Source organism: Bacillus cereus group sp. RP37, from assembly GCF_040459695.1.
Classification (GTDB): domain Bacteria; phylum Bacillota; class Bacilli; order Bacillales; family Bacillaceae_G; genus Bacillus_A.
In genome coordinates, this window is sequence record NZ_JARVHP010000002.1 from 115,344 (window position 1) to 230,686 (window position 115,343).

Consider the following 115,343-nt stretch of genomic DNA (forward strand, 5'->3'; position numbering starts at 1 on the left):
ATAAAGAGATAAAGAAAACGAAGTGTGGAATTCTAGAGGGAGTTTTATATAACATTTTTAATTTTTTATTAAAAGAAGGTTATACTTATGGTATATACTTATAGCATTAGTTTTGGAATGTGTAATTTCAAATTCGCGTATTTTAAAGTTATGGAAAATGATTGATTAATTCAATTGATTTAACTAGGAATCAAGTCAATAATATACCAATCTTATTTATATTCTACTATAATAGAGGGATAAGAATTAATTAGCGTTCTTTCAGTCTGAAATAGAATAAATTATTGGGGAGGTGAGGATTTTTTGGCAAAAGATAATGTCCGTAGTATTCTTTTATTATTAAAACAATTTGGTTTTACTGATAAGACATTAAAAATAATTTATCAAAATGAAGAGGCTATTTTAGAAGTTATATTTAATAAAAATCATCCTTTTCATAACAAATATTTTAATATTTATACAAAAAAGGAGAAAGAAATTTCGCAAGATTTCAATTCTTTAGTTAAGTTTTCCGATGAGTTTACCGAGAAGATGAAAGAATACAAAAGAAAAGGCATTAAGATTTATTGTAGCTTTATTGAAGGCTATCCTAAGCATTTATTCGTTGAAGAAAATGAACCATTATTTATCTACTGTTACGGGAACTTGGAACTTCTAAATAAGAAGATAAATAAGGTATCTATTATTGGAACAAGAAAAGCAACAAATAAAGCTAAAGTTAGAACGGCGCAATACGTTAAAAATTATATTAGTAAAGGTTGGATAACCGTTAGTGGGTTAGCAAAAGGTATAGATACTGTAGTACATAAAGAAACGTTGATTAATAATGGAAGAACCATAGCAGTATTACCAACATCATTTGAAAAAATTTATCCTTCCGAAAACAAAGGGTTATTTGAAGAAATTATTAATAATGATAGTTTAGCAATTTCAATTACAGGTCCGTTTGAAAATACTTATAAATCTAACTTTTTGGAAAGAAACTCAATAGTTGCCAAAATATGTAATGAAATTTTTGTGATTGAAGCATCTATAAAAAGCGGTACATTAAACACTGTTCGGCAAGGCTTCGAATTTAATAAAAAAATATACTACGATTCAACTTTATTAGATGATGACGTAATTGACTACATAAAAAGATTTCAAGCAATTGACTTAAATATTGGAGGGGGAAGTTAATGTTTTATCTGTTGATTTCAAGAAATGCCTTTTTTGATGAAGATGATGAAATTAGAGAAGAAATCTTTGAATTAATGGAATCGATTGAAGGAAAGGAAATTCAAGTTGTACTGGTGTCACGAAGTAAACAAAAGTATAAAGATATAATTGATGATACTCTTCCTAACCCGGACAAAATAAAATATGGATCTCGTGGAAAATTATCGGGAAAAGTTCTCCCAAGTAATAAAGACATTATGTTGGTTGGTGCAGTGGAAGAAGATATTCGTATAGCCGCAAATAATAAAATATTGTTGATAAATCCTGGTTGGGTGGAAAATGTTGATGAGAAAATCCAAAAATATGGATTTAAACTTAAAAACTTTAATCAAATAATTCAATGTATCGATATTTTAAATCTTGATACAGAGCTTTTTTATGATTTTGAAGTAGATGAAAAAACAAGGTTAATTGCAGTATCTAATGCTAATAAGTATTACGCTGTCAAAAATGAAGCAGAGATGATTGAGAATTATAAAAGAACTTTAAAATATGGATATGAAACTTATCGATATGCGGTTTACTTTCACTATTTAACTATGATTATCGGAATGGAAGAGTTTAAAGATGTTGATTATTGGATGAGTGTACCATCATCTACTGGATCAACTGAAAATAATATATATGATATTGTAAAAAGAACAAGATATTTGCTTAACAACAGGAGAAGTCAAGAATTATTTGTACGTTATAAACCTGGAAAAAAATCAACATCTATGTCTTCAAAAGATAGGATAGAAGAAGGCTGTAAAAGGCATTTCGAGACTTTGCATTTGAATCCAAAATATAAAGGTAAACTAAAAGGGAAGAAAATTTGTGTTCTTGATGATTACTTTACGTACGGTGCCTCCTTTGAGAGTGTAAGAAATTTATTGATTAAGGAAGAGGTTGGAGAAATCATCTTAGTCGCAATTGGAACCTTCAAAAAACCTTATTATAAAGAAGATTTCAAGATTAAGGGAAATGTATATGAGCATGGATATAATTATACATTCATAGACAAAGAGCTGGTTTATGGTGAAGCGAATGAAAAATCGTCAAAAATTATAAATAAAATATATGACATAATTAAAAGTGAAAATTAAGTTTATATTATGCACTTGAAATCACCCCAATTTTACATTGATGTGATTTTTTGTTAGCAAACGAAATTCTTTATAATAAAATATCAATTTTATTCTTAATAGAAGAAAGGGAAACCGTATCAGTGTATTTTTACAGATATGATTTCCCTTTTTATTTAGGTTATTAAAAAAATGGTTATAAGATTGGTTTGTATGAACCTTTAGAAGTTGAGTTAATGTGATTGTATGTGACCTTCATAAAATTCGACAATGAGTATTAGGGGGATCTTGATAGATTTTGAGATTATGAAAGTTACTTTTCACATCAATAGCCTACAAGAATTCCCTTTTTATCTGATGGATTTTAGTATTCATCAGATAAAATATCCAATAACTTCCATCCCTCATATTAATTGCTCCTTAATCTGAATGATAAGAACTTATCCCTTTCGTTATATTGATTATTCCGGAAATTAAAAGTGTTAATTTCATTTTACATTTGTCGTCTCTTGGATATAAGTAATATTAGGTATCACATTAACTGATAGTATCTATATCTTGAATGAAAGTGAGCAAAGAGCGAATTTGTTCAATGAGATTGAAGGTCAAAAGAAGTTAATTCGGGTAGATGACATTATAGAAAAATTACACAACGTGAAAAATTTTGTTCTTATTAGTTGTGGAGGTGGATCTCCATATAGTAGAAGTGTTGAAAATTCGACTGGTACATTGGCAACTATGTTTGAAAGTTTTAATGGAAATATTATTTCATGTCAATGGGATGTTCCAACTAAATCTACTATATATATTGTTAATGATATGATAGAGCAGATTAAACATAATAGTCTAGGGGTTGATGAAGCATTAATAGTTGCTCAAAGGAAGGTGCGGGAAGAGTATGGGAATCCAATGTACTGGGCTGGTATTGAATTCTGGAAGAATTGAAAATTGAAGGGTTTAAAAACGAGGCTAATCCAATGTGATTAGCTTCTTCTGTTATCTTTGATACGTAACAGTCGATTAGTCTGAAATGCTCTTCTTAAATCTTGAGATATAGAAAAAAACGCCATCAAAAGATGACGCTTAACGTAATATTTTTTTTTCCTTATTCAACTTTCCAATTACAGCATTCAACGGCGAAAACATATTATGTTGATTAATTAATGCCTGTTGCGATAAATGTGTTTATCGCATAACCATACGCAGGTCAGCGTGACCAAGTAACATCTGTAAATGACGTATATCTTCATCTGCTTCTAAAAACATCGTAGCACCTGTGTGTCGGAATAAGTGGGAATGCACGTTCTTCGTAATATCTGCTGCCTCAGCGTACTTCTTCAGTCGTTTACGAAAGTGATTCTGATTCATCGGTTCACCGTAGTTCGTCACAAAGACATAATCCGTTTCAAACTCTTCATTCTCTTTTATTAAATCTTTCAGCAAGTTCGCAGTCGTATTTTTAATCGGGACAATGGGCGCTTTACGACTCTTAGCGACTGTTGCCCGAACTGTAATCTGTAATCACTTTAGCTGAGAAATCAATATTGTTAACTGTAAGTGATAGTGCCTCGTTGATGCGCAAAAATGTATCTAATAGAAGATTCATAATAACGTAATCTCGAAAATCACTGTAGCTTCGTTTATTTGGTGCATCTAGTAATCGTTGTAATTCATCGACTATAAGGCAATCGCCTCTTGCGGTTCGTTTACATCTTTTACTTGCTTCATTGGATTACTTTCAATCAATTCCTCATCAACAAGGAAACGGAACATTACCCGTAATGTTTTTAAGCGTGTATTAATAGTAGAAGGGGAGAGGCCAACCGTTTTACAGTCGTCAAGCTTATAATTATGATCTTCAAACTGTATCTTCTCGTTTTTCATAAATACTACGTAATTCTGGATCACATCCGTTGTAATTGTATCTATATTTCTGCTGAGACCTTTGGAGTCGAGAAAATGCGTAAAGTATCGAAAGTTTTCCTTATATTGATGCAAAGTACGTTCAGCTCGACCTTCAGCAACTTTAGCGTGATAGAACGTCTCGAATAAATCGTCAATCGTTTGTGTCGTAAATGTTCTTAACTCTTTCTTCACACGTTTCCCTTTACGTTTTGAAACTGTTTCTTCATTACTAGATGTCATAAAAAACGCCTCCAATTTCGTTATTGAAAACGAGACGAGAGACGTATAACTACTAGCCTTAGCCGACCGCCACCCTGTCAAAGTTAATAATCTTTTAGAATTGCAACAGATGATAAATGATAAACATTGTTGTATCAGTGTTTTATCAAATCTATGTAGGATTTAAAATGTTTGAGTTTAATACAAAATTACGGCGCTATGCCCCATTTCTTCCCAAAAATAAAAATCAGTTGAGATTAGTTATATCAATGCTACGGGGGTGTACTTAACCTGAAAATGTACTAAGAATCCTCTCTGTTAAATGGATCTATAATCGTTGTTTTTTCTGTAACAATCTTATTTATGGAAGAAAGTGTAGAAGTTATATTATTAGTTTTGTCTTTTAATACAGGAATATCATCACCATTCTTTTCAAAAACAAACTGTTTGCGTATTTTACTGCCGCTTTCAAATTTTGTTTCGGAATAAGAGCACATTTCGAAATAACTTTTCTCTAAAAAACTAAATGCAAAAACATTAGAAATCCCTTTTCTTTCATATATTAAAGGATCATTCAAATTTGTAATATAATTTGATATGGACTCTGCGAAAAGGTTTGCAACTAAGTAGGCGTCCTTTAGGTGTGAGGGCGTTTTGGGATTTGAAGTATAGTTTAATAAAATATTATTTACATGTTCTTTAAGTCCTTCGATGTCAGCGCCGCTTCCAATTAAATATACTTTATGATTTTCTAATTCATTTATAATAGCTCCGCCGCCCTGAATGTAATCGATATGAAAAGCTTTATTTGAATTACTGGCCTCGTCAATCATAAAACCTAAAGCACTAAGTTTTTTTCCATTATCAAGAATCGGTGTGGAAGATAGGGCATAGTCACGCAAAATATTAAGGAATTCTTCAATGAAGTTTTCATGTTCTATTTCATTTAAACGAGCTTCTTCTCTTTCAAAAATTAGATTCCATCCATTAACATTGCCAGCTAAAAATAACTCTACGGAACTGTCTAAATGCTTAAGTTTAAAGGCATTATCTGCTTGTAGAGATCTTGACTGGTTAGTCGTACGAAAATCGTTAACAAATACTGTTCTGTTAGGCTCATATGAATATGCTGCAATTAAAGTCATGTGCTTTCTCCCTTTCGTAAATTATACTTTGCAATTTAATAATAACAGTTACAACTAAAGTTGTCCCTGTAGTCTACTTTGGGAATTAAAAGATTGCAGGGACATTTTTATAGTAGAGTATTTTTTGAAATGATTTTAACAATCAGGTAGCAGCAATTTAGTTGTTTAATTTATTTTCTCTATAGAGTTAATTAATAGTTCTAGCTTGTTTTGAAGCTCCCTTATCTGCCGATTGTAGCGAGTGGATATAAATATCAATCGTGGTATTAATTCTGGAATGGCCCAAACGGATGGAAATAACTTTCATATTTTCTCCTGCTTCTAATAGAAGGGTAGGAGATGTATGAAGTAAACCATGAAAGTTAACATGTCTTAGTTCGTGTTTCTTAGTGAACTTATTCCACTTCTTTGTAATATGACTTGGATATAAAATTTTACCGTGACAAGAAGAAAATACAAAGAAATATTCTGCCGCTTCCCATAGATCACCACAGGATAAACGTTTTTCATTACAAGTATTTTTATAACTTTTTAGTTTTTCAATGAGAGATGCAGGTATAGAGATTGTACGTTTTGAAGTTCTCGTTTTTGGCTCTTTTATATAGTATTGACTATTTGCATATGATACAGCTTGTCGAACTGTTACAGTACCATCCTCAAGGTTAATATCTTTCCATTCCAAGCCTAATAATTCACCACGTCTAAAACCTGCCATAATAGCTAATTGAAATAGAATTTGATACATTGTTTCTTCTTGTTCTAAAAGGCTCATAATTTGCCTTGTTTCTTCTAAGTCATAAGGTTCTTTTATTTGATATTCATCTTTTAGTTTTGTAAGTTTTTTAGCAGGGTTTTTTCTTATCAATTGCCACTCATGAGCACGTTTAAGAGTGTTTTTTATGACACGTATCACATAGTTAATAGTAGCAGGGGATAAAGTACCTTCTTTACCATCCTTACGAGTATCGTTTTTAAGTTGATCTGCAAGAGTGATTAAGTGCATGGGCCTTTATATCTTCTAATTTCATATTCCCAAGAGAAGGTAAGATACGTAGCTTTAAATGACTGCAATACGTATCATATGTTTGAGGAGATAGGTTATCGATAGCATATTTCTTTTTCCATTCCTCAACAAAGTCTTTAAACAACACTTTTTGTGGTTTTATATACTCACCCGCTTTTATTTCAGCAATAAACAAAGCGAGTTCTTTTTCTGCTTCACGTTTATTATTTGCGGCAGCCATTCTCGAACGTCTAATAGGATTCCCTTTTTCGTTGTAGCCAACAGTTACACGCATACGCCAGTTAGTGCCGTGTTTTTCGAGAGAACCTTTCATCCTACATTTCCCTTTTTTCTTTTCTTAATCTGTAAGCTTCTTGTTTGCAGGCGTCACAGCAATATTTTTGACGCTTAACCTTCATAAATGGCAATTGACATTTTGGATTTTCACAAATGCGAATAGATACATTGGCATTCATTTGTTGCCACAAGTCGTAGTATATTGCGGTAATTAAGTATTTTGTTTCCCTTCTTTCCGTAATATAAAATCCCATCTGACTTTTCTCGGTATCTATAACTTCAGCAGCCCTGATTTCAATGCCTGGATTAATATAGTTCTCGACTGATTGTATTAATACTTTTCGACCAATATCTATGAAAGAAAGAGTATCTAATTCTCTATTTTCGAAAGAGAACCCAGTAGGTTGTCCATCATACCATTGAACATAATGACGATCTTCAAAATGGGTACTAGCTTCAAGGGTTAGTAGGTTATCTTCAATTTTTTCGGCAGCTTTTTCTCCGATGGCTAATGCTTTATATAATTTTAATACTCGTACAAAGTTCTGTATGGTTTTTTTCCATATTTCGAAAGGTTCAAAATAACTGCTACCAACAGATTGTAATCCTTCATCATCAAATTTTATACCTAACATTCCACACTTTTGAGCAAAGTTAACAATATCTGCTTCGGTTTTTAATTTGGCAAATTCATAAGAAATATTATCAATTTTAATTTCTTGAATTTTCCCAGTCATAAGGTAGTACTTGTCACATATATCTGTTTCTAAACCTCTGGAGTTCATAGGTGTGTCATAATTGTATACATTCTTCCAATAAAAATAATCGTCTACAAAGGTATCTCCTCCTCTATAGTTATTTATTCGTTGTACAAGAGTTTCGTTGTCTACAAAATCAATTTTTTCATATACATATCTGATTTTTTTATCTAAGTCATATACATCAAACATATCATTTCACCTCTTATTTAATTTGTTACGAAATGGATGGGGTTTTTATGTTTAATTTAGTAACATTTATATTTTTGTTACGTAATAATGATAAAAATCATTTATATTAAGTAACAATTTTATTTTATAATATAACTATCAACATCACAACCACTATTCAAAAGTTAGGAGGAATTTAGATAATGTCTAATAGAAATCAGGATATTAAAAATTTGAAGGATAAAATCCCCAACTGGATGATTGCTTAAAAATTAGAAATACATGAAAACACCGTAATCCTTTGGTTAAGGAGTGATTTATCTGTGGAACGTAGACAAAAAATTATTATAGCGATTGAAGGGATTAAGAAGGAGGTGAGTTAATGGAGCGCGATTTACACTTACGGCAAAGGAAGCTGCTACATATTTAGTAGTATCCTTAGACTTAGTTTATAAAGAAAGTATCTATGGTTCGCTACCGTGTATTCGCATAGGTAGAAGAAAACTATTTCGAAAAGAGACACTTAATCGGTGGATGACAAAGAAAGAATTGCAATGTTTAGATGGACAAGCTACAAATTAATGAAAGGGAGAATTAGTATGAATAACAAACTAAATATATTAACAGAACGCGAGCATAAAGTCTTATCGCTTATTGGTTATGGGAAGGGAAATGCAATTACTGTTAAGGGTATTATTGCAGTGATTGGAGGAACTGATGAAGAGATTAGGGCTATTGTAAGGAGATTAATAGAAAAGCATGGCTACCTAATAGGTTCAAGTAATTGTATTGGAAAGCATGGATATTATCGCCCAGAGACAGAGGAAGAGAAGAATGAAGCTGTAAGCAAATTGGAGAAAAGGGCAGCTGAAATATTAAAGCGTGCTAATATTATGCGTAAGTTACCGCTGCTTAATAAATGAGTATGAAAATGGTGATAGAAATAAAAAAATCCATACGAAAGCGCCAACTTTCATATGGACAATCAAAAAAATATTCAAATCAAATAGATTCTATCACACTTCTTTTATAAATAGTACAGAAGGACAGCTAAAAAAGAACGCGTAAGATACGGAATATTATCTTAATAGCGGCGGTTAACTCATGAAATTGAGCATAACCGCTATTTTTTAACCGTTATTTTGGCTTGATTCGTCTGGTATATATTCAATGAGATCAGACGGCTGGCAATTGAAGTAGCGAGAAAGAGCCTTGGTACTGAAAGGATAAATAGTATTTTAGGAAATAATCTTCCAAATGTGACAATAGATAAAATCATGCCGGCAGAACAGCAACAAAATAATGGCCCAACAAGAGTGGGGAGAGATTATTACTTTTGATGAATATGAGGTACCCCTGTTTCCAGTTGAAGTGTTCCCGAAATGGTTAAGGGAATATATAGAAGGTGTAGCAGAACAGACACAAACACCTGTCGATATGGCTTGTATGATGGCCTTATCTGTCTTATCAGTCGCTTTTTTGGCTAAAAGGTGCAGATTCAACCAAGTAAAGGCTGGTATGAGCCGTTAAATACATATTTGATTACCTTTATGCCACCAAGTAATCGAAAGTTGAGTGTGTTTAAGGCATTCATGTTTCCGTTGCTGGAACATGAAAATGAAGAGAATACTAAAAGACGAATTGCAATAGAACAAAGTAGACATGAAAAGGATGTATTAGAGCGGCTTATAGAGGATTTAAAGAAAGACTTGGTTAAAGCTAAACAAAACCAATCAGAAGAGGATGCAGCTGCTATACAGGGGGAATTAAATGCCAAGGTTGAAGAAATGGAAAAGGCAGAGTTTGTTCATCCTATACGGTACTTTACGGACGATGTTACACCAGAACAGCTTATAACACTTATGTTAAATAATGCTGGTCGTATGGCAGTGTTATCGGTAGAAGGGGGATTTTTTAATCTTATTAAAGGCAGATATTCCAGTAATACTAACATAGATGTGTATCTGAAAGGATTTAGTCAAGATCAGATAACAGTAGATCGTAGAGGAAGAACGGAAAAGGTAGATGATCCACATTTAACAGTGGGATTGTTTGCACAGTTAGATTTTATCAAGCGTTTACCGGAGTATTTCTATAATCGTGGTTTAATGGCCCGCTTTTTATATGCAGTTCCTAAAAGTTTTATAGGGTATCGAAAAATAGAAACAGCAGAGATAAGGGAAGAGGCGCAAATGCTTTTTAATAAGTATCGCATTCACATGGAAACACTCATGAGAGAAGGCAATGAGTTATCTTATGGCCACTTTCAATCCTGGGGAGGTAAGTTAGTCGGACAAGTAGCGAGAATCATTGCACTTATTCATATAGCACATCATGCTCACTGTGGAAGTATTCCGGCTGAAATTAGTATTGAAAGAAACGTTATGATTCGCTATCTTTGTAAAACAAATTCAATTAAAATTATATTGTTTTAAGATTTAATATAAAGGAATTAACAAAATTTTATATTATGCTGTATAAGAGGTAAAGGGGATTTTATTTGTATAATATGTAAAACTTTTCTGTTATCCTTTCAAAACTCTGATACAATATCTATATATAAAAATATGAAGAAGGAGACGGCAATGAATAATGTCAGATTGGAGAAATAGACCTACCCTTATTGAAAATTGGAATAAAGATATTGATACCTTTATGGCAATTGATGAAAATGGGACCACAGATTTTAAAGGTATACAAAAAAAGGTTAAAGAAGATTTCTTTTCTACATTTGGAGATCAGAGTGATATAGTGTTACCTCATGACCGATGGTTCACCATAACAGGCGTTGTGATGGAACGGAATAACTTTGTTAGTTTTAAAGATACAATGAATAGTATTAAATATGGTTACTGGAATGAAGGGAAATATCAATATAAAAAGGGTCTACAAAGAGTGGTTTTACATTCCAGAGAAATCAGAAAAAAAGAAGGGCCGTTCAATCCTAAAGCTATTAACTATGGAGAACTAATGGGTGACATTTCATCTTTGGTAGAAAAAACAAACTTTAAAATTTTTAGTTCTTCAATTGATAAACTTATGCATATATTAAGCTATTCGAAGCCTTTTCCAGTTTATAATTTATGCTTAGAGTTTATTGTAGAAAGGTATTGTAGATACTTAAGGGGTTCTGGAAAAACTGGTATGCTTTTATTAGAATCCAGGGGGAAAAAAGAAGATAAAATCATATTAGAACACTTAGTTGACTTGCTTGAAAATGGTAATAGATACTGGGGAGCGGAAGATTTTCAATGCATTAAGGGAGTATACTTTAATCCTAAATGGTGCTTTAAACAGGAAAATCAAACATCCTTTATATTATTAGAATTAGCGGATTTGGTTTCTTATCCTATATTCAAATATGTATCAGTAGATAAGAAAGATAGAGCTTTTGAAGTAATTGAAGAGAAAATTCATAATTACCCACTATATAGTGGGTATGGGTTGAAGAAGTTTCCATAAAATAAAAAACCACCTAAAAGGTGGCTCGTCCAGGCTATCCCTGAACCCTATAATTATTATATGTTTTTTTGAAAAATATTGCAAGAAAACCATCATTTATTGTAGAGTTGCTTTAATTCTATATAAAACCAAGTAGCTTGTTTAAAATAGGGGTATATACAATGAAAATAGGAAGGGGTATTTAAAGAACGAAATATGTGTATAAATATAAAAACACCCTGAATTTCGCTAAGTCTTAGCGGGGTGTTTTTTTACGACCGTGCTCTTTCGTTATGAAATCCTTCTTTTTAGTCAGTGCACATAAAAAAATCCCTCAAATAAAAAAACTTAGTTAATTTTATTATTTGTATAAAAAGATGTAAATGGAGTTGAAAAACTATGGGGAAAAGAAAAGATAGAATTTTCAAGGATAATTTTGAAATAAAAAAACTGAAAAAAATAAGAGAAACATTTAAGTATATGGAGGAAAGAGAAAAAACATTTTATACTCCAGATTTAATTTTTAAAGGTATTGATAATATTGTAGTCTTAGAACACTCTTCAACAGGTGATAGAAAAGTTCATATTGGAGAACTGACGCAATTTATAGAATATAGCGTTAATAGTGATAGCGGTAGTAAAAAAAGTTTGATTATATTTTTAGATGGAAAAAGTAAGAATGCACCTAAAAAAGAAATAGAACTAAAAAGATTGAAGTTTTATGTGGATAATGTATTTTCGCTAAACCCCTCTTATTTAGAAAATATATTTTTTATAGGAGTTACAAAGTATATGAAGAAGCTTAATAATCTTTCTTTTGATGAGTTAAGAAAGGAATGTGAAATAATTTATTGTAGTGAATAAAAGTATTATAAGAAGTTGTTAAATTTTGATATTATCCAGATGTAGTAAATCTATAAATGAAACTTTCTGACCCATTTCTGCCCCGAAAGTGCTGTTTCATCCTTTTGGTAAAACTGTTATACATAAGAAAACCCCTTGAACATCAAGGGGTTTCAGTATAATCCCAAACTGCCTCGAACCAGCGACCTCCACCCTGTCAATGTGGAGGTCTTTTTGAAGTATTAATCTTTTTTCTGTATTATAAATTCCCAAAACTTCTTTAATTCCCCTCTCTTTTGGGGAGAGGCACTTTTAATAGCTTTAAACCATTTTTCTAATTCTGTATCAGGTACTTCGGTACTATCATTTGCAATGAATCCTATTTCTTCTAATAAGGATTTAGTACTTATATTCATGGCGTTTGATATCTTTTCTATTACTAAGAGTGTTGGCTCTACAGGTTTTCCAGTTCTAGAATCTACGCCTTTTTCAAGTTTGTCTATATAAGTATGACTAACATCACATTTTTGAGCAAAGTCGCGTAAGGATAGTTTATTTGCTAAACGATAATTTTTAATAATTTCACCAAGAGTTTTCTTCATGTGTAATCCTCCTAGTACAATTGTAAACAATAATTTACAAAAAGAAACTAAAATAGAGAAAAAATATGTAAAACATTGTTGACGATTAAGTAAACTATGGTTTACAATAGTTTTGTAATCGAATGAATACAAAAATGAAGGAGATTGGAGAAATGAATAAGATAGCTGAGTTGAGGAAAGAAAATCTAATGTCGCAAGAAACGTTGGCAGTGCTTGTGGGTTTATCTCGTACTTATATTTCCGAAATAGAAAATAATAAAAAACAACCCAATGTTAAGTTAGCTATAAAAATAGCAAAGGTGTTGGGTACAAGCGTTGAATCTATTTTCGGGCCCGCTTGTAAACTATAGTTTACAAGCGGGCGAGTGAGAATTCAATTACTTTACATAGCAGCTATATCATAAACTAAACAATTTAATTAACGGTAAAAAATACGGAGAAGGAAGTGTTTAAACATGAACATGAAGACATTTGAAATGCGTGAAAAACGATTAGCAGAACTACTAGATGCAAAAGTACTATGGGAGTTTATAAGTGCCGTCACAGAGGAAATTGAAAAGCAAGAATTAGAGTCTACACCAGGTTTATTAGAAGATCTATTCATACATGTAAAAGAAACTATTCAAATTCAAAATATGAATCAACGCATAACAAAAGCCCCTGTAAAAACAGAGGCTGATGATATAAATAAAGATACATTATTTATGGAAGCGTATGTAGAATTAATTAATCATAAGTTTATTATTTCTGAATTAGCTGTAGAGCTTTCATCTGTTCTAAAAGAATTAAATTGTTTTGTTCAATCATCTTTGCCACAGCTTCAAAGTGAGCTTGATTCTCAAGAACCTCAATCTGCTTCTCTTTAGGGAGTGATTGGAGTATTTCTTTTATCTCTTTACACTCGTATATGTTATTCTCCGAGTCTTCAATTAATTTATTGCGACGATTGGTGTATTCAAGCGCACCTAAAGTCGCTAATGCACGAGGATCTAATCCTAGAATGTCCATGTATTCCTCTCCTTTCCTCTACAAATAATTCGATAGGGGAAAGGAGATTCCTTTAGTAATTTGGTAGAGTCTTTATACAGTGACATAAATTGTTAATGATTAGTGGAGATGTTATTTAACAGGAGTACAATAGAATTAGACTTAAAAGAGCTTCTTAAAAGAAAGAGAAGAAAGGGGAATCCAGTAATTCTCACTCTTTTTTCTTAAATGCTAAATATGACACGTTTGTTTCCTTTTATCATGAATTTTACATTAGATTCTTTAAGGAAGATTAGATAGCTATAGGGTATGTAATATGAATAGATAGAAGAAATGAAAGAGAATGGGAATCGTCAGTATTATAGGTATATTAAGGGGTTATCCGGTAATATGTTTTAAAGCGTTTAAGAGTGGGAACCTATGTATCACTCGCTACTTAAAAAGTAAAAGATTAGGCATCAAAATAGGGAAAAGTATTTAAGTTACTGGTGTAGATGAAATAATCGAGCATATGAAAATAAAACATGATGAAACATGTTGAAATAAATAGAAGGGGATCTTGAGGTAGGCTAAGCAGAGAAATAAGGCACGCTGAGAAAGGGGTTATTGAATTCGAAGCAGTTAAAGTGTGAAAGGTGTCACTTATGTAAGAATATCTATTGCTAATTTACCCTATATAAAAAAGCAGCTGCACAAAAGTACAGCTAGTCTACTACACAAATTTATATGGCCTTGATCACGAATTGGGATTGAGGTATATATAGTAATTGAGCTGCTAAGGAAGTTGTTGTATTAGCAAATGGGTATGTTTCCTTATAAGGAAAACTACTATACACTATTTCATTCATTTCCAAGGTCGTAAACTGTTTTTTTAGGATGTTTTGAGAAATTTTATTTGTACAAGCAGCAATAAAATCAAAATCTTTTTTACTTATTTCTTGAATTGCATGTGAAAGAAGGCTGGTGACTATCCCACTTCCCATCCAATCTGGATGACAAGCGCCCATATCTAGATAGACCAATTTTTCTTTATCTAAATGAGAAAACTCAATAGATTCTGTCTCTAATGTATCTAAAAGTTGAAAAATAGGTTCCATTTGCGGGCATAGTTCAATCGCTTTCTCTGTATCTATTAGTGGCTGGGTTACTTTTTTTGTTAAAAGAACACCGACAATTTGAAAATTTTCTATTGCTACAAATGACATAGCTTGAGATACAGCTTGTTTCATCATTTCTTCGCACATTTTGTGAAAAGGAGCAAAGGGAATTTGTAAACTGCTTACAAGAGGTTCGTTATTCACAAAAGAATGTGCAAGTAAATGTGCTGCATCTTTCACGTGGTGTGTATCTAGTAGCTCTATATTCATATGTTTTTCCTCTTTTCCTGATATAGTTAATAGTAATTATAAGAATAAAGATTTTTATTTAACTTAGTTAAATTTAACTATTAAAGCGCTAACAAATATGATTATTAAACATATGAATAAATCTGTTTAGTAGAAATCGAAATATTTTTATAAAGAAATTCTACGATATCATCTAAACATTCAACAGTTGTATATGGAGAGATAGAAAAGAATTTTAATGTGGAAATCGGATTTCTATCGCTACTGTTTAATGCATCTACTACACAAGAACGAGTTGTATCACCAAAAAATACTTGATCGCGATTTTTTCCTAGATAATTAAATAGTTCTATATTTAATCGGTTTGTATCCTCAATCTCTTCTTTTGTTGCAAGACCTATTCGTTCTTTTTCCCAATTTTCTTGGCCATCTCCATTCATATAGAAACGGAAGGTTGTAATTGGTCCATATGTAAAATCATTAGTGATTGCGACTTGAGGTAGAGCCTCACGCAACTTCTCTCTAAATAATAGATTTACACGGACATAATTTGCTAATAATTTTTGATATCCTTCAATTCCGAAGGCTAATAAATTGATATACATGGGAATAGCGCTACCAGCCCGAGAACATTCTAAGGTATAGCCTGTATGATAACTACCATATGATCTATTACCAAGATAAGGTGTATCATCTTGTTCAATGTCCATCAGTTGTAAATCAGTATGATTTTTTACGATTAAAATACTTGAAGCATAAGGTGTTTGTCCTAATTTATGAAAATCAAAACATACACTGTCTGCAAGGGACATATATTGCATTTTATCTTGTACGTATTGTAAGGCATTTTTCACATTAGGTTCAAATGAGAGTAAATTTTCTTCAAAACTATAATTATTAAAGAAACTATAGAATCCGCCCATTGCAGAATCAGCGTGGATATAAATAGGTTTTAATTTATATTTGTTTTGTATTGCTTCAGCGCTCTCTTTAATCTTTTTTATATCATCAATGGTAAATGTATCTGTTGACCCCATAGTAGCTAGAATATAAAGGGGGATACCTCCATTTTTAATAACTTGTATCATTTTAGCCTCTAAATCATCTATATCCATAGAACTTGTATAGGGATCAGTTTTCACTTTTATTAAGTGATTCGATCCTATGCCAGTTGCTTCAGCTGACTTTAATAAACTATAATGTGCATTTTCAGAAGCAAAGCAATAAACATTTTGTGGAGCACCATGTTCTTTTGCTAATGGGAATTGTTTAGAAATTGCTAAACGTAAGCTCGAAAATACACAACCTTGTCCACCCCATGTTGTATAACCACCGCTATTATGTGGATTATAACCAATCAGTTTTGAAAGCATGGATACAACTTTTACCTCTGCTTCAGCTGCCCCTGGGCCATAGACATCCCAAACACCATTACCATTTAAAAGGGCCATGGTTAGTAAACCTAATAGTGAAGGTATACTTGGTAGTGGTACAGCGTTAGACAAATAATATTTATTTGGATAAGGATGTCCATTCATAAATTGGTTTAGCTCTTCTATAACCTCAGACATAGTGATTCCATCTAGTGGAATATGACTTTGTTGAATTAAGCTATTGTAGTATCCTTCTGATTTTTCCTCACATTTACCTAAAGTAGCTCGCTCTTCATTTTTTAATTGGTCAAGATTTTTAATTATTTTCTGCATAGATTCTAATAAAAGTTTTTGTTTTTCTTCATTTCCGTCAACGCTTGGAAATAATTTTAAAATATCTTGCATGCAGTCACTTCTCCTTGTGAAAAACTGGATTTTTATTTTACTTGGTTAAACATAAGGGAATAATAATTTGTAATTGCCCTTTTGAATACTTAGAAATGAGGAGCTATTTAGAAAAAAATGTAATTTCATAGAAAATTATATGAACTATGGAATTTAAAGTAAAGAAAAATTTTTTGATTTATTTTTAAAAAAGTAATTGTGAAATAATGAAGTTTCTAAAAATATATCTGAATTAATTGTTTATTTAATTTATATGTTGTCCTAACATGTATTTAACTAGTGTAGTAGATATTTTAATATAATGTAGAACTATTATAAGGTAGTTGAATATAAGGGCTCAACTACCTTATAGACTGTAGATATTGTTAGGAAAAGATAAAAAAATAAGGTGGAAGTGTTAAAGATATGTTCTAGTGGAGAAGAAGTAGTAGTATGGATTTGATAGTAAAATTAGCATGAATTTTTATGGAAGAATAATTAATGGATCAAAGTTTTTTAATGAATTCAATTTCATTATTTAATAATAATGGACGAGTTAAGTGTAAAGAATTTTCTTTAACCTGAGTAGAATTTTTTGCACCAGGAATCGCAACTGAAACGGCTGGGTGGCTTAAAACATAACGTAAGGCGATTTGCGCTAGACTTCGATTTGATCGTACAAGTGAACCTAATTTCTCTACTTTGTTTAAGCTATCTTTAAACCACTTTTCTTTTGGCCAATCTTTTCTTAAATCATCGTCTGGAAATTGAGTTCCATGATTAAATTTCCCAGTTAAAATGCCCATCTTAAGTGGACCTCTTATCACAGCACCTAAATTATGTTTTTCAATATAGGGAAGGATGTCTTTTTCAGGTTCTTTATTTAAGATACTATAATCGAATTGTACAACATCTAAATCATCATTCTGATTAAAATGTTTAATATAATCTAAATCATTAGTAGAAACGCCAACTGCTCTCACTTTGCCAGATTTTTTTAAGGTTTGGAAAGCTTGTAGAAAGGCTTCTGTTTCTTCAGGTTTATCCCACCAAATATGACAAAAGTACACATCTATATAATCCGTTTTAAGCCGCTGTAAACTAGCATCAAACGCATCAATGATCTTTTGAGGGTCTCCATAAACCGCTGGTTGATTTGGATCATAATGATGACCAATTAATCCACCTTTTGTAGAAAGAATGATATCCTGCCTACGTTTATGTATAGCTTTTGCAACGAGTGTTTCACTATGACCTAATCCATAAACGTCAGCAGTGTCAATAAAATTAACCCCTAGGTCAATTGCTTTATTAATTGCATCAATGGATTCATTATCTTTTACTACTCCCCATTCATCGCCACCAATCGCCCAAGAACCAAATCCTATCTCTGAAACTATTAATCCCGTGTTACCTAATAATCTATATTCCATTATGAACGAACTCCTCCTATTCAAATTATGTTATTAGAAATATATATAGTGATCAGTTGGAATATTCTTGAATTTGTTTTCGGGATATAAATTAGGCTATTTACCTTAATAAATATATGTAAGATTACTGTATAAAAATAAATTAGAATTATTAGTTAAATGGTTTTTTATGCTTAAATTGAATAAAAGTATGAACTATTACAGCATAATTATGAGTTTTATTCATGATTTTAATAACTATGCAATAAGTGAAATAAATGTTGAATTAAGTCGGAAAATATACATTTACAAATTGTAGAATATGTACATATAGTTGTAACTGTAAATATTATCCGTTTTGAAATATTTATAAAAGGAGAAATTCATATGAAGGAAATACAAAAGCAATATGAAATTGTAGAAGAATTGGATGCAACAGTAGGGCAAGAAGCATTATGGATAGCTCATCAAATGGAATTAGAAAATGGAATGAACAATGAAGCTACCATAATAAAGCTAAAAGGAAATCTTCAAATAGACACCATTAAGAAAGCGCTTACTTTAATGGTGCAATCTCACCCGGCGCTACGTACACTATTTATTAAGAGGGGTGAAAAAATTAAACAATTAGTTCAAAAGAGTATAGATTTTGATATACCAATTAAGGATTTAACTGCTTTTAAAAACACAGAACAAAAATTTATTTTAAAAAAATTCTTAGACTCTATAGTTAACGAGAAATTTAATTTAGAAGAAGGGCCTTTGTTTAAATTCCACATCATTAAATTGTGTGAAGATGAATTTATTTTACATATGATTTTTCATCACATTATTTATGATGGATGTAGTTTAGGAGTTTTTATCCAACAATTGTCTCATACGTATTGTGAATTACTTCAAGAAAATGCGGGTTTAGTATTAGAATCTCCTTATAAGAGCCTTGTAGAATTTGAGGAAGGTTTTATTGACAGTGCAATATATAGAGAAGGATCATCCTATTGGAAAGATTATTTACAAGGTGAATTACCTTCTACAGAGTTTCCTGCTACTATTAATAAAATGAATGAACCGATATATACGAACAAAAATATAAGCAAGAATATTGATGCCGATCTATTTTATCAAATACATTGTTTTGCTAAAAGAAATAACATAAGTGTTTATCGGGTTATGTTAAGTACTTATTGTGCCTTGCTTCATCAAATGACAAATGCTGAAGAAATTATTGTAGGTATTCCAATTAATACTAGACCACAAACGGAAGAAGGGAATGCTTTTGGTTATTTTGTTAATACATTACCTATACGTATAACAATAGAAAAAGGTGATACATTTAAGGGAATACTTAACAAGGTGAATAAATCTGTTCATTTGGCTATTAAGTATAAACATAATCCATATTCACATATAGTAAGAGATTTAAATCTAAATAATAATACACATCATAATATGATTTATTCAACAGCATTTAATACGGTAAGGATACCTCAATTGAAAATTCCCGATATTGAGTCCACAGTTTTAACAGATTGTAAAAGAGTAAATCCTTTTAACATGACCTGGAGAATAATGAGATATGAAGGGGAAACAGAGAATAAAATTGAGATTGACTATAATTCAGCATTATATAAACCAGATAGTATGAATGATTTAGTTGAAAGATATATATATTTGTTGCAAAAACTTATGAAGAATGTGAACGAACCTATCCATTCATTGGATTTACTTTTAAAAAAGGATCATCTTTTATACAAAGATATAAACTCAAATACTCTTGCATATCCTAATTCAAAAACATTAGATCAATTAATTGATCTACAAGCATTAAAATCGCCAAATCAAATAGCGATTTCAATGGGGGATAAATCGATTACCTATTATGACTTGCAGCAAAGGTCAAATCAAATTGCGAATTACTTACGTGAAAATGATATAAAAAAGGGACAGCGTGTAAGTATTACTATGGTGAGAGAGATTGATACAATTATATGCATTCTAGGTATACTAAAATCAGGTGGAGTTTATGTACCAATCGATCCAAAGTTTCCTGAAAAAAGAATAGAATTTATATTAAAAGATAGTGAAAGTCAAATGATTATTACAAAGAAAGAATTCAGGGGATTAATTGAAGGTTTTGCGATTCATACAATTTTTCTAGAGGATTTTCATTACACTAATTCTATAGAAAATATTGCGTCTACACATAACATAGAAGATGCTGCGTATATTATCTACACGTCAGGTTCAACCGGTTTACCAAAAGGAGTAGTTGTACCACATAGAGGAGTAATTAATTTATCATATTCATTAATGAATCAATTTAATTTAGACAAAAATGATGTATTTTTACAATTTGCAACGATGATTTTTGATGCCTCTATTATGGAAATGTTTCCGATTTTGTTATGCGGAGGAAGAATGCATGTAATTTCTGAAATGAAAAAACGTTCTGCAGAGGATTTTATTAATGTCATTAACAAGAATGGTATTACATATGTTCTTTTACCAACTGCATTTTTTAAATTAATAGCTGATATGTCAAAAGAAATATTGCTGAAATTAAATTCTTTAAAATGTGTATTTGTAGGAGGGGAAACATTACCTGCCGAATCAGTTCGTAAATGGCAAAGTAAAGTAGGGTTAAAGATTCCGGTTCTTAACGCATATGGTCCTACTGAAGCCACTGTATGTACAACCCTTTATGAAGTAAATCATGAGATAAAAGAAGAAAGTTCTAATATCCCAATAGGTAAACCAATTGCTAATAGTAAAGTTTTCGTGGTCAATCCGTTTAACACGCTATGTCCGCCAGGAGTAGTAGGTGAGTTATTCATTGGTGGTGATGGGGTTGCCAAAGGATATATAAATCAAAAGAAAAAAACAGAAGAGGCATTCATTTCTTTCGAAAAATCCTATAATCTAAATGAAAAGATATACCGTACTGGGGATTTAGTACGTCTTTTACCAAATGGAAACTTAGAATTTATCGGAAGAAAAGATAATCAAGTAAAATTACGTGGGTATCGAATTGAGCTTGATGAAATTGAAAGAGCATTATTTAAACACCCAGAAGTAAAAGATGCAGTAGTAGTAACTTATCAAAATGACAAAATTGCTAGCTTTTATGTATCAAAAGACAATACAGAGATAAAGCAAGAGGACTTAAATACATTCTTAAGTGAAAGTTTACCAGGTTTTATGAAGCCAAATTATATATTTCATCTTAAAACATTTCCATTATCACCAAGTGGTAAGGTTGATAGAAAAAAATTAGAATTACAAATCCCATCTTTACTTGAAAATATGCAAAATCAATATGTACCGCCAATTGGTAGCACAGAAAAAAAGTTGGCAAAAACATGGTCAGAGATTTTAAATTTAGGGAAATATAGAATTAGTAGAGATGACGACTTTTTTAAACTTGGGGGACATTCATTAATTGCTGTGCAAGTATTAAATCAAATTCAAAAAGAGTTTCATTTGAAAATAGAAATTAGAGATATTTTTGAGCATACAACAATTGCTAGTCTATCTGCTTACATAGATAAATTAATGGAAGCAAATCATGATAGGGAAGAACAGAAGATGCAAATATTAAAAGTTCCAGATAAGGAAAGTTATCAGTTATCAAGTGCTCAAAAAAGAATCTGGTTTTTAAATAAATCAAACGCTATTAATAGAGTATACGATACACCACTACACATATATATTGAGCCGAGTTTGAAAAAAGATATTTTACAGGACGCAATAAGGTTTTTAGTTGAACGACACGAGATGCTCCGCACAGTGTTTATTGAAAAAAGTGGGGAGCCTAGACAAGTCATATTAAAATCAATAGCGATTGACCTGATACACCATGAGATTGAACACATGGCTAAAAAGGAACAACAAGAATATATACGTAGAACAATAAATCAAACGGATTATACACCATTTGATTTGGAAAATGGACCGCTTTTCCGGATGAGAATTTTTAATTTTGATAAGAAAAAATCCTATTTATATATCAATTTACATCACATTATTACTGACGAGTGGAGTATAAGGAATTTATTAGATGAATTAGTTAAGGTATATAGTGCCTTTGCTAAACGAAGAAATCCTGAGTTGCCAACTATTTCTAATCGATATGTAGATTATGTTGAGTGGGAACAGGAACAGTTAAAATTAGGTCGGTGGGATACCGAAAAATCTTATTGGATAGCCGAACTTGCAGCACCTCTTCCTATATTAAATCTTCCTTTAGATTTTAGTAGGAATCGTCAAAGTACAAATAGAGGTACAGTATTTGAAATGAAGTTAGATAATAAAATGAAAGAGTCTTTGAAACAAGTATGTGAACAAGAGAATGTTTCGATGTATATGCTATTTTTGGCAGCATATATTCGATTGTTACATTATCTAACGGATCAAAAAGACATTATTGTAGGTACACCGGTTGTTGGAAGGAATTATCAAGAATTTGAACAAATACAAGGATTTTTTGTAAATACTTTAGCGATTAGAACACAATTAAATGATGTAAAAAATTTAAAACAGCTATTACATGTAGTCAGAGAAAAATGTTTGAATTCTTTCCAAAACCAATCATACCCATTTGATAAAGTAATTGAGCAAATAAATCCGGATAGAAGCTTTGGAAATAACCCAATCTTTTCTACTATGTTTAGTTATCAGAAAGATATTCTGCAACAACATGATGCGTACAAGCTTCAATTGTTACCTAATAAACAAGATGTTAGTAAGTTTGACATTTCTTTAGCTGTTGAAGAAGGATTGGATTATCTAGGGATTTCATTTGAGTATGATCTTACCCTTTTCAAGGAAAAGTCAATTAATAGATTTACTCAAAATTTACTTAATATACTGGACGCATTTATTCATCAACGAACAGTAGCATATGAAAATCTTTCATTCCTATCACAGGAAGAAGAATCTCTATATAAAAAGGTAAATCAGACAGAAAGACCATATCCTTATTTTCAAAATATACAGGAGCAATTCTATAAGCAAGTAGAAAGACAATCAAATCGGATTGCTATAGCGACTGAAACGGAATCTTTAACATATAGACAATTAAATATAAGCTCTAATCAAGTAGCTCAACATTTAATCGGAAAAGGTATAAAAAGAGGTGATAAGGTAGCCATATTTTTAGATAGAAGTATGAATAGTATCGTTTCTATGCTTGGAATATTAAAAGCCGGTGCTGCCTATATACCAATCGATGTAAAATACCCTGAGGATAGAATAAATTATATAGTTAGTGATAGCGAGGCATGTAGAATTATAACGAGTAACAAATACAAAAGTCATTTGAATGTAAGCAATTATAAGGTTTCAATAATAGAGGATATATATCGTACGACTATAAATGATAATGTGAAAATTTTAAATAAACCAGATGACTTGGCATATGTAATTTATACTTCAGGATCAACAGGAAAACCAAAAGGTACATTATTAACGCATAAAGGAGTATTAAATTTAGTTGAATGGAGAAATGAAGTATTTCAGATTTCTTCAAATGATAAAGTAACACAGTTTTATTCTCATAGTTTTGATTCTTCTGTATCGGAAATTTTTTCTACTTTGTTAAATGGAGCGGAACTGTATGTATTAAGTGATGAACAGCGCTATTCAACTGTTGAATATGCCCAAGCAGTCCAAAAAATACAAGCAACTATTTCTGATTTACCAACAGTATTTTTTAATGAATTATCGACCTCATTAACTAAACCGGATAGCGAGAAGATACGTTCTTTAAGATTTATGATAATGGGAGGGGAAGCTGCATCAACAAATGCTATTAGGAGTTGGCAAAATACTTTTAAAAACCAAGTGCAACTGGTAAATGAGTATGGTCCTACTGAAGCAACTGTTTCAGCGATGTACTATTTCATACCAGAATTAGAATGCGAAAATAACATTTTAGGTAGCATACCGATTGGTATTCCAATTTCTAATACAAAGGTTCATATATTGAACTCATATATGCAACATTGTCCGGTAGGTTGCATGGGTGAATTATATATTGAGAGTTTAGGATTGGCCCAAGGGTATTGGAAGCAGGAAGAAAAAACAAAACAGGCATTTATTGCAAATCCATATTCAGAAGATAACAGTAAAAGGTTATACCGAACAGGTGATTTAGCAAAGTGGTTACCAAATGGAAATATAGAATTTATGGGAAGAAAAGATAAGCAAGTTAAAATTAGAGGGCACAGAATTGAACTAGGGGAGATAGAAGATGCAATATTACAATTTGAGGGCATAAATCAGGCTGTGGTAACACAAACGAAAGATGGAATGCTATTGCAAGCTTATTATAAAACAGTGGACGGTTTAGAAATAGAGAAAAATAAGTTAGCTTTGCATTTATCAAAAGTATTGCCAGAATATATGATCCCTAAATATTACTCTCATGTGTTAGAAATACCAATAACGGCTAATGGGAAAATTGATTTTGAAAAACTGCCTGCAATAGAGCTTGACCATGAGCAAAAGGATGAGTGTATACTTAAGCCTCAAACTAAAGTGCAAAAAAACATTGCAAAGGTATGGTCTGAAGTTCTAAACATAAAATCTATAGGTTTAAAAGATGACTTCTTTAATTTGGGTGGACATTCTTTAAAAGTTATGCCGGCATTAGTTAAATTAAAACCGTTATATCCTAACTTGAGAATTCAAGACTTCTTTAAGTATAGAACAATAGAAAATTTAGCCTCTCATATTGAAGAAATGGAAAAGATGTCGTTAAGGACAGAGAAAAATATGAATGTAGCATGTATGGAAAATGAAACGATAACGTCTCCTGCTTGTAAAAGAAATAAAATAGAAGAATGTGAGATAGATAGGGTGAATTATCCAAGAGCAGTTTTCCTTACAGGGGCTACAGGATATTTAGGAGCACACATTTTAGAACGCTTATTACAGTTGCCATCTACGACTATTTACTGTCTAGTAAGAAATAATGAGGATCAAGTAATTGGTTCAAAGTTAAAAGAAAGAGTGATGTTTTATTTCGGTAAAGAAATTCTCCAAAAGTTGGAGGAGAGAGTAGAATTAATTGAAGGAGATTTATCTTTGATAAATCTAGGTCTAGATTCAAAGCAATTGGACCATTTAAATAATAAGGTAGAGTCAATCATACATTGTGGTGGAGAAGTTAGACACTATGGAGAACGTGAGCATTTTCAAAAGGTAAATGTTCAGTCTACAAAATATTTATTGGAATTAGCTAAGAATACAAATGCACGTTTTCATTATATATCGACTTTAAGTGTAGCTGGACAGGCTGAAAGCGATCCAAAAGAATTTGAATTCCTTGAGTCTAATTTTGATAGAGGTCAAAATTTAGATAATGTCTACTTAGAAAGTAAGTTTCAAGGCGAGAAAATGGTCAGAGAGGCAATGGAAAAAGGGATTCGTGCTACGATATACCGTGTGGGGAATTTAGTGGGTAACTCTAAAACGGGTAAATTTCAATTCAATATTAATGAAAACGCTTTTTATAGATTGTTGAAAGGGATATGCATATCTAACATAGCACCTGAAATCAATACGTATGTAGATTTAACGCCTGTAGACTATGGAAGTTTAGCTATTACTGAATTATCCTATAAGGTCAATACAATAAATAAAACCATGCATATTTGTAATCCAACTCAGCTTAAATGGGACCAATTTATTAATAGTTTACAAGCTTTTGGATACGATATTATGTTAATGAAACAAGAAAAGTATATAGAGAAGTTTTTTAATACGAATTTAACTACTGATGAACAGAAAGCTTTAGAGCTCATAATGCCTTTATTAGAATCTGTAGAAGAGCTATCAGTAGCTATACCATCCTGTTTATACACGCAAGGATATTTGAAGAATGTACATTGTTTAGAGCCAAATCAAGAATATATCAATTTGTTATTACATTACGCTATGAGTATCGAGTTTTTACCAGCCATTAAAGAACCAATATTGCTATAGAATATACCATCGATTTTGAACAGATTGGTTTATAAATATGAAGTTTTGAATATTTGTTTACTTTCTCTTATTATTTGGAAAAGTAAAAAGAACTTGTAGTTTTATCTACAAGTTCTTTTCGATTAAAGGTTTATACATTTAGTTGGTTGGATAATATTTCAATTCTTCATATTACTAACAGAAGAAATTAACCAAGACAAATAATTCTTTTCAATAAGAGAAAAAATACAATTTTATTAAGACCAAATCCATCGATCATCAGTTAATGCTTGAGAATCATTAACTTTTTCAATCTCATCTGTTATCGACCACTCATTACTTCTTTCAGCGTTCGCCATATGCACTTTAACTTTTTCACCTACATTAAATTTCTGCCCTTGTGTCAAATAAACCGTAACATTACGTTTACTTCCGTCATTTCCAGTATATTGAACAATTACATAATTATATTCTTCTATTCCAGATTTAAACTTATCTACTTTTGTAACATGTCCTATTTCATATTCATATGCAAAAACATGTTTTAAATAACTTCCCTGGTGTAATGTATCAGTACCTTGAACCTTTTCAATTGACTCTGCAATCATATAGTCCGTAAAATTACGCATCATTGCACCAGTAGCTTTTATTTGATCACCAACTTTTACATTAGGTGTAGAGTTTAAATAAATACTGATAGGCTCTGAATACTTTGTTGATTCAACAGAGATAACATTATCAGTAACCTCAACTACACGCCCTTCAATTGTTGATAAATTTGACTCGATAGAAGCTGCACTTGCCTTTGTTACTTCTAATCCTGGTAGATTTGTGCCTGCAAGAGCTGCAATTCCTAATGCACCAGCTAAAATGATTTTTTTCATACCTTATAACATCTCCATTCCGGTTGTAGTTAAATGCGCAGTTAGGTTTAATTCGTAAATAACTTTCGTATATCACCTAACATGTAATCATTATAGTTACAATAAGAATGATTATCAACTACAATTGGAATGTAATTTTGCATAATAATAAATCTTGATTTAATAATTTATCATTCGTATTGGGTATTACACCAAGAATTGGTACAGGAAAAGAAATTGGACAACTTATCAATGGTGAAGACTTAGTAACAGGTCAAAAATATGGTCCAGACGATTATGTATGGGGCACATTGGCCGTTGTATCTGGTGGTACAACACGAGTTGTTGGTAAGGTTGTAGGGAAGATTGGCGACCTTGAAAAGAAAGGAAAGGCACTAGAAGCAGCTGCTAAAGGTGGTCGTTCAGGAGAGATTGTTCTTGATAAGGTTCTAATATATGAACAAGCAAGAAATAAAGCAATGAGCTTATTGGGGGATTTTGGAGCAGATTCACAACCATTTATAGGAACAATGGAAAAAAGCGCTGGTTATGGTAAAATTGTTGGCAGAGAGACAGCTAATCATAAAGCAAGATGGCGATTAGATTATGGTCCTAGTAAAGGGATGCATATAAATGTTGAAGATTTTAGAAATGGAAAAAAAGATAAAGCAATTAAATATGCGATTCCTTTTGAAGGAGACGAAGAAACCTTTAAATCGTTATTAAAATATCTAAATAAAATGAGGTAATAAAATGGCAACACTGTTGGAAGAGTGTATTGAAGCATTAGGTGAAGACATTGAAATTTTAGAAAATACTCAAGGGAAAATGATAGTAAATAGTTTTGAAAATGCATTTCCTATTACACAATGGGGAGAGTAGATTGGTCCAATATTGAAAACTATGGTGATTTATATAATGAGGATGAAATAAAATTTTATCTACAGAACTGTTTTGGAACATATTCTCAGACAGTATATATTTTTTGGGATAATGCTAGAGTACCAGTAATTAAAACAAATTTACATCAAGTTTTAAAAGTAATATATGATGTTACAGCTGTTAGTTTTGATACCTGGATATATTCACCGGATATGGGGTTTGTTATTGAGTATCATCATGATGGTGATATACGTATTGGAGACGTAAAAAATATTATTAAATAAATAGATTTTACTAAACAAACGTAGGATCATTGATTCCTACGTTTGTTTAGTGTTAAGTAAAAATTTAACCACCGGAGAGTATCAGGAAATAAGGGTAACTATGACAGATCCTAGATGGCCTAATGAAGATGGATAGGTCAAAATGGCCCATAGTGTAAATGGTGTGGAAATACATTATGTTAAAAATACAAAAACTGATGAATTTGATGATTTTAAATTTAGAGATAAAAAATAAATAAGGGGCGTTTATTGTGAAAGTAACTTGTTTGTACAACATTGAAGATTATCTAACAAAGGCAACCGAGGAAATATTTAACTTAGTTATTAAGAAGGAGTATATTGTTTATGGCATATGTAAGTTACAAAGTGGTGAATTAACATACTTAATCTTAGGAGAACGTGAAAATATGCCATCATGGTATCCAGCAGAATTATTTAAAATATCTGATGCGTTACAACCTATAGAATGGTATTGTGCAGAACACAGACATGTCAAAGATAAAACTATAGATTATATATGGGGATATAAAGAGTTAGCCTTGGATGATACACATGCTCTTGGTTTAATAGAAAGAGAGAGTAAAGATATGGAACTATTTTTAAAGCGTAAAGCTGAAATTGATGAATTTGAGGCATTGTAATAGTAAGTGAATGAATTGATTAGCCTATAAAAAGCGTAGAAATTAAATATTTTTACGCTTTTTTGTACATAACATTTAAATAAACAGCTTATTTTTTGAAAAAGTTGAAAGATGTCATTTATGTTTGCGCAAATATCTAATACAATGTACTTTATATAAAAAAAGTAGCTGCAAGTGCAACTACTTTTTCATAAAAACATTATGATTCAAATAACACCTTTAGCGTAAACTTGCGCTTAATGGTACTTGAGAATAAACTGTGAAATTGTTACCATAAGTACCGTGTCTTGAAAATGAGGAAGAAATTGAACTGTTCCAACTTTTGTAGGTAGCCCCAGATGTATCTGTTCTTAGAAGTACATTTGAAAAGCTAGCTTGGCTAAAGGAGTTACGTCCAGTATCTTCAACCCCCTGAACCATTTTTACTGGTTCATATTGAGAAAATGAGCCATATACAGGCTGATTTGCATATCTAGGGTTTCCATTTACATACATAGTAACCGTACCATTTCCGTTATTAACTATTTTAAGATTTACTCGATCACCATCTTTAATTGACGCATCAAACTGTGTGTTCCAATACTTACTGTTTTGACCTGATTCATTATATCCTGAATTTAGAAATACTTTATATCCACTTGGTGTTTTGGAAATACCACCCTCAACTTTAGATGCTCCAATACCTAAATACCAATTCACATATCCATCTTTAACAACAACTGATTTTGGTAGATTTATATCAGCTGCAATTCCGGTATAGGTACTATTTGTAACACTTTTTACAGCACCTTCTGTAGCTGCAAAACTAGTAGTTGAAAACATTGATAGAGAAATTAGAAGTGAACCAACTAGATACATCATTTTTTTCTTACTTTTTCTTAATACTTGATTCATTTTAGATCCCCCATATTTTAAATTATTAAATTGTATGGAAAGTTGGCCAACTAACTACAACTTACAAATTAAAGATATATCAGGTTTTATTTAATGTATATATTTTCCTGTCAGAAGTCATCGAAATGTCAAATAAATTTGTTTTTTCGTATTTATCAATATAGGTGAAGTTGACAGATTAAAGTGGTATGTCTATTTAAATATAAGAAGATTTTGTAAAAATACTATTAAAACCTATAAATATGTTGTAGATAATATGTACTACGGTTCATTTAGGAGAGAAAAATATGGAATGAATATAGTGGGATTTATCAAAGAGTATATCTGAAATGTTTAGAAATAGATTAAATACAAAGGAAATAAATGAATCGTTTTTCTTAAGGAATTCATTGAAATAGTCCGTAGATGAAGGGGAATATATGATTTATAAGACATGGATTTCCTATATAAAAGAAGAAAGGGGATCCAGCTATGGGAATTACAAATATAAGATCGAAGTTAGATAATGCAGCTATTGAAGAGGCTATAGAGGCATTAAAAGATGAAAATGAATGTTTACGTATGGAAATCGATTACTTAAAAAAGTTAAAGGCCTTCGTTCAAAAAGAGATGGAATTACAGATCAAGACAAAGCAAGAGTAATTTATCTTACAAAATTCGAAAGTATAGATCATATTAAGATAGTATTAGATAATTATAGAGGTCATTACAATCGCAAAAAAATCAAAGTACAGTTAAAAGGAATGAGTCCAGTACAATACCGGACTCACATTCAAACAGCCGCTTAATTTTTTGTTTAATTCTTCAGGTCCAGTTCATCATAGGCGATCGATTGTTGGTATGCTACGCGCAGTGATTGTTATTTTTTAACTCATCTCATATTACGTTAGTTTAAGTATTGAGAGTAAAAGAATAGGAATAGAAAAATTAATGTTTTGCTAAATAATCTATTAAAGAAACTTAAAGGAATAACAAGTTCTCCTATTGTAAGGATTTTAAGTTTATCCTTATTTAGTCCTTTTATTAATTCTTTTAATGTTTGGAAGTTTATTTTATTAACGAAAGACCAACTTGGCACAGCTTTTGTATCTGAACCTATTTTGAAAATGATATGAATACTATGTGCATGAAAACCGCTTATTATTAAAATAAGCATAAATCCTAAAATAATGAACCAAGTCATTTTTCAACATCTCCTTTCAGTATTTAATATTAAGATATTAAACCTGTTGAGAAAGTGTGCTGTTGTCCATGAAAAATATTGAGAAATTGTTGAGGAAACGTTGAAAATGTTGCAATGCGATTGATTGTAGCGGAGTTAATAATGCTTGTTCTCTATTATATGTGTGAAAAAAGGAAATAGGAAAGAGAACAGTTGCGTAGACTGTTCTCTTAAGGAGCGGAAGTGCTGAACATTTTCAATGACAATGATTCAAGCCTTCCGTTAATAGTATGTGTAAAAATTTATAATTCATACAAGAAAGGCAGCTATAAAAAATAGCCGCCTTGCCTCAGGGAGAATTCAAGAAAATTAGAGATTCATTATGGATACAGATTGGCTGTTACCAATTTATTTATATTATTAGTAAGTATTAAATAAAATATTCAAAAGTTAAAATCTCAATTCATCGTAGGATTGTTCACAGTTAAAAAAGTGGTATTAATTGGAATTTAAACTCTTTATCCTGTATGATAAAAATATGGATATTATAATATCTTTATAGTTAATAAAGGGAGAATACAGGAGGAGTTGGCATGAAAAATATAAAAACGGCTATGACATTGGTACAATCACATCTTAATGAAAATGAGATTATTGAAAATAGCCTATATGGAATGTTTCAATATCAAGTATTTGGTATGGGTAGTCAAAGAAAAGGGATATTGGTCGCTACAAATGAACGTATGTGTTTTTATACAAAATATTTAGGGAGTGAAACGTTTAAAGTATTTAATTATGCCAAAATTAATTCAATAGATGTAGAAAAAGGATTATTAACAGGAAAGAAAATCATTTTTTTTCATGATGGCGAACGTGAAGTGATGAATTTAATTGAGGAAGGTGACCTAGAGAGGTTTGCAGTATTTGTAAAAGAAAAAATTATGATCTTGAAATAAAGAAGTTTGTTTTTAAAATTTGCTTCTCAAATTAAACAATAGTATCATTTGCTAAAATGGAAAACATTAAAACATTAAAACATTAAAACATTAAAACAAAAAACAAATTTCAAATGACTTTAATAACCTCCTATCATACTGTTTTATGGGAGGTTATTGCCTTTCTAAAGATAAAATTAAAGAGTATTATTATCCTTATACAAGGATGAGTGACATGCAAAGTAAAAAGAGCACTTTTTAAAAGTGCTCTTTTAAGGTGTGTATTAGGACTTGAAAGAGGCATCAATGATAATTTAGAAGGAGATATCTCTATACAACATATGGAGGTACTATGGAAGGGTTACAATAAAAAATAAAAAGAGCAGTTAGAATGAACTAACTGCTCAGCTCCAGGGGAATTGGAGACTTGGTTTTTCTAGTGTTAACAAACTTTCAGTGTATTATTCGAAAGTAGATATAGATGGCTAATTATAAATATTGTATTAGTGCATTTTATCCTTTAAATAGTGTTCCACCATTAGTAACATGAGACTCTCCAATTTCTCCAACTTCTTCAACAGGTATAAGTGGTAAATTATTATTATCGGGTTCATTATTCCTGTTCATAGCATTAAAGATAAATTGTGCGTACTGCTCTCTAGATACCTTCATATATGGACTATAGTTATTGTTACCTGTGCCTTCCGCGATATGGTTGGAATGAATAGCATGAATTGCATTTTTTGCCCAAAATTCATTCGGTATATCTTTAAAAGTAAATGCTCCCGTTGCTTTTAGCTGGAATGCCTTCGTTAATACAGAAGCCATTTCAGCACGTGTTAAAGTATCCTTAGGGCGGAAGTTACCATGTTCATCTCCAGTGAAGATTCCTAAGTTTGTGAGAGATAAAATCTCTTTTGAGTAATGGGTTGTGAGAGAATTGATATCTGAATAAGGGTTAGTATATGTTTCTTTATTTTCTGGTTTGAGGTAATTGTACATAAGAATAGCAACTTGTTCTCGTGTTACATCATCTCCAAAGCCAAATATCCCATTTCCGTATCCAGATAGGATTTGTTTTTCTTTTAAGTCATGTATCGCTGTATATGACCAGTGGTTTTGTGGTACATCAGCAAAGAGTTCTTCAGCATGAGCGGTATAATGTCCAACTCCAAGTATTGTTAAGGTACTAATAGATAGTGCAGAGCATAATTCAACTAATTTTCTTTTCAAAACATTTCCTCCCTAAAAACGATATATTATCTTAATAAGTATATTGAAACCTATTATAATTATATATAAATATAATGTATTTGATAGATGTATTTATTGTTTAATGAGACTTAATTATTTCCCCATCTTTCTGTATTCAAATCTGTTATTTACAACCATGTACCCGTAGATGGATTATATATTTAGACAGTTTTTACCAGTCCACCTTCCACGCCTGATTCACCTATAGCTTATACATTGCTTTACTAAAAATATTTGATACATTGAAATATTCTTACATGGTATAATTTTCTATATGATTTTATGAAATGAGTGGGTGTAAATAATGGAGAACTTTCAAAGTAATTTTCAAACGGCTAAACAAATCGCTACATCGATGAAAAATAATTCGGATACAATCCAAAGTACGAAAAATCTTTCTATAAAAAAGGCGAGTCGTACTACACTATCTGTTAATGCTCAAGCACAAAAAACGAATCAACAAATGCTGGATTTGACTAGACAATTTTGTGGGACCTTTCAACAAGCAGTTGATAATATTCATTCAACAGCTAAGGAGTTTGAAAGAATGGATAACGAACTACAAAAGACATTTCACTAATGTGATAATCTACAGTAAAGAGAGAAGGAGAGGGAGAAAAAGATGGGTCAAAACATTGAAAAGCAAATAAATCAATTAAATTAAGAATTTCGGATAATATTTGAAAAACAGGGTCGAAATCAAGCTGCGATTCAAATCCAGAGACAAGCGGTAATAGGATTTCACGAATTGAGAAATCGAAATAATCGTTTATTTAATAGGACTTAAAAAAACATGGCATGGTGATAGATAAATTTCTAATTTTTTTATAAATAAGCTTCAAGAATCGGAACATCTCGAGAGTGAATCATTACTTGAATTGGAAAATCACAAAGAAATATTGCTTAAAGAAAGATGCGATCTTATTGATTTAGAAACCAACCTTATTTATAGGCAACAGCAATTAAAAGGGGAGGACAAAGCATGAGTTTAAATATGTATTTAGGGGAAGTACAAAATCAGACTCAAAGCATGAATGCTGTATGTACCGCTACGATTCAAGGCATGGAACAAGTCATTCAGTCGATTGATGCTTTTGCAACTGATACGGTTCTGCAAGGACGAACATATAGTAGTGCAAAAATATTTTTTGTCCAAACCTTTCGTCCTTTAGCACAGGGTATTATTTATTTATGTGAAGAATTAATTCGTCAAAATGATGCTTTTCCAAGAGATTTTCAATCACAAGTTGCTTCCACGGATGTAATCGAACAAGAAGTAAGAGAGCAAATTCAAGAAATCAATCAAATGATTGCAAGTATAGAAGTGATAGATGAAGCTACACCAATGCCTGGTATAGACGCAATTGTAGCTGTTTTAGTTGAGATGAGAAAAAAACTTGAAGAAAAATTAGAGCATTTATATGAATTCAATTATACATCCAGTAATAACTACAGCACGGCCCTTCAATTAGCAGCTAGTATTGCTACTGGTCTTGCCGAAGTTCAAAGTGGGAAAGGATTTAGTCCTGTTAGTGGTACGTTTAGTACACAGGGCTTGAATATGGAATGGACGACTTCTATCCAAGCGATTACAGAAGAGAAAAAACATCATTCTGAAGAAATCAGTATTATAGAAGAATCGTTGTTTGATAAATTTAAAGATACTGTTGGAAATAACGTTGAAGCGATGGATCAGTTGTACGAAAAGTTTATTCACCAGATAGAAAACACTCCCCTTATTGGGCAATATTACAACTACAAAAAAGGGCAAAATGAAGCGGTGTTAGATGAACTTAAAGGAATATTAAACACAATTTTACATCCAATAGATAGTGTTGAGGGTGCTGTGTATGCTCTTTCTCACATCGACGAAACATTTGCTGCTGTAGAACAAGCTATTTCTGATTCGTGGAATCAAGATGTTGTAAATGGAGATTGGAATAGCAGGGCTAAATGGTATGGAAATGTAGAGATGCAAGTTAAATTAGCAATCGCTGAATTATTTGTAGGAACAAAAGGTGTAGATAAAGTTTCAACGTTAGGCAAAACCTCAAAACTTAGTGAAAGTGTAAATTTTATACAAGGCACTAAAAACGTAATAACTTTAGATAAGTTTAAGCAAAGCGTTGACATGTTGAATAATATTCTAATGCCAAAAAATCAATTTGCCTATGCAGGTGCAAATAATATACGCTCTAAATTTGATACACCTGATTTTCATCGAGTTGAAGAAAAGCTATCAACCCATCAGTTTGCTAAAGGCGAGGGCAGTTCTAGTGGAAATAAGGGTACGGGTAAAACTGGTGTTGGTAAAACGGGTGAGGGAATACCTTTAGAAAAAGTAAAGCCCGATGTACTTAAACAGATACATGCTGATGATAATGGAGCATATGGATATTTACCAAAAGAGGGTACTGCATATAATAAACCAGAATATGACTTTACAAATGTTGAATGGACAAAAGAAATGCAAAATGTAAGAAAAGATTATCTTGAAGCATCTAAACAATTAGAAAGTGATATCGAAAAAATGATATCTGAAGGATTTTCTAAAGAAAAAATAGCTGAACATGTTGTAGAAGCACGTAATCAGCAAAAAAATGCAGCGAGGGAAAATATGACTGCTGAGGAGAGAGCCGGTTTAGAGGAAAGAAATATAAAAAAATATGGTAATCCAATAGGACCGACGGCTGAGAGTATGTTTAATAAGATAAGAGATTCGTACATTGATAAAGGAATTTATGAATCAGATGAACAAGTATGGAAAATTATAATTCAAAAATCAATGCAAAAAGATGATGTAATAAACACACTATTAGGATTAGAGCATTAGGAGGGACAGGATAACTTATGATAATTATGAATAATTACTCTAAGACAGGAACGTATATTATATTAGAACCTAACGGATATTCAGTAGTTGAAAAAAATAAAGTAAAGTTGGTTAGACAAGGCGTCGGAGGATTTAGTGAAGATGGACAGGTAGTTGGTATTTATGTTAAAGATAACAAACTATTTTTTTTCTATAATGGAAAATCATTTGAAACATCTATAGAAAATCTAATTTGTACAAATAGTTATGTTTCAAAATTGAAAAGATGTTTTAGTGTAACAATAGGAGGACAAAATATCTGTAATATAGTTTATGAGCCTTTTATTGATCCAGGAATGATTTATTATGATGCAGACCCTGAGGAGTTTGATGTATTGTTATACTTAAGTGAATTATTGAAGAATGAGGATTCTATTAAGAGATTTATGAATGGGATGGAAATGATTAAAAAGCAGAATAAAGGTTAGTGTTTTAGGGAAAGAAATAAGTGTTTGAAATTACGTACTTCATGATGGTTGACCCATCATTGGGTACTGTGTCCAATGATAGAATAGAAAAAAAGTACGAGTTTAGGTAAGGTGGCATTTTACAAACATATGAACTTAAAGCACTTGATTGTCTATGGAAGGCAATAAGTGCTTTTTTCATCTCAGTATAGAAATAAGATATAATAAATAAAAAATTAATATTTTGTTAGATTGAGAAAATAAAAAGATCTACTAAAAGGCAGCTGTCGATGGCATAAAAACAGCCAGCCGCAAAGTAAAAGAGGGAGTAAACTTTGTAGCCTCCACAGCAAAAGGATTTGCCGACAAAATCGGAAGCCTATGGAACAAAGGTGCTACAACCGTAAAAACAACCTTTTTGTAGGGGAATGAAAAAATCCAGCACGCAATAAAAATATTACTGGAGTACAAATGGATCCTAGGTGAGGGAAACGGCTTCGTCATAGCTGGAGTAGGAAATGTCACAGAGGGAGGGGGAGCATTCTCCGAAAGTGGATTATCAGTATATGACAAGTAGGGGTGTTAAGGGTACGGGTGATACTGGATTTGCTTATAAGAATAACCCTATGGATAATCCAAAGGCAGTAAAAGATATACTTGAAAATCCAGATGCAGTTTATGGGTTTTCTCCAAGTCAAAAATTGAAGAGTATAGAGGATTTGCAAGTATTGAATATGTGAAAGAATCATAAGTTAGCAAAAGTAATTAGTGAAGTATCATGGTTACAGTTTCGAGCCATGTTAGAATACAAAGCAAAATGGTATGACAAACAAGTCGTTGTCGCATCGAAAACATTTGCTTCCAGCCAATTATGTTCTTGCTGTGGATATCAAAATAAAGAGGTTAAAAATCTAAACCAACGTAAATGGGACTGTCCTTCTTGTCGTACACACCATGATAGGGATATTAACGCAAGTATCAATTTAAAGAATGAAGCAATAAGGCTTCTAACCGCAAGGACTGCGGGGTTAGCCTAATCAATTAGAGTTCGATAGAACTCTTTACTTAGGAATCCCTCACTTCTAAACAAAGTGAAAGTGGGGGTAGTTCAATAAGTACAATACCTAATAATGATATGGAAGAAGAAAGGTAAAAAGTCTCGTTCTTTCTGTTCATTTCCATTCTTTTCGTCTATACTGAAGTAATATGTCGAAAGGATGTTCGTGAAATATGATAAATGTTATAGAACTATTTGCAGGAGTGGGTGGATTTAGAATCGGATTAGAGAAAATCGGCCACTTTCAAATAGTATGGGGAAACCAGTGGGAACCTTCAAAAAAGGCACAGGATGCTTTTCATTGTTATGCCCAACGATTTCAGGATAAGGGGATTCATTGTAACCAAGATATTGCTACCGTAACCGATGAAGAGATTCAAAAAATAGAAGCAGAAATGATTGTAGGTGGTTTTCCATGCCAAGATTATTCAGTTGCACGTAGCTTATCTGGAGAAAAGGGTATACAAGGAAAAAAAGGCGTATTATTTTGGGAAATCAAGAGATTAGTAAATATAAAACGCCCTAAGTATGTGTTGCTTGAGAATGTAGACAGGTTATTAAAGTCACCATCTAAACAAAGAGGTAGAGATTTTTCTGTAATGTTAGCTACGTTTAGAGATTTGGGTTATCATGTAGAATGGCGTGTCATTAATGCAGCTGAGTATGGACAAGCACAAAGAAGGCGTCGCATTTTTATTTTTGCATATCGAAATGATATCCCTTATACGATTACGCATAAGGATGAGACAGATTATAGTTTATTACATCATAAAGGCTTCTTCGCCATTTCATTTCCTGTACAGGCTGAATCCTCACCGAAACACCCAGCTAAAGAGTTTGAGTTACCGCTTGATATTGTTGATGTATCTGATAATTTTTCAGCAGGTTACTGGAATGCAGGGATTATGAGGGATGGGCGAATTTATACAGCCCAGCTTATAGCGATAGAAGAAAGTCCTATTCCATTAAGATCTATATTAGAAAAAAATGTAGATGATAAATATTACCTAAGTGAGACGGCTATTGAAAAATTTGAGTATCTAAAAGGTCCTAAAAAAATTGAAAGAACCGCAGCAACTGGTCATAAATATATTTTTTCTGAGGGTGGAATGGCATTCCCGGAACTGTTAGATAAACCAGGCAGAACAATGCTAACAAGTGAAGCAACTATAAATAGAAGTACGCATGTAGTAAAAGATGAAAAAGGATTTCGATTTTTAACACCGATTGAGTGTGAAAGATTAAATGGCTTCCCAGATGATTGGACGAATACTGGTATGTCTAATCGAATGCGGTATTTCTGTATGGGAAATGCGCTAGTTGTAGGGTTAATTGAGCGTATGGCTGAAAGGATATATGAGATAGACAATATAAATGTAGAAAAACTAAAGGTTGAATTTGAGAAGGAGATGGTATGAGCCATCTCCTTTATTATTGCATTAATAAGAACTATATTAGGCAGTTTTCATGTGTTTTTATAATAATTAAATTCAACGCATCATTAAAAATCAGAATATAACTACTTAAAAAAATGAAAAAATAATTCGTAGGCAGTATAATTCAAATTAGTGGAATTGATAAAAATTAAAATAAAAGTAATTATTAGTAAGATGATGTCTAAAAGAAGTATTATAAGGAGATTTATGGGAAAAATATGCTGTGGAAATTTTAGATATCAGCGAGGAAATGTTAAAAAATTATGTTTGTTAATTAATTCAGAGAAAAGATAGAAGAGTAAAAAGCTTATTAATGAAAAAGATAAATGAAATTTATAATATTGAACTTAATGAAGCTTTGATAATCGGTTTAGTACTTACAATTAATAGATTAACTAATAAAAATGAAGTAATAGTTGAACTTGAAAGACACGGAAGAGAGTTGATAGATGGTCAAATTGACATATCTAGAACTGTTGGATGGTTTACAAGTATGTACCCTGCATATTTTAAGGTGGATTATGAGGAGAAAGAGGATAATATTAAATCATTAAAGGAACAACTTTGAAACTAATTTTAGATAAGTGCATAGAAAAGGATTTCAAGGAATTCACCCCATCGAATTTTGATGCTTTAGAAATTTCGCAAGAAGATTTAGATGCATTGTTTAATTAGAAGTTACGCAAGGGGTATAATATTATGAAAAAATTAAGAAAATTGTTAGTTATACTTAGTGTTTTTCTCAGTATAGTTGTATTACCACTTAAGGGAAATGCATTAGACAATGAGGTTGAGCAGATAAATTTATTAACAAATGATACAAAACTAAAAATAGAAAAGTTTATAGAAGAAAATATGGATAAAGGTAAGGTTCCAGGACTAGCAGTTACCTTAGTTAAAGGTGATAAGACTGTTTATCAAAAAGGATTTGGATATTCAGATATAGATGCTAAAAAGTCAGTTACTTCTAAATCCTTGTTTGAAATAGGATCTAATAGTAAAGCAGTTACTGCTTTAGGAATTTTTAATTTAGAAAAAAGTGGACAAATTAAACTTGAAGATGAAGTAACTAAATATATACCATGGTTAAAAGTTAAATATAAAGGTAAGGAAGCTTCAATAACTATAGAACAATTATTACATCAAACAAGTGGTATACCTTTTAAAACGATAGATAAGATACCAGTTTCTAATGAAGATAATGCACTTGAAGAAACAGTTAAAACCTTAATTAATATAGAATTAGATAGTGAACCAGGTAGGGATTTCCAGTATGCAACTATAAATTATGATGTTTTAGGGTTGGTTATTGAAAAAGTGACAGGGAAATCTTATGAAGGCTATATTGAAGAAAATGTCTTAAAGCCATTGGGTTTACATAATACTTATCTTTATAAAAATGAGATTGTTAATGAATATATCGCTAAAGGGTATAAACTCGAATTCTTAAAAAATGTTGTATATGATGCGCCTGTGTATAGAGGGAATAAGCCGGCTGGGTATATTATCTCCAGTGCTGAAGATATGGCTAAGTGGCTTAAGATTCAGCTGGGCACCTTAAATGATTTGAAATTTGATAAAGACATAGTTGGAAAATCTCAAGAGGCCAATCGTACAGTTAGACCATTAAGTGATGGATCATTCTATGCTAGTGGTTGGTTCATTTATCCAAAGGGTGAAAATCAAATTTCACATGCCGGGAATAATCCTAACTATTCTTCATTTATAGTATTTAATCCTAGGGATAAAGTCGGGGTTGCAGTACTAAGTAATACGAACTCACAATATGTAGAACTTATAGGTCAAGGTATTAATAAGATTTTAGAAGAGGGCACTTACAATAAAAATATAATAGATTTAAATAAAGGCGCAGATACAATAGCTAGTGTAATTATATGCATTTCAATTTTAATAGTTTTAAGCATATTATTTTTTACATTAAAAGCATTAAAAGCAATATTAAATAAACAAAGGTATTTAAATACAAATGGAAAAAAGAGTTTATTAAAGCTTGTTTTTTCTTTTCTGTTCATGCTGGGAATAAGTTACTGTATATATTTAATTCCATATATCCTGTATAGAGGAGTATCATGGGAATTTGTTTTTGTATGGCTTCCTAATAGTATTGAAGTTGCACTTTATTTTATATTTACCAGTGTATGGTTAGTGTATATATACTTAGTATTTATAAGCTTTTTCAAAAAAGAAAACGATAAGGGAATATTTTTGTTATCTATAAAGCGTTATTAGTGGTTTTGGTAATGCGCTTATAATTTTCACTATTAATCTGGCTGTAACAAGTAATAATGCGTTAAAGATTAAGCTGTTAATGTATTTCGTTTTAGGAATTATTCTTTATCATTTTAGCCAAGAAGACTCCTTCCTCAAGGAGCGTGAAGGGTCACAGTCCAGTGAGTAGGTGGGAGATGAATTGGCTTCGAACAAGGGATGGCAGGAAGCCATCTTAATTGTTCGACATACAGAAAGTGTTACTTCACTATCTATCGAATGTACGTTCGGTGTATAATAGTTATATACCGAAATGGAGGTGAATGAAATGATGATCAATAAAGCCTATAAGTTTCGTATCTATCCAAATCAAGCACAAGCAATTCTAATCAACAAAACGATTGGTTGTTCCCGCTTTGTATTCAATCATTTCCTATCCTTATGGGATCACGCATACAAAGAGACAGGAAAAGGCTTGACCTATGGTACATGCTCTGCCAAACTCCCTGCCATGAAGAAAGAGTTTGTTTGGCTAAAAGAAGTGGATAGTATTGCGATTCAGTCGTCTGTTCGCAACCTTGCCGATGCTTATACTCGCTTTTTTAAAAAACAAAACAGCGCACCGCGCTTTAAATCTAAGAAGAATAACGTACAATCTTACACCACAAAACAAACAAATGAAAACATTGCCGTTGTAGGGAACAAAATAAAGTTGCCGAAACTAGGCCTTGTTCGATTTGCCAAAAGCCGTGAAGTAAAGGGACGTATTGTAAATGCGACTGTTAGACGAAACCCTTCTGGCAGATATTTTGTGTCACTATTAGTTGAAACAGAAGTACAAGAACTTCCGAAAACACATTCTTACATTGGAATAGATGTAGGACTAAAAGATTTCGCTATTTTGTCAGATGGTAAACCCTATAAAAATCCGAAGTTTTTCCGATTATTAGAAGATAAGTTGGCGAAAGCACAGCGTGTTCTTTCTAGAAGAATGAAAGGATCTTCTCGCTGGAATAAACAACGAGTAAAGGTAGCTAGAATTCATGAATACATATCAAATGCTAGGAAAGATTACTTGCACAAAATCTCAACTGAAATCATCAAAAACCACGATGTTATCGGTATAGAGGATTTGCAAGTATCGAATATGTTAAAAAATCGTAAGTTAGCAAAAGCAATTAGTGAAGTATCTTGGTCACAGTTTCGAACCATGTTGGAATATAAAGCAAAATGGTATGGCAAACAAGTCATTGTCGTATCGAAAACATTTGCTTCCAGCCAATTATGTTCTTGTTGTGGATATCAAAACAAAGACGTTAAAAATCTAAACCTACGTAAATGGGACTGTCCTTCTTGTCGTACACACCATGATAGGGATATTAACGCAAGTATCAATATAAAGAATGAAGCGATAAGGCTTCTAACCGCAAGGACTGCGGGGTTAGCCTAATCAATTAGAGTTCGATAGAACTCTTTACTTAGGAATCCCTCACTTCTAAACGAAGTGAAAGTGGGGGTAGTTCAAGTCTATGGGCAAAAGGTTATGAGGGGGAAATTAATAGAGTTAACCAATGAAATAGTATATTCAAAAAGAATGGGAATTGTAAAAAAATTACTGGAATCTTCTTATAGCAAGTTTGAAGAAATTGAAAAGGGAAGAATTCAGTTCATTATATGAAAGATTATAAAGAACTAGAAGAAATAAGAAAATTAATTGATGTTGGAGGGCCTACTATGTGCCATAGTGCCAGAAAAGCATTTTTAAGTACGGCTTTAATAACATCGCCATCTGACTATAAAGAAGTAATTAATGAGCTTATCGATTATGGAGGTAGAGTATCTCTTAAATTAAGATTAGAACTTGCTAAAAAAGTTTCATCAGTTATTACCTCATATATGATTTCCGTAGATGAAACTATGAATAATATTGAACTTGAAGGCCTGTTTAAAGCCTATGACATAATGGAGTAATTAGGGAATTTTAAAAAATGGATGTGTGATTAAACATTCAGGACTGACACATAAAAAATAAATTAAATCCGTTAAATAGTCTATCTCTTTAGTTGATAGACTATTTGAAATTTATTTTAAAAGAATATGATAAAAAAAGAATTATCGAGTCCAGATATGGAATACCGCTTTTAGGAAATGTACCTTAAGAGATACTAAAAAAGTTATATATTAAATGGGTATTATTTTTTGTGCGAGAAAGGTCAAAAAATTTAGAAAATCCAAAATTGATAAGTTATTAACTAGAAAATAGGGGGGAGTTTAATGAGAAAAGTAGTATTATACAGTGATCAAGTAGAAGAAGATAGAAAATTGGATTATGAACTATTAAGGTTGTTAAATAAAGAAAATCCTTCAATAGCATATCTTCGAGCATCTTCAGATGTAACAGGAAAATATTTTAATTATGTAGTTAAATACTATAGATATTTAGGAATTAATAATGTGAAATATTTTGATTTAGACAAAGAATACGATGAAAGAAAGGTTAATGACATATTTAATTATGATGGAATACATCTTTCTGGTGGAAATACATTTCGTTTTTTATATTCCTTAAGAAAAAGAAATTTATTGCATTCATTAAAATCATATTTGCAAAATGGTGGGGTTTTAATTGGTGTTAGTGCTGGTAGTATAATAACAACTAAAAGTATTGATACAGCCCAATTTTTAGACGAGGATATTATAGGACTAGAGGATAGAAGTTCCCTAGGTATTGTAGATTTTGATTTTATGCCTCATTGGAGCGAGGAACAAAGTGAAAAATATTTAGATTTATTAAAGGATTATTCTAAGTTGAAAAATAAGGAGATTTATGCTTGTAAAGATGGTGATGGGATAGTTATTGAGGGAGAAGAGATTAAATTGATTGGTGATATTTTGAAAATCTAATTTAGTTTCAATTTATATTAACAAATAAGAAATTTTTTTCGGTTTCCCCTAAGTAATCATGTATAAAACCATCTCCTTTATGTTTATAAATTGAGGAACAATTATGTTGAAACTATAGAAAAAGAGTCCTGTTAATACAGGACTCTTCTTTATTTTTATTAATCTAATGATTAGAGACATTAGTGAACTACTCGCCACTTAGCAAAGCTTGAAGTGGGAGCTTCTCAGTTCCACGACGAAAGAAACCTTTCGACGCCCTGAGCGTTACTTCTAGATGTCCAACGCTTGGACGCTCTCTGTGTACGGTTGATATTTTACGCAGGAACCGAATGGCTTGGTTTTCGCACTCTATTTTCTTCCTACAACCTCCTATATCAAGCTATCAAAGAACTTCAGATAGCTAGTTTATCAAAAGTTTTTGGCTATGCCAAACTGAAATTCATCTCCCACCTACCGTTTGGCTATCGCCCTTCACATGCTTGAGGAAGGAGAATTCTTCCGGTAAATTCATTAAAAAATTCCTTTTGTGTACCAAGAAGCAAAATATTTTTATGATAAAATATAGAAAAAGATGATTAAGAAGGGATAATTAAAGTGAAACCAACAATTTATGATGTTGCGGAAAAAGCAGGTGTATCAATAGCAACTGTATCCAAGGTAATTAATCAAACTGGGCGTATTAGTGAAAAAACAATAAACAAAGTAAATCAGGTAATGGATGAATTAGATTACCAGCCAAGTAGTGTAGCGGCAGCGTTAACAGGTAAAAAAACATATACGATTGGGGTACTTGTCCCAGATATCTCAAACCCATTTTTTGCTGAAGTAGCAAGAGCGTTTGAAAATAGTGCAAGAGAATCAGGGTATACACTCATTTTATGTAGTACAGACCATCAAACAAAACGTGAGCATGAATACATTGATTTATTATTTAAAAAGCAAGTAGATGGCATTATTATCGCGACGGAGCTAAATGATTATAAACTTGTTAAAAAAATCGTGAATCGAGATTTGCCACTTGTACTATTCACTGTAGATCATCCTTCCATCACGACTCATGTTGTGACAACTGATGATATGAGGGGAGGCTACCTAGCTGGAAGTTATCTAACGCAAAAAGGCCATACATCTTTAACGATTATGATGGAGAAGGATAGAAAAAGTAGCTTAGGCAGATTGAATGGTTTCAAACAAGCGCTTACGGATTCAGGGATCTCGTTAGATGATGAGGCTATCATTAGCTGCTATTCGACAGTGGAAGATAGTAAACGTGCAAGTAAGGAATTACTTCATTTGCCTAACAGGCCTACAGCCGTTTTTGCTTGTACAGATTTGATTGCTATATGCCTTATGAATGAAGCAAGAAAACAAAGGCTTTCAATTCCGGAAGATTTATCAATTATCGGATTTGATAATACAATCTATGCTGAGATTGCAGATCCAGGGTTAACAACAATTGAACAGCCAATCAAACAAATGGCAACCTGTACGTTTGAACAACTGCTAAAAACGATGGAAATGAAGGAGCATGCTAAGCAAAAAATTACAATTATTCCTCAGTTAGTAGAGCGATCCTCAGTAAAGGATATTACATGATAGCATTTTTACAAGTCTATTTGAATGTAACAAAAGAAGGTCATCGTAACTACGTATAGTTAGGATGACCTTCTTTTATATCTAGGATTTATACAGAGAATTGCTCTCCGTTTTTTGTATTTAAATCCTGCTGTATTTCATTTTCCTTTGGAATAGTAAGGAAATGAGTTAAAAATGCACCAAAGAAATACAAACCAGCAAAGATCCACATTACGCCGCCAACACCTAAAGGACCGATGAAGGCAGTTACTACTAATGGTCCAACGAATGCTGATAATCCTGAACCTAAATTTAAGACAGACATTGCAGCTCCTTTATTTTCAGGAGATAAAGATGGGACTAATGCTGTAAGAGGTACATAACCGGCAAGTGTTGCTCCGTAGCAACAGGCAACAAATAATATTGCCCAATAATTATGTCCTACCATTTGTGGTACATAATAGAGTGCAAGAGTTACAATTCCGCAACCGACTCCTCCGAACCATTTAATTGTATTTACCCAACCAAACTTGTCTCCAACGATACCAAAAATAATATTAAACACCATATTTACAAAGAATAGAGTACCCCAAATTTGAAGCCATTCAGTCATCGTAAAATTATATTTCATCATATAGGTAGGTAAGAAAACAACAAATCCAAACTGAGCGGCCGAGTTTATAATTTTTACAATACCGCCTATACCAACTTTAGGATTTTCAAATGCGATGGTAATGCCTTTTAGTAATTCGCTTGATTTGTTAGCGCTTACGGTTTGTGCTTTAAATTTATCCTTATTTACAACGATTGAGAATAATCCCCCTACGACAACAAAAATTAAAGCGCTCCATAAAGTAGCAATTTCTCCGATTTTCGGAACCATATAACTAGAATAAAAGGCCCCTATAACACTAAGCCCTAGCTGAAATACGAACCAGAACCAGCCAACTGCTCTTGAAAGCATTTGTTGAGGCGTACTGTAAGATACCCAAACTAGGAAAGAATAAGCAAATAAGGGATAACCAAACCCGCGTAGGGCATAGCAAATTAATATTACGGGATAATTCATATGCTGAATTCCTATACCGATGAACCCAATTGATCCTAAAATAAATGATACTAAACCAAATGTCATGACTTTTCTTGGTCCCCACATTTGTACAAATACCCCTGAAAACCAAGAAGAAGCAGATACAGTAATTCCGTAAATAGTAAACAGGAAAGCAGCGTGTTCTAGCGTTAATCCTTTTTCAACGAGATAAGGGGATAACCATCCCTGTTCTAACCCGTCCCCAATCATAAAAACGATAATTCCTATGTATCCCCAAGTTAAATTAGAAGGGATCCCAATCCTGTCCATAAATGTTTTGTTTGAACTAATAGCGTTCATTCTCCCACCACCGATAAGTTATTTTTGGTTAAGCGCTTAATTCTTTTTGATAAAAAAAGTATACGCTTACATTATGAGGTCGTCAATTAAATTTTTTGACAATTTACAACTTTCTTTTATAGAACATTCTATTTACTTATTGGAGAATAAAATAATGGTCAGTATGAAAAGAAAGAAATACCTTATAGATGTGGGATTACTATTTAAAGGCTTGGTTTTCTTTGTTATATCAGTATTTTAAAAGAGTATATTTGTAGCTTTTTAGAGTGTTTATTTCTAATTATTAATTTTTATTTTTATGTAATACGTATATTGAGGGAATGTAAAATTCGAATGAAAAGAGGAGTATTCGAAAAAATAAAAATGTTTTCAATTTAGAATCAAGTGTGTATAATGAAGAAAAATAGGGAAAGCGCTTAACTTAATTTAATACGCTAAACCCTATAGACTTTCATTTCGTTTCTTAAATTTTAATATAGAGGGAGAAATCATATGAACGTTTTAACAATTGGGATTATTGGTGCTGGACGAATTGGGAAACTACATGTTGATAATTTGCAGCTTATGCCACAAGTAAAAATTAAAGCGGTTTCAGATGTAGTAATTAGTCATCTAGAAAAGTGGGCTCAAGATAAAGGGATTTCCACTCTGACTACAAACTATCAGGATTTATTAGCAGATTCAGAAATTGACGCTGTCTGTATTTGTTCACCAACAAATACACATGCGCAAATTATTAAAGAAGCGGCTCTTGCGAAAAAACATATTTTCTGCGAAAAGCCTGTTAGTTTCTCGGTAGAAGAAACATTAGAAGCATTAGAAGTGGTGAAAGAACAGGGGGTATCACTTCAAGTAGGTTTTAATCGTCGTTTTGATCCGAACTTCAGGAAAGTGTATGATCTTATTCAACAAGGAGAAGTGGGACAGCCACATATTTTAAAAATTACGTCACGCGATCCACAACCGCCAAGTATAGAATATGTTCGCTCTTCAGGCGGATTGTTTATGGATATGATGATTCATGATTTTGATATGGCTCGTTATGTGATGAATAGTGAAGTCGTTGAAGTATTTGCATATGGAACAACATTAATTGATCCATCCATTCAGGAAGTAAATGATGTTGATACAGCAATTGTCACATTAAAGTTTGCGAATGGAGCTTTAGGGGTAATTGATAATAGCCGCCAAGCTGTTTATGGATATGACCAGCGTGTGGAAGTGTTTGGTGAAAAAGGCGCGGTTGCTGCGGATAATTGCTGCCCGACAACAGTTCAAGTGTCAAAAACAGAAGGTATTGTAAAAGATAAGCCGCTTTATTTCTTCTTAGAGCGCTACACGCAAGCTTACATTGAGGAAGTAACACAATTTACAAAGTCAATTATAGAAGGACAAGCTGTTATTTGCAGTGGTAATGATGGGTTACAAGCGGAGCGAATTGCGAAGGCTGCGAAGGAATCCTTACTAACAGGAAAACCTGTACAAATTGAACATAAACAGCCTGCATTAAATCAATAAAGAGAGCGCTTACTTCTAGATAGATAAAGAGTAATGAATAGTAGGTTTATAAAAATATGAACCATATCATTCATTCTTTCATAAAGCATGGGAGGTAGTAACAATGAATCCACTTATTTTTAAAGAAGATTGTCCATTAGACCTTATTGCGGTTGGACGTTTATGCGTTGATTTAAATGCTAATGAAACACAACGTCCTATGGAAGAAACAAGAACGTTTACTAAATATGTAGGAGGTTCTCCTGCAAATATTGCAATTGGTGCTGCACGTCTTGGCTTACAAACAGGATTTATTGGTAAAGTATCTGATGACCAAATGGGCCGCTTTATTACGGGGTACCTAAAGGACAACAATATTAATACAGATCAGATATGTATAGATCGTACAGGTGCAGTGACAGGTTTAGCATTTACAGAAATTAAAAGCCCTGAAGATTGCAGTATTTTAATGTACCGCGACAATGTCGCAGACTTAAATCTTGATCCAACAGAGGTATCTGAGGACTATATTAAACAATCAAAAGCACTCTTAATTTCAGGAACAGCTTTAGCGAAAAGTCCTTCTCGCGAGGCAGTATTTTTAGCGCTAGAATATGCAAGTAAGCATGATGTAGTTGTATTTTTTGATGTGGATTACCGCCCTTATACATGGCAGTCAGAAGCTGAAACGGCTGTGTATTACAATCTAGCGGCTGAAAAATCTGATGTCATTATTGGAACGCGTGAAGAATTCGATATGATGGAAAAACTATTAAACTATGAACAGTCTAATGACCAAGTTACGGCTGAAAGATGGTTTTCTCATCATGCGAAAATCGTTGTAATTAAACATGGCGGGGATGGTTCAATCGCATATACGAGAGACGGTCATTCTCACCGAGGCGGTATCTTTAAAACAAAGGTGTTAAAGACGTTTGGCGCTGGCGACTCGTATGCATCCGCGTTTATTTATGGATTAATGCAAGGGCTTGAGATTCCTCAAGCGATGCGATTAGGAGGCGCTTCTGCTTCGATCGTTATTTCTAAACATAGCTGTTCTGATGCAATGCCAACAAGGGCAGAGATTTCTGCATTCATGGAAACGGCTGAGGAATTGGTATAGAAACGTCATGAATCAATAAGCAAGTAAGGGCGTATCCTATTGGACGCTTCAACATTACATAAAAGGGAGAGAATGAATATGACAGTACAAACAGCACAAATTGTAAAAAACTACATTGGCGGCGAATGGGTAGAATCCATTTCAACTAAGATGGAAGCTGTATATAATCCTGCAACAGGAGAAGTAATCGCTCAAGTACCACTTTCAACAAAAGAAGATGTTGAACAAGCTGTATTAGCAGCAAATGAAGCGTTCAAATCATGGTCTAAAACTGCTGTACCAAAACGCGCCCGTATTCTATTTAAATATCAACAATTACTAGTAGATAACTGGGAAGAGTTAGCGAAACTAATTACGATTGAAAACGGAAAAAGCTATAACGAGGCTTACGGTGAAGTTCTTCGTGGTATTGAGTGCGTGGAGTTTGCAGCGGGTGCTCCTACATTAATGATGGGAAAACAGCTACCTGATATTGCAACAGGTATTGAGTCTGGTATGTATCGTTACCCAATTGGTGTTATAGGCGGCATTACACCTTTTAACTTCCCAATGATGGTTCCATGCTGGATGTTCCCACTTGCAATTGCTTGTGGTAATACATTTGTATTAAAACCTTCAGAGCGTACACCACTTCTAGCAGCAAGATTAGCAGAATTAGCTGAAGAAGCAGGTTTACCAAAAGGTGTATTAAATATCGTGAATGGTGCTCACGACGTAGTAAACGGTCTATTGGAACATAAATTAGTGAAGGCAATTTCATTTGTAGGTTCTCAGCCTGTCGCAGAATATGTATACAAAAAAGGAACAGAAAACTTAAAACGCGTGCAAGCATTAGCGGGTGCGAAGAACCATTCGATTGTATTAAATGATGCGAATCTTGAATTAGCAACAAAGCAAATTATTAGTGCTGCATTCGGTTCAGCTGGTGAGCGTTGTATGGCTGCTTCTGTTGTAACAGTAGAAGAAGAAATTGCAGATCAATTAGTTGGAAGACTAGTAGAAGAAGCAAATAAAATTGTCATCGGCAATGGTCTTGATGAAGATGTATTTTTAGGACCGGTTATTCGTGATAACCATAAAGAGCGCACAATTGGTTACATCGATTCAGGTGTAGAACAGGGCGCTACGTTAGTTCGTGATGGACGCGAAGATACAGCTGTAAAAGGAGCTGGTTACTTCGTTGGGCCAACAATTTTTGACCATGTTACAAAAGAAATGAAAATCTGGCAAGATGAGATTTTTGCTCCTGTTTTATCTATTGTTCGTGTGAAATCATTGGATGAAGCGATTGAAATTGCCAATGAGTCTCGTTTTGCAAATGGAGCTTGCATTTATACAGATAGCGGGGCAAGTGTACGTCAATTCCGTGAAACAATTGAATCAGGTATGTTAGGTGTGAATGTTGGGGTTCCGGCGCCAATGGCATTCTTCCCGTTCTCTGGCTGGAAAGACTCTTTCTATGGTGATCTCCATGCGAATGGTACTGACGGCGTTGAGTTTTATACAAGAAAGAAAATGCTTACATCTCGTTGGGAAAAGTAATCATTAAGAGAGAAGTAGAATCTGTCTAGTTGCTTGGAAGCGAAAGTAACGCAAGTAGTAAAACATAAGAAGGAAGTATTAGGAGTCTATTAAATTCCTAATACTCCTTTTTCATATACAGAATGACTGATAGAGATAGAAAGGAGCAAATCACATGCAAACTGTTAGAATGACGATGGCGCAAGCATTGGTGAAATTTTTGAATCAGCAATACGTAGAGTTTGATGGAACGCAACAAAAGTTTATTAAGGGAATCTTTACGATTTTTGGTCATGGAAATGTAGTAGGCCTAGGTCAAGCTTTAGAAGAAGACGCAGGGGAATTAGAGGTATATCAAGGGAGAAATGAACAAGGAATGGCAAATGCTGCGATGGCTTTTGCGAAACAAAAACATAGAAAACAAATTATGGCATGTACTTCTTCAGTTGGTCCTGGATCAGCAAACATGATTACCTCTGCAGCAACAGCTTCTGCAAATAATATTCCCGTTTTATTACTTCCAGGAGATGTATTTGCAACGAGACAACCTGATCCTGTTCTTCAACAAATTGAACAAACACATGACTTATCTATTTCTACAAATGATGCTTTTCGTGCAGTAAGTAAGTACTGGGACCGGATAAATCGTCCTGAACAATTGATGACCGCTATGATTCAAGCGATGCGTGTTTTAACGAATCCGGCAGATACAGGAGCTGTAACAATTTGTTTACCACAAGATGTCCAAGGAGAAGCATGGGATTTTCCAAGTTACTTCTTCCAAAAGCGTGTTCACCGTATTGAACGCCGTCTACCTACAAAAGCCAGCTTAGCGGATGCAGTGGAAATGATTAAGAGAAAGAAAAAGCCAGTTATGATTTGCGGTGGTGGTGTAAGATACGCAGAAGCGGCAGAAGAACTCAAACAGTTTGCTGAAACATTCCACATTCCATTCGGAGAAACACAAGCTGGAAAAAGTGCAATTGAAAGTAGTCATCGATATAATCTAGGCGGCATTGGGGTAACGGGAAATGTAGCAGCTAATACAATTGCAAAGGAAGCGGATCTTGTTATTGGCATCGGGACGAGATTTACTGATTTTACAACGGCATCGAAACAATTATTTCAAAATGAAGAAGTTGAGTTTTTAAACATCAACATTTCAGAATTCCATGCGAATAAGCTGGATGCATTAAAGGTTATAGCGGACGCGAAAGAAGCACTTCTTGCTCTAATAGATGAACTGCAAGAAATTGATTATCGATCTAGTTATACAGTAGAAATTGCTGATGCAAAAGATGCTTGGGAAACAGAATTATCACGTCTACATAATATTCGCTTTACAGGTCAAGATTTCACACCAGAAGTCAAAGGTCATTTCGATGAAAATTTAAATGAGTATGTAGACGCACTTGGTACACAATTAACACAGACTGCAGTCATTGGACAAATCAATACATTACTTGATGAAGATGCAATTATCGTTGGAGCGGCAGGAAGTCTTCCAGGTGATTTACAAAGAATGTGGACATCAAGAAAACCGAATACATATCACATGGAGTATGGATACTCTTGCATGGGTTATGAGGTTGCGGGCGCACTTGGTGCAAAGATAGCTGAACCATCGAAGGAAGTATATGCAATGGTAGGGGATGGTAGTTACCAGATGCTTCATTCTGAGCTTGTCACAAGTCTCCAAGAAAACAAAAAAATTAACGTCTTATTGTTTGATAACTCCGGATTTGGTTGCATTAATAACTTACAAATGGGCAATGGAATGGGGAGCTTTGGAACAGAGTTTCGCTACCGAAACCAGGAAACTCGTAAATTAGACGGGGCAATTATGAAAATTGATTTTGCAGCTAGCGCAGCTGGATATGGTGTGAAAACATATCATGTTACATCACTAGAACAATTACAAGAAGCGCTTATAGATGCGAAAAAACAAATAGTTTCTACATTAATTGATATTAAAGTATTACCAAAAACAATGACAAATGGATACGAGTCATGGTGGCATGTAGGTGTTGCAGAAGTATCTAAAAGTCAAAGTGTACAAGCTGCGTACGAGAGTAAAGTAAGTAACTTGCAACAGGCAAGGTCTTATTAGATTAGGACACAAAGAGAGCTTTTTATCTACATGCATATTGATTAGGAAGCTCTCTTTTCAATAAACAGTTAAGAGAATTTGGCAAAATTCTATCACATTTTGTAAAGAGGAGAGACAAGGGGATGTTCAAAGAAAATACAATTAAGCTTGGAATTGCACCAATTGCTTGGACAAATGATGATATGCCTGAGCTAGGAGCAGAAAATACGTTTGAACAATGTATTAGTGAGATGGCACTAGCTGGATTTAATGGAAGTGAAGTAGGGAATAAATATCCGAGAAATACAGTTGTATTAAAAAAATCTTTGGAATTACGAAACTTGGAGATTGCTAGTGCATGGTTTAGTACGTTTTTAACAACGAAGCCGCTTGAAGAGACAGTAGAAGAATTTATTAAGCATAGGGATTTCTTGCATGACATGGGTGCAAAAGTCATCGTTGTTTCAGAGCAAGGGCATAGTATTCAAGGTTTAATGAATGTACCACTATTTAAAAATAAGCCTGTTTTTACAGAAGAAGAGTGGGATAAGCTTGCGGATGGATTACATCACCTCGGTAAATTAGCTCAGGAAAAGGGACTCCATATTGTATACCATCATCATATGGGTACGGGTGTTCAAACAACGGCAGAAATTGAAAAGTTAATGGACATGACTGATCCAGCGCTTGTATCTCTGCTTTTTGATACAGGTCATCTTGTTTTTTCAGGTGAAGAGCCTCTTTATATTTTGAAGAAATATTTACCTCGGATTAAACACGTACATTTAAAAGATATTCGTCAAGAAGTAGTAGAAGCTGTAAAGGAAAACGGATTAAGCTTCTTACAGGCAGTGAAGAATGGGGCATTTACAGTCCCGGGGGATGGCGTAATTGGATTTGATGAAGTGTTTACTATCCTTGCAAACTCTGATTATCAAGGGTGGTTTGTGGTAGAAGCAGAGCAAGACCCAGCTTTAGCGAATCCTTTTGAATATGCATTAAAAGCCCGAAAATTTATACAAGAAAAAGCAGGTCTGTAATTTTCACATTTCGAGACTATCTTTAAGTTAATGAATGGACAATCAACAGGTCTTCTTACAAAAGGAGTAAAAAGACGAGATGGTTGGTTCTGCAGTTAATAAATAATTTTGAAATAGGTGAATATGTAATGCCATTAGTTCAAATGAAAGATATTTTAACAAAAGCAAATCAAGAGAATTATGGGGTTGGGGCTTTTAGCGTCGCTAATATGGAAATGGTCATGGGAGCTATCAAAGCAGCTGAAGAGTTAAGTTCGCCGCTTATTCTACAAATTGCAGAAGTTCGTTTGAATCATTCTCCAATTCATATGATTGGTCCGTTGATGGTAGCTGCAGCGAAAAAAGCAACTGTTCCAGTAGCAGTTCACTTTGATCACGGGATGACGTTTGAAAAGATTAAAGAGACGTTAGAGATTGGTTTTAGCTCGGTTATGTTTGATGGCTCTCACTATCCGTTAGAAGAGAATATCCAAAAGACAAAAGAAATTGTAGAACTTGCGAAACAGTACGGTGCGACGGTAGAAGCTGAGATTGGCAGAGTTGGTGGTAGTGAGGACGGATCAGAAGATATTGAAATGTTGCTGACAAGCACTACAGAAGCAAAACGATTTGTAGAAGAAACAGACGTAGATGCGTTAGCTGTTGCAATTGGAAATGCGCATGGTATGTACAATGGCGATCCTAATTTACGATTAGACCGCCTACAAGAGATTAATGAGGTAGTCCATATCCCACTCGTTTTACATGGCGGCTCTGGCATTAGTCCAGAGGATTTCAAGCAATGTATTCAACATGGTGTTCGTAAAATTAATGTAGCAACAGCCACATTTCAGAATGTAATTACTGCGGTTAACAATACCGTCCTAAATACTCCGTATTCAGATTATTTTACGTATCACCAGGATGTTATTGAGGCCGCATATGAAAACGTTAAAAGTCATATGCAAATATTCGGAAGTGAAAACAGAGCATAATCAGAAAAATCTTCTTCATTACTAGTTAGAAGAAATTCGGAATGTAGTTAGCTGACAAAAGTGGAGAATGCTAGTGAAGCCATTAATTAAAAGGAGGAGAAAGCCATGTTAGGAAAATTGGGTGAATTAAATGAAGGATATAATATATTAACAGAAATGAACGGTCAAGGCAGTGATATGTTAATGGATATAGGTATATATAAGATGTCTAATGGGAAAGAAGAGTTGCTATTTGATAATAAGAATGAAACAGCGGTTCTTTTACTGGAAGGGGCAATACGTTTAGAGTGGGAAGGAATGGAACAAGTTATTCAAAGACAGTCTGTGTTTGAAGAAAACCCTTGGTGCTTACATGTATCTAAAAATGTGAAGGTTACCATTACTGCGCTTTCAGATAGTGAAGTGCTTGTTCAAAAAACAGATAATGATCAAGAATTTACTTCCAAGTTATATACTCCAAATGAGTGTCAAAGTGTTGTAGCGGGAGATGGAGTATGGGAGGGAACGGCGCAGCGTGTTATTCGTACGATTTTTGACTATAACAATGCAGCATATTCTAATATGGTAGTAGGAGAAGTTATTTCTTATCCAGGGCGATGGTCCAGTTATCCACCACATCACCATGATCAGCCAGAAGTATATTATTATCGCTTTAATAAGCCACAGGGATTTGGATGTGCAATGGTTGGCGAGGATGCATATCGCGTTGTACATAATAGCTTTATTACAATTCCGGGTGAGCTAGACCATCCACAAGCAACAGCGCCTGGATATGCCATGTATTTTTGTTGGATGATTCGACATCTTGAGAATAATCCTTGGAATGATCGTATCATGGAGGAAGACCACAAGTGGTTATTAGAACCAAACGCGAAAATTTGGCCAGAAATAGAATAGATGAAAATAAAGGTTCTGGACAAAACGATGTTACTTTTTTATTGCTTTTGCTTAGAATCGCTAATTTTTTGTAAACTTAGGCGGGCTCTTATGTGAGATAACATAAGGGTCTATTTGTATGCGCTACTTTTTTTATCAATGAGTTCGGTATGAAACATTTTTATATACTCCTTTTTGTTCAAAATTGTGCACCTAATTAATTTATAAAAAAGAAAAATCCTCACTATGGGGCTTTTTTTCTTTGTTACTTGTATTTTTTATACTTAATCATTCTGGTAAGAACTAGTACTTATATTACCTTGTTGTATAACAAATGATAGGTATGGTTAGAGTTTACTACCCTAATAAAGCCGTGTTTTCTAAAATCTCTTACAAAGGAAGGAATTTTATGGACCAAAAGGTAAAAGAACTTATAGATATTAAAAGGGCTAACGAAAAGGTACTACTAAGCAAGCCAAATGTTATAGGTGTCGATGTAGGATTTAAATATGTGAAAGGAAAACGAACTGACGAGATTGTCATACGAACATTTGTAAAAAAGAAGGAAAACGTGAATTCAAAAGATGAAGTTCCTCGTACAATTGATGGAGTAAAGACAGATGTTATTGAAGAGAAAGAGGTAGTATTACAAGTGTTAGAGGTTCCAGTGGATGTACCCGTTCTTGAAGTTGAAACAGGCAGGTTTGAACCTTTAATCGGTGGAACTAGCATAGGTCCGTGTAGAACCTTTACTAATGAAGCTGGCAATCAAGTTGTCTATGTTGGTACACTTGGAGCTATTGTTAAGAAAGAAGAAAATAAGTTTTATGCATTAAGTAATTTCCATGTTATGTGCGTTGACAGTTCATTTGCACGAGGGGATGAAATGACACAGCCGGGTAGACCTGACGGTGGCAGTTGTTCAAATGATCTAATCGGCAAATTAGATAGCGCATGTCTTAGTGATAAATTCAATTGTCAAAACAAGCAAGTTGATGCCGCTATTTCTACTATTGAAAATAGGGCAGTGTCATCAGAAATTCTAAATGTTGGTAAGGTAAAAGGGAAAGCTTTGCCAGCTCTTGGTACAGTTGTTCGTAAGCAAGGGCGTACGACTGAATTGACCTTTGGAACTGTAACTGGACTTGATCGTACTGTTCCAATTTCTTATGGACCGAGTATTGGTACAGTGACATTAACAAATCAAATTACTATTGCACCGGATACTACCAGAAATCCTAGATTTTCTGATCATGGGGATTCAGGTTCAGTCATTGTTGATGAGCAAAATCGTGTCATAGGATTATTGTTTGGTGGAACTATGGATGGAGCAGCAACTTTCGCCAATCATTTTAGTGATGTTGAAGAGGCACTCGGAATTACACTCTTTACTGAAAATCCTGTTCATACGTAATATAGAAATATATACATTCATAGGGTATTTAGGGAATTTAAGTTGCTTCTTACAAAACAAACTAACCTTAGTCAATATGTAATGGCTAAGGTTAGTGTTGTTCTTTATATGCATTAGAAAATAGTATATATCTGAAAACTTAAATGGAGAATGTGTATTATTTTATAAAATTAGATTATTTATGGGATGGGGCAGTAGATATTATTAAAGAATAGAAGATGCATGTGTATATTTAACTATCTATATATAGTGTGTTTAAGGTAAAAGGTGGTACTATAGATGAAATTAGATGTGAAACTCCAAAAGAAGGTCCAAATTAAAAGTTAGAAGGCCAAATAATATGTACAAGAGATGAAAAGGATAACCCTCACTTTAGTTTTAAGGTTAAAAGTGCATTAGCACTTCATTTTGGAAAAAGTGTCGCTGACAATGGTCGGGGTATGTTCACTTCTTTTTAGCTTATAAACTACACGAACAAGGCAAATAACTTGTGAAAATAGACAAATGGTTTCCTTCCACAAAAACATGTAGCAGTTGTGGAAATGTGAAAAATATATCATTATCTGAGCGAGTATATTCTTGTATATGTGGTGTAAATCTCGATAGAGATTATAACGCAGCTATCAATATCAAAAATGAAGCAATACGCCTATTAGCGTTAGCATAGATAGCAATAAAATAACCCTTGGAACGAGGGAGTTAGCTCGGTTGTTTTAGGACAAATTCGTTAGCTATCAAAAGTAACGACTAACCGAGAAGTCCCCACTTCTAACAGTCCATTAGGACGTTAAGTGGCGGGTAGTTCACCGGGTTTCTTAAATGCAATTTTAGAGGAATCTTTAGAGGTACCTATTACATCGCTACAACTAGATGACCCACATCTCCATAAATCTTATGAATATGATAAATTATCAATTTTAGACCTATTAGCAACTTTTAGATAATAGGCCGCAGGTAAATATCGAAGTTCAGCTTCGAAATACACATGATATGGTGAAGCGATCTTTATATTATTGGAGTAAACTTTATATTATTGGAGTAAACTTTATACATCCCAAATGCAAGAAGGGATGCCATAACGTTCCCTTCGGAAAACAATTACCATTAACTTACTAGACTTTATTTTATTTTCCCAGGATGATGAATTTCATACCATTGGATAATTATGGAATACAAAAATGCAAAAACTATTAAGTGATGACATTGAAATCCATTTTGTAGAGATACCAAAATTGGTAAAATAATGGCGTGAAGAAAAAGTAAACCCTTGGGAAAATACATTTGTTCGTTGCATGTTATTATTACCGGCACATGAAGATGAACACTTAACTCAAACATTGGAGGAGATTGCGATGAATCAAGATCCAATTTTACAAAAAGCAATTAATAAATGGGAAAATATGAGCCATGATTCTTCTTTCCGAACAGCTTATGAAGCTCGAGAAAAATTGCTTTTAGATGAACAAGCTAAGCTAGCGCATGCTGAACAAGAAGGCATGGAAAAAGGCATTGAGCAAGGGAAGAAACAAATAATTCGAGGGATGCATGAAATAGATGTACCGCTTGAAACTATTGCAAAAGCAAGTAAGTTGAGTGTAGAGGAAATAGAACGTATCTTGAAATTAAAGTGAACATATATGAACCTATAGTACTCATGAATAAAAGAAAATAGACACTCATTGTTATAGTACGTTTAACAGAAAAGCATTGCTGAATAATTCGGCAGTGCTTTTCTATATCATTTTTTGTTTTTCATGCAGAATCACCCGTAAAAGTACTTTTTGTAGTTGGAGTTTTCCGAATAATAAGTTACATTTTTAAAGTTCAAGCAACTTTATGAAAGTACAAAAAGGGGAGAAATATTGTTATTATGCAAAAAATGAAATGGAAGAACTATTTATGTTATTTTGTTATTCTTATTCTTATACTTCTTGGAACAGCAGTAACGGTCAAACCATCTATCTCAAAAGCTGAGGAATCGGATGTTAATATTACACTGTTAGGTACTGCAGATATTCATGGTAGATTTATGCCTTGGGATTATGCGCTTGATGGTGCAAATACGAGTGGAAGTTTAACGCAACTCTATACGGTTATAAAGAAGGTACGTCAAGAAAATCCAAATACCATATTAGTAGATGCTGGGGATACAATTCAAGGAAACTCAGTAGAGTTATTCAATGATCAGCCACAATCGCCAATGATGGTAGCGATGAACGCAATGGGATATGATGCTCTTTTTTATGTATAGAAAATCTTGTCTACTTTTAGTCTATCACCCTACGCACAATTATAGTAACGTGAATAGTCCGAAACAAATCTGTTCCGGACTGGGGGTTCAATATTTTATCCACTTTATTCAACTTTTTTGTATTTGTAGTATGAATTCTCTGATTTTTTAAGTGAGAAAACTGGATTACGTTAATTAATAGATACTCCACCAGAGACATTCAGTTTTGTTGGTGCAGGCGTATCTCCACCATTAAATGAAGAGTGTTGTGATACATTTAAACTAATCATGCTACATGCTAATGTACTTACTATTATCGTACTGAATAACAATTTTTTTATTTTTTTCATTACTTTAACGCTCCTTTTCTTAAATGTTTCTTATCAGCATTATTGCTAATATAGAAATACTTACTCGCTTTAACATGATTATTTGCTTCGTAAAATTGCAGTGCTAAAATCTCTGCATATTCTTTAACACAATCCCACATTTCCTCTTTTTCAAAATAAGAAATGGCATCAGTAACTACTTTTTCGAGTTTTATTCTAGGCAGTTCTGTGATTAGTTCATTTAAAACTGCAAAGCGGTGTATATATTCTTCATTTCCTGACTCGTTTGAATATTTCATTCCTTGCTCGATATATGCTCTTGCTGTTTCAACGCCTTCTAACTTATAATATGCTCTTGCTAAGACAAATAATGCTTTAAAATGGTTCGGTATGGTATTTATAATTTCAGAACTCTGTCTAATCGCCAATGGATATAAATCTTGAATATTATATAACCAGCCTAAATTGGATCGTACTCGTAATAATAATTGTTCTTCATCATACTTCTTAAAAACATCAATAACCATATTGAGACATTCTTCCGCTCTTTCAAATTCTCTTAGATCTATACAAGCCAGTCCATATACATTGTCGCACAAAGCAATATTAATTTTATAGCCTACATGATTCAAGTATATTTCTTTGGCTTTTACTGCATGTTGAATTGCTTCAAAGGGTTGATAAGATTGATAACAGTATGTTGAAAATCTATACTCAAACTCAGCTTTTTCTATTTCGTCAGGTATATCTTTTAAAAGTCCTTCTGCCTTTTCATAGTGTGTTTTTGCCTCAGTATAATTTGCTATAATTGTAGAGTGGATTGCCTTAAAGAAATAATAATAGTAAGCTAAAAATGAAAATTCATCTTTAATATTTGGTAGTTTTTCTATTTGATTAAAAGAATCTCTTGTAATATTCATTCCATCTACCAAAACTTTATATCTAAAATTCAGTAGGGAATAATAGAATGATACATATTGGTCTGTTTCTATTTCTTTTAAACTTTCTTTTACTTTTAGATATGTTTGTTTTGCTTCTACTACATGATATAAACGAATTTCTTCATACCATTCATGTAATAATTCCATCAATTGTTTATTACTTTTTTCTTGAACAGTCATAATATCCCCCATTTCTCTGTAAAGGCTTATTCTGATATTAACAGAAATTCGATAAATTAAATTTAACCACGATTTTTTTCATTAATATACAGAATATTCTGAACTTATAAGTTGTCCATGCTTTTATATTTGAAAAAGTATAGGTAAGATAGGATAAGTTTCGTTAATGTATTTTTTGATTTTTTTACGGCTTTCTATTAAATACTTCTTATGAGAGGGAGCGTAGGTTTATAATTCCGCTAAGTAATTATCATAATGAGAGGTATACAGATGTATCAAACGAAACTTCTACTTTATAAAAAAGATGAAGTTGAATTCAAAATTAAAAAAGTGAATTACAATAATAGAATTAGTGGGAAAAGGATTACATAGTGTCCATATACGAATGATTAATACATATGAAAAAATGAAATACGTGATTATAGAATCGTAAAAAAGAACTAAAAAATATATTAGTTCTTTTTTTCTACCCTTTTTCCTTTTGGTTGTTTTTTTGTACAGACAGTCTTTATGTAAAACAAGACAGGGTTTAAAAACCATTAAAGAAAAGAACATTCGAGATTACATAGTGACTTGCATAAGGCTGAAAAAGCAGTATTTCCATGTTGTTCAATTCTTTTCAAAATGAATGAGTTTCTTTTATTGAAAAAGCAACATTTGTAGCATGATTAGAATTGAACTGTGCTTCAAATTAACTTGTACAATATAGCTTTTCTCTTTACTGCAAATATTTATCATAGTCAACTGAAAGTAAGCCTACTCGGCTTAAATTGGTATTAGATGTTGGGTTTAAATGGATATTAGAATTATTCAATTAAATTACAAATTCCGGTCTCGATAATGAAATAAACACTATCTCAAATTTCTTAGAAATGGGTTTTGTTTTCGTTCATTCTGAATATCTGTGACATCACCATGCCCACTTAAAACCAGAGTTTTTTCAGGGAGACTAAATAGTTTTTGTTGGATTGTTTTCATTAATAGATTGTGATCTGCTCCGCTTATATCCGTTCTGCCAATACCACCTTTAAAAAGTACATCTCCTGAGATAAGAATATTTTCATTTTTGATATAGTAAGATACGCTCCCAGGTGAGTGCCCAGGGGTAAACAATACATTGAACGAAAAGGAACCAATATGAATTTCCTCTTCTGTTTCAATCAGATAATCTGCAGGATTTGCTGTTGTTTTCTTTCTACCAGGTAGAGCAGAACGATTTAATTCTGCATCTGAAAGCCAATCCCGTTCTGCCTGATGAAGATACACGGGATATCCCACTTTGTTCTTACTTCATCTACTGCCCCAATATGATCAAAATGAGCATGAGTTAAAAGAATAGCTTTGGGAATTAAATCATTTGTTTGTATGTATTGATTAATATTTTCCGGTTCACCACCAGGATCAAAGATGACGCAAGTTTTGTCGGCATTAGATAAAATATATGCATTTGCTTTGATTGGTCCTACAGGGATTCGTATCCATTCCATGCTGTACACTTCCTTTGCGTTAATGTTACTGAAATACTTATACAATTCATTAAGTGCATTCCAATTAGAAATAGCATTATTCTATCTTAAACTACAAGTAACCTTTGATACAATATCCTTGTAAAGGATGAAGGGGAAAGGAAGATAGATGCTACTTTTAGATAGTTTAAGGACCCATCAGGACGAAGTAGATTTGAATCTTTTAACTTTCCAAATCATTGTATAAGACAAAAAAATCTGTTATACATTTACAAGTGGAATCCTACACAGAAGCAGGATTTTTTATTTGGATTTTGTTTGAGCCCGTTAATATGTTCATTTTTAAGCGTTTATTGCATTTAAAATTGAAACTTTATCATTTTAGCCAAGAAGACTCCTTCCTCAAGGAGCGTGAAGGGTCACAGTCCAGTGAGTAGGTGGGAGATGAATTGGCTTCGAACAAGGGATGGCAGGAAGCCATCTTAATTGTTCGACATACAGAAAGTGTTACTTCACTATCTATCGAATGTACGTTCGGTGTATAATAGTTATATACCGAAATGGAGGTGAATGAAATGATGATCAATAAAGCCTATAAGTTTCGTATCTATCCAAATCAAGCACAAGCAATTCTAATCAACAAAACGATTGGTTGTTCCCGCTTTGTATTCAATCATTTCCTATCCTTATGGGATCACGCATGCAAAGAGACAGGAAAAGGCTTGACCTATGGTACATGCTCTGCCAAACTCCCTGCCATGAAGAAAGAGTTTGTTTGGCTAAAAGAAGTGGATAGTATTGCGATTCAGTCGTCTGTTCGCAACCTTGCCGATGCTTATACTCGCTTTTTTAAAAAACAAAACAGCGCACCGCGCTTTAAATCTAAGAAGAATAACGTACAATCTTACACCACAAAACAAACAAATGAAAACATTGCCGTTGTAGGGAACAAAATAAAGTTGCCGAAACTAGGCCTTGTTCGATTTGCCAAAAGCCGTGAAGTAAAGGGACGTATTGTAAATGCGACTGTTAGACGAAACCCTTCTGGCAGATATTTTGTGTCACTATTAGTTGAAACAGAAGTACAAGAACTTCCGAAAACACATTCTTACATTGGAATAGATGTAGGACTAAAAGATTTCGCTATTTTGTCAGATGGTAAACCCTATAAAAATCCGAAGTTTTTCCGATTATTAGAAGATAAGTTGGCGAAAGCACAGCGTGTTCTTTCTAGAAGAATGAAAGGATCTTCTCGCTGGAATAAACAACGAGTAAAGGTAGCTAGAATTCATGAATACATATCAAATGCTAGGAAAGATTACTTGCACAAAATCTCAACTGAAATCATCAAAAACCACGATGTTATCGGTATAGAGGATTTGCAAGTATCGAATATGTTAAAGAATCATAAGTTAGCAAAAGCAATTAGTGAGGTATCATGGTCACAATTTCGAACCATGTTGGAATATAAAGCAAAATGGTATGGCAAACAAGTCATTGTCGTATCGAAAAAATTTCCTTCCAGCCAATTATGTTCTTGTTGTGGATATCAAAATAAAGACGTTAAAAATCTAAACCTACGTGAATGGGACTGTCCTTCTTGTCGTACACACCATGATAGGGATATTAACGCAAGTATCAATATAAAGAATGAAGCGATAAGGCTTCTAACCGCAAGGACTGCGGGGTTAGCCTAATCAATTAGAGTTCGATAGAACTCTTTACTTAGGAATCCCTCACTTCTAAACGAAGTGAAAGTGGGGGTAGTTCAATTGTTGTAAATAATACATAATTTTGTTTTACCGTTTTGATTAAAATACGATCCGTTGTTCCATATGCAGTGCCAATACGGATTGCACTAGTATCTTCAACACCCGCATATGTAGCATCTTCAGTAACCTCAATTACATCACGTAATGGAATCGTAATCTTTGCCAATTGCCATGAAATTATTAACTCTTCTTTTGTTTTTTTTACATTAATACCTAGCATTATACCAAGACCTTTCTATAATAGAATGCTACACTTCTAATCTTATTATATAAATTTTGGATTATTTTTCCATATATAGAAATAGACTTGGTTTCTACGTGTTAGCATCTTTAGTGTGTCAAACAAATAGGAGGATATGCTGTTTTTCTGTTAAGAAATATGTTAAGAACAAAAGTTCACTTCAAATTAATATGAATTTGATATGGTTGTAGTATTATAAACGAGAAATATTAAGAGTGGCAGGAAGGAAATGAATAATGAGAATTAAATTAGTAGGGATTTTTACTTGTATGATTGTGATACTTGGTATCTTTATCGTTTATACTAATCAATCTATTGGTAAAGAACCAAAAAAAACAAACTATGAAACTCGTGAAAACTCCATAAATAAAGAGAAAAATGGTACTTCAAATAACATAGCAAGTTCTTTTGCTAGTTTACAGGCTGTAGTTAATAAGGAATATGGATTGCCCGAAGACTATAAACCGGAGGATTTAGTTGTACCAAATGTACCATTCTCATTCAGTGGGACGTTAGAAAAGAGTTACCTTCGTAAAGAGGCAGCAGAAGCACTAGAAAAGTTATTTGATTTAGCAAAAAAAGAAGGAATCCAGTTAAATGCTGTTTCGGGGTTTCGCTCCTATGATTATCAAAAAAACCTGTATGCAAACAACGTGAAAAGAAAAGGACAAGAGCATACGGATCGCTTCTCGGCAAAACCTGGGCATAGTGAACATCAAACAGGATTAACGATGGATGTTTCTTCTAAAAGTGCAAATAATGAACTAGAGCTAACCTTTGCGAATACGAAAGAAGGAAAATGGCTGAAAGAAAATGCGCATCGTGCAGGATTTATCATCCGTTATCCAAAAGGTAAAGAGAGTATTACTGGATATGCTTATGAACCGTGGCATATTCGCTATGTAGGGGATATTGCTGAAAGTATATATAAGAAAAAATTGACTTTAGAAGAATATATGAATCTGTGAAAATAGAATTAAATTGGCTAGCGATAGCAGTAAGATTGTAAAAGATAGGGGTATAAAATAAGGTAGTTTATAATGCTTTTAAAGGGTATGCCATGGAATTGTAAACGAGACTACTATTTTAGAGATGAAAGATGGCGAGTAATATCTTTACAGTAATGTGAGATGTAGGATCTTGCGTCAGGTGCAGAATGATAAGTATTAGGTTAATATATGATGGAAATCAGAGAGCAACGAAAAAGAATATAAATATTACGTATTCGGTTTTTTACTAAATAATAGGGCATCATTCTAATTAGAATGATGCCCTATTATTTTTGCATAATCTATTGAATTACTTTTTCAATTTTAGGCATTACAGCAATTGGTGGTAAAGATTTGGTCCATGCAGCAGCATAAACATTTAACTGTTCACCTATAGTGTAATTTTCACCATCTGAAATAGGAACCCTTAAAATCTTATTTTGATTTACTAACTCCCACCAATCATTTTGGTAAGTGAGAGCTTCATCTTTTGTAGATGTAGAAGCAACCACTAAATAATTGTTTTCTACTGAAATGACATATCCAGTAAAAGGATCTTGTTCTTGTTTATGAATAGAATAAATAGGTGTAGTGCTTACAGACGCCTTATTAGAATCTGCAAATGCCGGTGTTAATCCGAAAGTAAATCCACATCCTAATGTTAAAGCTGTTACGGTTGTTACTAATTTTTGTTTTTTTGTAAACATAATACATATCCCCCTTATATTTTATCCCTACACTTGCCATTTTCTAGTTCTATCATATAAAACCTTTTAATATTAAAAGGTTTAACAGTTCTGCCACATATAATCCATTAATGTTAAAATTATCTATTAATGGAAGTGGATTCGTGTTATAATTCACTAGGTGAACTATTATTATTACATTCATCCCCTGATGAATGTAGACCCTTCCTTAATTGTAAATATGTTCGATTTTATTGGTGAAGAGGGAGGAAACCCCTCTTCTTCTTTCGTCTTTCGTAAATGTACACCGAAAAAACGAAGTTTGATTGTCAAACTTCGTTTTTGTTAATATAGGACATAGGACATGAATGGTTTCGATTCCTTTCAAGGTGTGTGAAGTATAGAGAAGACTTTGAAATTCTGCAAATCTGGAATAACGCCGTTTGATATGTTTATGCCCCTGTGTAGTGAGATTATTCAAATGCTTGATTGTGCAATGAGTGGTATGCTTTTAAAACATTGCCCTTTCAATATTATTGGACACGTTAAGTAAAGCGGGAACCTTGTCTGTTGTAATCACCGTTGCTTTTTCTCACATTTTTCTAGATTGTAACTAGGGTTAGGAAACTTTGCAAATAAAATCAGTTATCATATTTCATACCTCTTAAATACAATTCATATTTATGTTCAAATAAATTTATTGATTGAAACTTTGTTTTTGCCGATATGTAAATATCGATAGTAATGCCCTTGACTTCCCAACGTTTCCAAGCATTACGTGAACAGATTGCTACTGTCTCACCTAAGTATTTTAAGTGATAAATTGGTCTTCCGTTTATTTTCCTCTCTTGGAACATGATACATATTCCCCCTAATTTGTATTAGGCAACATAAAACGTCACCTGGGTGTTTTTGTCTAAATCCCTAAAAAGGAAGGATTACTTTTATTTATTAAAAAGTTATACACTATGTCGAAAAGTATGGTTTATAGCATAATTACAAATCTGGATTTTTTCATTTTTAAAATACAACTTATCACTATTTGAAATATATGAATTGAAATGTTTATGCTTTAGTATATGGGGTTTCACCTATCTGGCTGATAATGTTTCTATTTGAATCTATATTCTTTTTACATACTTATCACACACCTTTTTAAGAGTATTTTAGTTTCTACGTACCAGAACAAATGTAAGTGGCATTATATATTACAGATAGGAAATATATAATTAAATAAAGGCTATTATTTCAAAAAGAATCCATAGCCACACACTTAGAGATAGAGCCTATTTATATATTTACCAACATTGTGTAACTAGTATAGGAACTTATATATACGAGTGTCAATGAAATGAATCTTACATTTTTGTAAGGTAACTATGTTAATAATATAGTAAGTAATTATTATATAAGATGAATAATTACGCACTTATAATAAATCTAAGAGTTGATAAGAATCTTTTATATTCTATGAAACGAAAGGGTTCCTTGAATTAAATTAAAGAGGAATATGTAGTGTTATTTTTAAATTATTTATTATAAAATCAGGTGCTATTAGTGATTCATAAGATATAAAGTTTATTTTGATTAAACTCGTATGTATGGGTGAATATAATAGATATTAAAGTTGGGTATATATTAAATTTTTGAAAAGAATGTTACATGTCTTGGATAAGTAATGAAATGCGTTATTTATAAGCTAATCAAATCTATAAAGCGGTTTGTACTGAATTCATTTTTTAAAATAACCAAAATAGAGATTTATAAAAATTTTAGAATAAATAATAAATTGTAATTAAATTAGTTGTGAATAAGAACGTATTATAGGATTAGGTTTTTTTATGCGAATAGTTACACAAGAAGAAATGAGGAGTAAAGAATACCTATAATTTTTTGTGCTTCTTTTTAAACAACAATTTTAAATATAAATTTAAAATTGTTGTTTAAATCGTTATCTTGTGTTTTAATAATATTGATAATAGATATCAATAAGAGAGATGAAAATTAGCGAAACAGGTGCTGCTAGTTAATGTCATAAAGATTTATAAATTTCTACATTATATTGTTATGAAACTATCTCTAATATTGAAATTTAAAAATAATATGTTTATAGAAGGAGTGGCTGTTTGTATGAAAAAAGCAAAAGGAATAGCTAAAAGTGTTGCGGTAGCTTCCGTTATTATGTCAGGAACATTTGGCTTACAAACAACATCTGCATTGGCAGATTCTAAGGGAACTGTAGAAAATCTTCAAAATGGTGGGAAGGTCTATAATAGTTTTAAAACTACTTATGACATGAAGCAGAATATCAAAAATTCAATAAAGGTTTCCTTTATTGAGGATCCGTACGCAGATAAAAAGATTGCAATTGTTACTACGGATGGTAGTAATATAGATGCTAAATATACAATTAATGGCGGATACTATAATGGCGGATTAAAATGGCCATCAGCGTATCATACGGAAGCAGAAATAACAAGTGATGATAGTGCTCAATTTCATAAAGCTGCCCCAGTTAATACAATGACTTCAGCAAAGGTTAGTTCTGAAGTAGGGTATACACTTGGTGGAAGTGTTAAAGTTGGGGTAAATGATAAAGGACCAAATGCTGAAGCGAGTATTACAGGTAGTTATGCTTGGAAAGAAAGTGTATCTTACGATCAAGCAGATTATAAAACAGTATTAGAGACTCAGACAGATAAAAAATTAAATTGGAAAGTAGGATTCCAATCATTTAATTTCCCGGAGTGGGGAATTTATAATCGTGATTCATTCAATACTTTCTATGGTAACCAACTATTCATGAAATCACGTAGTTATAATGAAGGAACCAATAATTTTGTTTCAAAAGATACAGTACCAGCTTTAACAGGATATGGTTTTTCTCCAAACGTAGTAGCGGTTATTACTGCTGATAAAACAGAAGCTACATCAGATTTAAAAATAACAAATCGTAGAATTTCAGATCAGTACAATATTGAATGGGTAAGTTCAAAATGGTGGGGAACAAACAACAAGGATACATATAATGAGTTCTTTACAAACCACTATAAATTAGACTGGAACAAACATCAAGTTACTCTTGATAATCAAAAAGCCCTTGAAGAGCAAAAGAATGGTATCAATAGTGTAAATGAAAAACTTAACAAAGGAAAAGGTAAATTATCTTTTTCAATGAATGGAAATCAACTCAAAGCTACATCTAGCAATGCTGGATATGGTATCAGTTATGCAGATAAAAATTGGGGTATCTTTGTAAATGGTGAAAAAGTCTATACGTTTAATGAAAAAACAACTGTAGGTAATATCTCAAATGATATTAACAAGTTAAACATTAAAGGACCTTATATTGAGGTTAAACAAATCTAATCAATAAATGAAATACAATTGATGGATGATTATTTTATCAAGACATGAGTAATGTGGCATTTTTAAACTAAAATTATGCAATGAAGGGATCAGATCTTATTCGTAAAATAGATAAGATTTGATCCTTATTTTTTTTCATTCGCACACGAGATTAAGCTGAAAATAGACATTTGTCACCAAATCTTTCACTAATTTAGATAGTAGAATGAAGTAATTGGGTGCTATTCATTTTATCATTTAGCCAAGAAGACTCCTTACTCAAGGAACGTGAAGGGCCACAGCCCGGTGAGTAGGTGAGAGATGAATTGGCTTCGAATAAGGAAGAGCAGGAAGCCATATTACTTGTTCGACATACATAAAATGTTGCCAGACAATTTGTCAGTATTATTTCACTATCTATCTAATAGATGCCTGTCTGTTTGTCGTATGGATTCTAAATGGATACTTTTTTGATGAAGTAGGAGAAAAATATGTTCAGAAGATGTTGTGTTTTTAAAATATTGGTTGTGTAATGAATTGCTCAAAGTGATTAAGAATTCATCGATTGTTAAATTATCATTTTAAACATATAATTAAATTTAATTAAAAAGATAATCAATTCAAAGTCCTTATTGAACTTTTGAAATGAGCTATATACTAGTTGAGGTGTGGGGAATGGGAAAATCAAGAGAGCGGACGATGGAAAATATTTTAAAGGCTGCTAAGAAGAAATTTGGAGAACGTGGCTATGAAGGTACGAGCATTCAGGAAATTGCAAAAGAAGCGAAAGTGAATGTTGCTATGGCTTCTTACTATTTTAATGGGAAAGAAAACCTATATTATGAGGTATTTAAGAAATATGGTCTTGTTAAAGAGTTACCCAATTTTCTTGAGAAGAATCAGTTAAATCCTATCAATGCCCTAAGAGAATATTTAACAGTCTTTACTACACATATAAAAGAGAATCCTGAAATTGGAACATTGGCATATGAGGAGATTATTAAGGAAAGTTCCAGATTAGAAAAGATTAAACCTTATTTAATTGGTAGTTTTGAACAGTTAAAAGAAATATTACAGGAGGGTGAAAAACAAGAGGTTTTTCATTTCTTCTCTATAAATCATACGATACATTGGATCACTTCTATTGTTTTATTTCCAAAGTTTAAGAAGTTCATTGATTCTTTAGGGACGGATGAAACAAATGATAAAAATCATGAATGGATGCCAGAAGACTTAGTGGATAGGGTTATTTTCGCATTAACCAATAAACCTAGCATTTGACAATCCAAAATCTAAAAGGACCAGCAGTGAGATTCTTGTTACCAAAAAATGAGGAAGACGGAAGAAAAAGGGGTAGTTGATGTTAGACAGGTAGTAATGTATGGGGAGTATACTAGGTTATGTAATCTTAATAAAAAATGTTTTAAAAGTGTTCCGAGGTTATTGAGGAGTGCTTTTTGGATGAAGTTAATACAGTAAATTTTTTAATATTAGAAGGAATTAAAAAGAGAAGACTTTAGGCAGAGCTCTTAAATACGCCTATTAAAGTTAGCGTAAAAAGCAATAAAATAACCTTTGGAACAAGGGAGTTAGCTCGGCTGTCTTAGGACGAGTTAGCTATTAAAAGTAATGATTAACCGAGAAGCCCCCAGTTAGGACGTTAAGTGGCCAGTAGTTCACATACAGCTAGAACAAAGGGGAGAGAAAGCATATTTGAGTTTTCATGGTCTTTTTTGAAGTATAAAATAGTATTGGATTGTTCTAGAAAGTATGGCTATGAATATTATGTAAATCATCATAGATGGTTAAGCAACGGGATAGACCCACCATCAAAACAGGTGTATCGATTAAAGAAGTTATTAAAACTACCAATATTATTTGGGCAAATTACTCAGAAAATAGTTGATTCAATGGTAGAGGAATACTTAACAAGTAGGTACAGCAGGGATGAGAATGAATTAATTGAGAAAGGAAGGCTTATGTTACGTAACGCCTTCATCATTTTCCAATATAATATACCTCTCTCAAAAAATGTGAAGGTGTGAAACTCCAATTTTATGTGGGAGATGAAAGTGGAGTGTAATCTATGTTATTGAACTCCCCCCACTTTCACTTCGTTTAGAAGTGAGGGATTCCTAAGTAAAGAGTTCTATCGAACTCTAATCGATTAGGCTAACCCCGCAGTCCTTGCGGTTAGAAGCCTTATTGCTTCATTCTTTATATTGATACTTGCGTTAATATCCCTATCATGGTGTGTACGACAAAAAGGACAGTCCCATTTACGTAGGTTTAGATTTTTAACGTCTTTGTTTTGATATCCACAACAAGAACATAATTGGCTGGAAGCAAATGTTTTCGATACGACAATGACTTGTTTGCCATACCATTTTGCTTTATATTCCAACATGGTTCGAAACTGTGACCAAGATACTTCACTAATTGCTTTTGCTAACTTACGATTTTTTAACATATTTGATACTTGCAAATCCTCTATACCGATAACATCGTGGCTTTTGATTATTTCAGTTGAGATTTTGTCTAAGTAATCTTTTCTAGCATTTGATATGTATTCATGAATTCTAGCTACTTTTACTCGTTGTTTATTCCAACGAGAAGATCCTTTCATTCTTCTAGAAAGAACACGCTGTGCTTTCGCCAACTTATCTTCTAATAATCGGAAAAACTTCGGATTTTCATAGGGTGTTCCATCTGACAAAATGGCGAAATCTTTTAGTCCTACATCTATCCCAATGTAAGAATGTGTTTTCGGAAGTTCTTGTACTTCTGTTTCAACTAATAGTGACACAAAATATCTACCAGAAGGGTTCCGTCTAACTGTAGCATTTACAATACGTCCCGTTATTTCACGACTTTTGGCAAATCGAACAAGACCTAGTTTCGGTAATTTTATTTTGTTTCCTACAACGGCAATGTTTTCATTTGTTTGTTTTGTGGTATAAGATTGTACGTTATTCTTCTTGGATTTGAAACGCGGGGCACTATTTTGTTTTTTGAAAAAGCGTGTATACGCATCCGCAAGGTTGCGAACAGACGACTGAATCGCAATACTATTCACTTCTTTGAGCCAAACAAACTCTTTCTTCATGGCAGGAAGTTTGGCAGAGCATGTACCATATGTTAAACCTTTTCCAGTTTCTTTATATGCGTGATCCCATAGGGATAGGAAATGATTGAATACAAAGCGAGAACAACCTATCGTTTTATTAATTAGAATTGCTTGTGCTTGATTTGGATAGATACGAAACTTAAAGGCTTTATTAATTATCATTTGATTCGCCTCCATTTCGGTATATAACTATTATACACCAAACATATATTCGATGGATAGTGAAGTAACACTTTATGTATGTTGAACAATTGAGATGGCTTCCTGCCATCCCTTGTTCGAAGCCAATTCATCTCCCACCTACTCACTTCGCGTTCCTTGAGGAAGGAGTCTTCTTGGCTAAAATGATAAAATATAAGAAATCTTAATTGCGAAAACAGTTAATGGTATTCGATTTGTGTTCAATTGCATCCTTATTATATGGAACAATATGTACTAAGGAATAGGGGAAGGACTCACCTATTATTGGGCTACGCCCTTCACACGCTTGAGGAAGGAGAATTCTTTCGGGGAATACGTTAAAAAGAAGCCTTAGAAGAGAAATACTCTTTTAAGGCTTTTATGCTTGTTCATTATTCCGCTGTTATGCCTTTAGGCCAAGTAGTCGTAAGATAACTATGATTAATAGCGCCCCTATTGTAAGGACCGCATTATTGACAGTGTGGATTAATAACACGTGCCAAATGTTTTTAGTCCATAGATATATTAGATTTAGAAATAGACCTGCAAACATGAAGGGAATTGTACCTATTACGCTCCCGAAATTATAATAGTGAATTAACCCGAAAAGAATTGAATTCAAAATGATAATACATGCTTTTTTAAAAAAACTACCCTGAAATATTTTACCGAGAAGTGTATAACGAAAAACAGTATCTTCAATTAATCCTGTAACAATAGGACCTAAAGCGATATAAATTAAGAGCATGAACATTTCAGGACTTGCGGTTAAAGGGTCAATTAAAGATGGTACATCTGTTTTTAAGCTGGTGCTAACTCTTGGAATAAGTGAGCGAATCAAACTAACTATAATTTGTAAAAGAACACCACCAACAATTACTAATAGAACGGAACGTTTCCATGCCAGTTTAAATTTACTCCAATGTCTACGAAGCATCGGAGCATAAACAACCATAAGGAAAATAAACATAATAATGCGTAAACTGGTATCAATAATTGCTGACAATTGATTTTTTACTGAGAAATATTGAGTGATAAAGCCTACAAATAATATTAATGGGATTAAAAGTAAAACGATATAATCTTTCTTTGTCCACACATTCTCTGAAAAATCTTCAGCAGCGACTAATTTAGTGAATTTATTCATTTGAATCTACCACTCCTAATAATATTATAAAAATCTTAATATGTTCCATTTTTAGTTAAAGTACATTATGTTAGCTATCACTATCTTCTAATTGACGGTGTTACAAGCGTTCAATAGCTTCACGGTTTTCAATCATCAATCTTTGTTTTTGCTAAAATGATTAGCTGCATATGTATGGTGCAACTTTTAAGGGCTTTTTTTCTCGTTAAATGCTCTAAGTAATACATTAAAGCGAATTTTTATGTTTTGATTTATAAAATTATAAGGGTAACCTTTAAATTTCACCTCAGATAATTCATGCGCCTTTCCTTATTCATAAAATTTGATTTTTTTAACAGTTGAATTCCACACGTTCACTTTATTTAGAAGTGAGAGTGGGGGAGATCAAAGAAAGAAGGGTAAATTAAGCTCTGTCTCTTGATAAAAACTTATAGAAATAAAAATAAGATAGTTACTGTTGGACAGATAGTAAATCACGATTAATAAACTAGGTCTTACGAGCACGATAGAAAAAATAGAACTTCATAAAAAGAACTCCTATGTTATTTAGGAGTTCTTTTCGGATGAAGTCAACAAATTTATAGAATGCTGAACATTAATTTGTTTTTTCAACAATCGGAGAAATAGCCTTCACCGGAACATCAGCAAGTAAAATAGGGCTAAACTCAAAAGATGCAGCATAAACGTTCACCGTATCACCGATTACAATATCTTGTAATACTTCGGTTGAAGTTTCAACTTTATAAGTTATGTTGTTACTTGACACCAAAATTGAATTCTCCGATGTTTGTACTACATTTCCTGTAATTTTTTCGTATTGATTTTCCAAAATGCTTTGTTCATTTCCTTTTTGAATAATCGCGTTCTTTGCCTCAAAAGGTAAATCCTTTAAAAGAATAACGTCCATTTCAAATGCTTGAGCATAAACATTTACTGTATCACCTATCTGAATGTTTGGTAGTACTTTTGGATTAACATGGGCACGAATGGTTTGGTTTTCACTTGAAATTTCAAGGCTATCTTCAGATTTTTTTGTCACTGTACCAGAACGTTTTTTTAGTTGTGCTAAGAGTTTTTGTTCTTTATCTTTACTCATTACATGGTTTTCTTGTTGTTTGTTAGATTCTTCATTTACTTTAGAAATAGAGTTTACATCAGTGTAAAATACAGTTTGTCCATAGATTATTTGATGTTTCCATTGGTCTTTGTTAGCAACTTTAACTTTGTCCCCGTTTTTAAAGTTAGAGTTACTACCATTCGGGAAGTCTATAGTAACTTCTTGACTATTTCCATTAGCATCTTTATATGTAACAGTCACATAATAAGGATCTGCATCATTTATTACCCCAACTACATGGTTTTCTTGTTGTTTGTTAGATTCTTCATTTACTTTAGAAATAGAATTTACATCAGTGTAAAATACAGTTTGTCCATAGATTTTTTGATGTTTCCATTGATTTTTGTTAGCAACTTTAACTTTGTCCCCGTTTTTAAAGTTAGAGTTACTACCATTCGGGAAGTCTATAGTAACTTCTTGACTATTTCCATTAGCATCTTTATATGTAACAGTCACATAATAAGGGTCTGCATCATTTATTACTCCAACTACAGTATTTTCTACTTGTTTTGTTTGGTGGTGGATTTGATCAGATTTTGCAAGAAATTGTGCAGCCTCTGCACGAGTAATCGGTCTATTAGGAGACCAGCTATTTCCATCTTCAGTGCCCTTAGAAATTTCTGTTTGTATTAAAATGTTTGCATGTTTTTCACCCCAATGTCCTTTTAAATCATCAAACGTAATTTGTCCATTACTATTTGTAATATCTTGTAACTTATATGCATTTACTAACATTGCTGCCATAGCAGCACGTGTAACTTTTCCTGAGGGATTGAATATTCCATTTCCTTCACCTTTAATGATTCCTGCCTTTTCAGCAGCAGCAATATAAGGGGTTCCCCAATGATTTTGAGAATCTGTAAAGGATGGTTTTGCATCGAAGTCAACTTGTATACCTAGAGCTTTTGTCATAATTGTTGCAGCAGCTGCTCGATCTAATGAATCGCTTGAACCAAAAGTGCCATCTGGATACCCACTTAATACTTTTTTCTCAACTAGATAATTAACGGATTTGTCAGCCCATGCAGGAACATCCGGGAATTTGTGAGTATTTGCAAATGCACTAGATGAGTAGGAAAGTAGACTTCCAGCAAGAATTCCTGTAGCAATTAATTTGTATTTCAAAATGTAACACTCCTAAAAATTATTACAGCTTGGTAAATCTATCATTTATAGTTAAACTCATAAGTAATATGACCTAGTTTAATAGATTGGGTTGGTATCATCACTATATTACAGATAAATAATATACGGTTGATTCAAAATATTATTTCGAAAAGAATTCACAGACATACACTTGTAGTAAGGGACTATTTGATATATTCACCAAGCGTGTGTAACTAGTATAGTTACTCGTATGTACGAGTGTCAATTAAAAAAGAATTACATTTTTGTAAGATAACCATGTTAATAATATAGTAAGTAATTATTATATAAGGTGAATAATTACTCATTATAATAACTATAAGGATGAATAAATTTCTTTTTAATCCTATGTAATGAGAGAGCCCTCTAGATTAAATAAAAGAGGGATATTTAGCATTATTTACTAGTAATTTATTGTAGTTTTTATCTTCGCTGGAATTCTATTATTATTCGTATTATTTGGTCATCATACTGCGGAGTTTTTAAATTTAAACAGTCACGGTGGCCTCTTTCCAAATGGTGCAACAGGTTGGATTATATCTATGTTGGTCGTTATCAATTAATCATTGAAAATAATCGAGTAGATTAAATAATTTAGATTTGTATGTGTGGTATTTTTGCACATCCCCTGAAAAAGGCGAATAAGAAATACTCTCCTAAAATTTCTAATGAATTACTTCGAATATACTATTTACTGTATTTTAGATAGTAACTTTGATCGCGATAATTCTTGAATAAATGCATCCATGTCAACAAACTCTTGTTGTTTATTAAACTCAAATCGCCCATAAAGATTAATAAGTTGCCATGCAAACGGAAAAGTTTGTATTAATATTAAATATTGGCTATTTTCTTTTCTTTAAGTTAGCAAATTAGTGAAAATTTAGGTGTTATAATAAATGATATGATTCGCTAATAAACTGTACAATCACCCCAGATAGGTGGATTGTCTTCATTTTTAATCAATAATAAACATAAAAACTTTACTTCGTGAAAAATTTCCTTTCTATATTATTAACCTTATTACCTTACAAAAGTGTAAGGTTATTTTTATTGACGTTCTTCAAAAGGTGTAACTATAATGATTACATGTTAATTGATAATTAAAATCATTTAGTAAATAGATATGATTGGAGATGTTTTAGCATATGAAGAAAGTCATTTTAGCTGGTGCATTAGGAATTGCAGCATTTACAGGAAGCAATATACCAGGATTAGATTCAAAAACAGCAAGTGCAGCTGTGCAAGAGTTCAACACTACAGTTGAGGGGAAAGTAATAGAAGCACAATCAAAGTATTTTGTTATTGAGAGTAAAGAATTAAATGAAAGTGTAACTATATATACTGGTTTTCAAGCCAATGTAAAGCCAGGTGAATATGTAAAAGTGAATAGTAATGGTCCATTACTTCAAAACGCATTTACTACAAGTTTAACAGCTAATACTGTGGAGCATTTTGAATTAGCTCCTGGAAACTATGAGAAATATACAGTTGGGCATGTAAGTGAAGTTTCTTCTAATGAATTATTAGTTACATATATAGATAATAACGGAAATCCAGCAGATCTTCGTGTCCCTCTAAAAAATACTCATAAATTTAAGGTTAATGACTTAGTGAAAGTAGAAAGTGATTTCTGGGCAAGATCCATACCACCTATAGCTGTAAATGCAAAAGTAGAAAAAGTTAAAACTCAAATTAATGATTCAATAAATAGTACTAGTACTGAGTCTTTAGAAAAAAAAGCTACTACATTGAAACCAGGAATGTATGAAAAAGAAGATGGTCAACCTAATTTTGTAATCGGAGAAATCACAAAAATAGACAAAGATTATACCGATTATGTAGCTGTCACATACCCTTCTAAAAATGGGGAAAATGATCTTGTTTATGTAGAGTTAACGCAGGGGCAACAATTTAATATAGGTGATATGGTTCGAGTAGATTTTCATGATGGATCTAATTTCCATGGAATGGATAAAACAACGTATGACCATATTCAAAAAATTAACGATAAAATTAAACAGAATACAAATAAAGAGCAATGGGTTTGGTCTTAATTTTAAGAAAATAAAATTATCCATCTATAATGTATATACCCATTCAAAAAGTCTTGTAATATGTTACAAGGCTTTTTTGAATTAATTACTTTAAAACATAATCTTTTGTTTCATTCATGCACTGAATTTTGTGAAATTTGTTTATAAAGATATAAAAAATTCTTTCGTTGATATTATTTAATCTAAAGAAAGTTCCTTTACTTCATGGAATTAGAAACATTTTTCTCAACTATTCTATATAATATAGTGATTAATTATTATACAAGGTGAATAATTAATCACTACATTATTAATATGGTTACCTTACAATAATGTAAGATTTCTTTAATTGACACTCGTATATATAAGTAACTATACTAATTACGCAATAGCGATTCATCTGTAAGTACTGTGTATACTAATACTTTTAACTAAAAAAGATGTGTATCTATTTTAAAACAAAAACACGTGTAACTATTAGCTTTATATGTATAGGATACAGTTTTATTAGTCATAATTTCGTATGGATAGTTGGAGAACTTAAAATTAATATAAAGAATGATTTTATATTAAACGTAATATTTAAATAAATTAAAGTTATAGTATATTCAGTATTCTCCTCGTTTGTATCTTGGATTTCTTATGATGAACCGATATATATAGAATCATTTCATAAAAATAAAGGAGATTTAATTATGAATTTTAAACAAATTATTTTAGCAGGTGCTGTCATTACTACAGCCACATTAACGACTTTGAATAGTGTACAGGCTGAGAAGAAAATATTTAATGATGTTCCAGTCAATCATTGGTCTGAACAAGCAATTAATGATTTAGCGAGTAGAAAAATTGTATATGGCTATGGAAATGATACTTTTGGATTTGGAGATAAAGTCACACGTGGTCAGGTAGCGAGAATGTTATACAATTATTTAAAACCACAGGATGTAGACTCAAGTTTTAAAAATCCATTTACAGATATAAAAGGTAATATGTTTGAAAAAGAAATTTTAGCAATGGTAAAAAAAGGAGTTATGACTGGATATGGAAATAGTAAATTTGGACCAAATGATAGCTTAACTCGTGAACAAATGGCAGTAGTTCTTACAAATGCATTTAAATTAAAAGCGAATTCAATAACTAATTTTAAAGATGTAGATAAAAATTATTGGGCAACGAAAGCAATCAGTGCACTGCAAGAAAATAAATTAAGCGCAGGCACAGGAAATGGTATATTTGAACCTAAAGTAATTGTAACTCGCGAACAATATTCGCAGTTCTTATATAATGTGATCAATAAAGTAGAGAAACCAGAAGTGAAACCAGAAGTGAAACCAGAAGTAAAACCAGAAGTAAAACCAGAAGTGAAACCAGAAGTAAAACCAGAAGTAAAACCAGAAGTGAAGCAAGAACCAAAGAAAGAGAGAACAACTGGGGCGAAGAAGGGAACAAAATCAGAGATTAATTTACCAGCATACCTCGATAAATCTTTAGTGACAAATGATGTTACTTATAATCAAATTGCATTAAACATGCTACAAGTTTCACAAATTTCAATTTCAGATCAAGCACAAAGTTTAGTTCGTGATATTAATAAAAAATATAATACTAATTTGAAATTTAGTAATATCGGATTAAGCATTAAGTTAGTAGATGAAGGTATGCCTCTTCCAACAGATTCAATTGGTGCGCAATTACTTATTGAAGGACCAGCTGAAAATGATTTTGAAATGAAATCCTTATATGATAATGAGGCCGTTGTGGAACTAACGAAAAAATGGGTTACCTTATTAGCTCCTGATTTAAATTTAGATCAAGAAATTCAAGAAGCAGTAGAGAAACATACTATGAATAACTACTATATAAAAGGGGACTATAGGGTTAGAATTATGAATTCAAAATCTGATAAAGTAATGCGTGTACAAGTAGAACCTAAGTAATTGCTATTGTTTTTTAATTTAAGGTTTACCGTGATTTAAAAATACTAATTAAATATATTATATAAAGGACACACCAGTATCTATCTAAAGGTAAGGTGTGTCCTATTTTTTGTACTGTAGATATACAATGAAAAAGTGAGATACAACATATGTTAATAAATGAAGTATATAAATTCCGTATATATTTAAATAAGAAGAAGGATACAATTTAGTTAAAAGAAGTAGGTATAAAAGCTCTTTAATCTTCAGAGAACTACTCCCCACTTAGCAAAGCTTGTAGTGGGAGCTTCTCAGGTCTACGAGGAAAGTAACCTTTCCTTTCATAGGGTTAGAAACATTTATATTAACTCTTATATTTATTAAAACAAGTAATTATTCACCATGTTTAATAATTAATCACTACATTATTAATATAGTTACCTTACAGAAATGTAAGATTTATTTAATTGACACTTATATGTATAAGTAACTATACTAGTTACACACGATTGGCAAATATATCGAATAGTCCCAAGCTATAAGTGTATGTCGGTGGATTCTTTTCGAAATAATAGTTTAATTCAAATAAAATTACTTATACGTAATATATTGATGGGAACAACTTAATCTATCTTTTAAACTAATTCATATTTCTTATAAGCTTAACTGTAAATGATTCATTTACCAACTTGTAATAATTTTTTAGGAGTGTTACATTTTGAAATACAAATTAATTGCTACAGGAATTCTTGCTGGGAGTCTACTATCCTACTCATCTAGTGCATTTGCAAATACTCACAAATTCCCAGATGTTCCTGCATGGGCTGACAAATCTGTTAATTATTTAGTTGATAAAAAAGTATTAAGTGGGTATCCAGATGGCACTTTTGGTTCAAGTGATACATTAGATAGAGCTGCTGCTGCAACAATTATGACAAAAGTTCTAGGTATACATGTTGATACAAATGCAAAACCTTCTTTTACAGATTCTCAAAATCATTGGGCAACCCCTTATATTGCTGCTGCTGAAAAAGCTGGGATAGTTAACGGTGAAGGAAATGGAATATTCAATCCCTCAGGAAAAGTTACCCGTGCTGCTATGGCAGCAATGTTAGTAAATGCATATAAGCTACAAGATAGAACAAATAGTAATGTGCAAAGTAAATTTAATGATTTAAAAGGACATTGGGGTGAAAAGTTTGCCAATATTTTAATTGATTTAAAGATTTCCGTTGGTACTGATAATGGTTGGCAACCAAATAGATTCATAACACGTGCAGAGGCCGCACAACTTACTGCCAAAACAGATACCCTTCAATCTGGTCCGAAAAATCCTATAGAAAGTAAAACAATCATTATTGATCCTGGACATGGTGGCGCAGATCCTGGAAAGCCCACAAAAGGATTGCCCGAAAGTAAAATCGTATTAGACACTTCTTTACGTCTACAACAATTACTTGAAAAGCGTACACCATTTACAGTCTTATTAACTCGCGAATCTGATACTAGACCTGGACATGATCAAAAAAGCTCTTTACAGGAACGTGTTAAATTTGCTAAGCAAAATGAGGGTGATATCTTTATAAGCATTCATGCAAATGCTTTTAATGGTAATGCAAAAGGGACAGAAACATACTACTATAATTCTTCTGAATCCGAAAAAACAAATCCTCATGTAGAAGAAAGCCGTGTTTTAGCGGAAAAAATTCAAACACGTTTAGTAGAGGCTCTTCAAACGCGTGATAGAGGCGTTAAACATGGAGATCTTCATGTTATAAGAGAAAATGATATGCCAGCTGTGTTAACGGAATTGGCTTTTATAGATAATGGTATTGATTATAGTAAATTATCTACGGCAAGCGGCAGACAGATTGCAGCTGAAGCTATTTATGAAGGAATTTTAGATTATTATGAATGGAAAGGAACTAATGTATCTGAATATAGACTATAATAATTAACACTCCGACTCCTAAAAGGGTAAGCTGATTAGCGTTCGAGGTATTCTTACTATCAAAGGTGAACTCCATTTCTGGTATTGGTGATGTGTAAGGTTACGGTGTGCCATCACCCGTATAGGTTTGTGAGATACGGACTATAAAGCATACCGTACAGGATGTTTCGTATTCATATGTTTTAGTTTTATAATTTATACTAGCGCCGACTTATTAAGGATTATAAATAAGTCGGTGTTTTAGTTAGTGTACTTAATGAGTACTATAGAAAGTTATGAACAATAAACCATGAATAGTTATTACTAGAAATTTTAGTTTGAAGATAGTTAAGCTAGATAATTCAGATGGTCAAAATACAATTAGTTTAAAGGAAACATTCTATACATAGTTGCTATAAAAATAATGGATAGTGTTGAGGACATGGTTGCTCACATTCTTTGTAATTCATTTTATGAAACCTTCAAATATTTGAAGGTTTAGTATAAAGAAAGTTGCATTATTTTGAAAGAAATCTTTTAAAATGCTCATAATATAAATATTAATTAGAAACTAATTTAATAAAAATGATGAAAGACTTAAGAAGGTGAATATATTGTTTAAACGTTCTCATTTGCAATTTACCTTATTAACAATAGCTCTTATATTCTATATAAGCTTTTGTTTTATATTTTTATTTGTTTTTCCAAATCATTATTTTGTATCAGATTTTAATATACGACTCTCATCTTTAGTTGTTGAAACTATTGTACTTATTTCATTACTCTATTCTATAGTATCCAGAAAAGTTAAGTTAGGAGTGTTTTGGGCTTGTATTACTATTGCAATAGGGTGTTTCTTGATAGGGAATTTTATATCTGCTTTTCAAGTACTTAATATAGAATTACCAATACAAAATTTTAATATCTCTGATGTATTTTTGTTGTTTTTCTTATTCTTCTTTCTCTTTGCGTTCTTTTATAAAATCATGATGGAATGTAACAAATGGGAGAAAGCGTATTTGATTTGTGATTTATGTATTGTTGTTACTGCTATTTTCACCTTAGAGTGGTATTTATTTAATAAACCTTCTGCAAATATCTTATTCTTATCAATTGGAGATGTTTTTCTTTCGTTTATTTTTCCAATTATAGATCTATTGCTTCTTTTACTAGGAGTTAGCCTTATTTTTCGACCAGCAATTTTTAATGCGAAAAGTAAATTATTTATTTTCATCTTAGTATTAACTGGATTGTCTATTACGGACTATTTATATTTCTATTTACAAGATGATTTATCACATCGTTCACTCATATTATTAAGGTGTTTGTATAGAGTTTTTCTATTATTTATTGCCATTGCTGCGACTATCCCAAGGAGTGCATCTTCTAGAAGAAATTATTTTATTATTAATCCGACATTTGGAAAGAAACTTCTTGTCATATTCCCTTATCTTGCAGTTGCAATATTAATTGGTTTTACTTTGAAAGAGCAAACTTCTTCATCTACACTGATTACGGGTAATTGTATTGCCTTTGTATTTGTACTGATTCGTCATACAATTGTACGAATGCAAAACAAAGATTTAACCGAAACATTAAAAGTGTTTAATAATCAATTAGAGCAAAAAGTATCTCAAAGAACAGCAGATTTAATAACCAAATCCAATGACTTGGTTAATAATCAAGAGAGATTTAAGTCCTTATATGAGTATCATCCAGATCCTATTTTAACGATTGATTCAAATGGTACTGTGTTAAATATAAACCAGGCTGGAAGTATGTTATTAGGAAAAAACAGTGATGAATTAATAGGTAAAGAATGTTTTTCGATTTTTTTAGATGAAGATAGATCTGAATTGGAAGCAGTTCTACAGGAAGGAAAACGATGCAGTTCGACTTCGTTACAATTACGGGTGAAAAACAATAATGAGAAGAACATTCATTTTTGGTGCGTAACCATTGTTCCTATTATGATAGAAGGACAAACTTTTGGGAGTTATGTAATGGTAAAAGACATTACGAGAATGAAGCAACAACAAGATAAGATAAACTATCTAGCATTCCATGATACAGTGACGGAGATTGGAAATCGAATATTCTTCCAACAAGAATTAGAAAAATCCATTGAGCGTGCACAAAAAACGCAGGGTGAATTTGGACTCTTGTATATAGATTTAAATCGTTTTAAGACCATTAATGATACAATGGGACATTCAATTGGTGATAGGGTTTTAAAAGAAGTTGCCAAACGTTTTAGGACATGTCTGTCACCAATTATTCCTTTAGCAAGAATAGGGGGAGATGAGTTTGCAGTCATAGTCCATAACCACACAGAACAACAGCTATTGGATTTATGTGAAACTCTGTTTCGTATAACTGAGGAACCATTTGTAGTAAATCAGCATAGTTTTTACTTATCTCTTAGTATAGGAATAGCAGTGTATCCGTTTGGAGGAATAAACACTACTACACTTTTACAACATGCTGATATTGCCATGTATAGCGCAAAGGAAAAAGGTAACAATGCTGTTTGTATGTACGACGAGACATTATCTCAAAAAATAACACGACGATTACGATTAGAGCAGGATTTACCGAATGCAATTGAAAATAATGAGTTGTTTTTATTATATCAACCACAAGTTGATAGTAAGGCAGGTAAGGTTATTGGTGCAGAGGCTTTAATACGTTGGCAACATCCAGAGCTTGGGCTAATCTCACCTTTTGAGTTTATACCTATCGCGGAAGAAACGTCGCAGATTATTTCAATTGGGAAATGGACGTTACAGGAAGCGTGTCGGCAACTGAAAGAATGGCATTCTGCGGGCTATTCAAATTTAAAGATGGGTATAAATTTATCAGCTATAGAGTTTGAGCAAAAGGGCTTTGTTCAAACAGTCATATCTATTATAGAAGAAGTAGGGGTACCAGCTAACTCGATTGATTTGGAATTAACAGAGCGTATAGCAATGGTAGATGAAAAAGAAACTTTATCGAAGTTAAAAGCATTAAAATCATATGGTGTACATTTATCAATTGATGATTTTGGTACAGGATATTCTTCATTAGCGTATCTACCTTTGTATCCAATTGATACTTTGAAAATTCCAAGAGAATTTGTGAATAGGATTGGAACTTCAAATGATGGAGATGAAATTATACAAACTATTATTTCGTTAGCCCATACTTTAAATATGAAAGTAATAGCAGAAGGGGTAGAAACGAAGGAGCAATTAACAGTGTTACAACAAAATGCATGTTATCTAATTCAAGGTTATTACTACAGTAAGCCTGTAAATGAAGATGAATTTATTAATTTTTTAAATACGAAACAAAATAAATAAGTCCAAAAAAATATATGAATTAAAGTGAGAAGACGTTCTACTCATATGGAGTAGAACGTTTTTCTTATGTTTATTTTCAGCAGATATGAAGTTAGGTTTCTGTTTTTGAGAGTAAATTTAGTATTCATATCCCCAGGATCAAATTTATCGTGAACTACACGCCACTTAGCAAAGCCTGAAGTGGGAGATTCTCAGTTCCGCGACGGAGAAAGTAAGCTTTTGACTCCCTGAGCGTTACTTCGGGGTGTACCACTCCTTAGATGTCCTTCGCACGTTTGAGGAAGGAGAATTCTTTCGGGGAATACGTTGAAACTTAGAAAATATATTGATTCTATTATCACGATTGTGTAATATATGGTTATATTGTTAGTTTATTTGATTCCGTTTATTCCCACACCTTCTTGTGTTGTGGTTGAGCTGTAGAAGCAAGTTACGTCTTGTTTCAATTGTGAAAGGGCTTCTTTGAGCCGATTAGTGTATATATAGCTTATTTTGCTATGCACATTATTAATCGACTTGAAGAAGCCTTTTTTGTGTTGTTTTCAAGTTTGCAGGTGGGTTTACTAATGATTCATAAAATAACAAATTTAATAGTAGAAGAGATAATAAAATGAAAAAAGATTGTAGACACTTACAACTAGTACCAACAGTAGAGGGGCATAAAATACGAATGGAAAAAATTCAGAAGTCATATGCTGCACCAGCAATGTCATCTAAATCCAGAGCGAGAGTAAATCAAATGAGAGGATGTTTTGAAGTTGAAATTATAATGCTAAATGGTAAATGTCAATATTTTAAACTAAATACTCTTAATGAAAAAGAAGCCATTCAAGAAATTGCGTTATATTGAAGGGATTTAGGAAATGAAGATAGGCTATGTCATCTTATGGTGCTTTGTCGCACAACAAAGTTTTTATCATAGTACAAGAATCATTGCAGAACCAAAGTTTCGTACATTTCTACGTAAGGTGAAAGCTTATTTCTTTGATTATGAAGAAGTGGTTTATGAAACTGAAAAATAAAGAAGGATAGGTATGAAAAAAGATAACATTTTGGAAGTGTTAGATGACCCAAAAGAGCGGGAAACAAAAGAGTAATCCTAAGATTCAAATGATATATTCGCTGTTTTGGATGAGCTATCGGAGATTACAGATGATGAACTACCATTTTAATTATATCGAGGTAGTGTATAGAGGGGAAAAGGAAGAGCTAAGTGATGTATATACTTGGATCTTCTTTTTTTATTGCAAAAAAGAACTTGGAGGGAATATCATGTTTACAAAAATTTTTATCGGTCTATTTTGTTATGTGTTTTTGGTAGTTTGTAATTCAAAGGAAAAATTTTTAATAGAAGAAGCCAAGAAAAAAGAAAGGGAAAATAAACCGGTGGAACGACCCGTTTATTGGTGCCCAAGAGAAAATAGACCTGTCGGAAGGGAACAAGAGCGTGTTATTGTTCCAACGAAAGAAATCAACTTAGAAAAGGATGTAGAAAGTGTATATAACCTAGTTACTACATCGGTTCATGAGAATCTCGATAAGGAAGAGGGTAACAAGTTAAAACATGAAGTTATAGAAGAAGTGGAGTATGATAAGGCGGTTTATGATATTCCATTTCCAAGTGATGAGGATATACCAGAGGGACTATTAGAATATAGGGATTCTTTCCAGAACTAGTTTCGATTCTTTTAGAAAGAGAAAACATAGAAGACATTTGTCCAGTTCAACGAGGAGTACCCAATGTAGAAAATATGTTTTTTGTGAAGTGTACTGCAAAAGTGATAAGACGAAAACAATGACTGACAAGTGTAATGAATATGTCTGATAACAAGCATTATTGGATTCATACAGGGGGAGAGATATTACCGGAAAATCAACTGCTGTATTTAGAAGTAAAAATTGATTCATCGTATTCCTATACATTAGTTAGATGGAGTGGTAGATAACTAGGAAATATCTGAATGTATTTCCTAGTTGTATTTTCTTAGTTAAATAGCATGAAAAACAGCATTTTCTCACTCATTTGTACAAGGATAAAATTTTTTTATTTTTGTACAAATGAGTGAGATAGAATGATTCACCATATTAGGATATTCTACTATAATGGAACACTGTATATCATTGTAATATTAAGATGTTTTGAGATTCAGGTGATTAACAGCCTTAAAACAGGAGAATTGAGAACTCTCCGTAATATTCCAATGCTTTAAATAGATAGCATTAAAACATGATTATTGTATAAAAAATTATTTTATCAAATTAAATAGGAGTGATAATATATGGCAATCGATCATATAAACAACAACGTAGTAGAAAAATTAGAACAAGCGGTGCGCTATGAAAAGAAACAAGTTCAGTTATTACGTGTAAGTAAAAGTAGTTCTAATATACACGCTTACATGATTTTTCCGGAATTCTCAGAGGCTAAAATTTCCCATACCGAACTGAATGAATATATAGAAAACCTATCAATAAGCTTGAAATATGTGATTGATCGGAAGTTGAGTCAACAAGAAATAGAAAAACAAAATCATTCTTTCATTATGACATGTACAGTTGAGGAGGATGGAGTGATAGATGATGAAACTATTCATTTTAATACGACGTATGTTAAACCACCAACAATTGCAAATAAAGTATTTAAGTTAGTGTGTGGATTAGGCAATCGTTTAGATAGTTTAAAAGAGTTACATCTTACAGTATTAAATAATAATATTAATCGAATTGAAATTGGATTTTACAATGAAAATGAAACATATATGGCAGTAGAGAAGGAAGAAATCGCGAATGCAATTATGGGAGCATATACAAAAGCAAATATCTATTATGCTGCAGACCTCTATTATGTTGCAAAAGGAAATCAAATCAAATTAAAGAGCGTTAAACCCAAATTAGCGGGGGATGTATGATGAAACAAGAAAAATGGATGATAGGAGTCTTAAGTATGCTTGTTTTAATCGCTTTACTATTTATCCCCTTACAAGCAGCTCAGGCCTCTGCAAAAGTTGATTTTAATGAATTGAAGGGGAACGATGTTTCGTCATCCTTTAAAGAGGGATTAAATAATCGAACGAAAACAAAAGAGAAAGATGATTCATTTGGCTCATCAATCATACAAAAGATTGAAGGTTTGTATGCACCGGTTTTTAAGGTAGGAGTAAATATCTTTTCTATTTCATTCGTATTAGGCATTATTGTCATGGTTATGGCGTTAATTACAAAGAATGGTCAATGGATGAAGTGGGCAACTGGAAGTATGATTTTCTCATTTATTAGTATGATGTCCATGAGACTAAGTGTGTACTTCTTGTTCAGTTCTGATGTATTTTCGTTTATGAACATCTTTACAGATTTTTTAGACCTGTTTAAAAGAACAGCACTTATTTTCACACCATTTATGTTAACCACGGGTATTCGTCTAAGAAGAATTCATGAGAGTACGAAACAGCCTGAGTATTACCGTTGGTCCAACCGTGTTATAACGGGCTCTTGTTTGCTGTGTGTGTTAGCCGTAATCGCTCCATGGCTATTTAATAATATGTAAAAAACTATATATAAGAATAGAGAGGTACTGGATCTTTATTCAGTACCTTTTATCTATCTATCGGGTTTCTTCTTTCGTATTCTTCAAGTACTTTCGGTGACAAAGGGGATAATATGCTACTTAGATAAACAGCTGTATATCTGCAGGTTAAAAGATTTGAAAAAGCTGAATCTGTTTCTTGTTCTGTTACCGTATTAACTACTATAAGTTTGAACATTTCTATCACAATCCTCTTTAGGCTAGTTCGTAAATTAATAGAGACGCGTATCACATCATGCTTACAATTAAACGTAAATATTTCTTAATGAAAAATAACTTTATTTATTTTGAAAGGACTGTTTGTTTTGAAAAGAAATCGAGAATATATTGTTTTGCGAAATTCCATTTTAATTGGTTGGCTGCTCACAATTATTGTTATGGGCCTATCTGTCTATTTTTCTTCCATTGTGTATTTATTAATCGGTTGTTTCATTCTGTCCCTAAAATACGGATTAATGGGCACAATAAAGAATGTAGAAAAACGTTTACCTACATGGGCTAACTTTGGTGTTATTGAAAAGCCAGTAAATAGAAGGGTAACTAGACCCTTTCAGTTTCGGGGTGGGCTTTTTGTATCTTTAGTGTTGGGATTCGTAGAAATGGTGATAAAAGGCTTATGTATCTCATATTTTATTTTAGGATTAGAAACGTATGTATATGGTTTGATGAGCAGAAATGCAAGAGTGTGAAAAGGAGGCTTCTATTATGAAAGTATTGATATTCGAATTGATTCTCATTGTGATTCTGATTCCTTTGAACATCATTTTAAAAAAACATGTACCGAAATGGAAAGGGAAAGCCGGAGAAAAACTAGTGAAACGTATATTGGGCAAATTGGATCCCACAAGTTATTATGTGTTACATGATGTGACGGTTCATACGGAGTATGGTGATACAATGCAAATTGACCATATTGTTATTGCGGAAACAGGTGTATTTGTTATTGAGACGAAGAACTATGAGGGCTGGATCTATGGAAGTGAGAAATCAGCAAGGTGGACACAGGGTATTTTTAGAAAGAAATCCTCTTTTCAAAACCCATTTCGACAAAACTATAAACATATTAAGGCAATTGAATGGTTGATGGAAAAACAGATGCCGTGTATCTCTATTGTAGCGTTTCATCCAAAATGCAGTCTAAAAAGGGTAAATGTTCATTCGAAAGATAAACATATCTTATATTATAACGATCTAAAAACATGTATCGAATCCTATATTGATTTGAAACTAACAAAAGACGAGGTTAAGCATATCTACCAAACTATTTTGCGAGCTAATATTACCGATAAGAGCATTGATAAGAAACATGTGAAGTATTTACAGAATAAGTTCGCTAAACAATAAGAAACCGAGAAAGGAACAATGTTATATTTAATAGGATTTTTGGTAATCATCGTAGTAATTATTCGTCTTAACTTAAAAGTCCATAAGAACCGTTTTAAGACTGTTGAATAAATGTATATAACTATATACTTATTTATAAATGTAAATGATAAAATAGATACATAAAAATAAATAGGAGGTTTAGTTGTGAAAGAAGTGTTAGATGTTGAAACGTATGTACAAAAAATGAAGAATCAGAAAATAAATTATGACAAAGTATTAAGAAAAATGATTAAAGATTGGGAAGTAAGAAATGAAAGACCAAAAGTGTTACTTCATTCGTGTTGTGCTCCTTGTAGTACTTTTTCATTGGAATTTCTTGCAGAACATGCAGATGTTACAATCTTCTTCTCAAATTCAAATATCCATCCGAAAAGTGAATACATGCGACGCTCTAATGAACAAAAGATTTTTGTAGAAAAGTTTAATGATCGTACAGGGCATACAGTAGGCTTTATTGAAGATGACTATCGTTCAAATGTATTTTTTAAAATGGTAAAAGAGGAAGGTTTGGCAGAAGAGCCAGAAGGTGGGCTTCGTTGTTCAGCTTGTTTTGATATGAGATTGGATCGTTCAGCTGAGGTAGCACAAGAAATGGGATTTGATTACTTCGGTAGTGCGATTACTCTTTCTAAAAATAAAAATAGTCAATTAATAAATGAAATTGGAATCGGTGTGCAACAAAATTATGATTCACGTTATTTACCAAGTGATTTCAAAAAAAGTAACGGATATCAACGCTCAATTGAAATGTGTAATGAATATGATGTTTTCCGTCAATGTTATTGTGGATGTTCATTTGCAGCGGAAAAACAAGGTATAGATTTACGAGCGGTGAACAAAGATGCAATAAATTATCTGAAAGAAAATAATCTTAGTTTGAAAAAAGAGATTTAATCGTGAAAAATTTGATGTGAAATTAACCTATGATCTACAAAAGAGATGCATTATGTTTTTAAATGATAAATATAAAAAGCTAAAATAGTTCTGCAATAACTCCTTACTGGTTAAATTTCTAGAAAAGAAAAAACCAATAAGGAGTGTTTTCTTAATCTCGCATTGCCCCTGCTTCTCGGGAAGTCATTGCTCCTTGTCCCGCTCTTACATCGTTCTGAATTTCTTGTTTCACTTTTTGTGCATCAGTTTCAGCAAAATCTGCTTTCATAACAGAACCCGTGCTTTTTATAGCTTTTTTATGACCTTGCATACAAATCCTCCTCGATTTAACGTTTAACAACATTATTATTTACAAAAATATACTCGATATTCTCGATGAATTGAACATGTTTCATGTAAAGTACAATGTAGGAAGGCATCTTAATTGTTCGACACATATAAAGTGTAAATCCAATATATAAAGAATATACGTTCTGTATAATAGTCATATACCGAAAGAGATGTGAATGAAATGATGATTAATAAAGCCTATAAGTTTCATATCTATCCAAATCAAGCACAAGCAATTCTAATCAACAAAACGATCTTTGTATTCAATCATTTCCTTTCCCTATGGGATCACGCATACAAAGAAACAGGGAAAGGTTTGACATATGATTGACGTTTAACAAATCACTTGATAATATATTAGATATCTAACATGTTAGTGGGTGATTTTTTGTCTTTATATGAACAAGTTAAACGCATTAATGAAGCTGAATATACTATAAACCGCTTGATATATAAACATTACAAGCAATATTTAAATAGTGGTATTACAACACAACAAGCTGTTGTATTAGATATTGTATATTTAGCGAAACGTATTACGGTCGGCGAAATTGCGATTGAAATGAATATAAGCTCTAGCGCGGTTAGCCAATTAATAGCGAAATTGGAAAAGAATCAATATATCAAACGAGAAATTAATCTTCAAAATCGACGTGAAATATATATAACGTTAGATGAAAATGGATTGGAGTATTTTTCGAAGCAAGATTATGTAGAACAGCAAATTGCAGATAAAATTTACAGCAAACTTTCATCAGAAGAGCTAGATGAATTTGAAAGAATTGTTGATAAATTAAGGGGGATTGTGGTGAAGGAATTATAAAAATCCCTTCACGTCTAATATGTTAGGTATCTAATTTGTTTAGGGGGCTAAAATATGAGAGGTTTACTTGAAAATATCGCTTTTAACGGTGCAGTTTATTATGAAAAAAACGGTCAAATCAAGCAGTATTTTCATGGTTATCAAGAACTCGAAAAGAAGCACCTTATTAACAAAAATACACAATTTAATCTAGCATCATTAAGTAAAATGATTACAGCGGTAATGACGTTTCAGCTAATCGAAAAAGGACAGCTACAGTTAGAAGATAAAATTACATGTTGGTTTAACATACCATATTTTACAGAAGTAACAGTTGCAGAATTACTTACACACACATCTGGTATTCCAGAGTATATCACGGAAGATTTAACAATAAGTGTTGAAACATTTATCGAAGGAGTGCTACCACAATATACATCAAATGACCATTGGTCTTATAGTAATACGAATTATGTTTTACTTGCCAAAATAATTGAAAAAGTGAGTGGTTTATCGTATGAAACGTATTTGCAACAATATATTGCAGAACCATTAAATCTTACTCATATGACCACGCAACCCATAAAGCAATTTGTAGCGCAAGGTCAAACGTTTAATTATGAGGAGCAACAATATAAAAAGGTGCTTGATGACCCATATTTACAAGAAATCGAAAAATATAATAATCAATATGGTGACGGTGGTATTTATGCAACAGTCGCAGAGGTAGCGAAGTTTTTAAAAGCATTTTGGCAAGGTCAGTACATTAGCAAAGAGATTGTTCAATTTATGTTAACACCGACAGAAGTCAATAATAATTATAGTTATGGTTTTATCATTCAAAATGAGTGGGTTGGCCATACAGGTGGATGGCTTGGTTGCTCTGCACAAGCCTTTATGAATATACCTACAGGGGAAGTGATTGTGTTAGCGACGAATCAAGAAGTGTTTCCTCAATATGAACAAGAAATTATGCATTACTTAATGGGAGTACAATATGCTGTAGAAGCACCAAAATATGTGATAACTTTACCGCTCACAATTAAAGATGATATTACGGGTTGCTATGAATTAGCAGATGGACTTGGCACAAGATTTACAATTACAAAGGATGTACAATTTATGATTTCATTTGAACACCAGTTGTCTGTGCCACTTTTTAAAATAGATGAGTCATATTATTGGATACGTAATACGATGAGTTATGTAGATGATGCTAAGCATTTATTTATCGATGAAGGTGTTGAAATACCATATCAAAAAGTCAATTGATATGGTCAGGAAGGATCTGTTTTAAAATATCACATGTATAATTCTCCTTATGCTTTTTCTAGAGTGTTGCCTCATTTAGACAACTTTTCAACAGAATTTTCAAAGTTATCCATATGATCAAAAAAGAATAGATGAATTTGCAGGATTAGTCTATCCAAAAGCGGGAGGTGTTCAGTCATTAAAAGTTGGAACTTACAGTATAGGTTTCGATACCATTAGGAATCTACTAGCATTTGTAATCTTTTTCAAGTATTTGCACCAAAATTCATTATTTTAAGTGAATATGGTACAAAAATGACAAAACTCTTTTAAGGACAATAATAAAGATTGACGGTTTATAAGTCACCTGCTAACATATTAGATATCTAACATATTAGTTACTTAATATATTAGTTATCTAACGTATTAGCGGGTGATTTTTTGTCTTTATATGAACAAGTTAAGCGTATTAATGAAGCTACATATACAATAGACCGTCTGATATTTAAACATTATAAACAATATTTAAATATTGGTATTACAACACAACAGGCGGTTGTATTAGATATTGTGTACGTGGCAAAGAGCAGTACGGTCGGCGAAATTGCGATTGAAATGAATATAAGCTCTAGCGCGGTTAGCCAATTAATAGCGAAATTGGAAAAGAATCAATATATCAAACGAGAAATTAATCTACAAAATCGACGTGAAATATTTATAACGTTAGATGAGAAAGGGGTGGAGTATTTTTCGAAGCAAGATTATGTAAAACAGCAAATCTCAGATAAAATTTACAGCAAACTTACATCAAAAGATGTAGATGAATTAGAGCGTATTGTTGACAAATTAAAGGAGATCGCGATGAAGGAATTATAATGATCTGCTTATGTTTAATTTGTTAGGTATCTAATTGTTTTAGGTTATTAACAAGTGAAGGTTTACTTGAAAATATTGCGTTTACTGGTGCTGTGTATCATGAAAGAAATAGACAAATCATGTTATTAAGAAATTACAAAGCAGCATCTTATTAAGGAGAATACACGATTTAATCTAGCATCACTAAATAAATATCTACAGTGGGGCATTCTAGCTAATCGAAAAAGGGCAGCTACGATTAAAGATAAAATTATAAGTTGGTTTAATGTACAGCATTGTACAGAGGTGACAGTAGCAGAATTACTTATACATCCGGTATTTTAGAGTATATTGCGAAGGATTTGATAATAAGTGTTAAATAATTTAATAGTCTTGTAGTTTTCTATTATAAATGGGATATACGATTGCTAACATTATTTAAATTACATTATAAAAAGTTGTATAGTGTCATAAATCTAGCTTTGAAATAATGTCATTATGTATATAGACAAATGTGATGTTTAGAAAAAGTTTCTCAATCTTCACTTCCAATTAATTCGTTTACAAAATTACCTACATATGCTAATTTAATGGAGCTGAAGTAATAATATGGAAAAATAGTGATCTAGTAACTCTGAATTGAAAAATGAAGTAAATTATTTGGGAACTATGTTAGAAACTATCGTTGGTGTCATGAATGGTGTATTTGTATAATCAAACGATACATTGAATAATACTCCATATAAAAATGTATGGAGTCAAGGTAGCTAGAATTCATGAATACATATCAAATGCTAGAAAAGATTACTTGGACAAAATCTCAACCGAAATCATCAAAAACCACGATGTTATCGGTATAGAGGATTTACAAGTATCGAATATGTTAAAGAATCATAAGTTAGCAAAAGCAATCAGTGAGGTATCATGGTCACAATTTCGAACTATGTTGGAATATAAAGCAAAATGGTATGGCAAACAAGTCATTGTCGTATCGAAAACATTTCCTTCCAGCCAATTATGTTCTTGTTGTGGATATCAAAATAAAGACGTTAAAAATCTAAACCTGCGTAAATGGGACTGTTCTTCTTGTCGTACACACCATGATAGGGATATTAACGCAAGTATCAATTTAAAGAATGAGGCGATAAGGCTTCTAACCGCAAGGACTGCGGGGTTAGCCTAATCAATTAGAGTTCGATAGAACTCTTTACTTAGGAATCTCTCACTTCTAAACGAAGTGAAAGAGGGGGTAGTTCAAGAAGGGAAATTCTATATCACGAAAAATTGACTATACATTTTTTCATATTCACTTGGTTTGTGATAGCCAAATGCTGAGTTGATTCTCCTTGAATTATAGAAGAATACAATATACTCAAAAAGTGATTTTTTACTTTACTCATTGTTTTATACTTCGTTTGATAAACAAGTTCTTGATTAAGAATGCGGTGAAGGTATTTGATACAAGCATTAGTTGTAATAGTTTCTTTTGTGGTTCAAGTTGCCTATCAATTTATATTGTTTTAATAGTTTTGATACTCACTGGAAGCATACTGAATACTATACTCACTTGTTATTTTTTCAATTTTTATACTTCTATATATTTGGTTAAATTCTTCGGGGGCTTGAAAGGTTTTGCGCATAAGTTTTGGATCGGTATAGCCATTTGGAATAAATACATTTAGAAATTCTCAGACTTTGCAGATTTTCTTCACTCAATATTGGGAGCGATGATGGTGAATAAACTCTAACTTAATCGAGTACTATGCGAGAATTAGTGCATCGCCTTTTTTAGAATTCTATTTTCCTCTTCGAGATTACTTAATTACTTTTGTCATGCTCTTAGTTCAGCACCTGAGGTAGAAATTTACTTCAAGTTGTTCGCTATTCTTTTTAATTCAACTATATAAGGGATTCACAATTAATCCAGTTTCTCGAATTAATTGTGCCACGGGTTTATTGTTCTTTAGAATATACTTTACTGTTTCTTTTTTATGTTGCATTATGACATTTTCCATTTGCTTTTTCCATATAAACACCACATTATTGTTATATTTTTTAGTAAAACAATATAGGGCTGCCTTTTAGTCTAGTATCAAGCCTAAAAGCATGAATTTATTACTATTTAATGTCTGTATATTCTTATAAAATCTAACGAAGGGCAGGTATAAATACTTATGGATCATGTGTTTTTTGAAGAGCTGAGCTTTATTATATGTAACATGAAAAAGCATAAAAATGAATTAAGATCAATCCTTATGGAAGTCAGCACGATTGAAAGTGCTGAGTATGAAATTAGTTCTAGCATTAATGTTCTGGAGCAAGCAACAAAGGAACTGAAATATATGAAAAGAGATATAGTTGAAAAAGTAGCAATCTTCTATCCAACTAACTCTATTCTATATTCTTATATTTTATATGCAATTATTCCAAGCTATTACTGTAAAAATATTTTCTTAAGACCGTCCACATTATCTCATTCTACTACGTTGAAAATTCATAATTTTTTTAATGAATATTCTAATTTGAATGTAAAAATTGAACCTATTGGATATGCAGAATTTAAAAAGAAAACATCTGATGCAGAAGTGGTGGTATTTACAGGTAATTATCATAATAGCCTATCTGTTCAAAAGGACTATCCTGGCGCGCTCTTTCTATTTTTTGGTTCCGGCTTAAATCCTTTTTTCATAGGCGCTGAAGCTGATATCGAATATGCTGCTGGAAAAGCTGTAGAGGCTCGAGTGTTCAATTCTGGTCAGGATTGCATGTGTCCGGATTTATTTTTTATCCACAGGAGTCAAAAAAAAAGGTTCGTCAAATGCTTGTTGCAGCAGTTAAATGAGATAAAAATGTCTGGACGAATGAGTGACAAGGTCAAAAACAGTAATTATAAAGAGCTAGTGCTGCAGGCTGAGATATTTCTTACTGATTATCAAGAAAAAATTGTATATGGGGGCCAAGTGGAGATAGATAAGAGTTGGATTGAACCTACTGTTTTGGTTTCCGATATGGATGATATGCCGCGATATGAGGAGCACTTTACCCCAATTTTTAATGTTGTTTCCTATCATGATGCGTCTGAGGTACTCAATTGGCTTATGGATGCAAAACGCTTGGAATCGTCATTTGGTGTATCTGTTTTTGGGAATACAGATTTAATCGAGCCATTAAAAAAACATTATACAGTTGCTCTTAACAAAACACTTTTTGATATGGAATGTGGCCATCTGCCTTTTGGTGGTTATGGTCCAAAGGCAAGTTATGTGAAATACAAAGACTGCATGGAAAGCAGGCCAATTTTAATTTCTAAAGAAGTCAACCGAGTATTTAATCAATATATAATGCAGGTTAATTAAAAATTAGGGGGAGTTGTTTTTGTTCACTTCTATATGGGATTTTTATGCATATTTATTAAAAAATTCAAATATTAGAAAGGTCTTTGCTATGGTGGGAGAAGGCGAAGGTCTTCTAGAATCTGCACACTTAGCCAATATGGATGTGTATACATCGAAAGACCAAAGAATTGCAGCAAGTATGGCTATGGGATATTCTCAAGCCTCAGGTGAACCAGTCGTTTACGCGACAAGCCCCGGTCCAGGACTTGTGAATGGATTAACGGCAGTGTTGGAGTCTTTTTCTGCGTGTGTTCCTCTGATTATCATTTCTGCAGGGACATCTAGAACATCCATTGGAACAGGAGCTTTTCAAGAACTCAACAGTATCGAATTGATGAAAGCTATCACAAAATGGCAGTATAGGGTTGAACACGAAGATCAAGCAGAGTGGGCGCTAAAAAGAGCGGTACATATGGCTATAAATGGAAGGCCTGGACCAGTTTATTTAGAAATACCAAATGACCTAGAGCAACAGCGGTATGAGCAGCCCTCTTCATTGATTCCAAAAGAGCCAATTGTCATGTGCCCACATCCAAGGCAGATAAGCTTGACAGCAGAGATTTTAGGGAGGTCAAAACGACCGGTGTTTATCGTAGGAGGCGGTTGTCAAAATAATTCCTTGCTAGGTCAATCTCTTTTGACCTTGGCTGAAAAATTTCAGGCCGCCGTGTTTACCACTGCTTCTGGTAGGGGGGTTGTGAATGAGCAGCATCCACATGTATTTGGCAATATAGGTCTTTATGCTTTGCCAGAAGCAAAGGAACTGCTGAGGGAAGGGGATGTCTTTCTGGCTTTTGGCACGCAACTTGAAGAAACAGCTTTAATGGGGTGGAAAGATATTGCAGATGAAAATTTGTTTATACACATCGATTGTGATTACGAAAGTTTGAGAAAGTCCGTTGATGAAGATGTGAGCATCTTAGGTGATGTTTCCCTAACTGTGCAGCAGCTGCTGGAACATGAGGAGAATGAAGGATCGAAGCGACACCCATGGCTAGAGAGACAGAGACGGGTCAAATATCAGCTCACTAGCGAGTGGACTAAATCTGATTTTTTAAAACACCCTATCAGAGCTGCTTATCATATATTGTCACAACACATGGAAGGAAATAATATTTTGGTTCAGGATAACGGGCTTCATGATATATGGGGCTATTCCTATCCTATTTTTATTAATCAATTGGGAAGAACCCTTGTACCTGGCGAACAAACTGCCCTTGGTGTGCCAATGGGGGCAAGCATCGGAGCTAAATTAGCTCAGCCTGAATCCACCATTGTTACGTTTATTGGAGATGGCTCATTTGAAATGGGAAAAGGGGCATTAGATACTGCATACGAGCTGGGATTGGGTATGATTTATATCGTTATTAATAATGGGGGCTATTCGTGGCCGCGATTTAATCAACAAAAAAAGAATATTTCCATTGGATGTGATTTTAGAGAGCATCAATGGGCTCATGCGATTCAATCTCTTCAAGGAGCTTTTTACTCTCCAACTAATGAAGAAGAATTCAAAAATGCTATTTGTGAAGCAAAAGAGCAATGTAAACGGGGGAAACTGTCCTTAATTGAAATATGCGTAGACTGGAAAACGGATATTCCATATACAGTACAACAAGAGTATGGGGTGTAGGGCATGATAGGATTAAAAAACAAAGTGAGTGTCGGCCATCAAGATCAAACAGATAAAATTCAATATTTAACAAATAAATTTATTCTCTTAATGAAGGCTAACCATATACAGTCGAAAGAGGCTGTCGCTCTTTCCATAAGAGATCCGCTGCTATTTTACGCAGCCTATAAAGGGTGTAGTGAACTGGGAATTATTCCAGTCGTGACAGGTGCAATGAAAAATCCTCAAAAAGAGCTTGCGCGGATCCAAGTGCCGCTTTTCTGCTACGAGGCGGATTATGGTTTTTGTGTTGAACGCTATGATGATATTGAAAAGGCACTTCTTCCAGAAGGAGTCGGGGCTATTATCAGGACGACAGGATCGGTTACTGGTATGCCTAAATTTGTCATCTGGTCTAAAAAGGGAATCAAATATCAAAGTGAACAAACAATCACAAGAATGGGCTTTACCGAAAGCGATATTATGTTTGCGGCTGTTCCTTTGTGGGGAGCCTATGGCTTGACTCTGATTAATATCATTGAAACATGCAAAATGAACCTGGTTATTCCAGAACATTTGCGGCCTCGGTATGTTTTGCAATTAATGAAAGAAAGCAGAGCTACTTTGTTTGAGGGAACACCTTCATTTTACAAAATCATGCTTGAGCATTTCAGTAAGGAAGTGGATGAACGAAAGGCAGTGTCCAACATGCGGAGCTGGGGATGTGGAGGAGAAATCTTGCCTGAAACTGTCGCGGAAAAATGGTTTGAACTAATAAAACGTCCTATCCTTGACGGATATGGGCTTTCAGAAGCTGGACCCAATGTGGCGTTGAATGCATGGAATGATTTTTGCATAGGAACGGTGGGAAGGCCACTAAAAGGGACGGAATTAAAACTGAACGAAAAGGGAGAGCTACTTGTTAGGAGCCCTAGCAATATGATGGGCTATTTTGGTCCAAATTCACAGGAAAATCCACTCGATTCTGAAGGATGGCTTAATACTGGAGATTTAGCAGAGATCAATGAGGAAGGTTATTTAAAAATTATAGGCCGGACGAAAAATATCATTGTGATTAAAGAAAAAAATATTAGTCCTGAATATATTGAGAATAAGCTGCGCCACTTTCAAGAAATTCAAGACGTTGTCGTTATTGGTGTTCATCATGAAAACAACGGTATGCGTCTTGCTGCCATATACATTAGCAAAAACAAAAGTGAAATCAACTCAAAAAATGTAAAGTACTATGCACAAAAGCATTTAGAAAAAGAACAAGTTCCTTTTTATTACAAACAACTGGATGAATTTCCGATGCTGGCAAATGGAAAAATTGACCGGAATGCTTTAAGGGAAATGTGTTTTACAAAACAAGCAAAGGGTGTGATTGAGTGAAGAATGAACCTTCAGTTGTTCTTATTGGCATTGAAGTAAACGTTATAAACGGGGTTCCGAGCTATCAATGGATCACAAAAAATGAGATACCAATTGAAAGAGAACCCTTTCCATATCAAAAAAGTAAATTTAACGATGAGACTGTAGAACCGTTATGTGAAGGACTGTATAAAATTATTACTGAATTATCACATCAAGGATTTGTCCATTCTAATGATGATATTGGCCTGTTTGTCAATGTTTCAAATGCGATTTGGCCTGATATTGAACGATACGTAGAAGCTTTGGAAAAAGGGAAAAAGGCTGTTAGGCCTCACATGACGATATCTTTTGAAAATAGTCTTCCAACTGCTCAAGCAGCCATACAACTTGGTCTCAATGGACCATCTACAACGTTTGCAGATTACTGTGGCAAAATGTATGGAATAGGATTAGCACATAACGCTTTAGTAGACCGACTGGCCGGTCTAATGTTAGTGGCAGAAATTTATCGAGCACCTGAAACTGACTATGAAAATTTTACCGGTCGGATTACAATCGCCGCTTTAACAAATGCATGTCGTCTTCAAAACTATCAACCTCTGTTTGAAATACGGAACTGGGAATGGGAAAACGAACATGATGAACACTTAAGTTTTAGTGAATGGATTCACCATTGCGTCGAGGGTAATAAAGGACAAGGTGTAAGTCGTTTAACATAAAGGCAGTGGAAGGAGCTGTAAATATGAATAGGATTGGCATTAGTGGAATGGGGCTTGTTTCTCCATTTGGGCTTGGAATGAATTCATTTGAAGAAGGGTTATATTCAGGGGAATGTGCTATGTCGCCTATTACCCGTTTTGATGCAAGTGGTTTTAGAAGTCAAATAGCTGGCCAGATAAAGGGGAATGTTCTTCATTCTAAGGAAAGTATCGCTAAACAATTTTTATCATTTGCCATGAAAGAGGCTGTAGAAATCGCTGGTTTAAGTGAAAAAAAGATAGAACATCACAGGACGGGATGGATTCTTCCGGTTGTAACAGGGCCGGGCAATGACACAGTGGAAAATGAAGCTAATGAATGGATCATGGATCCTGAACATGATCTTCCAACTTCTTTATTTCAGACAAGAAATATCATTAGACCGACGTCAGCTTGTGCGTCAATTGGTACAGCACTTTCAATTGGCTACAGCATGATTCGACATGGCCAGTTGGATATGGTCTTTATCGCACGTGCAGAAGTATTTAATAAGTATGACTTTGCTTCACTTGATATTGTCAGAGCCATTACAAAAACTGAAGCGAAGCCCTTTGATCTTAAGAGAAATGGCATTACGATCGGTGAGGGGGCAGGAGTCATTATATTAGAGTCGGCGGATAGTTTGAAAGAACGTAAACATAAGCCTTTGGCATGGCTTGACGGTGCCAGTTGTGTATTAGGTGGAGAAAAGCAAAATATGATTGAGCTAGATAAGGGAAAGGTAGTCAAATCTATTCAAACAGCGCTCCAACTGGCAGGGGTCAATAAGCCAGATTATATACATGCTCATGCAACTGGAACGCCGCAAGGAGATGTGATCGAATCAGAAGCATTGGTGGAAACCATTGAAGCTGGAAGCAGTATACCGGTTAGTTCTCATAAAGGAGCATGTGGGCATTTGTTGCGTTGTTCAGGTTTTTTGGGTACAGCAGCTGCTTTACTGGCCTTGAAGCTGCAATGTATTCCACCGACAACAGGTTTAGATCAGCTTGATCCGAAAATTAACGCAAATATTATAAAAGGAAAGGCATTTGCGAACATATCTAGCGTGCTTGTCAATAACTTTGGGTTTTGTGGGAATTATGCGTCCTATTTGATTCAACACCCTACGACTGAATGGAAAGGGAATATCAAGTGAACTATGAAAAATTGTTTATTTAATTACTATAGATAGAGAAAAATAATCTTGGAGTTTACTCGTTGTAGAGGATTTTGTATAGTTAAGCCATTTTTGAAATGAAAATTGCAAAAACGATCAGAATCCACTTGTTTTTTGCTTGTTACAATATATACAATTTGTCAAATTATCTAAGCAGGTAATCATGTCATTTTGAATGGTGGAAGTGGTGAGAAAGCAACACGTGTTTGCATTAATAAAAGGAACCTCCATTGTATATGTAGAGAGAAATGAAGAGGAAATAAAAAACAAAGAGTTAGAGTTTTTGAAGGGGGAATAACGTTGAATTTTAGCAGTGAGCAATCACTAGCAGATATTGGACGTGCCTTGACAGGGGCTTCGTTTGTCATAGGTGTGTTTATTTGCATCAATTTATTTATTTTATACAGAGTCATTGTACAGGCTCTGAGAAAAGAGCGTTCACTTGTTGTATCGGCAAAGAATAGATTGCTTTTGGGTGTGGCAGTTGTTATATATGGAGCCTTAATTTACGTTCTTCATGAATCTTATAAGTGGCTAAAATCTGAGTTTGTTGATTTACAAGCAGTTAGTATACAAATGTCGATTGTATATTGGCTAACGATTTTATTGATAGGTCTGTATATTCTCTACTATGTGTTTACTTTATTTTATAAAAAAGAAGGGCAGGAACAGTTTCTGCTAATGATTATCAGCGGGGCTGTAAGTGGGCTGAGCAATACGTTTGTCATATACATCATTAATCAATCGTTAAATACGAAAGACAACTTTGCGAATGGTTTATTCTATGCCTTTTTAATTGGGTTGGTTGTTCATATCATAGCAGAACGATACATTCGTACAAGGATTGCTGTAATTACCAATCGAGTGGTTTATGAAAAAAGGGTCAAGCTGATTGATAAAACGTTGCAAATTCCATTTGAACGAATGGAGCGTTTTGAGAAAGGAAAAATCAGTGCTTGTTTAAATAATGATACAGAAAAAATTAGTGAAGGCATGCATTTAGCCGTTACTGGTGCGACCAATTTAATTACTTTGTTTTTCTGTCTAATTTATTTGGGTATGTTGAGCTTTTGGGGCCTTGTTTTATCTTTGGGCGTTGTTGTAGTCACTATTCTAATCAATCTATTTGTTGCTGGGGAAGCAACTAGACTGTATGAAGAGACAAGGGACATTCAAAATAAGTTTTTTGGTTTTATTAATGACATGTTGGCAGGATTCAAAGAGTTGAAGCTAAATAGAGCAAGAAAACTGGCATTCCAACATAATTTTGAAGAAGCATGCAGCGACTATCGTAAAAAGGGAACAAAGGTTGATCTGAAGTTCGCTAATGCCTTTATTATGGAAGACATGATTCTATTGTCGGTTGTTGGATTTGTGGCGTTTCTCTTTCCACTGATTTTCAAAATGCAAGGTGAATTGCTGTACAATTATGTGTTTATTTTCCTTTATATGATTGGCCCTGTCACCTATCTACTGCATTCTTTTCCGCAAATTATGCAGATTCAAGTAAGCTGGAAACGTATTAATAGTTTAATGGAAGAGGTGGCTGAATTAGAAAAAGAAGACCGAGTTTCTGTAGAAGCGTCGCCTGAAAAGAAAGTGATTCTCACTTTAAAGGGAGTCCAGTTCCAATATAAAGGTACAAGCGGTGAAGATTTTTCAGTTGGACCAATTGATTATGAATTTAAAGCTGGAGAAATTACCTTTATTACCGGAGGGAATGGAAGTGGGAAATCAACCTTTGCTAAGCTAGTTACCGGCCTTTATCCGGCTGATCGAGGAGAATCTCTCATTAACGGCGTTTCAAAAACACCAGAACAAATCCAAGAATACTATTCTGCAATTTTTAGCGACTTTTATCTTTTTGACCGTCTCTACGGTATAGATATTGATGGAAGAGAGCAGGAAATTCAAAGCTTACTTGAGCTACTTAGAATTCAGGATAAGGTCACAATCAAAGATGGTGAATTCAGCACGACTAAACTGTCGACAGGTCAAAAGAAGCGTTTGGCTTTGCTAGTTTCATATTTAGAGGATCGACCTATTTGTTTATTTGATGAATGGGCGGCAGATCAAGATCCAGAATATCGCAAATTCTTCTACTACAATTTGCTTCCTATGTTAAGAGATGAAGGGAAGTGTGTCATTGCGATTACACATGACGATCAATACTTCCATAAGGCTGATCATCTTATCAAAATGGAGCAAGGTCAGTTTGTAGAAAATAAGGATATATGAGGAGGTACATGTAGATGAGTCGTTATTTGCCATTAAGTAATGGACAGCTGGGCATTTGGTATGTTGAAAAAATGTATCCTAATACAAGTATTTCAAACAACGGGGCTCTTATACAATTGGCTACAGAGCAGCCCCTTCGTTATAATCTAATTTCTATTGCTATAAATGAGTATATAAAACGAACAGACAATATCCGTTTACGTATGATTTCTAGAAAAGAAGGCGAACCAGTTCAGTATGTAGCTGAATATATAGAAAAGGAAATGGAAATTATCGAGTTAAAAGATGCAGGCACTGAAAGTGTAAAAGAGGCTGCACTTGCCCACTTTCAGCAACCTTTACCACTAGAGAACGAGGATCTTTTTGATTTTAAAGTGTTTAAAGAAAGCAGGCATCAGTGCTTTCTTTATGTGAATATTCATCATATTATTTCGGATGCTGTGTCTGTCATGAGTTGCATAGAGACCATTATTTCCATTTACACTGATTTAGCAAGTGGTGCGGTCATCGATATGGTGAAAAGTCCATCGTTTATCGAGCAAATTGAAGCGGAGCAGACATACGAGAAAAGCCCGCGTTATGAAAAGGATCGTCTTTATTGGGAACAGATTTTCCAAAGTAGGCCAGAATTAACATCTCTTAAGCCTAGTAACGATTATTGCAGTAGTGCGAAAGCAATACGGCTGTCTAAAGCAGTTCCGAAATCTCTTGCGGAAAAGTTGAAAGAATATTCGACTAAGAATCATATTAGTTTATTTAATTTGTTCTTGTCAGGCGTTTTCTTGTATATATCCAAAAAGAGTCAGAAAAAGGATATTGTAATCGGTACAATGTTTTCCAACCGGACAACGCTTCGTGAAAAGGAACTGTTTGGCATGCTTGTTAGCACTGTTCCTTTTCGCGTAGAGGTTGATCCAACTCTCACTTTTTCTTCATTCGCAAGAAATTTAAATCAGCAGCAGATTAGAACAATGAGGCATCAAAAATATCCATATAATCGTATTTTAAATGATTGGCGAAAAAAGCACAGCACGCATGATTATTTGTATACAACTTCCTTGCAATATTTGGAGGTTGATTTCCCTAAGACAGATGGAATTAGATATAATGTTGATTTTTTATATAACGGTTATGAAATCAACGATCTTGCCTTTCATATTGTAAAAAATGAGGAAGACATTGCATTTGAAATCGACTATAGAGTTGATTTATTTGAAGAGACAGAGATCCACGACATGTTTAATAGAATAATGCTTTTGCTTTCTAAAGCATTATCGGCTCCGCAGCAGCAAATTGGAGATTTAGATTTATTAACAGTTACTGATCAATCCTTATATTTTAGGAAGCAAATGGAAATAGTCTGTCATGAACCGGAGGAATACTTCCAACAAATTTTTCAAAGAATTGCAAAAAAAACACCTGAAAAGATAGCGGTTGTTTGTGAGGAACGCACACTGACATATAAGGAACTGGATGAGCGGTCAAATCAGCTTGCACGACTCCTTCGGAAAAAGGGCATAACACGAGAAAAAACAGTTGCTATTCTTACTGATCGTACAGAAGATATGATCGTTGGATCGATAGCGGTGATGAAAGCAGGTGGAGCTTATGTCCCAATCGATGCCGAATTTCCAGAGCAAAGAATCCAATTCATTCTAAAAGACAGTAGTTCTATGATTTTGCTGACGGATCAAGTAAATAGAGTAGAACAAGATGCTTCTATTGAATGCATCCACTTTCAAGATGAAGCAATTCAGCAACAGCCGACATCTTCTATTGAAAACCTGACGAAGCCTGAAGATTTATGCTATATCATATATACGTCTGGAACAACAGGCACGCCAAAGGGTGTTATGATTGAACATCGGAATTATCTAAATATGTGGAAAGCCTATAACGAAGCATACGGTTTTCAAGAAATGAAGCCTTGTATCTTACAGATGGCCAGCTTTTCGTTTGATGTCTTTGCTGGGGATATGGCAAGAGCTTTATTGAATCAAGGAACCCTTGTCATTTGTTCGTCAGAAGCAAAGCGTGATTTAGTACGTATTCAAAATTTGATTGAGACACATCAGATTACAATGCTGGAATCAACACCAGCTCTAATTGTTCCTCTTTTAGATGACATGTATGAAAAAGGGATTAAGCATACTTCTCTTGAATTGGTTGTGCTGGGTGCTGATTCTTGTTTGAAAGAAGACTATCAACGTCTCTTAGAACGTTATGGTGAGAGTATACGAATTTTTAACACGTATGGTGTCACTGAAGCGACAATTGAATCGAGCATTTATTGTTCTGAGCAGGCATTTGCAGATTATGAGGGTATTACGCCAATCGGTAAACCGTTATCAAATATGTCAATGTACATTTTTAGTGAAAACATGGAGCTTCTTCCACCTCATTATATAGGGGAGTTGTACATTGGTGGAAAAGGCGTCGCCAGAGGCTATTTGAACAATGCAGAGCTGACAGAGGAAAAATTCATCTTAAACCCTTATGATCCCTCTGAAAGACTGTATAAGACAGGAGATCAAGCGAAAATGCTGCCTGATGGAAATATTCAGTTTCTTGGGCGCAATGACTTTCAAGTCAAAATTAGAGGGCATCGAATTGAAATTGGAGAGATTGAGGCAAAAATGATCCAGCACTCTTTGGTGAGGAGAGCGGTTGTAAAGACTGTTAAACCTAACTCCCATCAAACCGTATTGGCTGCTTACTTTGAATCAGATGAATTAGATATTACAAATCAAATAAAAGCCTTTTTATTTAGAGAGCTGCCGGACTATATGGTCCCGACATATTTTATTCAATTAGAGCGATTGCCTTTAACTGAAAACCACAAAGTCAATCGGAGAGAGCTGCCAGAGCCTGAAGTCTTTTTCAAGGAAAAGGAAGAGACAGGTTTGTTTCATAAAGCAGTTGAGGCGAAATTAGCCGAAGTTTGGAAGGAAACGCTAAAGGTAGACGATTTACATGCAACTTCTGATTTTATCCAGCTAGGTTTTCATTCATTGCAAGCATTAAAACTTTTGAATGAGATTGAGAATGAGTTCGGGATTCGACTGACGCTAGGGGATATTTTTTCTAATACACTTTTGTTTGCAATGGCAGATGTCATTGAAGAAAAAATGAAGATAGGCAATTTTGAACAGCTGCTACCTGCTAAGAAGAGTGATTCTTATCCTGTGACAGCTGCACAAGAAGGGGTATACACAAGATCATTAATTACAGACGCTAATCTGTTTAACATACCTTGTGTATTCCAAATAGATGGGCCACTTGACGCGGGTGCGTTGATAGATGCAATGCAAAAATTAGTCAATCGACATGAATCGCTTAGAACCTCTTTTATAAAAGAAGATGGCGTCATTAAGCAGAAAGTTCATACAAACGTTTCCTTGCATGTGGATTATGATGTATACAATGAATCTGAAATAGAGGAGATTATTTGTGCTTCGCCTCAGTCGTTTTCATTGGACAAGCCTCCCTTGATGCAGGCACGGTTGATTAAAATACAATCTCTTCAAAAACATGTTTTATTATTGGACTTTCATCACATTATTTTCGATGGTATGTCTCTCCAATTATTTATGGAAGAATTGGCATTGATATATCAGGGGAAAACTTTGCCACAATTGGATCTTGGGTACAAAGATTACGCTGTATGGGAGAAGCGCCAATTAGAAGCAGATCGGTTTTCTGCACACCGAGATTTTTGGAGAGACATTCTTGTTGACCATACAGAACAGCTCAATTTGCCTGCTGATTTCCCAAGGCCAGATGTGCAATCTTTTGATGGAAAAACATTTGAATTTGAATTGAATATAAATCTATTAAACAAACTAAAAGATTATTCTATGAAGCACGGCTTGACGCTTTATATGAGTCTCTTATCAGTATATTTTGTCTTGTTGTCAAAATACACGGGTCAAGATGACTTGATCGTTGGTACGCCTATATCAGGACGTATTCATTCAAATATAGAAAGGATTACAGGATTATTTGTCAACACTCTTCCTATTAGGAAGGTAGTTGGCAGAACAGTTAGTTTTTCTCAATTTTGCCAAGAAGTCAAACGCGATATGCTTGGTATGCTGAATCATCAGCAATACCCTATTGATGAACTAGCCAAGCAACTGAAACTCAATCGTGATCCAAGCAGAAATCCTATTTATCAGACTGTATTTGCTCTACAAGATGTCAAAGAGAGTTATGAGCTGTCTGAAGGTGTCAAAATGTCTATTGTCGATACAGACTATAACACTTCTAAAGTTGATTTAACATTGGAGGCTGCAGTTCTTAATGATTGCCTTGGGTGCCGGTTTGAATATAGTACAAGTTTATTCAGAAAAGAAACTATCGAACAGTTGGCAAAACATTTTGAACATCTTATCGAGACGATGGTGGCTAATCCACATCAAATAATCAGTGAAATAGGATTGCTTTCTCAGGAGGAACAAGAGCTATTGGCTGGTATGAATGATACTTTTGTACCGATGCCTTCCTACCAATCTATCTCGGCTCAATTTGAAAAGCAGGCTGAGATGCGTCCGGAGGAAACAGCGGCTGTCTTTAGAGGAAGCTCCCTCTCCTACGGAGAATTGAACAGCCGTGCTAATCAGCTAGCACATGCCCTCATACAACAAGGTGTTGGAACGGATACGTTGGTAGGCATCATGGTTCGCCCATCATTTGATCTACTCATCGGGATGCTGGGAATTTTAAAGGCGGGAGGAGCCTACGTACCAATTGACCCTCAATATCCAGATAGCCGTATTGAATATATGCTGAAAGACAGCGCTGTCCCTCTTTTGCTTACACAGTCGGTGCTGAAAGAAAGAACAGACTCATACTCAGGCAAAGTGATTTATTTGGATGAGGGGATGGAAGGAGAGCGTACAACGAATCCACCTTCAGTGGCAGAAGGGCATCATCTAGCCTATATGATTTATACTTCTGGATCAACTGGGGAGCCAAAAGGCGTCTTGATTGAACAGCACAGTGTACTGAATTTATGGCAATGGTTTGAAAGGACGTATCATGTGGCTTCTGGAGATGCTATTCTTCATATGACCAATTCGGCCTTTGATGTTAGTGTGGAGGAAACGTTGATTCCACTCATGTCGGGAGCTGTTGTCGTTATTGCGGAAAAACAAGTGGTGTTCCAAAAGGAAATGCTAATTGACTTCTTGAATGAGCACAAAGTCCGCATTGCACAATTCGTTCCGGCAACCTTACGTGCACTTTTAGCTGGACAAACGAAAAAAGCTAAGAATTTAGAAGTAGTCATCTGTGGTGGAGAAAAGTTGGATCCTCATTTGGCTAACCAAATTACATCGCAAGGGTACCGTTTATATAATCATTATGGTCCAACCGAAGCGACGGTCGATACACTCGTATGGTCCTGTCCACCGGACAGAGGGATAATTAAATTGGGAGCGCCCATTGACAATACAAAAGTCTATGTGCTTGATGAAGAAGGAAATCCTGTACCATCAGGCATTCCTGGTGAACTGTATATTGGTGGTGCAGGTATTGCAAGGGGCTATTTGAACCGTCCAGATCAGTCGGATCGCGCTTTTGTACCCGATCCATTCGAACAAAACGGGCGCCTCTATAAAACAGGTGACCTTGTCAAATGGCATAGAGATCAGACAATCGAATATCTTGGCAGACTGGACAAACAGATCAAAATCCGAGGTATGAGGATTGAGCCGGGTGAAATTACAGCGAAGCTGGTGGAGTTGGATGAGATCGAGAATGGCTATGTGATGGCTCATCATGATGAGGAAGGACAAGTAAATCTATGTGCGTATATCGTGTGGAAGAAAGAGAGTGAGCCGCAGAAAATAAGAAGAAAGCTGGCGCAAACTCTACCAGAATATATGATTCCTGTGCATTTCATGACAATAGATGAGTTGCCTTTAACACCAAACGGAAAAGTGAATGAACAGCTGCTGCCAATACCTGAAAAAGAAACAGAAGAAGCATATGTGCCGCCTTGTACAGAGATTGAAAAGTTGCTCACTGACATTTGGCAGGAGGTGCTTGGTATAGAACGTGTCAGCGTAAAAGGGAGCTTTTTTGACTATGGAGGAGATTCGATCAAAGCCATTCAAATTTCTTCTCAATTAAGAAAGTATCGATTGAAACTTGAAACAAAGTATTTATTTACACATGCAACAATTCAAGAAGTGGCTATCTATATCGAGCCTTTAAAGAAACAAATTGATCAACGGCAAATATCTGGGGAAATTCTACTTTCTCCTATACAAAATTGGTTTTTTTCAAAAAACTTTGTTAATCCGCACCACTATAATCAGGCTGAGACACTCTACAAAGCAGAAGGATTTGATCCTGAAGCGGTTGAATTGGCGTTGGACAAACTCATTGAGCACCATGATGTACTAAGAGCTGTTTTTGTACAGGATTCGAAACAGATGGTTCAAATCAACCGAAAAGCGTATACAGCTGATTTTTATACATTGGAAGTGATGAACCTTAGAAATAAAAATAACTGGCGAGAGCTTGCAGAAAACCATATTGATAGTATTCAAGGTGAGCTCGATATAGAGAATGGACCTCTTATCAAAGCAAGTATCTTTCAAACCAGTAAAGGGGACCACCTTGTTATAGTTATACATCATCTCATCATAGACGGTGTTTCTTGGGGGATCTTGCTTGAGGATCTAGAAACAGCTTACGAACAAGCTGTTTCTGGAGAAAAAATAAAATTACCTGAGAAAACGACTTCTTATAAAGAATGGACAACAGAATTGTGGGATTACGCCAAAGAGGAAGTAGTAAATGAAAAAGCTTATTGGGAAGATGTTGAAAACAGGCTGGTAGTACCTTCTTCTTTAGCCGTACGTCAATCGATCAATCAAAAGAGATGGTACAGTAAACAGCTTGTTCGGCAACTTAACAAAGAAAAAACGGATTTGCTTTTAAAACAGGCGCATCGTGCATATAACACAGAAATAAATGAAATTCTGTTGGCGGCATTTGCGTTGGCTATGAAGGAACAATTTGGAATAGAAGAACTACCACTTGATTTAGAAGGGCATGGAAGAGAGACATTTTCGGAAGATGTCGACGTTTCGAGAACGATTGGGTGGTTTACGTCTGTATTTCCAGTTGTACTAGAGGCGGGAAGAGAAGAAAAACTAGGAGCCGCAATAAAATCGGTTAAAGACCTGCTTCGCCGTATTCCTCAAAAGGGAATGGGATATGGATTGCTTTATTGTAAGGAACTGCAAACTATTGAAGAAAGACCGTCTCCTCCAGTGAGTTTTAACTATTTGGGTCAGTTTGAGTTGCATGAAAATGAGGGCCGATCTTTGCACTTAGGTAATTCAAGCAGCTTGGAAAATGAAAGAACGCACATGCTTGATTTGAATCTTGCAGTCATAAATGGCGTGTTAGAAATCAATTTGGAATATCATGAGTGTGAGTTTGATAGAAATGAAATCGAACAACTTTTGAATGCTTATACGGAAACACTTGAAAAAATGGTCGATCATTGTATAGAGAAGGAAGATGACGGAGAAAAAACGTTAAGTGATTTTGATGATCAACGATTGACAGACGAAGAACTGGATCGTATTTATGAGCTGCTTGAAGACATGTAGAGAGAGGGCATCCTCTCTCTCTATGATTAAAAAAGGAGTGGAAAAATGAAAAATAAACAAAATTTCCAAAACATTTACCCGCTATCGCCTATGCAAGAAGGTATGTTGTTTCATCATTTAAGCGATAAAGATCAAGATTTTCAAGCGTACTGTGTCCAATCGGCTCTGAAAATTTCCGGTACGTTTAATTTTGACATTGCAGAAAATAGCCTAAATATTCTTGTAAGGCGTCATGATTTGTTACGAACAGTTTTTATTCATTCTAAGCTAAGCCGTCCTCGACAAGTTGTATTCAAAAATAGAGAGATGTTCATCCAAATGCATGACTATACTCATTTACAAGGGATTCATAAAGAGAAAGCTATCGAACAGTTCTTGGCGTCTGATTTAAAGGAAGGGTTTGATTTGGTAACTGGCCCTCTATTTCGGGTACAGGTACTGAGATTAAGCGAGCTTGAGCATATACTTGTTTTTACGAATCATCATATTATTTTGGATGGCTGGTGCTCTAGAGCGGTTTTAGAGGAATTCTTTGAGATATATGCTACGTTATTGCACCAGGAGCCGGTGAGAGAGAAGAAATCATTTTCTTTTAGTAAATATATTCAATGGATTGAAAATCAGGACAAAGATAAGGCTCATGCCTACTGGAGGGAATATTTAAAAGGACTTGAGACAAATACAGAAATGCCGAGATTCTACAAGAAGGCAACAAAAAAAGGCTTTCAAAAAGGGGAGTTTTATCAAAAAATAAATGATGACTTGCTTCAAGGTCTTGAGCGGCTATCAAAGCAATATAAAATCACTGTCCATACTATATGTCAGACAGCTTGGGCTTTTTTGCTCAGTCATTACAACCAATCGAAAGATGTTGTATTTGGATCAGTTGTATCTGGAAGACCACCTGAATTAGAAGGCATTGAGCATGCTGTGGGATTATTTATCAATACCATTCCAGTCAGAATAAAGATGGAGCCTGAAATGTCTTTTGCACAGCTCCTGCAGAATGTACAAGAATCAAACTTGGAGTCTGAGCGCTATTCCTATTGCTCTCTGGCTGAACTTCAGAAAATGACAGAATTTAAGACAGATCTGTTCAGTCATTTGCTTGTTTTTCAGAATTATCCGTCTAATAATGCTTCAACAGAAGAGGAAGAAGAACTTTTTGGTTTTCGCATAGAAGAATTCCATGATACTGAGCAAACAAATTATGATTTTCATTTAACTATTGCTCCGAAGGAACAATACATCATTTTTCATTTTAATCGAAACGTATATGAAAATGATGAAATCCGTAATATAAGCAGACGATTTAGCCGTATATTAGAACAGGTTATTGAGGCACCCGATATGAGGATGTGTGAAATAGAGCTAATTGATGAAAAAGAAAAAAGACTTATAAATGAAACATTTCAAACGTCTAATTACAATAGGGGTGAAGACAATCTCACCCTTCATGAACGCTTTGAACAGCAGGCAGCTTGGTTTCCTAATAAAACAGCTGTTTCATTCAATGGAGAATCGCTTACATATGAAACACTAAACAGTCGCGCTAACGAGCTTGCTAAAAAGCTTCGAGGACTTGGAGTACAAGCAAATGACTTAGTAGGTGTTATGCTGGAACGCTCTCACTCATTTATCATAGGCATTCTTGGTATTTTAAAAGCAGGAGCAGCATATGTCCCAATTGATCCAAATTATCCGCTGGAACGAATAGATTATATGATTCAAGATTCGAGAATATCCATTCTTATCACGGATCAAAAAAAGCATGCGGATATATTTCCTTCTATTATATATACAGGAAAAGTACTGATTATAGATGACATGTATAACGGTGACTATTGTGAAAATCTTCCTTCTATATCCTCTGTACAAGACCTTGCCTATGTCATTTATACATCAGGATCGACAGGAAAGCCAAAAGGAATTCTCACCAAACATGAAAATGTAATGAGAGTGGCTGTAAATACGAATTATGTAGATGTGACAAATGAGGATCGTATTCTACAATTATCTAACCCATCTTTTGATGGCTCGGTATTTGACATTTTCGCAGCATTATTGAACGGAGCAGAATTAATCCTTATTGACCCAAACATCATTCTGTCGCCAAGAGAACTTTCTACATTCTTAGTAGAACAAAAGATTACGACCATGTTTTTAACTACTGCTTTATTCAATGCAATCATTGCTGAAAATCCAGCCGCTTTTAATGGACTTCATACCGTTTTGTTCGGCGGTGAAAAGGTAACGGTTTCTTTTGTCGAGCAAGCCTTAAAGGAATCTGGATCTAACAAATTCATTCATGTGTATGGGCCGACGGAAAGCACTGTTTTTGCCGCTTTTTATCAGATTCAATCTATTGATAAAAGATTAGGGACTATTCCAATTGGAAAGCCGCTGAATGATACAGAGCTCATAATTTTAAACGAATATGGGCAACTTCAAGCAATCGGCCTGCCTGGTGAACTATGCATAGCTGGAAAAGCTC

At 33.5% G+C, this 115,343-nt stretch carries 83 protein-coding genes and 14 pseudogenes (1 of these 97 only partly in view); 69 read left to right on the top strand and 28 right to left on the bottom strand.

What is annotated here, in order from left to right; translation table 11 throughout:
* Positions 1 to 303: 303 nt before the first annotated feature.
* From QCI44_RS28875 to QCI44_RS28885, 3 genes are all read left to right on the top strand, one after another.
* Positions 304 to 1,179, top strand: a complete 876-nt coding sequence (locus QCI44_RS28875) for a DNA-processing protein DprA (protein ID WP_071758274.1) — start codon at positions 304 to 306, stop codon at positions 1,177 to 1,179.
* Positions 1,179 to 2,303 carry a hypothetical protein gene (locus tag QCI44_RS28880; protein WP_071758273.1) on the top strand — a complete coding sequence of 375 codons (1,125 nt, stop codon included), beginning with the start codon at positions 1,179 to 1,181 and terminating at the stop codon, positions 2,301 to 2,303. The genes QCI44_RS28875 and QCI44_RS28880 overlap by 1 nt, the downstream gene beginning before the upstream one ends.
* A 537-nt stretch (positions 2,304 to 2,840) precedes the next feature.
* Entirely contained in the window at positions 2,841 to 3,227 is a 387-nt protein-coding gene (locus tag QCI44_RS28885) for a CHAT domain-containing protein (RefSeq protein ID WP_353811586.1), read from the top strand.
* Positions 3,228 to 3,467: 240 nt separating this feature from the next.
* On the opposite strand, the gene QCI44_RS28890 is transcribed toward QCI44_RS28885, so the two are convergent.
* The 7 genes from QCI44_RS28890 to QCI44_RS28920 form a co-directional block, all read right to left on the bottom strand.
* On the bottom strand, positions 3,468 to 3,797 hold the full coding sequence (locus tag QCI44_RS28890) for a tyrosine-type recombinase/integrase (RefSeq protein WP_353811655.1): 330 nt from the start codon (positions 3,795 to 3,797) through the stop codon (positions 3,468 to 3,470).
* Positions 3,772 to 3,963: a site-specific integrase gene (locus tag QCI44_RS28895; RefSeq protein WP_353811656.1), complete on the bottom strand. Its 192-nt coding sequence runs from the start codon at positions 3,961 to 3,963 to the stop codon at positions 3,772 to 3,774. The genes QCI44_RS28890 and QCI44_RS28895 overlap by 26 nt, the downstream gene beginning before the upstream one ends.
* Positions 3,960 to 4,427 carry a tyrosine-type recombinase/integrase gene (locus QCI44_RS28900; RefSeq protein ID WP_353811587.1) on the bottom strand — a complete coding sequence of 156 codons (468 nt, stop codon included), beginning with the start codon at positions 4,425 to 4,427 and terminating at the stop codon, positions 3,960 to 3,962. The genes QCI44_RS28895 and QCI44_RS28900 overlap by 4 nt, the downstream gene beginning before the upstream one ends.
* Before the next feature lie 281 nt (positions 4,428 to 4,708).
* Complete coding sequence (locus QCI44_RS28905; RefSeq protein WP_353811588.1) at positions 4,709 to 5,551, bottom strand: hypothetical protein; 843 nt, start codon at positions 5,549 to 5,551, stop codon at positions 4,709 to 4,711.
* Between the two features lie 187 nt (positions 5,552 to 5,738).
* The gene (locus QCI44_RS28910) at positions 5,739 to 6,554 is read right to left on the bottom strand and encodes a site-specific integrase (RefSeq protein ID WP_353811589.1); all 816 of its coding nucleotides are present in this window, start codon (positions 6,552 to 6,554) and stop codon (positions 5,739 to 5,741) included.
* A complete protein-coding gene (locus QCI44_RS28915; protein WP_353811590.1) occupies positions 6,523 to 6,888 on the bottom strand; it encodes a tyrosine-type recombinase/integrase in 366 nt (121 codons plus the stop codon). The genes QCI44_RS28910 and QCI44_RS28915 overlap by 32 nt, the downstream gene beginning before the upstream one ends.
* A 1-nt stretch (position 6,889) precedes the next feature.
* A complete protein-coding gene (locus QCI44_RS28920) occupies positions 6,890 to 7,801 on the bottom strand; it encodes a hypothetical protein (RefSeq protein ID WP_353811591.1) in 912 nt (303 codons plus the stop codon).
* A 387-nt stretch (positions 7,802 to 8,188) separates the two neighbouring features.
* Between QCI44_RS28920 and QCI44_RS28925 the strand changes: the two are divergent.
* Positions 8,189 to 8,362, top strand: a pseudogene (locus tag QCI44_RS28925) (excisionase family DNA-binding protein); the annotation flags it as partial.
* 17 nt (positions 8,363 to 8,379) lie between these two features.
* Positions 8,380 to 8,703 (top strand): hypothetical protein, encoded by a 324-nt coding sequence (locus QCI44_RS28930; RefSeq protein WP_353811592.1) that lies wholly within the window; start codon positions 8,380 to 8,382, stop codon positions 8,701 to 8,703.
* A 207-nt stretch (positions 8,704 to 8,910) separates the two neighbouring features.
* On the opposite strand, the gene QCI44_RS28935 is transcribed toward QCI44_RS28930, so the two are convergent.
* Positions 8,911 to 9,012: a helix-turn-helix domain-containing protein gene (locus tag QCI44_RS28935; protein ID WP_116746345.1), complete on the bottom strand. Its 102-nt coding sequence runs from the start codon at positions 9,010 to 9,012 to the stop codon at positions 8,911 to 8,913.
* Positions 9,013 to 9,082: 70 nt separating this feature from the next.
* On the opposite strand from QCI44_RS28935, the gene QCI44_RS28940 reads away from it, so the two are divergent.
* The 4 genes from QCI44_RS28940 (at position 9,083) to QCI44_RS28955 (ending at position 12,085) form a co-directional block, all read left to right on the top strand.
* Positions 9,083 to 9,310, top strand: coding sequence for a hypothetical protein (locus QCI44_RS28940; RefSeq protein ID WP_353811593.1), 228 nt, complete (start codon positions 9,083 to 9,085; stop codon positions 9,308 to 9,310).
* Positions 9,271 to 10,215 (top strand): YfjI family protein, encoded by a 945-nt coding sequence (locus tag QCI44_RS28945; protein ID WP_353811594.1) that lies wholly within the window; start codon positions 9,271 to 9,273, stop codon positions 10,213 to 10,215. Before QCI44_RS28940 ends, QCI44_RS28945 begins: the two co-directional genes overlap by 40 nt.
* A 157-nt stretch (positions 10,216 to 10,372) precedes the next feature.
* Positions 10,373 to 11,242, top strand: coding sequence for a DUF3800 domain-containing protein (locus tag QCI44_RS28950; RefSeq protein WP_071758269.1), 870 nt, complete (start codon positions 10,373 to 10,375; stop codon positions 11,240 to 11,242).
* 378 nt (positions 11,243 to 11,620) lie between these two features.
* A complete protein-coding gene (locus QCI44_RS28955; protein ID WP_071758268.1) occupies positions 11,621 to 12,085 on the top strand; it encodes a hypothetical protein in 465 nt (154 codons plus the stop codon).
* A 221-nt stretch (positions 12,086 to 12,306) separates the two neighbouring features.
* Here the strand turns inward: QCI44_RS28955 and QCI44_RS28960 are convergent, their stop codons facing one another.
* On the bottom strand, positions 12,307 to 12,666 hold the full coding sequence (locus QCI44_RS28960; RefSeq protein ID WP_353811595.1) for a helix-turn-helix domain-containing protein: 360 nt from the start codon (positions 12,664 to 12,666) through the stop codon (positions 12,307 to 12,309).
* 152 nt (positions 12,667 to 12,818) lie between these two features.
* Here QCI44_RS28960 and QCI44_RS28965 point away from each other — a divergent pair, with 152 nt between their 5' ends.
* Both QCI44_RS28965 and QCI44_RS28970 read left to right on the top strand, forming a co-directional pair.
* Positions 12,819 to 13,016, top strand: coding sequence for a helix-turn-helix transcriptional regulator (locus tag QCI44_RS28965; protein ID WP_098823247.1), 198 nt, complete (start codon positions 12,819 to 12,821; stop codon positions 13,014 to 13,016).
* A 105-nt stretch (positions 13,017 to 13,121) separates the two neighbouring features.
* Entirely contained in the window at positions 13,122 to 13,532 is a 411-nt protein-coding gene (locus QCI44_RS28970; protein WP_353811596.1) for a hypothetical protein, read from the top strand.
* Between the two features lie 843 nt (positions 13,533 to 14,375).
* Here QCI44_RS28970 and QCI44_RS28975 read toward each other — a convergent pair.
* From QCI44_RS28975 to QCI44_RS28985, 3 genes are all read right to left on the bottom strand, one after another.
* Complete coding sequence (locus QCI44_RS28975) at positions 14,376 to 15,020, bottom strand: GNAT family N-acetyltransferase (RefSeq protein WP_353811597.1); 645 nt, start codon at positions 15,018 to 15,020, stop codon at positions 14,376 to 14,378.
* 104 nt (positions 15,021 to 15,124) lie between these two features.
* The gene (locus tag QCI44_RS28980; RefSeq protein WP_353811598.1) at positions 15,125 to 16,777 is read right to left on the bottom strand and encodes a pyridoxal phosphate-dependent decarboxylase family protein; all 1,653 of its coding nucleotides are present in this window, start codon (positions 16,775 to 16,777) and stop codon (positions 15,125 to 15,127) included.
* Between the two features lie 485 nt (positions 16,778 to 17,262).
* The gene (locus QCI44_RS28985; RefSeq protein WP_240587665.1) at positions 17,263 to 18,189 is read right to left on the bottom strand and encodes an aldo/keto reductase; all 927 of its coding nucleotides are present in this window, start codon (positions 18,187 to 18,189) and stop codon (positions 17,263 to 17,265) included.
* A 366-nt stretch (positions 18,190 to 18,555) separates the two neighbouring features.
* Here QCI44_RS28985 and QCI44_RS28990 point away from each other — a divergent pair, with 366 nt between their 5' ends.
* Positions 18,556 to 26,154, top strand: coding sequence for a non-ribosomal peptide synthetase (locus QCI44_RS28990; protein WP_353811599.1), 7,599 nt, complete (start codon positions 18,556 to 18,558; stop codon positions 26,152 to 26,154).
* Positions 26,155 to 26,390: 236 nt separating this feature from the next.
* Here QCI44_RS28990 and QCI44_RS28995 read toward each other — a convergent pair whose 3' ends face one another.
* Positions 26,391 to 27,017 (bottom strand): hypothetical protein, encoded by a 627-nt coding sequence (locus QCI44_RS28995; protein WP_277550184.1) that lies wholly within the window; start codon positions 27,015 to 27,017, stop codon positions 26,391 to 26,393.
* Positions 27,018 to 27,181: 164 nt separating this feature from the next.
* On the opposite strand from QCI44_RS28995, the pseudogene QCI44_RS29000 reads away from it, so the two are divergent.
* The 3 genes and pseudogenes from QCI44_RS29000 to QCI44_RS29010 all read left to right on the top strand — a co-directional run.
* Positions 27,182 to 27,745 (top strand): annotated as a pseudogene (locus QCI44_RS29000) (pre-toxin TG domain-containing protein); the annotation flags it as partial.
* Between the two features lie 4 nt (positions 27,746 to 27,749).
* Positions 27,750 to 28,162, top strand: a pseudogene (locus QCI44_RS29005) (CDI toxin immunity protein).
* A 251-nt stretch (positions 28,163 to 28,413) separates the two neighbouring features.
* A complete protein-coding gene (locus QCI44_RS29010; protein WP_353811600.1) occupies positions 28,414 to 28,803 on the top strand; it encodes a hypothetical protein in 390 nt (129 codons plus the stop codon).
* 219 nt (positions 28,804 to 29,022) lie between these two features.
* Here the strand turns inward: QCI44_RS29010 and QCI44_RS29015 are convergent, their stop codons facing one another.
* On the bottom strand, positions 29,023 to 29,697 hold the full coding sequence (locus QCI44_RS29015) for a hypothetical protein (RefSeq protein WP_064475141.1): 675 nt from the start codon (positions 29,695 to 29,697) through the stop codon (positions 29,023 to 29,025).
* A gap of 471 nt (positions 29,698 to 30,168) precedes the next feature.
* Here QCI44_RS29015 and QCI44_RS29020 point away from each other — a divergent pair, with 471 nt between their 5' ends.
* Positions 30,169 to 30,339, top strand: coding sequence for a hypothetical protein (locus tag QCI44_RS29020; RefSeq protein ID WP_171902948.1), 171 nt, complete (start codon positions 30,169 to 30,171; stop codon positions 30,337 to 30,339).
* 38 nt (positions 30,340 to 30,377) lie between these two features.
* A complete protein-coding gene (locus tag QCI44_RS29025; protein ID WP_223838211.1) occupies positions 30,378 to 30,485 on the top strand; it encodes an IS3 family transposase in 108 nt (35 codons plus the stop codon).
* A gap of 98 nt (positions 30,486 to 30,583) precedes the next feature.
* On the opposite strand, the gene QCI44_RS29030 is transcribed toward QCI44_RS29025, so the two are convergent.
* Entirely contained in the window at positions 30,584 to 30,880 is a 297-nt protein-coding gene (locus QCI44_RS29030) for a hypothetical protein (protein ID WP_000219733.1), read from the bottom strand.
* 572 nt (positions 30,881 to 31,452) lie between these two features.
* Between QCI44_RS29030 and QCI44_RS29035 the strand changes: the two genes are divergently transcribed.
* Complete coding sequence (locus tag QCI44_RS29035) at positions 31,453 to 31,815, top strand: PH domain-containing protein (protein ID WP_016136249.1); 363 nt, start codon at positions 31,453 to 31,455, stop codon at positions 31,813 to 31,815.
* 492 nt (positions 31,816 to 32,307) lie between these two features.
* Here the strand turns inward: QCI44_RS29035 and QCI44_RS29040 are convergent, their stop codons facing one another.
* Complete coding sequence (locus QCI44_RS29040) at positions 32,308 to 33,027, bottom strand: S-layer homology domain-containing protein (RefSeq protein WP_016135848.1); 720 nt, start codon at positions 33,025 to 33,027, stop codon at positions 32,308 to 32,310.
* 325 nt (positions 33,028 to 33,352) lie between these two features.
* Between QCI44_RS29040 and QCI44_RS29045 the strand changes: the two genes are divergently transcribed.
* The 12 genes and pseudogenes from QCI44_RS29045 (at position 33,353) to QCI44_RS29105 (ending at position 45,549) form a co-directional block, all read left to right on the top strand.
* Positions 33,353 to 33,628, top strand: a complete 276-nt coding sequence (locus QCI44_RS29045) for a TIGR04197 family type VII secretion effector (RefSeq protein WP_016135849.1) — start codon at positions 33,353 to 33,355, stop codon at positions 33,626 to 33,628.
* Positions 33,629 to 33,721: 93 nt separating this feature from the next.
* Positions 33,722 to 34,034: pseudogene (locus QCI44_RS29050) on the top strand (DUF3958 family protein).
* Positions 34,031 to 35,881 carry a T7SS effector LXG polymorphic toxin gene (locus QCI44_RS29055; protein WP_016135850.1) on the top strand — a complete coding sequence of 617 codons (1,851 nt, stop codon included), beginning with the start codon at positions 34,031 to 34,033 and terminating at the stop codon, positions 35,879 to 35,881. The pseudogene QCI44_RS29050 and the gene QCI44_RS29055 overlap by 4 nt, the downstream one beginning before the upstream one ends.
* Positions 35,882 to 35,898: 17 nt before the next feature.
* Complete coding sequence (locus tag QCI44_RS29060; RefSeq protein WP_016135851.1) at positions 35,899 to 36,348, top strand: hypothetical protein; 450 nt, start codon at positions 35,899 to 35,901, stop codon at positions 36,346 to 36,348.
* A 256-nt stretch (positions 36,349 to 36,604) separates the two neighbouring features.
* A pseudogene (locus tag QCI44_RS30685) lies at positions 36,605 to 37,364 on the top strand (RNA-guided endonuclease TnpB family protein); the annotation flags it as partial.
* Between the two features lie 193 nt (positions 37,365 to 37,557).
* Positions 37,558 to 38,802 (top strand): DNA (cytosine-5-)-methyltransferase, encoded by a 1,245-nt coding sequence (gene dcm, locus QCI44_RS29075; protein ID WP_016135853.1) that lies wholly within the window; start codon positions 37,558 to 37,560, stop codon positions 38,800 to 38,802.
* A gap of 331 nt (positions 38,803 to 39,133) precedes the next feature.
* Positions 39,134 to 39,388 (top strand): condensation domain-containing protein, encoded by a 255-nt coding sequence (locus QCI44_RS29080; protein ID WP_016135854.1) that lies wholly within the window; start codon positions 39,134 to 39,136, stop codon positions 39,386 to 39,388.
* Between the two features lie 131 nt (positions 39,389 to 39,519).
* Entirely contained in the window at positions 39,520 to 41,070 is a 1,551-nt protein-coding gene (locus QCI44_RS29085) for a serine hydrolase domain-containing protein (RefSeq protein ID WP_016135855.1), read from the top strand.
* Positions 41,071 to 41,377: 307 nt separating this feature from the next.
* Positions 41,378 to 42,499, top strand: coding sequence for an IS200/IS605 family element RNA-guided endonuclease TnpB (tnpB, locus tag QCI44_RS29090; RefSeq protein ID WP_016135856.1), 1,122 nt, complete (start codon positions 41,378 to 41,380; stop codon positions 42,497 to 42,499).
* Positions 42,500 to 42,723: 224 nt separating this feature from the next.
* Positions 42,724 to 43,020: a hypothetical protein gene (locus QCI44_RS29095; protein WP_016135857.1), complete on the top strand. Its 297-nt coding sequence runs from the start codon at positions 42,724 to 42,726 to the stop codon at positions 43,018 to 43,020.
* Positions 43,021 to 43,323: 303 nt separating this feature from the next.
* Positions 43,324 to 43,953 (top strand): Type 1 glutamine amidotransferase-like domain-containing protein, encoded by a 630-nt coding sequence (locus QCI44_RS29100; protein WP_016135858.1) that lies wholly within the window; start codon positions 43,324 to 43,326, stop codon positions 43,951 to 43,953.
* Between the two features lie 594 nt (positions 43,954 to 44,547).
* On the top strand, positions 44,548 to 45,549 hold the full coding sequence (locus QCI44_RS29105; protein ID WP_353811601.1) for a LacI family DNA-binding transcriptional regulator: 1,002 nt from the start codon (positions 44,548 to 44,550) through the stop codon (positions 45,547 to 45,549).
* Between the two features lie 88 nt (positions 45,550 to 45,637).
* Here the strand turns inward: QCI44_RS29105 and QCI44_RS29110 are convergent, their stop codons facing one another.
* On the bottom strand, positions 45,638 to 46,918 hold the full coding sequence (locus QCI44_RS29110; RefSeq protein WP_166689667.1) for an MFS transporter: 1,281 nt from the start codon (positions 46,916 to 46,918) through the stop codon (positions 45,638 to 45,640).
* 492 nt (positions 46,919 to 47,410) lie between these two features.
* On the opposite strand from QCI44_RS29110, the gene iolG reads away from it, so the two are divergent.
* The 11 genes and pseudogenes from iolG to QCI44_RS29165 all read left to right on the top strand — a co-directional run.
* On the top strand, positions 47,411 to 48,436 hold the full coding sequence (iolG, locus tag QCI44_RS29115) for an inositol 2-dehydrogenase (protein WP_353811602.1): 1,026 nt from the start codon (positions 47,411 to 47,413) through the stop codon (positions 48,434 to 48,436).
* Between the two features lie 103 nt (positions 48,437 to 48,539).
* Positions 48,540 to 49,538: a 5-dehydro-2-deoxygluconokinase gene (iolC, locus tag QCI44_RS29120; RefSeq protein WP_353811603.1), complete on the top strand. Its 999-nt coding sequence runs from the start codon at positions 48,540 to 48,542 to the stop codon at positions 49,536 to 49,538.
* 78 nt (positions 49,539 to 49,616) lie between these two features.
* The gene (locus QCI44_RS29125) at positions 49,617 to 51,080 is read left to right on the top strand and encodes a CoA-acylating methylmalonate-semialdehyde dehydrogenase (protein ID WP_088083688.1); all 1,464 of its coding nucleotides are present in this window, start codon (positions 49,617 to 49,619) and stop codon (positions 51,078 to 51,080) included.
* A 154-nt stretch (positions 51,081 to 51,234) separates the two neighbouring features.
* A complete protein-coding gene (gene iolD / locus QCI44_RS29130) occupies positions 51,235 to 53,169 on the top strand; it encodes a 3D-(3,5/4)-trihydroxycyclohexane-1,2-dione acylhydrolase (decyclizing) (protein WP_353811604.1) in 1,935 nt (644 codons plus the stop codon).
* 122 nt (positions 53,170 to 53,291) lie between these two features.
* Positions 53,292 to 54,188 (top strand): myo-inosose-2 dehydratase, encoded by an 897-nt coding sequence (iolE, locus tag QCI44_RS29135; RefSeq protein ID WP_016135865.1) that lies wholly within the window; start codon positions 53,292 to 53,294, stop codon positions 54,186 to 54,188.
* A 128-nt stretch (positions 54,189 to 54,316) separates the two neighbouring features.
* Positions 54,317 to 55,162, top strand: a complete 846-nt coding sequence (locus QCI44_RS29140; RefSeq protein ID WP_016135866.1) for a class II fructose-bisphosphate aldolase — start codon at positions 54,317 to 54,319, stop codon at positions 55,160 to 55,162.
* A 105-nt stretch (positions 55,163 to 55,267) separates the two neighbouring features.
* Complete coding sequence (locus QCI44_RS29145) at positions 55,268 to 56,059, top strand: 5-deoxy-glucuronate isomerase (RefSeq protein ID WP_016135867.1); 792 nt, start codon at positions 55,268 to 55,270, stop codon at positions 56,057 to 56,059.
* 388 nt (positions 56,060 to 56,447) lie between these two features.
* Positions 56,448 to 57,452: a chymotrypsin family serine protease gene (locus tag QCI44_RS29150; protein ID WP_088083693.1), complete on the top strand. Its 1,005-nt coding sequence runs from the start codon at positions 56,448 to 56,450 to the stop codon at positions 57,450 to 57,452.
* 398 nt (positions 57,453 to 57,850) lie between these two features.
* Positions 57,851 to 58,119: pseudogene (locus tag QCI44_RS29155) on the top strand (zinc ribbon domain-containing protein); the annotation flags it as partial.
* Between the two features lie 142 nt (positions 58,120 to 58,261).
* Positions 58,262 to 59,083: pseudogene (locus QCI44_RS29160) on the top strand (Rpn family recombination-promoting nuclease/putative transposase); the annotation flags it as partial.
* A gap of 239 nt (positions 59,084 to 59,322) precedes the next feature.
* Positions 59,323 to 59,688 (top strand): annotated as a pseudogene (locus QCI44_RS29165) (hypothetical protein); the annotation flags it as partial.
* A gap of 185 nt (positions 59,689 to 59,873) precedes the next feature.
* On the opposite strand, the gene QCI44_RS29170 reads toward QCI44_RS29165, so the two are convergent.
* The 3 genes and pseudogenes from QCI44_RS29170 to QCI44_RS29180 form a co-directional block, all read right to left on the bottom strand.
* On the bottom strand, positions 59,874 to 60,032 hold the full coding sequence (locus tag QCI44_RS29170) for a Phr family secreted Rap phosphatase inhibitor (protein ID WP_016135871.1): 159 nt from the start codon (positions 60,030 to 60,032) through the stop codon (positions 59,874 to 59,876).
* On the bottom strand, positions 60,032 to 61,132 hold the full coding sequence (locus QCI44_RS29175) for a response regulator aspartate phosphatase (protein WP_016135872.1): 1,101 nt from the start codon (positions 61,130 to 61,132) through the stop codon (positions 60,032 to 60,034). Before QCI44_RS29175 ends, QCI44_RS29170 begins: the two co-directional genes overlap by 1 nt.
* A gap of 852 nt (positions 61,133 to 61,984) precedes the next feature.
* Positions 61,985 to 62,619 (bottom strand): annotated as a pseudogene (locus tag QCI44_RS29180) (MBL fold metallo-hydrolase).
* A 554-nt stretch (positions 62,620 to 63,173) separates the two neighbouring features.
* On the opposite strand from QCI44_RS29180, the gene tnpB (QCI44_RS29185) reads away from it, so the two are divergent.
* Positions 63,174 to 64,295, top strand: a complete 1,122-nt coding sequence (tnpB, locus tag QCI44_RS29185; RefSeq protein WP_353811605.1) for an IS200/IS605 family element RNA-guided endonuclease TnpB — start codon at positions 63,174 to 63,176, stop codon at positions 64,293 to 64,295.
* A 28-nt stretch (positions 64,296 to 64,323) separates the two neighbouring features.
* Here tnpB (QCI44_RS29185) and QCI44_RS29190 read toward each other — a convergent pair whose 3' ends face one another.
* Positions 64,324 to 64,590: a SunI/YnzG family protein gene (locus QCI44_RS29190; RefSeq protein WP_088083698.1), complete on the bottom strand. Its 267-nt coding sequence runs from the start codon at positions 64,588 to 64,590 to the stop codon at positions 64,324 to 64,326.
* Between the two features lie 257 nt (positions 64,591 to 64,847).
* Between QCI44_RS29190 and QCI44_RS29195 the strand changes: the two genes are divergently transcribed.
* Positions 64,848 to 65,579, top strand: coding sequence for a M15 family metallopeptidase (locus tag QCI44_RS29195; RefSeq protein WP_098412747.1), 732 nt, complete (start codon positions 64,848 to 64,850; stop codon positions 65,577 to 65,579).
* A gap of 323 nt (positions 65,580 to 65,902) precedes the next feature.
* Here QCI44_RS29195 and QCI44_RS29200 read toward each other — a convergent pair whose 3' ends face one another.
* The 3 genes and pseudogenes from QCI44_RS29200 to QCI44_RS29205 all read right to left on the bottom strand — a co-directional run bounded on the left by QCI44_RS29200 (position 65,903) and on the right by QCI44_RS29205 (position 67,143).
* Positions 65,903 to 66,307: a DUF3221 domain-containing protein gene (locus QCI44_RS29200; protein WP_353811606.1), complete on the bottom strand. Its 405-nt coding sequence runs from the start codon at positions 66,305 to 66,307 to the stop codon at positions 65,903 to 65,905.
* A 208-nt stretch (positions 66,308 to 66,515) separates the two neighbouring features.
* Positions 66,516 to 66,869 (bottom strand): annotated as a pseudogene (locus QCI44_RS30690) (DDE-type integrase/transposase/recombinase); the annotation flags it as partial.
* 58 nt (positions 66,870 to 66,927) lie between these two features.
* Positions 66,928 to 67,143, bottom strand: coding sequence for a hypothetical protein (locus QCI44_RS29205; protein WP_098986851.1), 216 nt, complete (start codon positions 67,141 to 67,143; stop codon positions 66,928 to 66,930).
* 1,273 nt (positions 67,144 to 68,416) lie between these two features.
* Between QCI44_RS29205 and hlyII the strand changes: the two genes are divergently transcribed.
* Positions 68,417 to 69,655 (top strand): hemolysin II HlyII, encoded by a 1,239-nt coding sequence (gene hlyII / locus QCI44_RS29210; protein ID WP_353811607.1) that lies wholly within the window; start codon positions 68,417 to 68,419, stop codon positions 69,653 to 69,655.
* Between the two features lie 654 nt (positions 69,656 to 70,309).
* Positions 70,310 to 70,915 carry a hemolysin II regulator HlyIIR gene (hlyIIR, locus tag QCI44_RS29215; protein ID WP_098986860.1) on the top strand — a complete coding sequence of 202 codons (606 nt, stop codon included), beginning with the start codon at positions 70,310 to 70,312 and terminating at the stop codon, positions 70,913 to 70,915.
* A gap of 886 nt (positions 70,916 to 71,801) precedes the next feature.
* Here the strand turns inward: hlyIIR and tnpB (QCI44_RS29220) are convergent.
* From tnpB (QCI44_RS29220) to QCI44_RS29230, 3 genes are all read right to left on the bottom strand, one after another.
* Complete coding sequence (gene tnpB, locus QCI44_RS29220) at positions 71,802 to 72,923, bottom strand: IS200/IS605 family element RNA-guided endonuclease TnpB (protein WP_353811608.1); 1,122 nt, start codon at positions 72,921 to 72,923, stop codon at positions 71,802 to 71,804.
* Positions 72,924 to 73,344: 421 nt separating this feature from the next.
* A complete protein-coding gene (locus QCI44_RS29225) occupies positions 73,345 to 74,088 on the bottom strand; it encodes a CPBP family intramembrane glutamic endopeptidase (RefSeq protein WP_353811609.1) in 744 nt (247 codons plus the stop codon).
* A 595-nt stretch (positions 74,089 to 74,683) separates the two neighbouring features.
* Entirely contained in the window at positions 74,684 to 76,330 is a 1,647-nt protein-coding gene (locus QCI44_RS29230; RefSeq protein WP_353811610.1) for an S-layer homology domain-containing protein, read from the bottom strand.
* Positions 76,331 to 77,499: 1,169 nt separating this feature from the next.
* On the opposite strand from QCI44_RS29230, the gene QCI44_RS29240 reads away from it, so the two are divergent.
* From QCI44_RS29240 to QCI44_RS29290, 11 genes and pseudogenes are all read left to right on the top strand, one after another.
* The gene (locus QCI44_RS29240) at positions 77,500 to 78,408 is read left to right on the top strand and encodes a hypothetical protein (RefSeq protein WP_353811611.1); all 909 of its coding nucleotides are present in this window, start codon (positions 77,500 to 77,502) and stop codon (positions 78,406 to 78,408) included.
* A gap of 674 nt (positions 78,409 to 79,082) precedes the next feature.
* Positions 79,083 to 80,327, top strand: coding sequence for an S-layer homology domain-containing protein (locus QCI44_RS29245; protein ID WP_353811612.1), 1,245 nt, complete (start codon positions 79,083 to 79,085; stop codon positions 80,325 to 80,327).
* A 697-nt stretch (positions 80,328 to 81,024) separates the two neighbouring features.
* A complete protein-coding gene (locus tag QCI44_RS29250; RefSeq protein ID WP_353811613.1) occupies positions 81,025 to 82,257 on the top strand; it encodes an N-acetylmuramoyl-L-alanine amidase in 1,233 nt (410 codons plus the stop codon).
* 593 nt (positions 82,258 to 82,850) lie between these two features.
* On the top strand, positions 82,851 to 85,580 hold the full coding sequence (locus QCI44_RS29255) for an EAL domain-containing protein (RefSeq protein ID WP_353811614.1): 2,730 nt from the start codon (positions 82,851 to 82,853) through the stop codon (positions 85,578 to 85,580).
* Positions 85,581 to 86,190: 610 nt separating this feature from the next.
* Positions 86,191 to 86,602: pseudogene (locus QCI44_RS29260) on the top strand (DUF6018 family natural product bioysynthesis protein).
* A gap of 250 nt (positions 86,603 to 86,852) precedes the next feature.
* Positions 86,853 to 87,526: pseudogene (locus tag QCI44_RS29265) on the top strand (transposase).
* A gap of 333 nt (positions 87,527 to 87,859) precedes the next feature.
* Entirely contained in the window at positions 87,860 to 88,489 is a 630-nt protein-coding gene (locus QCI44_RS29270; protein ID WP_088083710.1) for a hypothetical protein, read from the top strand.
* On the top strand, positions 88,489 to 89,124 hold the full coding sequence (locus tag QCI44_RS29275) for a hypothetical protein (protein WP_353811615.1): 636 nt from the start codon (positions 88,489 to 88,491) through the stop codon (positions 89,122 to 89,124). Before QCI44_RS29270 ends, QCI44_RS29275 begins: the two co-directional genes overlap by 1 nt.
* Positions 89,125 to 89,468: 344 nt before the next feature.
* Positions 89,469 to 89,852: a hypothetical protein gene (locus QCI44_RS29280; RefSeq protein ID WP_088083711.1), complete on the top strand. Its 384-nt coding sequence runs from the start codon at positions 89,469 to 89,471 to the stop codon at positions 89,850 to 89,852.
* Between the two features lie 16 nt (positions 89,853 to 89,868).
* Positions 89,869 to 90,507, top strand: a complete 639-nt coding sequence (locus QCI44_RS29285) for a nuclease-related domain-containing protein (RefSeq protein ID WP_088083712.1) — start codon at positions 89,869 to 89,871, stop codon at positions 90,505 to 90,507.
* Between the two features lie 195 nt (positions 90,508 to 90,702).
* Positions 90,703 to 91,443, top strand: coding sequence for an epoxyqueuosine reductase QueH (locus QCI44_RS29290; protein ID WP_454497605.1), 741 nt, complete (start codon positions 90,703 to 90,705; stop codon positions 91,441 to 91,443).
* A 151-nt stretch (positions 91,444 to 91,594) separates the two neighbouring features.
* Here the strand turns inward: QCI44_RS29290 and QCI44_RS29295 are convergent, their stop codons facing one another.
* Positions 91,595 to 91,753: a hypothetical protein gene (locus tag QCI44_RS29295; RefSeq protein ID WP_176553824.1), complete on the bottom strand. Its 159-nt coding sequence runs from the start codon at positions 91,751 to 91,753 to the stop codon at positions 91,595 to 91,597.
* A gap of 201 nt (positions 91,754 to 91,954) precedes the next feature.
* Between QCI44_RS29295 and QCI44_RS29300 the strand changes: the two are divergent.
* From QCI44_RS29300 to QCI44_RS29365, 13 genes and pseudogenes are all read left to right on the top strand, one after another.
* Positions 91,955 to 92,098: pseudogene (locus tag QCI44_RS29300) on the top strand (helix-turn-helix domain-containing protein); the annotation flags it as partial.
* 63 nt (positions 92,099 to 92,161) lie between these two features.
* Positions 92,162 to 92,596 carry a MarR family winged helix-turn-helix transcriptional regulator gene (locus tag QCI44_RS29305; RefSeq protein WP_353811616.1) on the top strand — a complete coding sequence of 145 codons (435 nt, stop codon included), beginning with the start codon at positions 92,162 to 92,164 and terminating at the stop codon, positions 92,594 to 92,596.
* A 54-nt stretch (positions 92,597 to 92,650) separates the two neighbouring features.
* Positions 92,651 to 93,847: a serine hydrolase domain-containing protein gene (locus tag QCI44_RS29310; protein WP_353811617.1), complete on the top strand. Its 1,197-nt coding sequence runs from the start codon at positions 92,651 to 92,653 to the stop codon at positions 93,845 to 93,847.
* Between the two features lie 420 nt (positions 93,848 to 94,267).
* Complete coding sequence (locus QCI44_RS29315) at positions 94,268 to 94,702, top strand: MarR family winged helix-turn-helix transcriptional regulator (RefSeq protein WP_353811618.1); 435 nt, start codon at positions 94,268 to 94,270, stop codon at positions 94,700 to 94,702.
* Between the two features lie 736 nt (positions 94,703 to 95,438).
* A pseudogene (locus QCI44_RS29320) lies at positions 95,439 to 95,864 on the top strand (RNA-guided endonuclease TnpB family protein); the annotation flags it as partial.
* Positions 95,865 to 96,855: 991 nt separating this feature from the next.
* Positions 96,856 to 98,037 (top strand): aldehyde dehydrogenase family protein, encoded by a 1,182-nt coding sequence (locus QCI44_RS29330; protein ID WP_088083718.1) that lies wholly within the window; start codon positions 96,856 to 96,858, stop codon positions 98,035 to 98,037.
* A 19-nt stretch (positions 98,038 to 98,056) separates the two neighbouring features.
* Positions 98,057 to 99,709, top strand: coding sequence for a thiamine pyrophosphate-binding protein (locus QCI44_RS29335; protein ID WP_088083719.1), 1,653 nt, complete (start codon positions 98,057 to 98,059; stop codon positions 99,707 to 99,709).
* Positions 99,710 to 99,712: 3 nt separating this feature from the next.
* Positions 99,713 to 101,080 (top strand): class I adenylate-forming enzyme family protein, encoded by a 1,368-nt coding sequence (locus tag QCI44_RS29340; RefSeq protein ID WP_088083720.1) that lies wholly within the window; start codon positions 99,713 to 99,715, stop codon positions 101,078 to 101,080.
* Entirely contained in the window at positions 101,077 to 101,781 is a 705-nt protein-coding gene (locus QCI44_RS29345; RefSeq protein WP_088083721.1) for a hypothetical protein, read from the top strand. The genes QCI44_RS29340 and QCI44_RS29345 overlap by 4 nt, the downstream gene beginning before the upstream one ends.
* 23 nt (positions 101,782 to 101,804) lie before the next feature.
* Positions 101,805 to 102,959, top strand: a complete 1,155-nt coding sequence (locus QCI44_RS29350; RefSeq protein ID WP_088083722.1) for a beta-ketoacyl-[acyl-carrier-protein] synthase family protein — start codon at positions 101,805 to 101,807, stop codon at positions 102,957 to 102,959.
* Between the two features lie 321 nt (positions 102,960 to 103,280).
* Positions 103,281 to 105,218: a cyclic peptide export ABC transporter gene (locus QCI44_RS29355; protein WP_353811619.1), complete on the top strand. Its 1,938-nt coding sequence runs from the start codon at positions 103,281 to 103,283 to the stop codon at positions 105,216 to 105,218.
* Positions 105,219 to 105,232: 14 nt separating this feature from the next.
* The gene (locus QCI44_RS29360) at positions 105,233 to 112,849 is read left to right on the top strand and encodes an amino acid adenylation domain-containing protein (protein ID WP_353811620.1); all 7,617 of its coding nucleotides are present in this window, start codon (positions 105,233 to 105,235) and stop codon (positions 112,847 to 112,849) included.
* Positions 112,850 to 112,894: 45 nt separating this feature from the next.
* A protein-coding gene (locus QCI44_RS29365) for an amino acid adenylation domain-containing protein (RefSeq protein WP_353811621.1) crosses the window boundary here: on the top strand, positions 112,895 to 115,343 show its 5' end (the start). The gene runs 8,006 nt beyond the window's last position; only the first 2,449 of its 10,455 coding nucleotides appear in the window; its start codon is at positions 112,895 to 112,897; the stop codon falls past the right edge of the window.

Coding starts and splice junctions, on each gene's coding strand:
- QCI44_RS29330 (WP_088083718.1), top strand. CDS start 96,856: ATGGATCATGTGTTTTTTGAAGAGCTGAGCTTTATTATATGTAACATG.
- QCI44_RS29225 (WP_353811609.1), bottom strand. CDS start 74,088: ATGAATAAATTCACTAAATTAGTCGCTGCTGAAGATTTTTCAGAGAAT.
- QCI44_RS29350 (WP_088083722.1), top strand. CDS start 101,805: ATGAATAGGATTGGCATTAGTGGAATGGGGCTTGTTTCTCCATTTGGG.
- QCI44_RS28975 (WP_353811597.1), bottom strand. CDS start 15,020: ATGAATATAGAGCTACTAGATACACACCACGTGAAAGATGCAGCACAT.
- QCI44_RS28910 (WP_353811589.1), bottom strand. CDS start 6,554: ATGCACTTAATCACTCTTGCAGATCAACTTAAAAACGATACTCGTAAG.
- QCI44_RS28960 (WP_353811595.1), bottom strand. CDS start 12,666: ATGAAGAAAACTCTTGGTGAAATTATTAAAAATTATCGTTTAGCAAAT.
- iolE (WP_016135865.1), top strand. CDS start 53,292: ATGTTCAAAGAAAATACAATTAAGCTTGGAATTGCACCAATTGCTTGG.
- QCI44_RS28955 (WP_071758268.1), top strand. CDS start 11,621: ATGGGGAAAAGAAAAGATAGAATTTTCAAGGATAATTTTGAAATAAAA.
- QCI44_RS29085 (WP_016135855.1), top strand. CDS start 39,520: ATGAAAAAATTAAGAAAATTGTTAGTTATACTTAGTGTTTTTCTCAGT.
- iolG (WP_353811602.1), top strand. CDS start 47,411: ATGAACGTTTTAACAATTGGGATTATTGGTGCTGGACGAATTGGGAAA.
- QCI44_RS29020 (WP_171902948.1), top strand. CDS start 30,169: ATGGGAATTACAAATATAAGATCGAAGTTAGATAATGCAGCTATTGAA.
- QCI44_RS28920 (WP_353811591.1), bottom strand. CDS start 7,801: ATGTTTGATGTATATGACTTAGATAAAAAAATCAGATATGTATATGAA.
- QCI44_RS29170 (WP_016135871.1), bottom strand. CDS start 60,032: ATGAAAAAAATAAAAAAATTGTTATTCAGTACGATAATAGTAAGTACA.
- QCI44_RS28970 (WP_353811596.1), top strand. CDS start 13,122: ATGAACATGAAGACATTTGAAATGCGTGAAAAACGATTAGCAGAACTA.
- QCI44_RS29200 (WP_353811606.1), bottom strand. CDS start 66,307: ATGTTTACAAAAAAACAAAAATTAGTAACAACCGTAACAGCTTTAACA.
- QCI44_RS29270 (WP_088083710.1), top strand. CDS start 87,860: ATGGCAATCGATCATATAAACAACAACGTAGTAGAAAAATTAGAACAA.
- hlyII (WP_353811607.1), top strand. CDS start 68,417: ATGAAAAAAGCAAAAGGAATAGCTAAAAGTGTTGCGGTAGCTTCCGTT.
- QCI44_RS28985 (WP_240587665.1), bottom strand. CDS start 18,189: ATGGAATATAGATTATTAGGTAACACGGGATTAATAGTTTCAGAGATA.
- QCI44_RS29030 (WP_000219733.1), bottom strand. CDS start 30,880: ATGACTTGGTTCATTATTTTAGGATTTATGCTTATTTTAATAATAAGC.
- QCI44_RS29035 (WP_016136249.1), top strand. CDS start 31,453: ATGAAAAATATAAAAACGGCTATGACATTGGTACAATCACATCTTAAT.
- QCI44_RS29080 (WP_016135854.1), top strand. CDS start 39,134: ATGAAAAAGATAAATGAAATTTATAATATTGAACTTAATGAAGCTTTG.
- QCI44_RS29190 (WP_088083698.1), bottom strand. CDS start 64,590: ATGCTAGGTATTAATGTAAAAAAAACAAAAGAAGAGTTAATAATTTCA.
- QCI44_RS29285 (WP_088083712.1), top strand. CDS start 89,869: ATGAAAGTATTGATATTCGAATTGATTCTCATTGTGATTCTGATTCCT.
- QCI44_RS29310 (WP_353811617.1), top strand. CDS start 92,651: ATGAGAGGTTTACTTGAAAATATCGCTTTTAACGGTGCAGTTTATTAT.
- QCI44_RS29360 (WP_353811620.1), top strand. CDS start 105,233: ATGAGTCGTTATTTGCCATTAAGTAATGGACAGCTGGGCATTTGGTAT.
- QCI44_RS29175 (WP_016135872.1), bottom strand. CDS start 61,132: ATGACTGTTCAAGAAAAAAGTAATAAACAATTGATGGAATTATTACAT.
- QCI44_RS29275 (WP_353811615.1), top strand. CDS start 88,489: ATGAAACAAGAAAAATGGATGATAGGAGTCTTAAGTATGCTTGTTTTA.
- tnpB (WP_353811608.1), bottom strand. CDS start 72,923: ATGATAATTAATAAAGCCTTTAAGTTTCGTATCTATCCAAATCAAGCA.
- hlyIIR (WP_098986860.1), top strand. CDS start 70,310: ATGGGAAAATCAAGAGAGCGGACGATGGAAAATATTTTAAAGGCTGCT.
- QCI44_RS28965 (WP_098823247.1), top strand. CDS start 12,819: ATGAATAAGATAGCTGAGTTGAGGAAAGAAAATCTAATGTCGCAAGAA.
- QCI44_RS28880 (WP_071758273.1), top strand. CDS start 1,179: ATGTTTTATCTGTTGATTTCAAGAAATGCCTTTTTTGATGAAGATGAT.
- QCI44_RS28940 (WP_353811593.1), top strand. CDS start 9,083: ATGGCCCAACAAGAGTGGGGAGAGATTATTACTTTTGATGAATATGAG.
- QCI44_RS29055 (WP_016135850.1), top strand. CDS start 34,031: ATGAGTTTAAATATGTATTTAGGGGAAGTACAAAATCAGACTCAAAGC.
- QCI44_RS29100 (WP_016135858.1), top strand. CDS start 43,324: ATGAGAAAAGTAGTATTATACAGTGATCAAGTAGAAGAAGATAGAAAA.
- QCI44_RS29095 (WP_016135857.1), top strand. CDS start 42,724: ATGAAAGATTATAAAGAACTAGAAGAAATAAGAAAATTAATTGATGTT.
- iolD (WP_353811604.1), top strand. CDS start 51,235: ATGCAAACTGTTAGAATGACGATGGCGCAAGCATTGGTGAAATTTTTG.
- QCI44_RS29140 (WP_016135866.1), top strand. CDS start 54,317: ATGCCATTAGTTCAAATGAAAGATATTTTAACAAAAGCAAATCAAGAG.
- QCI44_RS28905 (WP_353811588.1), bottom strand. CDS start 5,551: ATGACTTTAATTGCAGCATATTCATATGAGCCTAACAGAACAGTATTT.
- QCI44_RS28990 (WP_353811599.1), top strand. CDS start 18,556: ATGAAGGAAATACAAAAGCAATATGAAATTGTAGAAGAATTGGATGCA.
- QCI44_RS29295 (WP_176553824.1), bottom strand. CDS start 91,753: ATGCAAGGTCATAAAAAAGCTATAAAAAGCACGGGTTCTGTTATGAAA.
- dcm (WP_016135853.1), top strand. CDS start 37,558: ATGATAAATGTTATAGAACTATTTGCAGGAGTGGGTGGATTTAGAATC.
- QCI44_RS29205 (WP_098986851.1), bottom strand. CDS start 67,143: ATGTTCCAAGAGAGGAAAATAAACGGAAGACCAATTTATCACTTAAAA.
- QCI44_RS28915 (WP_353811590.1), bottom strand. CDS start 6,888: ATGAAAGGTTCTCTCGAAAAACACGGCACTAACTGGCGTATGCGTGTA.
- QCI44_RS29240 (WP_353811611.1), top strand. CDS start 77,500: ATGAAGAAAGTCATTTTAGCTGGTGCATTAGGAATTGCAGCATTTACA.
- QCI44_RS28980 (WP_353811598.1), bottom strand. CDS start 16,777: ATGCAAGATATTTTAAAATTATTTCCAAGCGTTGACGGAAATGAAGAA.
- QCI44_RS29125 (WP_088083688.1), top strand. CDS start 49,617: ATGACAGTACAAACAGCACAAATTGTAAAAAACTACATTGGCGGCGAA.
- QCI44_RS28995 (WP_277550184.1), bottom strand. CDS start 27,017: ATGAAAAAAATCATTTTAGCTGGTGCATTAGGAATTGCAGCTCTTGCA.
- QCI44_RS28950 (WP_071758269.1), top strand. CDS start 10,373: ATGTCAGATTGGAGAAATAGACCTACCCTTATTGAAAATTGGAATAAA.
- QCI44_RS29045 (WP_016135849.1), top strand. CDS start 33,353: ATGGAGAACTTTCAAAGTAATTTTCAAACGGCTAAACAAATCGCTACA.
- QCI44_RS29340 (WP_088083720.1), top strand. CDS start 99,713: ATGATAGGATTAAAAAACAAAGTGAGTGTCGGCCATCAAGATCAAACA.
- QCI44_RS29150 (WP_088083693.1), top strand. CDS start 56,448: ATGGACCAAAAGGTAAAAGAACTTATAGATATTAAAAGGGCTAACGAA.
- QCI44_RS29245 (WP_353811612.1), top strand. CDS start 79,083: ATGAATTTTAAACAAATTATTTTAGCAGGTGCTGTCATTACTACAGCC.
- QCI44_RS29110 (WP_166689667.1), bottom strand. CDS start 46,918: ATGAACGCTATTAGTTCAAACAAAACATTTATGGACAGGATTGGGATC.
- iolC (WP_353811603.1), top strand. CDS start 48,540: ATGAATCCACTTATTTTTAAAGAAGATTGTCCATTAGACCTTATTGCG.
- QCI44_RS29145 (WP_016135867.1), top strand. CDS start 55,268: ATGTTAGGAAAATTGGGTGAATTAAATGAAGGATATAATATATTAACA.
- QCI44_RS29015 (WP_064475141.1), bottom strand. CDS start 29,697: ATGAATCAAGTATTAAGAAAAAGTAAGAAAAAAATGATGTATCTAGTT.
- QCI44_RS28930 (WP_353811592.1), top strand. CDS start 8,380: ATGAATAACAAACTAAATATATTAACAGAACGCGAGCATAAAGTCTTA.
- QCI44_RS29195 (WP_098412747.1), top strand. CDS start 64,848: ATGAGAATTAAATTAGTAGGGATTTTTACTTGTATGATTGTGATACTT.
- QCI44_RS28900 (WP_353811587.1), bottom strand. CDS start 4,427: ATGACATCTAGTAATGAAGAAACAGTTTCAAAACGTAAAGGGAAACGT.
- QCI44_RS29060 (WP_016135851.1), top strand. CDS start 35,899: ATGATAATTATGAATAATTACTCTAAGACAGGAACGTATATTATATTA.
- tnpB (WP_353811605.1), top strand. CDS start 63,174: ATGATGATCAATAAAGCCTATAAGTTTCGTATCTATCCAAATCAAGCA.
- tnpB (WP_016135856.1), top strand. CDS start 41,378: ATGATGATCAATAAAGCCTATAAGTTTCGTATCTATCCAAATCAAGCA.